Origin of the sequence: Erythrobacter sp. (genome assembly GCA_019739335.1) — a bacterium.
Lineage (GTDB): Bacteria > Pseudomonadota > Alphaproteobacteria > Sphingomonadales > Sphingomonadaceae > Alteraurantiacibacter.
The window spans coordinates 455482-566788 of sequence record CP073261.1 but is presented as its reverse complement, the minus strand read 5'-3'; the positions used below and the strand labels follow the sequence as shown (position 1 = coordinate 566788).

Below are 111307 nucleotides of genomic sequence, written 5' to 3'. Positions count from 1 at the left end.
ATCGGACGGTCCCACTGGCGACGACGAAAATTTTCGGATCGCTGTGCAGTGTGTCGAGCCGGGTGGCAGCCGCAACGAGATCGTGTTGACGGGGTCTGCCAGCGACCAGGGTATGGAGATGCAAATGGCGATGACCATGCGCGCCCCCGAAATGGGAAAAATGACGATGGATATGCGCATGACGGTTGAAAGAGTTGGCGATTGCGAATGAAGGCCTCCCACTTCACCTTCGCCGCTCTCGCGCTCGCACCGCTTGCAGCCTGCAACGAAGCCGAGCCACTCTCACCGGAAGAAGTGCTCGCCCGCGCGCAGAGCCTGCCGAGGCCCGATCCCGGTCTCTATCGCATCACCACCACGCTGGTGCGCTTTGAAATGTCCGAACCCGCCGCAGCCGACACTGCCTGGGCTGAGGCCAACATGGTCACCGGAACGCCCAGCATCAGCGAGTCATGCCTCGCCCCTGAAGATGCCGCGCGCGGTTTTGCCCCGCTGGTGGAAGCGATGGCGGCGGGCGGCTGCGCAATCACCCGCTTCGATGTCGAGGGGAACCGGATGGGCACAGACCTCACCTGCGAGAATCCGCAAGGGACCACATCGCAGATCACCATGATCGGCACGGGCAGCGCCACCGGCTCGCAGCTGGAAACCAGGGTAGTCCAGAGCGGCCCCGCCGTGCGCGGCGGTACGCAAGAAGTTGAAACGCTCACCGAAAACGAGCGGATCGGCGAATGCTATACTGAAGAGCCAAGTTCGGGCGAAGCGGAATAGTGACGGAACTATGACAGTCTCCTGCGTTAAGTTGATTGTCAGCCCTTTTCATCTAACTGTCACATTATGTCGTCGCTCCAACCCGAACTGCACAACCCGGTGGACCGCTTGCGCCGCAATGTCGGCGCTCTCGGGGATACCGTGCTACGGAGGCTAAGCCTGTTGCGCGGAGCCAGGCCAAGCGAGGCCCACGCCCCGCCGCTGCGGCTGTTCTACGCCGAACTTGGCGCAGTGCTCGAGCCGTTGCAGCGCCGCCTGCGCCCGCCGCTCCCGATCCAGCGTGCTGCCAATCCGCGTGTCGTCATCCTGCTTCCCGGCTTCGCCACCGGCCCCAGCCGCCTGCGATATCTGGCCAGCCAGCTCGAGCGCGCCGGGCATAAGGTCAAGGAATGGAAGCTGGGCCATAACCTTGGTCCCAATGAAGATACGCTCGAACTGCTCGCGCAGCGTATTTGTGCGGTGCACGAGCGTTACGGGCAGAAGGTAGTGCTGATCGGCTGGAGCCTGGGCGGGGTAATGGCGCGTGAAGTCGCCAAGTTGCAGCCCGGTTGCATTGCCAAGGTCATCACCATGGGTTCGCCCTTCAGTCACACGCCTTATTCGAACAATGCCTGGCGTGCGTACCAACTGGTGGCGGGACATCCGGTTGAGCGCCCCCCCATCGACGCACAGCTCAATGCCAAGCCGCCGGTCGAGACGATAGCATTCTGGAGCCCGCGCGACGGGGTGATCTCGCGCCGCGCCGCTTGTGGCCGCCCAGACGAGCGCGACCGGGCAGTGGCGCTGCGCTGCACCCACCTCGGTTTCCCCACTGCCCCCGATTGCATCATGGCGCTCACAAGGGAACTAGACGACGGCTGAACCTTTGTTACAGTGTTGCTGCACCTGCGAAATGGAATGATTCTGTCTCGCTGGCGGCACAAGGGGATCCATGGCCGCGCCGGAAGAGCCGAAATTCGATGAAATGCATGCGCCGGATGGGTCCGTGCGCCCGGCCTATCGCGGATATGTCCAGTGGTTGTCCGAGCAGGACGACGGCGCGATGCGGCGCAAGAATTTCGAGGCCGAAAGCTTCTTCCGCAAGACCGGTATCACCTTCAACGTCTATGGCGAGGATGATGCCGAGGAGCGGCTGATCCCGTTCGACATGGTGCCGCGCATCATCACCGCAGCCGAATGGCGGCGGCTTTCGCGCGGGATCGAGCAGCGGGTGCGGGCACTCAACGCTTTCATGCACGATCTCTACCACCGTCAGGAAATCATCCGTTCGGGCCGCCTGCCCGAAAGGCTGTTTCGTAACAATGCCGCGTGGCTGCCGCAGATGGTCGGCTTCACGCCTCCGGGCGGGGTCTATACCCATATCACCGGCATCGATCTGGTGCGCACCGGACCGGACGACTTCCTGGTGCTGGAAGACAATGCCCGCACTCCCAGCGGCGTTTCCTATATGCTGGAAAACCGCGAAACAATGATGGCGATGTTCCCGGAACTGTTCAGCACGGTGAATGTCCGTCCGGTCTCCGATTACCCGCGCCGCCTTGCAAAAAGCCTTGCCGCCTGCGCTCCTGAAGGCGCACCGGACAAGCCGAATATCGCCGTCCTCACTCCCGGCATCTACAATTCGGCCTATTACGAACACGCCTTCCTCGCCGACCAGATGGGGGCCGAACTGGTGGAGGGCAGCGATCTGCGGGTAGTGGATGGGCAGGTACAGATGCGCACCACGGTCGGCTTCCGCCCGGTGCATGTACTGTACCGTCGGGTCGATGACGATTTCCTCGATCCGCTCACCTTCAATCCTGCCAGCGTGCTCGGCATCCCGGGGATCATGGATGTCTACCGCGCGGGAAGGATCACCATCGCCAATGCGCCGGGAACCGGGGTGGCGGACGACAAGGCGATCTATTCGTTCATGCCCGATATCGTCGAGTTCTATACCGGCGAAAGGGCGCTGTTGCCTAATGTGGATACCTGGCGCTGCGCCGATCCCGACAGCCTGAAATATGTGCTCGCCAATCTCGAACAGCTGGTGGTGAAGGAAGTCCACGGGTCGGGCGGTTACGGCATGTTGATCGGGCCAACATCGTCGAAAAAGGAGATCGCGGCTTTTCGCGCCAAGCTGGAAGCCAACCCTGACAATTATATCGCCCAGCCGACGCTGGCGCTCTCCACCTGCCCGATCTTCACCAAGAGCGGCCTCTCCCCCCGCCATGTCGACCTGCGCCCCTATGTGCTGTGTTCGCCCGACGGGGTGGACATCACTCCCGGCGGGCTGACGCGGGTGGCGCTGAAGAAGGGTTCGCTGGTGGTCAATTCGAGCCAGGGCGGCGGGACCAAGGATAGCTGGGTGCTCGATGACTGAGGCTTGTCGCCCATGCTAGGCCGCGTCGCCAACGGCATCTTCTGGATGTACCGCTATCTCGAACGGGCGGAGAATACTGCACGCCTGCTCGAAGCGGGGCACAGGATGACGTTGACCCGCCGTTCGGACACCGCAGTGCAGGAATGGCGCTCGGTGCTGACCACGCTGGGCTTGCGCCGCGCCTACGAAGCGACCTACGACGATTATGCTGGCGCGCATGTGTGCGATTTCGTGCTGCGATCGAAGAACAATCCCGAAAGCGTGCTGTCGATGGTGGAACGCGCGCGGATCAATGCCCGCGCCTGCCGCTCGGCGATCACGCTGGAAGTGTGGGAAGCGATCAACGAGGGCTGGATGACGCTACGCGATCTGCTCGCCCGCCCGGTGCGCGAAAGCAATCTCAACCTCGCGCTCGGCGCGATCCGGCGCGAAAGCACGCTGGCGCGCGGGGCCACACACGGATCGATGCTGCGCAACGAGACCTATTGCTTCGCCCGGCTCGGCACCTTTCTGGAACGGGCAGACAACACCTCGCGTATTCTCGATGTGAAGTACTATCTGCTGCTGCCATCGCTGTCATACGTCGGCACCCCGCTCGACACGGGTCAATGGGACAACGTGCTGCGCTCGCTATCGGCGGAACGCGCCTACCGCTGGCTCAATGCCGGGCGAATGGACGCCCGCTCGATCGCCGACTTTCTCATACTCGACAAACGGTTCCCGCGCAGCCTGGTGTTCTGCTATGCGGCCGCACGCGAGAACCTGACTGAACTGGCGCGGCTGCACGGGGCGGAAGGACAGGCGCACGAATGCATGCGCGCGGCCGACCTGCGCCTGAACGACAAGACCGTGGAGGATGTGTTCGAACAGGGGCTGCACGAGTTCCTGATCCAATTCATCGCCGGCAATCAGGAATTGGCCGGCGCAATCGCCACCGATTACCGATTTGTATCTTAAGCGGAAGGAGAACAGGAACCATGCGCCTCGCCATCCGCCATACCACCAGCTACCGCTTTGCCGAGCCCGTTGCTCACGGGGTCCAGCGGCTGCGGCTGACGCCCAAGGAAACGCAGGGTCAGAAAATCGTCGACTGGGCCATGGAATTCACCGGCGCTCGCGAGGAGCTTTCCTACGACGACCAGAATTTCAACCATGTCACGCTGGTTTCGGTGGAGGAAGGGGCGACGCAGGTTGTTGTTACCTGCCACGGCCGGGTGGATACAGAGGACAATGCCGGAGTGATCGGCCATCATGCCGGGCATTTGCCGCTTTGGGCTTTCCTCGGCCGCACACCCTTGACCCGACCGGGGCCGAAAATCCGGGCGCTGATCGCGCAGGTCGAGCGTAGCGAAACGGGAATGGTCGACACGCTGCACAATCTTTCGAACCTGATCCGCGAACAGGTCGAATACCGCACCGGCACCAGCGGGGTGAACACCACGGCCGAAGAAGCGGTGTCGAAGGGCAGCGGGGTTTGTCAGGATCATGCGCATATCTTCATCGCCGCAGCGCGCAGCCTCGAAGTTCCGGCACGCTATGTAAGCGGCTATCTGATGATGAACGATCGGATCGATCAGGAAGCCACCCACGCCTGGGCCGAAGCGCATGTGCAGGGGCTGGGCTGGGTCGGGTTCGACATTTCCAACGGCATCAGTCCCGATCCGCGCTATGTCCGCGTGGCGACGGGCCGTGACTATCGCGATGCGGCGCCGATCACCGGCATCAGCTTCGGCGCGCAGGCGGAAGATCTCTCTGTCGATCTGGCGGTTGAGCAACAAATGGTGGACCAGCAGTAGCGCGCGCCTTGCGCCGTGCTGCGACCGCTGTAGGATTTATCCCATGACCTATTGCGTTGGCATGGTGCTCGACAAGGGCCTCGTCCTCATGAGCGACACCCGGACAAATTCGGGCGTCGACAACATATCCGTATTTCGCAAGATGTTCACATGGACGGTGCCGGGGGAGCGGATCATCTCGGTGATGACGGCAGGCAACCTGGCTACCACCCAGGCGGTAATCAGCCAACTGGAGGAACGTTCGAAGGCTCCGGAGGAACGCCAGCATGGGCTGCTGGAACTCCCCAGCATGTTCCAGGTAGCGGTGGAGACCGGCAAGCTGCTGCGTGAAGTGGTGGTCAGCACGCAGGAGGATAACGGGCCCGCGGGCAAGGGCCGCTTTACCGCGTCGATCATCCTTGCGGGCCAGATCAGGGGCATGGAGCCGCGCCTGTTCATGGTCTATCCTGAAGGCAATTTCATCGAAGCCAGCTTCGACACGCCGTTTTTCCAGATCGGTGAAACCAAGTACGGGCGCCCGATCATCCTTCGCGGATATGATCGGGCCATGAGCTTCGAAGATGCTGTGAAGCTGCTGATGGTGAGCTTCGATTCTACGCTGAAGGCCAATCTATCGGTCGGTCTGCCGCTGGATCTGCTGGTGGTGGAGCGTGACACTTTCGCTCCGTTACATGAACGGCGGATCGAGCATGGCGATCCCTATTTCGACGCCATTTCGAGCAGCTGGGGTGACGCCTTGCGCCGCGCTTTCCACTCGCTGCCGGATTACAGCTTTTTTCAGGCGACGCGGAAGGCTACGTAAAATCCCTCAGTAAAACCACCGAGATTCCATGCACATGCAGGCGGCAAGGCCGGCGTGAAGCCCGATATTTGCGCGATAGGTCCAATGCGGAGATTTATTTTCGCCTGAAAACCGTAGTTTTGCGGGGTTTTCCCCGTGCTATAGGTGGGTTTCCGTAGTTCTACGGAATGCTATCCGCATAATTATCCTCCAGAATCAGCAGCATGGAACAACGTATCACCATGCATATCGTGGGCGGCGACAGCCGGTCACGGGCCTCCCAGTCGCGGCTGGTTTTAACGATGGGGCACCATGCGGAAGTCTATTCCGACCTGGTCGAATTGCTCGACCGGCCGCCGCAGGAAGGCGTGGTGATCGCGTCGGATGATGTGGTGGAACACGGCATTGCAGGATTGCTGGAGGTCTTTGCGGATAACGGTATCTGGATCCCGCTGGTGGCTGCCAGTGAGGAGCCGGGGATCGAGGAGGTCGTGCAGGCGATCCAGTCCGGCGCGCTCGATTTCCTGACGCTGCCGCTTACCGAAAGCGAATTGCGGCGGATGGTGGCGCATTATCACTCCGATGCCGGACGCCATGCCGAAGCGCGCCGCCGCCTGATCGATGCTCGCCGCCGGATTGCGGTTCTCTCGCGCCGCGAACGCGAGGTGCTCGATTGGCTGAGCGAGGGATGTTCTAACAAGGCGATCGCTCGCGAACTCGCTATCAGTCCACGCACGGTCGAAATCCATCGCGCCAACATGATGGACAAGCTGGGTGCTACGCACGCCGCCGATGCAGTGCGGATGCGACTAGAGGCGGGCCTGCGCGAAAGCACCGATTCGGAAGGGAGGGATGCGGGCAGTGGCACGCAGGGCCGATTTCAAAACGGCCAAGTTGTTCCGGAGGAAGTGACTCTTTCCACCTCACTGCGCGCAGGCTGAAAGCTAACGACAGTACGAATTGCCCTCGATCACGCCTTCGACATGAAAGTGGTCCCGGTGCGCGGCGTTGTAGTCCGGACCGAGCACGGTTCCGAAGCGGCGGCAGGCGCTGCGTTGCACGGTGCGCAGGAATTCGCGCTCTCGCTCGTCGCCGTTCCACCCAGCTTGCACGCTGATCCGGCGTCCGTCTTCCAGCACGAACCCACCGATGTCTATAGCTGCCGCGCTGGCGTGACCTGATCGGCGGCTGGTGCCCGCGACATTGCGGCAGGAGTAGCTGCCCATTGTCTGGATGCTGGCGAGGCCGGTGCCGAAGATCTGCCGTGCCGCGCGGTCCACGCCATAGCGCGCCCAGGCGGCGAACGCCGTGCTGACCGGGCAGGTCACCGGGCCGAGGTTGCTCACATTCAGTGGCCCGCCATCGCCCTGCAAGGCGTGCATCTGGACGGTGTTGAGCGTGCTGCACCCCTGATCGAGGTATTGATCGGGCAGGGCATCGAATCGCGCCCCCGCCGATCCGAGTTGCGAAAGGCATAGGACCGCATTCGCGTTCATCGGCACGACCGCTGCTGCCATTCGCGGCGCCGCAGGACCGGAACTTACCGGGCCGCTGCTGCGATTCGGGTGCGCCGAACGATAGTCCGAACGATCTCCGCTGCCTTGCGGCAGGACCGAACAGCCTGTCAGGGCGAGGCTAATGAGAGCGAGGAAGCTGGCGTGTTTCATGGCACGTTACCTGCACTTACAATGGTTAAGGCCGTTCCCGTAGCTATGGTTAACATCGCTGAAACCATTTCCGGAACGGTTGATCGTTTCGCAAGTAACCTTTGACTCAGGCATGAACGTCTCTAGGGGCCGCTGCGGGCCACGCGGTCCCAACGCCGCGCGAGCTCTCTGCAAGGAGAGAATACATGACTGACCAACCAGCCCTCCGTCCGGAGCGGCCGTTTTTTTTCATCCGGACCTACCTGCAAGCCTCCCGGCTGGGCTCTCGACAAGCTCGACACCCGCAGCCTAGGTCGCTCGCACCGCGCCAGCTACCCCAAGAGCCGCCTCAAATACGCGATCGACCTGAGCAAGGAATTGCTCGGTGTGCCCGAGGATTACCTCGTCGGCATCATGCCCGGTTCGGATACCGGCGCGCTCGAATGCGCGATGTGGACGATGCTCGGCGCAGGCCCTGCCACCGTCGCGGCCTGGGAAAGCTTCGGCAACGTCTGGATCCAGGATGCGGTCAAGCAGTTGAAATTGAAGGACCTGCAGGTCCTCAACGCCGATTACGGTGACATTCCCGACCTGACGCAGGTGCCGCAGGAAAACGATGTCGTCTTCACCTGGAACGGTACCACTTCGGGCGCGAAGATCGCCAATACCGATTGGCTCGCGCCGGGCCGCGCCGGGGTGACGATCAACGATGCCACCAGCGCCGTCTTCGCGCAGGAGATGGACTGGGCGAAGCTCGATGCTACCACCTACTCGTGGCAGAAGGTGCTCGGCTCGGAAGCGCAGCACGGGATGCTGATCCTCAGCCCCAAGGCGGTCGAGCGGATCGAAAGCTACGATCCCGAGTGGCCGCTGCCCAAGCTGTTCCGCCTGAAGAAGGGCGGCAAGGTGGATCGCGCGATCTTCGAAGGGGCGACGATCAACACGCCCTCGATGCTGGCGACCGAGGATTACATCTGGGCGCTCGAATGGGCGCAGTCGATTGGCGGTCGCCACGCGATGTTCGCGCGTGCCGACGCCAATGCCAAGATCGTGACCGACTGGATCGAGTCCACGCCGTGGTTGCGCAACATGGTTGCCGATCCGGCGCTGCGCACCAACACCGGCGTGTGCATGGTGTTCCAGGGTGACTGGTACGAAAGCCTCTCTGCCGAGGACCAGGCCGCGGTGCCGAAGAAGATCGCCGGAACGCTCGAGAAAATGGACATCGGCTACGATTTCAACGGCTACCGCGATGCCCCGCCGTCCCTGCGCATCTGGTGCGGCGGGAGCCTCGAGCAGGAGGACATCAAGCGCCTGCTGCCGTGGATCGAATGGGCCTACGAAGAGCTCAAGGCCGGACGGCTTTAGGCCGCTCGCGCCAACTGTTGCGTCACCCCGGCCTCCGAGCCGGGGTCCCGCTTCCCCTATTTCCGTTCACACCCGCAAAAAGCGGGATCTCGGATCAAGTCCGGGATGACGAATCCAAGGAATTTTCCATGACCAAACCCCGCGTTCTTATTTCCGACAAGATGGACCCCAACGCCGCGCGCATTTTTGAAGAGCGCGGCTGCGATGTCGATGTCATCACCGGCAAGACTCCCGAAGAGCTCAAGGCGATCATCGGCCAGTATGATGGCCTTGCGATCCGTTCCGCCACCAAGGTGACGGGCGAAATCCTTGCCGCCGCGACCAGTCTCAAGGTCATCGGCCGCGCCGGGATCGGGGTGGACAATGTCGATATTCCCAAGGCCTCGGCGCAGGGCGTGGTGGTGATGAACACCCCGTTCGGCAATTCGATCACGACTGCCGAACACGCCATCGCCCTGATCATGGCGCTCGCCCGCCAGATTCCCGAAGCAGACCGCCGCACCCAGGCGGGTGAATGGCCCAAGAACGCCTTCATGGGCGTCGAAGTCACCGGCAAGACGCTCGGCCTGATCGGCGCGGGCAATATCGGTTCGATCGTTGCCAGCCGGGCGCAGGGGCTCAAGATGAAGGTCGTCGCCTACGATCCCTTCCTGACGCCGGACCGCGCGGTGGAACTGGGCATCGAAAAGGTCGATCTCGGCACTTTGCTGGCGCGCGCCGATTTCATTACCCTGCACACCCCGCTGACCGACGAGACGCGCAATATCCTCAGCCGCGAACGGCTCGAACAGGCCAAGCCCGGCGTGCGCATCGTCAACTGCGCGCGCGGCGGACTCGTGGACGAAGCGGCGCTGAAGGACCTGCTCGACAGCGGCCATATCGCCGGTGCCGCGCTGGACGTGTTCGCAGTCGAACCGCCTGCCGCCGATCACCCGCTGTTCGGCACCCCCGGCTTCATCTGCACCCCGCATCTGGGCGCATCGACCACCGAAGCGCAGGTCAACGTGGCGCTGCAGGTGGCCGAGCAGATGGCCGATTTCCTCGTCGATGGCGGGGTCACCAACGCGCTCAACATGCCGAGCCTCAGCGCCGAGGAAGCACCGCGGCTGAAGCCTTATATCGCTTTGGCGGAAAAGCTCGGTTCGCTGGTCGGCCAGCTCGAAGGACCGGATATCACTTCGCTCACCGTCGAAGTCGAAGGGGCGGCTGCGGAACTGAACCTCAAGCCAATCACCGCCGCCGTGCTGGCAGGGATGATGCGCACCTGGTCGGATACGATCAACATGGTCAACGCCCCGATCCTCGCCAAGGAACGCGGGCTTGACGTGCGCGAAGTGCGCCACAGCAACGAAGGGCACTACCACACGCTGCTGCGCGTGATCGCCACCACGCCGACGCGCCGCCGCGAGGTCGCGGGCAGCCTGTTCGGCGGTTCCGAAATGCGGCTGGTGGAAATCGCCGGGGTGCGGATCGAAACCGATCTGGACGGCCACATGCTTTACATCGTCAACGAGGACCAGCCCGGCTTCATCGGTCGGCTTGGTTCCACGCTCGGCGCGGCGAATGTCAACATCGGCAACTTCCACCTGGGCCGTCGCCTGCCCGATCGTGACAAGGATGCCGATGCGGTACTAATCCTGTCGCTCGATCAGGAGCCGTCGGACGAAGTGCAGAAGGCCATCTGCGCGCTGCAGGGCGTGAAGAAGGTGAAGCCGCTTTCGTTCTGACGCCGCAGGTCTTAGGGGAGGCCGCATGACCGATCCGACGCAAGACCTGCTCCCCGAAGGCCTCGAAGACCGCCTGCCGCAAAGCGCGGCGGCGGCGGCGCGGATCGAGGCGGCGGTAATGGCCGTGCTGGCGAGCCACGGCTATGGCCGGGTGCGTCCGCCGCTGGTGGAATTCGAGCGCAGCCTGGCCGGGCGGATGGGTGCCGGTCGCACCCGTCATCTGGTGCGCTTCACCGATCCGCGCAGCCTGCGCACGCTCGCTCTGCGCAGCGACATCACCGTGCAGGTGGGGCGGATCGCTGCCACCGGCATGGCCGACCACCCGCGCCCTCTGCGGCTGTGCTATGCCGGGCAGGTGATGCGGATCATGGGCGTGGCGCTCGACCCCCGGCGCGAGAACCTGCAACTGGGCGCCGAGCTGATCGGCACCGACAGCGTCGCCGCCGCCGCCGAGATCGTCGAACTGGCGATCGAGGCGCTGGAAGCTGCGGGTGCGAAAGGGGTCTCGGTCGATTTCACCTTGCCCGATCTGGTCGATACTTTGGCCGACGGGCCGCTGCCACTGGGTGCAGAGGCGCGCGAGGCGGTGCGGCGCGAGCTTGACATGAAGGATGCAGGCGGACTGGTCGAAGCTGGCGGGGCAGCCTACCTGCCGCTGATCCACGCCGCCGGGCCATTTCCTGAAGCAGCGGCGCGGCTCGACGCGATCGACAGCGCAGGCGTGCTCGACAGTCGCATCGACGCGCTGCGCCAGATTGCCGCCCGCGTCGAAGGCCGCGCGCGCCTGACGCTAGACCCCAGCGAACGCCACGGCTTCGAATACCAGAGCTGGTTCGGCTTCACCTTGTATGCGGAAGGCGTGCGCGGCGCGCTCGGGCGCGGCGGCACCTACCGGATCGGCGGCAGCAACGAAGTGGCGACGGGCTTCTCGCTCTACCCGGAAGAGCTGGTGGAAGCCGTAAAGGCCGACGAGAGGGTGGGCGATCGGGTTTTCTTGCCGCTGGGGCATGATCGCGATGCCGCAGCCAGGCTGCGCGTCGAAGGCTGGCGGACCGTGGCGGCGTTGAGCGAAAGTGATGATGCGGCCACGCTGGGCTGTTCGCACGTTCTGGATGGCGGCGCGGCAACCCCCGTTTGATTCGAAGGGTTCGCCCAACTCGCTAGAATTAGATGGAATTTTGTGATGATGAACCTAAAGGAAGGGCGAAATTGCATTCCTTGGGGGCGTGATGCCAAACCGATCAGCGCTATCCATAAGCTCGGCCCAATTGGGCCGCATCGTCGAGGACTCGGTCAGCGAAGTCTTCCTTTTCGATCCTGAAACGTTCGAATTCCTGCTCGTCAACCGGGGTGCGCGCGAGAACCTGGGGTACTCGGTCGAGGAGCTGGCGCATCTGACCCCATGGGATCTGAAACCGTTCATCAGCGAGGACCAGTTCCGGAAGCTGGTTGCGCCGATGCTGGCGGGGGAAGGAGACGACCTCAAGTTCGAAACCGTCCATCGCCGCAAGGACGGATCGGATTACGATGTCTCGGTGCACCTGCAATTGCTGCACGACGATGAGAACCGGGTCTTCTTCGCGGCCATCCGGGACATCACTGACGAGAAGCGGTTGAGCGCCGAACTGGAGCACAAGACCGTGCTGCTGGAAGAAGCGATCGCCGCTAAGGATGTGCTGCTGCACGAAGTGAACCACCGGGTGAAAAACAGCCTGCAGGTAGTCATGTCGTTGCTTCAGATGCACGCCCGCCAGGCCAAGGATGGCGAACTGGCGGCGGCGCTGAACGAAGCGAGCAACCGGGTCGCGATTGTCGCCACGATCCACCAGAACCTTTATTCCACCAGCCAGCACACCATCGTGAATTTCAGCGAGGTTATCGATCAGCTCGCTGGTCAGGTGGTCGGCCATATGGATCTTGGCGGCAAGATTTTGGTCGAGAAAGACATCGAAAACGGCGTGGAGATCGGACTTGATACTGCCATTCCGCTTTCCCTGATCACATCAGAAATACTGAGCAATTGCGCGAAATATGCCTTTCCGGGCGCACGAGGAGGCAAGATCTCCATCAGCTTGAACAGGGGCGCGGAGAAAATCCGCTGTCGCATCAGCGATGATGGCGTCGGCATGCCGGAACCATTCGAATCAATTGCCAATCCCGGACTGGGCACGCGGATCATCAAATCGCTCGCCCGTCAGATCCGTGCAAGCCTGGAGGTTTCCACAGACGCCAGAGGAACGGAATTCCTCATCGAGTTGCCCCTGCCAGACAAATCAGGCTAGGTCGCATGATGATGAAAGTCCTGATTGTCGAAGACGAAGCGCTGACAGCCATGGCCATGGAGGAAGTCCTGGTGGACCATGGCTACGAGGTTGTCGCCATCGCAGACGATCAGGTATCGGCGATGAAAGCTGCCGAGGTACACTCGCCCGATTTTGCGTTTGTCGATATCAACCTGGCGGGCGGCGATTCTGGAATTCTTCTGGCGGCCCAGTTCAAGCCGTTGGGAATAGTGGTGGTGTTCGCCACCGGCACCTGTCCCGGTGACGAGTTCAACGATGTCGCACTCGGATGTATTCACAAGCCAACTTCGAAAATCAGTCTTGTTAGTGCGGCTCGGTTCGTGGAGGCATCGATTTCATCGCTGCCGCTGCCTCGTCCGCCACAGGGAATGCATCTGTACTGAGTAGCTTCGATGCGCATTGAGGCAAGCCATTGGTAAACGGGTCAAACTGGCAGTTCCGGGATCTGGAGAATGGCCTATTGCTAGGGTTTTCTCGTCGGCGGCACTCCTGACCGCTCAAGTTCCGGTCCTAATCTCCCGATAGCCCAGAGAAAATACATGCGAAAATCGGCGGCGAGGCTCCACAGCGGGTAAGTAAAGGTGGCGGGGCGGTTTTTCTCGACGGTGAAATGCGCGAGCCACGCGAAGAAATAGCCCGCTAGTGGCATGGCCAGCAGCCAGAGCCACTGGCCCGTTGCCCAAGCGAAGGCCGCGACGGCAAAGACCAGCGTAGTCCCGACATAGTGCAAGGCGCGCGTCAAAGGCCGCGCGTGTTCGCGCAGGTAGAACGGCCAGAATTCGGCAAAGCTGGTGAAGCGGTCACTGCTCATGCCAAGGTTTTGCGCCAGGCGGCGCGGCGGCGCAAGCGCTCGCTTGGCTCAACCCTTGGAGGGGAAACCCGCGCCCGGTTTGCCAGCACCCGGCTTGCCGCCGCCCGGAGCCATCGGCTTGCCACCGCCCGGAGCGGCAGGCTTGCCCACACCCATGCCCGGCTTTTCGCCGACCGGCTTGGCACCGCCGGGAGTCTTGCCCTGCTTGCCGCCCATCGGCTTGCCGCCTGCGTCTCCCATCCGGGGTTTGCCACCACCCGCCATCGGCTTGCCTGCGACGGGCTTGCCGCCGCCCGCATCCATGCCCGGCTTGCCAGCCATGCCAGGTTTGCCTGCGACCGGCTTGCCGCCTGCATCGCCCTTTGCCCCGGCAGCCATGGCCGACTTCTGTTCGTGTTTATCCATCCCCTGGGTCCTCCGGAGCGCCATGCCCCCAGCGCCATCCTACACAAACCGCGCGGGCAGGATAGACCGGTTCTAGCGGTGCAGTGCGGTCAGCAACCGATCGAGCGATTGCAGGAAGCGCGAACGGTCTGCCTTGGAAAAAGGCGCGGGGCCGCCGCCGACTCCGGCGAGGCCGCTGCGCAGGTCGGCCATGATCGCGCGGGTAGCAATCGCGCCGCCGATGCTGGCAGTGTCGAATTCGCGCCCGTCGTGCTTGAGCACCCGCGCGCCAGCCTTCAGGCAGCGTTCGGCGAGCAGGATGTCGCCCGTCACCACCAGCGCGCGAGGGTGGGCGTTCTCGGCAATCCAGTCGTCCGCCGCGTCGAACCCGGCGCCTACCATCACCCGCTGCACCCGCGCGCTTACCGGCACGCGGAACGGCGAATTGCTGACCACGCGGACCTGCGCGCCGAAGCGTTCGGCCACGCGGTAGATCTCGTCCTTGACTGGGCAGGCATCGGCATCGACGAGGATGGTGACAGGATCGGAACTCATCCCGCTTCCCTAACGCGCCGGGCGCGAGAAGTCCTCAGCCGTTCTTCATGTTCTCCAGACCCTTGATCCCGCCGGGCTTGAGGCTGGGCTGGCTGGCGTTCTGCTTCGGGCCCTTGTCGGCCTTGGGCTTGCGGGTTTCCTTGCTGGACTTGCGCTTCTCTTTGACCATGAGGGGTTCCACTCGGGGCGAAATGCCCTTGTTCATCGGCTTACACCCGCAGGCCGCAGACCTTGCATAAATTCGACGGGGCTCGTCACGGAACTTCCCCGCCACCCCGATCAATGGTAAGCCATGCCGCAAGGAGGCCACCATGAAAAAACCGATCGCTTTCCTTCTCCCCGCCGCAGCGCTCGCCTGCACGGCCTGCGTCGCCGATGATGACCAGCCACCCGAAGAGATCGCCGGGCTCTCGACCGAGCGCGAGTGTTTCTTCGTCAGCCAGGTCAATGGCTATTCCGAAGCGCCCGACGGTCGCCGCGGCGAACGGCTGTATGTCAGCACCGGCGTGAACGAGCGGTACCTGCTGGAGACGTTCGGCGCCTGTCCCGATCTCGACTGGAACTACCGAATCGGTCTGGACGCGCGCTTCCAGTCCAGTCTGTGCCCTGGCGATACGGCGAGGCTGATTGTGCCAAGATCGCTCGACGGCAGTCCCGATACCTGCACGGTAACGGTGCTGGGCAAGATGGTGGAAGAATAGGCGGGGTCAGCGCTTGCGGACGAATTCGGCGCGCAGAACCAAGCCCTTTATGCCGGGATACTTGCAGTCAATTTCCTGCGCATCGCCGGTAAGACGGATCGAGGGGATCAATGTGCCCTGCTTCAGTGTCTGGCCCGCGCCCTTCACGGTCAGATCCTTGATCAGCGTCACCTGGTCGCCGTCAGCGAGCAAGTTGCCCACTGCATCGCGCACTTCAACCTTGTCAGCTTGCGCCTGCCTGCTGGCGAGTTCGGACGCGGGCAGCCATTCACCACTGTCTTCGTCATAGACATAGTCTTCGTCGTCACCGGGCATGGAGGGTTCCTCTGATGCGGCGCAGAAGGCCGGAATGGCCGTGCGCGGAGATGCGATTAGGTAATCCGGGTCGGTTGTGCTAGTGAAGCAATCGCTGACGTCGAAATTTGCGACGGACTTCGAGATTTGCCGACCGCCGCTTGCCCGATCCCTCACAGGTAAAGGCCCCGGCGCAAACCAGACGACGACTTCCTTTCCCTTGGACGATTTGACGCACTACCCCTCGCTGCACTTTCGCGGCGGGGACATTGAATGTTCTTTGAAAGGAACTCCACATGTCGAAGACCGGCACCGTAAAATTCTTCAATTCCGACAAGGGCTATGGTTTCATCCAGCCCGACGATGGCTCGGCCGACAGCTTCGTGCACATTTCTGCCGTCCAGGCGGCGGGCATGCAGACGCTCGATAAGGAACAGCGCCTGAACTACGAAGTCGAGCAGGGTCGCAATGGCAAGGAAAGCGCCGTCAACCTTTCCTCGGCTGACTGATCACACACCGATGTGACCGGGCGCGGGAGCGATCCTGCGCCCGGTTGCGCATTCGAATACCCTCCAGCGGAGAACCGCCCATGTCCCAGTCCTTCACCTTCTACGATCAGCGTGCCCGCGATGCCGCCGTTGAGGCGCAGCAAGCGACGCTGGACAATGTGCGCGACCGCAACCTGCGCGCGGAAAAGACGTGGCGGGCTTTGGCCGATCAGGCGCAAAAGGTCGAAGACGACCGCAAGAAGGCCGCCGTGGTGCGGCAGGAACGGCTTGACCGCGAAGCTGCCGATGCCGAGGAATGGGCCGCCAGCGCAGCCCCCGCCGCCATCTAACGGCCCAGAGAAAATTCTGCGACCTTCCTGATGGTGCTTCCGTAGCTGTCATACAGACAGCCACGGAGGTCCTTGATGAAGCACGCCAATCCCCACCAATTTGCTGAACCACCCGTGACGGACGAAAACACGGACCTTGGTCTCTACGGCCCAAGGTCGGTCTCGCAATCGCTAGGGCGATAGCCAGATAGGTAGCGCCGTGTGTGTTCCGGTTTCTCCTTCCCCTCCGCCGGAGCACGCACGGTCGTCGTTCGAAATGAACAGTTCGTCAGAAAACAGGCCACAATTTCGCCGCAATTGGAACAAGCCGGAAGCTGCTCCGTTGCAGCATTAGGACGACCGGCAACGTCTTGAAATATCTGCCGCCAAGCCCCCAACACACCAAGGAACCGGAACCATGAAGACCCTCTCCCTCGCTCTCGCCACTGCCGCTTCGCTGGCGCTTGTCGCCTGTGCCGAACCCGCCGAAGATACCACCGCCACCGAAGATGCGGCGATGGCCGATGAAATGTCGATGGAAACGCCCACCGCAACCGGCAACATCGTCGAAGTTGCCCAAGGCAATGAAGATTTCTCAACGCTGGTTGCTGCCGTGACTGCCGCCGAACTGGGCGACACTCTCTCGGGCACCGGCCCGTTCACCGTGTTCGCGCCGAACAATGCCGCCTTCGCCGCGCTGCCGGAAGGCACCGTTGAAACGCTGACCACCACCGAGACCGAGCAGCTCGGTTCGATCCTGACCTACCACGTCGTCGAAGGCGAACTGATGGCCGCCGATGTGCTGGCCGCGATCGAGGGCGCAGGCGATGCGGGTTACACCGTGAACACTGTCAACGGCACCACGCTGACTGCCAGGGTGGTCGATGGCAATGTCACGCTGACCGATGCCGCCGGCAACACCGCCACCGTGATCGCCACCGATGTCGATGCCTCGAATGGCGTCATCCACGTGATTGATACGGTGTTGAGGCCCGCGTAATCGGCAAACGTCGGTTTGAAATTCAAAAGGCGGGTCTCCGAAGGAGGCTCGCCTTTTCGTTTGCTGGCAGCCAGTGCGAGCAATGGTTCGCAAAAAAAGTGTGGCTTTGATAGCAGGTTGCGCATGACTTCCATCCCCCCAGTAGCGCGATTCCTAGGCCTCACCGGCTTGCTGCCGCAATTCACCTGTGCGGCGGCCGTGTGGGTCGGGCCGGCGGAATGGCGATGGACCGCACTGGCTATCGGCTGGGCCTATGCGGCACTGATTCTCAGTTTTCTGGGCGGCATGTGGTGGGGGCTTGCAGCAGCGGCGCCCGATCAGGCCCGCCGCGCGCCGGCCTGGATATGGATCGCCGCAGTCTCCCCCAGTCTGATTGCTCTGGGCACCTTTGTTCCGTGGGTAGTCGGTGAACGCTGGCCAGGCCCATCACTCGTTGTGCTGGCATTGGCAATTCTGGCGAGTCCGCTGGTAGACATACGCCTTGTCACCATTCGACCGGCGTGGTGGATGGCTTTACGCCTGCCGCTTTCCGCCGGGCTGGGGGCGGCGACGCTGGCTTTGGCCTTGGGCTGAGCGGGCCGACAATGTATCGTCCGTACGTCACGTATTGGAAAGGTATCGCCCGGATGAAACGCTTATTCCTTTTGGCAGCCGCTGCCGCTCTGTCCGCCTGCCAGCCAAGCGATGGCGAGACTTTCCCTGGAGATGCTTCCGAAACGCAACCCTATGCCGGGATTGCGGAAGATGCGGTTTTGCGGATCACCGGGACGGAGCCGTTCTGGGGCGGAACCATTTCGGGCGGGCAACTGACCTGGACTACGCCGGAGAACATCGACGGCATCACCGTGCCTGTGGAGCGGTTCGCCGGGCGAGGCGGCCTGTCTTTCAGCGGTCAGCTTGAAGACCAGCAAATCGACATCGCCATTACGCCCGGCGATTGTTCGGACGGCATGAGCGATCGCACCTATCCCTTCAACGCTACGGTCGAACTGAACGGCCAGACCCTCAGCGGCTGTGCCTGGCGCGAAGGGGTGGACGAACTAGCGGAGGCCTAGAACAGCCCAGGCGTCTCGTGCTGCGCTGCGGTGCGCTCGGACAATTCGGGTGCGAGCACACCGCTGTCGATAGCCGCAGCCGTCGTAGCCGGGCCGCCCGCTATCGCGGTGCAGGTCCGGCCCGCAAGGTAATCAAGCGCCACTGCCGTCATTTGCTCGCGCGGGTCGCCCATCTGGAAGCCGATATCGTCATTGGCGCGGCAGGTGTTGGGCACGGTGCTGGCAAGCCCGGTGTAGTAATCGCCTTCGTTATCGGCATTGGCGATCTGTAGCGTCACCACCCGCAGCCGGTCATCGCAGGCAGGCCGATCAAAAGCCGATTGGCCAACCGGCTTTCCGAAAGTGTTGGTGCCGATCAGCGCAATGTCGTCGACATAGGGCTGCATCCCGTTGATGACCAATTCGCTGGCCGAAGCGGTGGACCCGGTGCCGATGAAGGCGATCCGTGTCGGCGCGATCGATTGGGCGCGCGCGGTAAAGCGGTAGATTTCGTTCTCCGCGGCCTTGGAGGGTCGGAAATTGATCCGCTCGAAAACCTGCCCTTCGCGCCCGCGCCCCATCAGGTCGCCCAAAATTTCGGCAATATAGATGAAGCCGCCGCCATTATAGCGAAAATCGATAATCAGCTCTGTCACCCCCGCAGCGCGGAAGTCCTCGAACGCGGCCAGAAGATCCGCTTCCGCCGATTCCACGGAGAAAGTGCGCAGATTGAGATATCCCACCAGCTTGCCGCCATCATTGATGATCTGGGCACCGTAGCGGTTCGACACCGGATCCAGCTCGAATTCGGTCTTGGTGAGCGCAATTTCGCGCTCGACGCCTGACTGGTCACGCACCCGCAGGACCCGGCTTGTCCCTGCTGTCGAAGGGCCGAGAGCGTCGGAGACCGCGCCCGGTCCGCCGGTTGCCATCAGCGAATTGACCGTCTGAAGGTTGTTGGTGGAGGTGCCGATGGCGAGCAATTCCGTGCCGCGATCGAGATTGGCGCCGAGAGCGGCAGTTCCTTCGAATGTCTCGATCACGAACACCTGCCGGTTGGCCGTGTCATAGGCCAGGCGAAAGCCGAACCCTGCCGAAGCGCCGGTGCTCGCGAAAGCCTCCTCCTCGGCAATGGAGGTGACGTAAGAGAAGAACCGATCGCGCGATTGTGCCCGCGCAGGGGCGACCAGCGCATCGATGTAGGATTGCAGATTGGTGTGGCTGGCCTTGTTCACCGAGGCATTGAACAGATCGGGGAAAAGGTACCATTCGTTGAACACGGCGAGCGTGAAATCCTGCCTCGCGGAAAGCGAGCACGTCGCCGTTGTAGGAGTCGGAGTGGGGGTTGGAACAGTGCCGGTGTTGTTGTTTCCTCCGCTTCCGCCGCCACCGCCGCAGGAAACCAGCATGGCAAGGCTGGCCGCAGTCAAAGCAATTTTCGAGGTGCGCATGATTGTTCCACGCTTTCAGAATGTTGAGCCTGCGAGTGGGCTCGCGGCATCCTATCGGGCGCCTCGCTGGCTGGCAAGCATGGCCGAGGGGGCAGGCAACAAAGTGTGGAAAGCTGGCCGGAATGGCCCATGCCCAAGCCGTCCCGACTGCCAGCCCCTTGCATTCGCGACGCGCAATCGGCACATCGCGGAGCCTTCTATCCGTAAAGCGTGCCATAAGCGCGCAATCCAGCCGAGGTTACTGCATGTCCGATCCCGTCCCCGCATGGCTCTCCAAGGCTCTCGGCAAGGCACCGGGGGAACATGGCGCTGCGCTCGGTGGCATCGTGGCCGCACGGCTCGGTGCGGCGGAAATGGTGGGCAAGGGAGGCTTTGCCCTCTCCTCGGCAGCTTTCAGCGCGGGCGGCTGGCTTGATCCCTCGTTCACCGCCGATGAGGAAGACTCGGTCGCCCCCCCGGTCGAATGGACCGCGCCGCCACCCGGTACGCAGGAACTAGTGCTTATAGTGGAGGATATCGATTGGCAGACCGGCGAGCCGTTCTGCCACTGGCTGGTCTGGGGCCTGCACGGCCAGCGCGGCAAATTGCTCGAAGGCGAAGCGCCGCCGCGCGTGGGCAAGAATGCTTTCGGCAATTCGGAATGGCTGCTTCCCGACCCGCCGACGGGTGACGATCCGCACACCTACGTATTCCAGCTTTTCGCCCTCGACTTGCCGCTGACGCTGATGCCTGGGGCGAGTCGCGAGGAACTGGTTGCAGCAATGACCGGCCATGTTATTGGACTGGCCCTGATTACAGCGACTTATACCCGTGAAGAAGGCGGGGATTACGATTGGGACGATGGCGACGAAGACGATTGAACAATGCTAGGCTGAAAGTCGGCATATTTTTTGACTGAAAGGAAATACCAATGGCTGCCAAGAACAATGCTCTCACCAAGCCGGTCAATCTGACTCCGGAGCTGGAAGAAGTCGTGGGCAAGGGCCCGCTGACCCGCGCGCAGGTGACCAGCAAGGTCTGGGATCACATCAAGGCCAACAACCTGCAGGATTCCAAGGACAAGCGCATGATCAATCCCGATGCCAAGCTGAGCAAGGTGATCGGCACCGAGCAGATTTCGATGTTCAAGATGACGGGTGCGGTTTCCAAGCACATGAGCTGAGCGCTCCATCGCATCAGTGATATACGGACGGGCGGGAAGCGCAGGCTTCCTGCCCGTTTTCTTTGAGTGGAGCGCGACATCTTCACATATCCGAACTGTTCGCATTTCCGGTAAATTGACTTGCCGCAATGCTCTCCTGCATGGCACACGGCAGGAAAGCACATAGGGCGCAGCCTTCCGCTATCGCCCGAGAGGAAAGGTCAGCTACATGGCTCGGATCGTCGGCGGCGTCGCCACTTCGCACACTCCCACCATCGCTTTCGCCAAGGACGGCGGCAAGCAGGACGATCCGGTGTGGAAGCCGATCTTCGAAGGCTATGAACCCGTGCAGGCGTGGTTCCGCGAGAAGCAACCCGACGTGCTGGTCTACATCTACAACGATCACATGACTTCGTTCTTCGATCACTACAGCCATTTCGCGCTGGGTGTGGGCGAGGAATTCAAGGCGGCGGACGAAGGCGGTGGCCCGCGCGATATCCCGGCGATCAAGGGCGATCCGAAGTTCGCCGAACATGTCGCGCGGGTGATGGTGGCGAACGAGTTCGACTTGTCCTACTTCCAAGGCAAGGGGCTGGATCACGGCGCCTTCTCGCCGCTCAGCGTGATGGTCGATTACGACGCGGATAACGGCTGGGCCTGCAAGCTGGTGCCGGTGGTCTGCGGCGTGCTGACCGTACCGCTGCCTTCTGCGCGGCGGTTCTACAAGTTCGGCAAGAGCCTGCGGCAGGCGATCCTCTCCTACCCAGAGGACATCAAGGTCGCGATCGCCGGAACGGGCGGCCTGAGCCATCAGGTCCACGGCGAAGGCTGCGGGTTCAACAACCCGGCGTGGGACCATGAATTCATGGAGCGGCTGGAAAAGGACCCCGAAGGCCTGCTCGACATGACGGTTGCTGAACTGGCGACGCTGGGCGGCTGGGAAGGCGCGGAAGTGGTGATGTGGCTGATGATGCGCGGCGCGCTTTCGGCCGATGTCGAGTGCATTCACAAGACCTATTTCCTGCCCTCGATGTGCCCGATCGCGACCATGATCCTCGAAGAACGAAACCCCGATGCGCCGGTCGAACCGCCGGAAGTCACTCGCGCGCGCGCCGACCGCGACTATGCGGGAGCAGAAAAGCTGGCGGGCACCTATCCCTTCACCATCGAACGCAGCGTAAAGGGCTTCCGGCTCAACCACTTCCTGCACTCGCTGACCCAGCCCGACATGCGCAAGCTGTTCCGCGAAGACGAGGAAGCCGCCTATGCGAAGGGCGGGCTGACCGCTGAAGAGCAGGACCTCGTCCGCCGCCGCGACTGGATCGGCATGATCCATTACGGGGTGATCTTCTTCATGCTGGAAAAGCTCGGCGCGGTGACCGGGATCGGCAATATCGACATCTACGCCGCGATGAAGGGCATGACCGTGCCGGAGTTCCAGAAGACGCGGAATGCCAGCATCAATTACGGCGTGGCGGGCAAGGAGACCTGATCTGCGCTGCGTGAGATGCACGCCTGGGTTAGACTCCGGAAATCATGTTTTCATTTATTGAGGGTATTGTTCCGTCGATTATCGATGGAGCAAGGACATGGGTGCATTTGGCCGCAAGGGCCTGAGCCCGGCCGAACCCGTTCGCCCGGAAAAGCGCTCGCGCAGGCGGGCGACTGTCACGCTGCCGTGCAATCTCGATACCCCCGTGGCGCGCCGCAGGGTGACGCTGGTGGATATCACTTCGGTTGGCGCGCATGTCGGGGGCACGGGGCTTCCGCAAGTCGGGAGCTTCGTGCAGCTCAAGGTAGCTGGTGCGATGGCTTTCGGCACGGTAATCTGGCGGCGCGACGAGAATTGCGGGTTGGAATTCGACGCACCGCTGGCCGAGGAAGCGATTGCGCGATTTCGGGAAACTGCCGATCACGCCGCCGAGCTGGGGCTCGATGCGGGATTGCTGCGGGCGAAGGAGGATTGGGCGGGCAGGGGTTAGGCCTTGAACTAGTGATCCGAGCTCCCGCGAAAGCGGGAGCCTCGTGCCTGAGGCCTGAGGCCCCCGCCTGCGCGGGGACTCACGTTTTACGCTGGAACGGCCAATCGACCACGCGCCCCGTCCACAGCGCCAGCCAGATGACCAGCGGCTGCGCCAGCATCCTCGGCCCATGATAGCCTATGCCCCAGCCGCCATCCGACCTCGCCAAGTCGATAAGCAGATGGTTCACATTAGCAGGCCAGACACACAGCGCATAGAGCGCCAGCCCGATCCCGCCCGCCTGCCGCAACCGCAGCGAGAACGGCTGGGCGAGGGCGATCGCCCCCAAAATCTCGGCCATTCCGGTCCACAGAACCACAGCTTCAGGGGGGCACGAAGCCCGGAATGATCTGCAGGAACGGCTCCGGCCCGACAATGTGACGGTACCCGGCATAGGCATAGAATGCCGCCAGCAGGTAGCGCAGCGCTGCCCTCACGCTTCCGAAACCGTCACGCCTTTCCAGAATGCGATCCGGCCCTTGATCTGCGCGGCGGCATCCTTCGGTTCGGGATAATACCACGCAGCATCGCGGTTCACCGCGTCACCCGCCTGCACCGAATAGTAGCTCGCATCGCCCTTCCACGGGCAATACGAGTGCGTTTCGCTGGGCAGCAGCACCTCCGCATCGACATCCTCGGGCGGGAAGTAGTGGTTGCCTTCGACCACCACGGTGTTGTCGCTGCGGGCGATTTCGTGGCCGTTCCAGCTGGCGATCATTGTCATTCGCATAACTCCCTGATTGATGGGCGATCATAGCTTGCCTTGCGCCTCGGCTCTATCCTACCCTTGGTCCATGAACCGCACTTTCCTTGCCGCAGCCAGCGGCCTCGCCCTCCTCGCCGTCCCTGCCGCCGCGCAGGACGCGCCCGAAGCCGTCTCCCGCGCAGCGCTCGAAGCCGCGCCGGTGTGGGACGGGCACAACGACGTGCCCGGTCGCCTGCGCTCGCGCCACGGCAATGTGCTCGCGGATTTCGACTTCCACGATACGCTGGAAGGCGACACCTGGACGGCGGGGCAGATGCACACCGATCTCGCCCGGCTCCGCACCGGCATGGTCGGGGCGCAGTGGTGGTCGGTCTATGTCCCTGCCGCGCTGGAAGAACCGCAGGCGGTGCAGAACACGCTCGAACAGATCGACGTGACCCGGCGGCTTGTGGAGGCCTATCCCGACGACCTGATGCTGGCGCTGACGGCGGACGATGTCGAGGCAGCGCGGGCGCAGGGCCGGATCGCTTCGCTGATCGGCATGGAAGGCGGGCACTCGATCGGTTCAAGCCTCGCCGTGCTGCGGCAGATGTACGAGCTCGGCGCGCGCTACATGACGCTGACGCACAATCGTAACACGCCGTGGGCGGACAGCGCCTCGGTCGCGCCCGAGCATGACGGGCTGACGGAGTTCGGCGTGCTGGTGGTGCGCGAAATGGCGCGGCTGGGGATGCTGGTCGATCTGAGCCACGTATCGCCTGCCACCATGAACGATACGCTCGACGTGGTTGGCGCGCCGGTGATCTTCAGCCACTCGGGCGCCATCGCGGTAAACGGCCATTCGCGCAACGTGCCCGACGATGTGCTGGCGCGGATGCCGGAGAACGGCGGGATCGTGATGGCGGTCGGCTTGCCCGGCTACCTGAGCGAAGCGCAGCGGGTGTGGTTCGCCGCGCGCGCGGGCGAGAAGGCGCGGCTGGAATCCTGGTGGCAGGGCCGCCCCGATCTGGTCGAAGCGGGCCTTGCCGAATGGGACGCGGCCAATCCCACACCCGATGCGACCATTTCCGACTGGGCGGATCATATCGATCACATCCGCGACGTGGCGGGGATCGATCACATCGGCATCGGCGGCGATTACGACGGGATGGCGAGCGGGCCGGTGGGGATGGAGGACGTGACCGGCTACCCGGCGCTGTTCACCGAACTCGCGCGGCGCGGCTATTCGCAAGCCGATCTGGAGAAGATCTCCTACCGCAACATGCTGCGGGTGATGCGCGCTGCGGAAGACTTTGCGGCGGGGCAGGCGGACATGCCGCCTATTGAAGCGCCGGTGAACTGACTTCCAGCCGGTCGAGTGTCGCCCGATCGCGTTCACCGTTGCAGAATCCTTCCAGCGCAAGGCTGAAGCGGCTGTCACCGGAATCGACATGTTCGAACAGGGTCATCGAGCTGCGAAACTTCAGCGCGTCGAGCGGCCCGAGAATATCGCATGCGCTGCGTTTTCCCACCCACTCCAGCATTGCGCTGGTGCTTTCGCGAAGGCGATCGCCCAACAAATCATGGGCGAGATAGGCCCGCGCCTCGGCGGCTCCCGATATGGCGAAAATGCGGGCATTACTGCTCAAACCAAGTCCGAGGATTTGCGGAAAGACGAACCACATCCAGTGGGTTCGCTTGGTGCCAGAACGCAATTCGGCCAAGGCAGAAGGGTAGAGTCCGGCCTGTGCCCGCACGAAACGGGCCAGATCGTACCCGTCAGTCATTGTCCACCTTGTCCGGCAGATCCTTGCGATCGGTGCTGGCGAATTCCTCCAGTTCCTCCTCGGACATGGAATCGTACATGTCTTTCGAAGCACCCTTGAGGTCGCCGACCTTGGTATCGCCTCGCTTGGCGGAAAGAGCCGCACCGGCGGCCTTTTGCTGGGCTTTGGATTTCGCAGGCATCAGTTCGCTCCTTCAAGTTCGGAGCCGAGCTTGAGCACTTCATCGCCATCGCCCTGCCGGATGAGGTAGGCAGGATTGTCCGCGTTGCCGTGGCGGGTGATCTGGCTACCTTTCAAGGTGCGGGTCACATCGCGCTCGAAGCGGTCCGTTACCTCACCTTCGCCGGTGCCGCTTCCCCATTGCCACCGGACTTTCTGTCCTGATCTGAAACTTTTGGAATCGCTCATCGGGTGCTCCTTTCATAGTGGTGCCCCCTCCTTCGTTCCTACTCCGGTTCGGTGGATTCGATCTCGGTGAAATCCTGGTCTTCATCTGTGAGGACTTCGTTCGACAAGTCGTCGTTGAGTCCCGCTCCATCGGACTCTTCCACCGGCGAGGCGTAGGGTTCGGAATTGTCGCTCTGCCACGCTCCCGCGATCCAGATAACCGACAGGATCAGTATTGCGGCCAGCAGGCTGATCAACAGGACCCAGCGAACAACGCCCTCTTTCGAACCGGCAGTGGCCTCATCGTCCTCGATATGGATTTCGTCGCCCTCTTTGTAACTCATGGTGTAGCCTTCCGTCTCGTTACGACCCTCGAAGAATCCAAACTAGCAGGCGGGTGCAATGTTCCGCAATCGCCGGCCGTGCAGCATTCAGTCGCGTAGCAAATCGTTGATCCCGGTCTTGGCGCGGGTTTGCGCGTCCACCGTCTTCACGATCACGGCGCAATAGAGGCTGGGGCCGGGCGAACCGTCGGGCAGCGGCTTGCCGGGCAGCGATCCGGGCACCACCACGGCATAGGGCGGAACCGCGCCCATATGGACTTCGCCGGTCGCGCGGTCGACGATCTTGGTCGATGCACCGATATAGACGCCCATCGACAGCACCGCGCCTGCGCCGATCCGCACGCCTTCCACCACTTCCGAACGTGCGCCGATGAAGGCACCATCCTCGATCACCACCGGGCCTGCCTGCAACGGCTCCAGCACTCCACCAATGCCTACTCCGCCCGACAGGTGCACGTTCTTGCCGATTTGCGCGCAGGAACCAACGGTGGCCCAGGTATCGACCATGGTGCCGTCGTCCACGAAAGCGCCGATATTGACGAAGCTGGGCATCAGGATCACGCCCTTGCCGATGAAGCTGCCGCGCCGCGCGACCGCCCCCGGCACCACGCGAAAGCCGCCTTCAACGAAGCGATCCTGGCCCCAACCGGCGAACTTGGAGGGCACCTTGTCATAGGCTGGATTGCCGGCCGATCCGCCTTCCATCACCCGGTTGTCATAGAGGCGGAAGCTGAGCAGCACTGCCTTCTTGAGCCACTGGTTGACCCGCCAGCCGCCCGCGCCATCCGGTTCCGCCACGCGCGCAGTGCCGTGATCGAGCATCTCCAGCGCCTCGTCCACGACCCGCCGCACGTCGCTGTCCGCCGGAGTAATGTCGGTGCGGTTCTCCCATGCGGCTTCGATGGCACTGACGAGTTCGGCGGTCATGCTACGGCTCTCCTGACGCGGGGGCGAAGAAGGCCCCGAATTTAGCCGTGCGGCTAGCCGTTCGCGCTGCGTCGCACAAGCGGCAGACAAAGGCATTAGGCAAATTCGCTTGGCTCGGATTAAGGTGGGTGGGCGCATGAGGGCGCTGAACTATCGGGGCGGGCATTGGGACAGGTCACGAATCTATCGCGCTGGAAAAGCGGGCAGGGCGGCGCGGCGCTGGCTGCGCTGGCACTGCTTTCGGGCTGTGGTGGCGCTGGCGGAGGTGGGCCGAGCCCCGGAATGCCGCCGGTCACGCCCACTCCGACGCCCACTCCGACGCCAACGCCAACACCCACTCCGACGCCCACCAGCGCCGGGTTCCCGGTCCAAACCGTCCCCGCCACCTTCAATACGCAGGAATTCCGCGATTCGGATGGTCCCGGCCAGCACAACGCTGCCAGCGCCTGGGCGGCGGGGCACAATGGTAGCGGGGTCACCATTGCAGTGATCGATACCGGGATCGATACCGACAGCCCTGAATTTGCCAGCCGGATTTCTCCACTTTCGACAGATATCTACGGCAGCCGCGGGGCCGAGGGGACCGACGATCACGGTACCACGGTGGCACTGGTCGCGGCGGCGGCTCGCAACAACACGGGCATTGTCGGCATCGCCTGGCAATCGACGGTGCTCGCCATCCGCGCCGATGAGCCGGGTTCCTGCGGCTCCGACAGCCCGGAAGACGCCAATTCGGAATGCAGCTTCTTTAACAGCGCTATTGCCGATTCGATCGATTATGCGGTCGCGAACGGGGCCAAGGTGGTCAATATTTCGCTCGGCGGCCCCGCTGCAATCGACGCCAATCTGCGCACTTCGGTGCGCGCGGCTGTCGATGCCGGATTGCTGGTGGTGGTCGCGGCGGGAAACGACGGGCTGACCGGGCTGCAGCCTTTCGCCTCGCAGTTTGCTTCTGCTGGCGATGGCGGGGTGATCGTGGTCGGCTCGGTCGATGGCAATTACCAGTTGTCCGGCTTCTCGAACCGCGCAGGCACGAACCAGAACCAATACCTTGCCGCGCGCGGGGAAGCGAACTGCTGCGTCTATCAGGATGGCGAGATTTTCGTCGATGACGAGGGCTTCGTGTTCCTGTTCTCCGGCACCAGCTTCGCCAGTCCGCAGGTGGCAGGCGCGGCGGCGCTGCTGGCTCAGGCCTTCCCGCATCTGAGCGGGCGGCAGATCGCCGAGATCCTGCTCGAAAGCGCGTGGGACGCGGGCGCTGCGGGAGACGATGCGGTCTATGGCCGGGGCATTCTCGATATTGCTGCCGCTTTCCAGCCGATCGGGACCACCGGGATTGCGGGTCAGCGGACGGCGCTGGCGCTCGGGGACGGTTCTGGCGTGTCCTCGCCCGCGATGGGCGATGCCTTCCGCACCGCCTCGCTCCCCACGCTGATTACCGACCGCTATCAGCGCGCTTTCGAGGCCGACCTGGCGGGCACATTGCGCGGCGCCGAGCAACGCCAGCGGCTGCACGGCGCGCTGGCGGGGCAGAGTCGCACGCTGTCGGGCGCGGGGGAAGCTGCGAGCATGGCCTTCACCATCGACGCCAGCGGTCGCACCCCTCCGCGTGCCGAGCTCCTGCGGCTGTCGCGCGAGGATGCCGAAGGCGCGCGGGTGCTTGCGGCGCGGATTGCGGTGCAGCTGGCCCCGGAAACGGAAGTGGCCTTTGCCTATCGCGAAGGCGCGGGCGGGATGGTGGCGGGCTTGCAGGGGCAGTCGCGCCCCGCCTTCATGATCGCGAGCGAGAGCAGCGCGGACAACGGGATGTTGGCCGCCAGCGATGCCGCCGTCGCGCTGCGTCAGCAGCTTGGCCCGTGGGGGCTGACCTTGAGCGCGCAAACCGGATCGACCTGGACCGCCGCCGCTGTGCGCCGCGCCGCCGCCCTGCGCGGGCAGCGCGAGGAGGAGGACATGGCGAGTTTCTCGCTCGCTCTCGACCGGCGCTTCGGCGATCTGGAAACCGCGCTGGGCCTGACCTGGACGGCGGAGGAGCGCACCGTGCTGGGCGCGCGGTTCCACGAAGGCTTCGGGCTGGCGGGGAGTGACAACCTGTTCCTCGATCTCGATCTCGGCTGGCAGCTGGCGGGCGATTGGCGGCTGGGCGGATCATGGCGGCAGGGCTTCACCACGCTGCGCTATGCGGCCTTGGTGGCCGAAGGATCGCGGCTGGAGAGCAATGGCTGGAGCGTGGATATCGCGCGGCGTGGCTTGTTTGCCGATCACGACGCTCTGGCGCTGCGCCTGTCGCAACCGCTGCGGGTTAGCGGCGGCGGCCTGAACCTCCGCCTGCCGACCGGTTACAGCTATGAAACGCTGGCGCCCGATGCCTATGCGATCCGCAGCCTCAGCTTGTCGCCCGAGGGCCGGGAACTGACCGGAGAACTGGCCTGGCGTGGGCGGTTGTGGGGCGGCGGGGCCATGACGAGCCTGTTCTACCGCCACCAACCGGGGCACTATGCCGATGCACCTGCCGATACGGGGGTGGCGGTGCGCTGGTCGCGGGAGTTCTAGGGCCGCATCAGATCGCGGGTGAAATCCACCAGCCCGGTCTGCCGCGCGCGGCGCATCCGCTCGGCGATCAGGATCGTGCGGACCTTTTCGAAGCAGGCATCGATATCGTCGTTGATGACGACATAATCGTAGCCGTCCCAGTGGCTGATCTCGCTGCGGGCGCGGGCCATCCGCCCGGCGATCACTTCCTCGCTGTCGGTGGCGCGGTGCCGCAAGCGCGCTTCGAGTTCGCCGATGCTGGGCGGCAGCAGAAACACCCGCACCACGTCGGTTTCCATCCGCTGATAGAGCTGTTGCGTGCCCTGCCAGTCGATATCGAACAGGAAATCGCAGCCTTCCTTCAGCCCCGCCTTGATCTGCGATTTGGGGGTGCCGTAATTGTTGCCGAACACTTCCGCCCATTCGAGCAGTTCGCCATCATCCACCATGCGTGCGAACTCGGCCTGATCGACGAAGTGATAGTCCTTGCCATCCACTTCCCCCGGACGCGGCGGGCGAGTGGTGACTGAAACCGACATGGCGATTTCGCCATCCTCCACCAGCAGGCGCCTGGCAATCGTGGTCTTGCCGGTGCCCGAAGGCGACGAGAGGATGAACATCAGTCCACGGCGGGCGAGCAGCGGACGCTTGGGAATGTGCGGATTGGCCATGCACGCTGTTGCCGCAGGGCGGGGCGGCAAATCAAGCCCTGCGATTGCAGGAGTGCGGATTTGTCGTCAGCTCACGTGTTGGGATCGGCCTGATCGCGCAGCGCCGTTTCGCCGGCGCGCTGGGCCTTGCGACGGCCCTGGCTGCGGTCGAACAGCGTCTTGGCCACCAGACCTGTGCTGACCAGCAGGAAACCGGGGATCGACCGGGTCGCGACCTTGGTAATGCCATAGGCGGTAAGTGCCTGCATCGCCGAACGATTGTCGATCGCTTCGCGCGCAAAATCCTTGCCATAGCGCCGGCCGAGCAGCGCCTTTTCCATCGTCAAACGCACAACGCGCCCGGTGCTGCGCAGGATGATATCGTGGATCAGCAGATTGGTGGCAGGATTGGGGCTGGGTCCGGGCACGCGATCGTCCTGCGCCCCGACACTATCCGCAGCATCGCCCAACGAATTCGCCAGCTTATCGGTTATATGCTTGGATTCAGACACATTACTGCCCCGGCTTGGCGGACAGCGAGTGTCCGCGGTTACTTCTTGCGGCCAAAATCGACCGTGACGACGTTCGATCCGTCCTCACTCTTGGCAATGTCCGAAACGCTCACCTGTTCCGAATCCGGCGAACCATCGTTCTGCGCAGCGTCGTGATCGGCGGGAGACGGGTCTTCCACTGCGGCCTGGAACTGCAGCCCGAAATCCACCGCCGGATCGACGAATGCGGTGATCGCGGCGAAGGGTATCACCAGTTTTGACGGTATCTGGTTGAAGCTCAGTCCGACCGAAAAGCCGTTGTCCGTAACCTTCAGGTCCCAGAACTTGTTCTGCAAGACGATAGTCATCTCGTCAGGGAAGCGTTCGCGCAGCGATTTGGGGATATCCACCCCCGGCGCGCCGGTCTTGAAGGTGATGTAGAAATGGTGCCCGCCCGGAAGCGAACCGCCTGAATGCACGACCGAGTTGAGCACTCGCCCCACCACCGCGCGCAGGGCTTCCTGCACGATTTCGTCATAGGGGATCAGGCTGTCGGGCGTGTTGTCGCTCATGGCGCACAGGTGGCGGCGGCGGCTGGCAAGGTCAAGCGGCAATTGGCCGCAAATCCGTGGCTGGCCCGATGGCCTGGGGCGCGGTTCGCGGCTTGCGCGCGGCGGCTTTGTGCCTATAGGCTCGCCTCATGCGCACAGGCCGGACAGAGCGGAAAACCAAGGAAACCGACATCCTCGTGGAAGTCGATCTCGATGGCACGGGCCGTTATGACATTTCCACCGGGATCGGTTTTCTCGATCATATGGTGGAGCAATTCAGCCGCCATTCGCTGATCGACGTTAAGCTGAAAGTGCGCGGCGACCTGCATGTCGACCAGCATCACACCACCGAGGATTCCGCGATCGCGCTGGGGCAAGCACTTTCCGATGCCTTGGGCGACAAGGGCGGCATCGGCCGCTATGGCGAAGCCCATTCGCCGATGGACGAGACGCTGGCGCGGGTGGTGGTGGACATTTCCGGCCGCCCCTATCTGGTGTGGAAAGCTCGGTTTACGCAGGAAAAACTGGGCGAATGGGATACCGAGCTGATCGGGCACTGGTTCCATTCGGTGGCGCAATCGGCGGGGCTGACGCTGCATTGCCAGGTGCTTTACGGAAGCAACAACCACCACATCTGCGAGGCGCTCTACAAGGGCTTCGCCCGCGCAATGCGGCAGGCGGTGGAACTCGACCCGCGTAAGGGCGGGGCGGTGCCGAGCACCAAGGGGCAGTTGGGTGGCTGAGGCTATCGCGCTGATCGACTATGGCGCGGGCAATCTTCACTCTGTTTACAACGCGCTGAACGCGGCTGGCGCGGAGCATGTTGCCGTTACTGCCGATCCGAAGCTGGTGCTTGGTGCGCGACGGGTCGTGTTGCCGGGTGTCGGGGCCTTCGGGGCCTGTCGTGACGGACTGTGGGCGATCCCCGGCATGATCGAGGCGCTGGAGGCGCGGGTGGTCGAGCAGGGCGTGCCCTTCCTCGGCATTTGCGTGGGAATGCAATTGCTTGCGACGCGCGGACTGGAGCATGGAGCGCATAAGGGGCTCGGCTGGATTCCCGGCGAGGTCCGCCTGATCGACCGCGCCGATCCGCATATCCGGGTGCCGCATATGGGGTGGAACGATGTCGCCCTCACGCCCCACCATCGTAACCATGAACTGCTCGAGGAGGGCGAGGCCTATTTCCTCCACTCCTATCACTTCGCGCCCGAGGAGGGCCGCGACATTGCCGCGATGACCGACCACGGCGGCGGGCTGGTGGCCGCGGTGGCGCGGGACAACATCGTCGGCGTGCAGTTTCATCCCGAGAAGAGCCAGGGCTATGGCCTTGATTTATTGAGGAGGTTTCTGGAGTGGAAGGTGTGATTGCTAGTGGTGAGTCCCCGCGCAGGCGGGGACCTCGTGCCGCATGGCCAGCGCGGGCCGAAGGAGGCTCCCGCCTGCGCGGGAGCTCGCAAGAGGGCTTTTGATGATCGTCTTCCCTGCCATCGACTTGAAGGGGGGCCAGGTCGTGCGGCTGGCCGAAGGCGATATGGCCCGTGCCACTGTCTATGGCGATAATCCGGCAGCGCAGGCGCAGCTGTTTGCCGAGGCCGGGGCGGAGCATCTGCACGTGGTCGATCTCGACGGCAGCTTTGCCGGGCGGGCGGAGAACCGCGAGGCAGTGGAAGCGATTGTCGAAGCATTTCCGGGCTATGTGCAGCTTGGCGGCGGTATTCGCGATGCCGCGGCGGTGGAAGGCTGGTTCAACCTCGGCGTGGCGCGGGTGGTGATGGGGTCTGCGGCGATGAAGGACCCGGAATTCGTCAAGACCATGGCCCGCGAATGGCCCGGCGGCATCGTGGTCGCGGTCGATGCGAAGGACGGCATGGTCGCGACCGAGGGCTGGGCCGAGGTCTCCGACGTGCCGGTGCGCGACATGGCGCGGCGGTTCGAGGATGCCGGGGTGGCCAGCCTGCTGTTCACCGATATTGGGCGCGACGGGATGCTCAAGGGCTGCAATGTCGAGGCGACGGTGGACCTCGCCCGCTCGGTCGATATCCCGGTGATCGCCAGCGGCGGGGTGAAGGGGCTCGACGATATCCGGATGCTGGCGATCCATGCCGATGAGGGGATCGAGGGGGTGATTACCGGGCGGGCTCTGTACGAAGGAAAGCTCGATCTGGCGACGGCGATAGCGATGGCGAACAGGTGATGGATTTACCTCGTCATTGCGAGGAGCCGCAGGCGACGCGGCAATCCAGTCCCGCTGCTGCGCGAACTCGCAACACCGGGACTGGATTGCTTCGCTGCGCTCGCAATGACGAAGGAGGGAGCCAATGACCGTCCGCATCCGCGTCATTCCATGTCTCGATGTCGCCGAGGGGCGCGTGGTCAAGGGCGTCAATTTCGTCGATCTCAAGGATGCGGGCGATCCGGTCGAGCAGGCGCAGGCCTACAGCCGCGCGGGCGCGGACGAATTGTGCTTCCTCGATATTTCCGCCAGCCACGAAGGGCGCGGGACCTTGCTCGATATTGTCCGCCGCACCGCCGAAGTGTGCTTCATGCCGCTGACCGTTGGCGGTGGAGTCTCGAGCGTAGAACACGCCCGCGCGCTGCTGCTGGCAGGCGCGGACAAGGTCGCAGTGAATTCGGCGGCAGTGGCGCGGCCCCAGATCATGGACGACATCGCCCAGCGCATGGGCAGCCAGTGCGCGGTGGCGAGCGTCGATGCGCGGCGGGTCGAGCCGGGCAGGTGGGAAATTTTCACCCACGGCGGGCGGCGCGCGACCGGGATCGATGCGGTGGAACACGCTGTGCGGCTGGCGGAACTGGGCGCGGGCGAGCTGCTCGTCACCAGCATGGACGGAGACGGAACACAGGCCGGTTACGATCTCGAACTCACCCGCGCGATTGCCGATGCGGTTTCGGTGCCGGTGGTGGCGAGCGGCGGAGTCGGCACGCTCCAGCACCTCGTCGACGGTGTGACCATTGGCGGGGCCAGCGCGGTGCTGGCGGCGAGCATCTTTCATTTCGGGACACATACGATTGCGGAGGCCCACGCGGCCCTGCGCGCGGCGGGGCTTCCGGCGCGAACTACCTGAAATCAGGCGCTTTACTGGCAGGTCTTTCGTACTTCGAGCCAGCCTCACAAGTTACGCATATTTACACTCTCATCGCAGCCGGTCCCGCACCGGGACAGGTCCGCCGCGCCGCTTGTGCATTGCAGCAGATGCGCCGATTCCGTGCGTCATGCTCCACCGCCTCCCCATTGCCCTGATGCTGCTGTTCGCCGCCGCACCCGCAGGCGCCACTGCCAGCGCGCAAGTGCCCGAGGGATCGAGCCTCACCCTGTTCGCGCTGGGCGTGCTCGGCGTGATCGTCGGGCGGCGGCTGTCGATGCGGAAGTCGAACAAGGACGATTGAGCGGACCTCTTGAACGCTCGTCATTGCGAGCGTAGCGAAGCAATCCAGTCCTGCCGTCGCGACAAACCGCAATTGCGGGACTGGATTGCCGCGTCGCCTGCGGCTCCTCGCAACGACGAAGGTTCTGCTGCTTGTCTGACACCCTCTCCCGCCTCGAAATGGTCATCGCGCAGCGCCGCATTGCCGCGCCTCAATCCAGTTATGTCGCCAGCCTGCATGCGAAGGGCCTGCAGAAGATCGCCCAGAAACTGGGTGAGGAAGCGACCGAGACCGTAATCGCCGCGCTGGCGGGCAGCCGTGAGGAACTGACCGGAGAAGCCGCCGACCTGCTGTTCCACCTGCTGGTACTGCTCGGCGCGAAGGACATTCCTCTGGCGCACGTGCTGGAAGAGCTGGACCGGCGGGACGGCATTTCCGGGTTGGACGAAAAAGCCGCAAGGAGCACCGACTGATGGCGATTGATCCCACTGCGCCTTATGACCCGGAAAACATCTTCGCCAGGATCCTGCGCGGGGAAATTCCCTGCAACCGCGTCTATGAAGACGATCACGCGCTCGCTTTCCACGATATCAATCCGCAGGCGGCGGTTCATATCCTTGTGATCCCCAAGGGTGCCTATGTCAGCTGGGACGATTTCTCGGCCACAGCCTCGGAGGAGGAAATCGCCGGCTTCGTCCGCGCGGTCGGCCATGTCGCACGCGATAACGGTCTGGTGGTGCGCGGCTATCGGCTGCTCGCGAACATCGGGCGGAACGGCGGGCAGGAAGTGCCGCATCTGCACGTCCACCTGTTCGGTGGCGGGCCATTGGGGCCGATGCTGGCGCGGTAAAGCACCAACATCGTCACCCCGGCCCCGAGCCGGGGTCCCGCTTCTGTTCACTGCGCGGCACTTGCCAGAAAAAGCGGGACCCCGGATCAAGTCCGGGGGGACGTAGCAAGAGACGGGTTTCACAATCCCGCCCCTTTTTGCCCCGATAAAGACTCGCCCTGCCAATTACCCCCTTTTGTCCGCGCGAGCCCGCATGTAAGCCGCCGTTCATCTATGGCTTCCCAGATTGAACCACCCTCCGGCCGCATCGAAGGGGCGCGTCACCTTTATCCGGTGCGCGTTTTTTTTTGAGGATACCGACCTGTCTGGCATCGCCTATCATGCGAATTACCTCAAATGGTGCGAGCGCGCGCGCAGCGATATCCTGCGCCTGCTCGGAATCGATCAGCGCGCCGCCTTCGATGCGGGCGAGGGGTTCTATGCGGTGTCCGAGGCCAATATCAAATGGCGCCGCCCGGCGAAATTTGAGGATGTGCTGGTGGTGGAGACCATTTGCACCCAGATCCGCGCCGCCAGCGCGCACATGCACCAGAAGATCCTGCGCGGCGGCGAACTGCTCGCCGAAGTGGAGATCGTCGCGGCCTTCCTTGCGCCCGACGGCAGGCCAAAGCGGCAGCCGCCGGAATGGCGCGCCGCGTTCGAAACCTTTGTGAATCACGACAATGTGAAAGACCCTGAATGAGCATTTTCGATACCCTTGCCGTTGCTGCGGTGCCGACCCGGCTCGATCCGATCGAGCTGTTCATGCAGGCCGATATCGTCGTGCAGATCGTCATCGCCGGGCTGGTGCTGGCGTCGGTCTGGGTCTGGGCGATCATCATCGGCTTCAGCCTGCGGATGGGCAGCACCACGAAGAAGTGCGCCGCTTTCGAGGAAGAGTTCTGGTCCAATACCGAGGATGTCGACGGGACGCTGGATGCGCGCCGCCGCAAGGACAATCCTTCCGCGCGCATTGCGGCTGCCGGGGTCAACGAATTCCGCCGCTCGCACAAGACGGGCCTGAAGGACCGCGAAGCCGCCCGCGCCCGCGTGGCGCAGGCGATGGAAGGGCAGGTGGCGCTGGAATCGGACAGTCTGGCAGACCGGCTGAACTTCCTCGCCACGGTCGGCTCGGTCGCGCCCTTCGTCGGCCTGTTCGGCACCGTCTGGGGGATCATGAACAGCTTCTTCCAGATCGGCCTGCAACAGAACTCCTCGCTCGCGGTGGTCGCCCCCGGCATTGCCGAGGCCTTGTTTGCCACCGCCATCGGCCTGTTCGCCGCCATCCCGGCGGTGATCGCCTACAACCGGTTGTCGAACACGGTGAACGGCTTCGAAGCCCGGCTGACCCGCTTTGCCGACCGTGTCCACGCACAGATCAGCCGCGAAATGGAGGCGGTGTGATGTCCACCCTTCTTCGTCATTGCGAGCGAAGCGAAGCAATCCATCTCCCGACGGTCGGACTTGGCGCAAGCGCAGGTGATGGATTGCCGCGTCGCCTTCGGCTCCTCGCAATGACGAGACTTGGAGTGCCCTGCTGATGGCGATGGGCATGGCAGGCGGCAGGCGTTCGCGCCGCCAGGGGCACCGCCGCGCGCCGATGGCGGAAATCAACGTCACGCCCTTCGTGGACGTGATGCTGGTGCTGCTGATCATCTTCATGGTCACGGCGCCGCTGCTGGCGAGCGGGGTGCCGGTGGACCTGCCCGAAAGCCGCGCGAATCCGATCGACCAGGAGCCGGACCAGATCACCGTTGCCATCGATCGGGAAGGATTCGTCTATGTCGATGACGCGCGGATTGCGCGCGGCGCACTTCCCGAAGCGCTGGAATCGCTTGCCGGGCCGGAGGGCGCCGATCGCCCGCTGGTGAACCTGCGCGCGGACCGGAATATCGATTGGGGCCGGGCAATGGCGGTGATGGGCGAGCTGAACCGCGCCGGTTTCAATCAGATTTCGCTGGTCACAACAGGTTCAGACGAAGCGCCATAGCCCCGATACGATGGCCACCCTCGCGCGCCTTTCCCCCGAAGAACGTATCGGCATCGGTGCTGCCGTGGTTGCGCATGTCGCGCTGGCGGCGGCGCTGATGTGGCAAGCGACCCGTGAAATGGAGCCGATCGTCCCGCCCGAGCGGATCGACGTGAGCCTTGCCACCGATGTCAGCCTGGAAAGCACCGCTCCCGACCCCTCGGCAGAGCCTGCCGCGAGCTTCGCTCCGGTGGTGACCGACTTGCCGCAGCCGTCGGAGCCGGAACCGATCACCGCGCCTCCCGTCCGCCCGCGCCCCGCGCCGACCGTGGAGCCCCGCCCGGTGCCTACAACGCGGCCCACGGCGCGGCCCACGACGCGCCCGACACCGGCGCCCACCCCGACGAGCCGCGCCACTTCGCGCCCCACGCCCGCGCCTACGCCGACGGCCACGCGCCGCGCCGGTGGCAGCCGATTGAGCGAGAACTTCCTCGAAGGGGCAAGCACCACGGAAGGCAATAGCGGTTCTCCTGCTGTCACGTTCGGCGCGGCTGAGCGCTCGGCGCTGAACTCAGCGATAACTCGAATTTTGCGTGCTCGCTGGCGCGGCAGCGCCCCTACCGGGGCTGATGCGGAACTGCTACGTTCCAATGTCACTTGGCGTTTGAATCGTGATGGAAGCGTTCGTGGAACACCTACTTGCAGACAAACTGGAACGGTAACGGAGGCAAACCGGCCACAATCACAGTTACATTGCGAGCGAGCTATTCGCGCTGTTATGACCGCTGACTTCAGCTCCCTGCCAGAGCGGTTTTACAGCGAATGGGATTATCTCGAATGGGATTTCGACCGGAGTTTGTTATGAAATTTTCCTTTGTATCAGTAGTATTCGCACTGCTGCTTTCATCTCCTGTCGTTGCGCAGTCCAGCGCATTAGATCCCGCCACTATTGAAGAACCTCAGGAAGTAATTGGGCAGGAGGGCGATCCCGACGAGGGCCCGTTGCGCGGCAGCGTTACCGACGACTCAGCCTGGCAAGACCTCGGCATCGCCATAGCCAGCTTCGCCACCAACCAGAACGCGCCCACTGCCGCCAACGCCAGTGGCACCGGCGCGCTGGGCTATGAACTGGCCCAGATCGTCTACGACGACCTGCGCTTCAACGGGCTGTTCCGCCCGGTCGGCCCGGATTCGCTGCCGCGCCCCAGCTATCCGCAGATCACCGCGCCTGCGTGGAACACCTGGCAAGGTCGCTCGGCGGAAATGCTCGTCCACGGCTTCGTCCGCGCCAATCCGGACGGGCAGTTGACCGTCGGCTGCTATCTCTACGACGTGGCGCTGCAAAGCGAACTGGTGCGCGAAGGCTGGGTGGTTGCCCCCACCGACTGGCGCCGCGCCGCGCACCGCTGCGCCGATCTCGTCTATTCGCGGCTGTCGGGCGAAAGTCCGTTCTTCGACAGCCGCATCGCCTATATCGCCGAGACCGGGCCGAAGGATAACCGCGTCAAGCGGCTGGCAATCATGGACAGCGACGGGGCCAACCACCGCTTCATCACCAATGGCCAGTCGACCGCGCTCTCGCCGCGCTACTCGCCCGACTATTCGCGCATTGCCTACCTCTCCTATCTGGACGGCAATCCGCGCATCTACATCTACGATATCGAAAGCGGCCAGCAGACGCTGGTGACGCAGAGCAGCAACCCGACTTTCGCGCCGCGCTGGAGCCCGGACGGGCGCTGGATTCTCTATTCGATGGCGATCGGCGGCAATACCGACATCTATCGCGTTTCGGCGGAAGGCGGCGGCACCCCGCTGCGGCTGACCGACAGCCCCTCAATCGAAGTCGGCGGTTCCTATTCACCCGATGGCAGCCAGATCGTGTTCGAGAGCGACCAGTCGGGCGCGCAGCAATGCTATGTGATGAATGCCGACGGCAGCAACCAGCGCCGGATCAGCTTCTTCGGCGGGCGCTGCGCCAGTCCTGAATGGAGCCCGCGCGGCGACCAGATCGCCTTCACCCACATCGTGGGCGACTTCCATATCGCGGTGATGAGCCCGCAGGGTCGCAACCTGCGCACGCTCACCAACGGCTGGCAGGACGAAGGCCCGAGCTGGGCCCCGAACGGCCGCATCATCCAGTTTTTCCGCACGGAGCGCAATTCGGGCGACACTTCGATCTGGCAGGTTGACCTGACCGGCGAGAACGAGCGTCGCCTGCGCACTCCGGTCGGAGCGTCAGACCCGGCTTGGGGACCGGTTCTGCCGTAGCTGCGTTGTCTCCCCGTGGGCTGCACACAAGAATGCATCCCTTTCAGCAGGTTTAAGGAGAGCCAGACCATGAACACCAAGATCATCATAGCCCTTACCCTTTCGAGCGCGCTGGCACTGGGTGCCTGCCGCCGGGAGCCACCGGAAACCACGCCGCCGCCGCCTGCCGATGTGGTGACTGCGCCCACGCCGACGCCTACCGCCACCACACCCGCCGGACCGCAGCCGGGTTCGCAGCCGCATTTTGCCGCCGCAATGGCGGGTGCGGACACGATCTACTTCGATACCGATCGCTATAATGTGGACAGCGAAGACGCTGCCGCGCTGCGCCGCCAGGCCGAATACCTGCTCCAGCACACCAGCGCCCGCGCTACGGTGGAAGGCCATGCGGACGAGCGCGGCACCCGCGATTACAACCTCGCGCTGGGTGAACGCCGCGCGAATGCGGCGAAGAACTATCTCGTCAGCCTCGGCGTGCCCGAAAGCCGCCTGACCACGGTGAGTATGGGCGAGGAACGCCCGGTCGCGACCGGATCGAACGAAGCTGCATGGGCGCGCAACCGCCGTGCGGTTACGGTGATGATAACGCGCTGATCAGAACAGCTTGAACAGGGCCGGGGAGACCCGGTCCACGGAGGGCGCGGCGGCTTCGATCGTCGCGCCTTCTTCGTATGCGCCTCCCGCGCCGGCGAAGTCGCCATCCGGCGTGGCGAACAGCGCAAAAACTGCCATCGCGAAGACGGACGCACATGCGGAAATGGCCAGTTGCTTGCTCACGGGATTTCTCGTCTTGCTGGGGGCAGTCTTGCAGATAGCCCGGAAGGCTTTTTTTGCAATGCAGCATTTTGCACGTATTTGTAACAGAACGATGAATCGCACCCGGACCAACTCCCCTGTTCACGTTGGGGCTCTTAGTGCCTATAGGTAGGACATGCCCAATTCGCAGGACTCCCGCTGATGGCCCGTTCGCCCGGCCGCTCCACCGATTGGGGCTTTCCCCGCTGGCGCGGCTATGGCTCCAGCCGGGATGCCGTGGAAGTGCGCATCTGCGATCGCCACGGCTGTGACGAACCGGGCAACTGCCCCGCGCCCAAGAGCCCCAACAGCAGGGAACGCTGGTATTTCTGCCAGTCACACGCGGCGGAATACAACAAGGGTTGGGATTATTTCCAGGGACTGGACAAGGAAGAAGCCGCCCGCCGGATGAAGACCGAGCAGGCGGAGACCGCCGGCTATTCCGAAGCACAGCATTACGGTTGGGCAGCCAGCGGCGACGGCTCGCGCTCGTCCGACGAGATGCGCGCGCTGGAAGTGTTCGAACTCGAAGCCGACGCCGATTTCGACGCAATCAAACGCGAATGGCGCGCGCGGGCGAAGAAAGTCCACCCGGACGTGAAACCCGGCGATGCAGCGGCCGCGGCGGAATTCCACAAGCTGCAACTGGCTTATGAAGTGCTGAAAGCGGCCGAGGAGCGGCGGGAGTGGAAGGGGTAGAGGCTCCTTAGGTTGAGCCGGGGTTTGCGCTCCATCCGCTCACCCTGAGCCTGTCGAAGGGCAGGCAACACACTTGCCCAGACGCGAGGCGAGTTTCGTGCATATGCTTCGACAAGCTCAGCATGAGCGGACTTTTGTGGTTTCGGCCGAGCAGGTTCACCCTACCGCTCCACCGTATCGTTCACCCAAGCCGCCGGATCGTCCACCGGTGCGGCATTCTCGCCCATGTAGCGCGGGCTGGTCGTCGTAATGTAGTTGCGCACCACGGTGTTGCCTTCGTGGCAGGCATATTCGAACATCGCGTAATCGTCGTCGCGGGTCAGCGGGAAGGCGAGGGTGAAGGGGGCGGTGAGGACCACCGGGTCGGTGATCGTCGCCTGGTAGAACAGCGTGTCCGGCCCGACCGGGGTGAAGCGTTCCACCACCGTCTGTTCGCGGCTGGTGGGAATCGGCTTGTTTCCGGGGCCGACGATGTTCATCGGGGTCTCGCCAGTGAGGTTGGTCGTTTCCACCACCAGCGTATCGCCTTCCCAGCGGCCCACCGATGAACCGAGCCAAGGGCGGATCTCATCCGGCAGCGGTTCGCCTTCCAGCCGGATCACCCGCGTCTCGTGGACCAGTTCGAGCTGGATCACCACATGGCCGGGCGACTGGAAGATGCGGACGCCGTTGTTGTAGGGGAAGGGCGTCATGCTGCTCGGCAGTCCGCGGGAGAGGCAGCGGTCGAGCGAGTTGAAATCGGCGATCTCCTCGAACTGCGTGACGTTCCAGCTCGATCGCATGGCCGCACTCATCGCTTCGCCCTGCGCGGTGAGCGGCGGCAGGCGGCCGTTGGCGGGGGCCATGATCAGCGAGACCTGCCGCAGCGGCGTGCCCCATTCGAACCAGTGGCCGCTGCCCATCGCACCGCTGCTGTCTTCGCGCGCGTAGCCTGCCGCGATTTCCTCGCTGCGGGCCATCGCCTCGGCATATTCGGCGTCGGTGTAGTAGGCGCGAGTGCCGAAGTCTTCCGGCCGCTCGGTGGAGGTGCGTCCGACCACGTCGAGCGGCCAGGTGCCGCGCAGGTCGGGATCGCCCCATTGGGTGCGCGGGGCTTGCCAGCCCTGCTCCGCCACCTGCGCGCCCGCCAGCTCGGCGAGCACACGCGGCGGTTGCGAAAGATCGGCTTCCTGCGCCGCCAGCGGACTGGTGACGGCCAGGAGCAGGGTGGCAACGGCGAAGCGGCGGATCATATGGTCTCTCCCTGCGGAGGGACTAACCGCGCCGCGCCGCCGCGCGCAAGTCAGCTACCGATAAAGCTGCCGACGAATTCGGTGAAATCGGAGTCGTCGGCAGTGCTGTCGATGACCGAGAAGATAATCACGATCTCCTCGCGATTGGGGCCTGCAAGGATGCCTGCGTACTGTCCGGTCAGCTTGTTCGGCGTGTCCGTGATAGTGCCGTCGAACCCACCCGACGCCGAAACCGTATCGCTGATGGCGATGGTCGCCACCAGCGTTTCGACACCGGCAACGGTCTGGAACACGCGGATCGTGCCTGCCACGGCGGTACTGGATGCGCCGGGGGTGATGGTGAAATCGGTGGCCGTGGCCGTGATCACACCCGAAGGCGTAGTTCCGGGATCGCCGCCCGCCACCTGCACTTGCCCGGTGTAGGTCAGCGGGGTGGTGATCGCGCTGGTGGTGGTGACCGGGTTGAAGAACAGCGCGTTGCGCTGGCTGCGCAGCGTGCCTGCCACGGTGCCGCGGGTGAACGCCTGGCTGTCGATCTGGTACGTGGTCAGCAGAACGTGCTGGAACGGCAGGAACAATGTCAGTGCCTCGTCCCCCGAAACATAGCGCCGCTCGGTCGCACTGGCACTGACGAAATCGGCGGCATCGAACACCACCGGGTCTTCCAGGTCGGGGAAGTTGAAAGTGGCGCTGTCGGGCGAGGCGACGAAGTCGATGGTGCTGGTGCCGTTCACCCGCGCACCGTCGTTGAAGGTCTCCACTCCGCCCGCGGTGGGGGTGAAATAGGCGACGATATAGCCCGCGTTGGTGGTGGTGGCGGAAAAGCTGGCGGTGGTGCTAAACGCGATCGAGGTTGGCGTCGGCGTGGGAGTCGGCGTGCCCGTGCTCGTCCCGGTGGGGGTTGGCGTCGGGGTAGAACTGTCGTCCCCGCCGCAGGAGGTGACAAGCGCGCCGAGGGCAGCGACGCCGAGCAGAAGGCCGAGTTTGCGGATCACGTGATTCCCGTTCTTTTCGCTATGTGCGCGGGGGCTTACCCCGCCGAACCTTTCCCTTAGCTGTCCGGCGCGGGGCGGGGCAAGCGGCGTTTGCCCCTATTTCCCCGTTGTGTCGTGCGTGGGGGGCCGCTGGGCAGGTTGTAGTTCTAAGTTGACACCAAGTTTACACCAAAATCGGACTTCGACGCCAAAGCGCTTTCGAGCAGGGGGTGGACATGGTGCGAACATGGCGCGCGACGCTAACCGCCGGGTGCGGGTGTAGGAAAGAGGGATGTGCGCGACTTGCCGCAGGGTACATTTCGGCGATGCCTCGATGCACCCAACGATAGGTCTCCTCATACCGCGTCGAGCGCCTGCGCGAAGTCTGCGATCAGATCGTCCGGGTCTTCGATCCCCACCGAAATCCGCACCAGGTTGTCGGTGATGCCGAGGGCATTGCGGCGTTCCTCCGCCACCGAGAGGTGCGTCATGCTGGCCGGATGGCTGGCGAGCGTTTCGGTCCCGCCGAGGCTGACCGCCAGCTTGGCGACCTGAAGCGAATCGAGGAAGCGGAAACACTCCGCCTCGCCGCCCCTGATGAACACCGAGAAAGTGGAACCTGCGCCGAGGCAGTGCCGGTTGTAGATATCCTGCTGCCGCGCATCCTCGATCATGCCGAGATAACCCAGCCCTTCGACCTTGGGATGGCTTTTGAGGAAGGCGCAGACCTTCGCCGCGTTCTCGCCCGCGCGCTGCATCCGCAGTTCGACGGTTTCGAGCGAGCGCAGCAGCATCCACGCGGTGTTCGGATCGGCGATCCCGCCCATCGTGTTGCGCAGCGCGCGGATCGCGTCGATCCAGCGCTTGGCGCCGGAAACGCTGCCCGCCACCAGATCGGAATGGCCGCCGACGTACTTGGTCAGCGAATAGACCACCAGATCGGCGCCCTGATCGAGCGGGCGCTGCCACAGCGGGCCGAGGAATGTGTTGTCGATCGCGATCGGGCAACGGTCGGGATCGAAATGCGCATCGCGCGCGGCCTTCACGGCTTCGACATCGACCAAGGCATTGGTGGGGTTGCCGGGGCTTTCGAGATAGATCAGCGGCACTTCGCCGCCCTGCTGCGCGGCCTTGGCCTTGGCTTCGATCATCACCGCGTCGAGTTCCTCGCGGCCTGCTCCGGCGGGAAAGGCCACATAGGTGACGCCGTATTTCGCCATCACCTTGGCAATGAACCCTTCGGACGCGGCATAGAGCGGGCCGGAATGGACGATGACATCGCCCGCGTTGCACGCAGCGAGGATCAGCACGGCAATCGCGGTCATGCCGGAGGAGAAGCACAGCGCGTCCTCTGCCCCGTCCCAGATCGCCAGCCGGTCTTCGAGGATTTCCTGGTTCGGCCCGTTGAAGCGCGAATAGACGAGGCCTTCCGCCCCGCCCGCACGCTTGCCGGTAATGCCTTCGAAATGGCGCTTGCCCGCCGCCGCGTTCTCGAAGGCGAAGGTGCTCGTGAGGAAGATCGGCGCCTTGAGCGAACCCTCGGAGAGCGCCGGATCGTAGCCGTGGCCCATCATCAGCGTGCTTGGCTTCAACTGCCGCCCGCCAACGGTCTTCGCTTCGGGCTTTGGCTTGCGACGCGGGGTGGGGGTGGTGATGGCACCGAGAGGATCTTGGGCGGGATCGTGCTTGTTGTCGGCCATGATGCTGGCATCCTTCCAGATGGAACGCCCCCAGGAAGGCAGGGGCCATTCGGCCTGCCGGGCCACCCGCTCCTAACCTCCTCAGAAGCGCACCTGCCCGGCAACCGGTTTCATATGCAATTATCGGCAGGAGCGAGTCGCCGCAAGCCTCAGCCGATCAGCGGAGCCAGGGCGAAGACCACGCCAACGATCAGGAAAGCGCCTAGGATGTCGAGTGACAGACCCGCCCTGATAAGGCGTGGCAGCGCGACGCGCCCGGTTGACCAGGCAATCGCGTTCGGCCCGGTTCCCGCAGGCAGAACGAATCCCCAGCTTGCCGCAAGCGCGACCGGCATTGCGAGCAGCAGCACCGTTTCAGTATCCCCACCAATCGCCACAGCCAGCGCGGCGACTACGGGCATGATCCCGCTCGCGGTGGCCACATTGCTCGCAAATTCGGTGATGAGCACCACCATGGCGACCAGCGCCAGCGCGATCAGAAACAGGGGCGCGCCGGCCAATGGCAGCAGGGCATTGCCCAGCCATTCGGCAAGCCCCGTGCGCGTCATCGCTCCGGCAAGTGCCAGCCCGCCGCCAAACATCAGCAGGACACCCCAGGGCGCGCGCTCCGCTTCGCGCCAGTCGAGCAGACGGCGACCGCTCCCGTCGGGCAGGACGAACAGCGCAAGCGCGGCGGCAACCGCGATCGTGCCGTCAGTAACGGAATCTTCCGGCAGATGGGGTGACAGGAAGCCGCGCAGCATCCAGGCGATAAAGGCCAGTGCGATCACCGGCACCAACCGCCGCTCCGCGCTGCTCCACCCGCCCTGCGGTTCGATGGCCGCGCGGGCGGCGTGAATGTCGAACGGATGCTCGGCGATACGATGAACCCTTGCGACAATGACTGCGGCGAGGGGAACCCCCAGTATCACCACCGGCACGCCGAACATCGCCCACCGGGCAAAGGTGATCTCCACTCCCGAAATCTCGCGCAGCAGGTCCGCGCCGATGGCATTGGTGGGTGAGCCGATGATTGTACCGAGCCCGCCAATGGAGGCCGCGAAAGCCAGCCCCATCGGCAGGGCGCCAAACAGGCCGGACTGTTCGACTTCACCTGCACCTGTGTTCTGGTGTGCAACTGGTCCGCCACCGGCCAGCACCGCAAGCACCATTGGCATCATGATCAGCGCGGTCGAAGTGTTGCTGATGATGTTGGAGAGAATCGCCGCCGCAATCATGAACCCCAGCAGGAGCCCGAATTCGCCGCCGCGCCCGCCAATTGCATCGATCACCCAGGCCGCCAGTCGCTTGTGCAGCCCTGTCCGTTCGATGGCGAGCGCAAGGAACGCGCCGCCCAGCAGCAGGAAGATGATAGGCGAATAGTAATCGCCAGCCACTTCGCGCGCGGTTCCGCCGCCAAAGAAAGGCGCAACGATAAAGGGCAGGAGGCCGGTTACTGGCAACGGCACCGCCTGCGTTGTCCACCAGGCAGCCATCCACGCAGTCAGTCCCGCCGCCGCCCAAGCAGGCGCGCCCATGTCATCCGGTGCCGGCAGGAGCAGGGTGAGCACAAACAGGGCAGGGCCAAGCCAGAAGCCGATGCGCTGCGCCGTCATGCCCTGAATTTCCCCTCTCGCTTCCCTTGGCCGGGGACACTAGTCTGAAACACAGCGAGGGCAAGGAGGCGGGGATGAGTCAAGGCAGGGTAACGGGAATCGGGGGGCTGTTCATCCGTTCGGCAGACCCTGCGCGGCTGGCGGCGTGGTATCGCGACCACCTCGGCTTTGCCGCCACCGCGAGCGGCGAACCGACACCCGAAGGCGAATGGGTGTGGATGCAGGACGCCGGACCAACGGTATTCGCCGCCTTCCGCGCCGAAAGCGATTACTTCGCGGCCGACCGGCAGACGATGCTCAACCTGCGCGTCGAGGGACTGGAAGCGCTGCTGGCCCGGCTGGAAGCGGCGGGAGTTGCGATCAGCCACCGCGAGATGATGGAAGGCGTCGGCGCTTTCGCCCGCGTCCACGATTGCGACGGCAACCCGGTGGAACTGTGGGAGCCGTGATGAAGCCTCCGGTCAAAATCCCATTGAAAACCCCTGTGAAGACAGTCGCCATGCTCACCGCCGGCGGCCTCGCCCCCTGCCTCTCGTCCGCTGTCGGCGGGCTAATCGAGCGGTATACCGAGGTTGCGCCCGATATTCGGCTGATCGCTTATCGCAACGGTTACGCCGGACTCCTCACTGGCGATTACATCGAAGTGCCTGACAGTGTGCGCGCCACAGCCGGACGGCTCCACGCCTTTGGCGGCAGTCCTATCGGCAACAGCCGGGTGAAGCTCACCAATGTCGCTGACTGCGTGAAGCGCGGGCTGGTGCGCGAAGGTCAGAACCCCTTGCAGGTCGCTGCCGAGCAGCTGACGCGCGACGGGGTGCGGGTGCTCCACACCATCGGCGGGGACGACACCAATCTCACCGCTGCCGATCTTGCCGCCTATCTCAACGCCAACGGCTATCACCTCACCGTGGTCGGCCTGCCCAAGACCATCGACAACGACGTGATCCCGATCCGACAATCGCTGGGTGCCCATACGGCGGCCGAGCAGGGCGCGGTCTATGCCCGCAATATCATTGCCGAACATTCGGCCAATCCGCGGATGCTGATCGTGCACGAAGTGATGGGGCGGCATTGCGGCTGGCTGACCGCCGCCACCGCCCGCGCGCATCACGATTGGGTGAAAGCTGCGCCCTTTGCCGACTGGCCCGAAAACGCCGCCGCGCGCTGGGACGTGCACGGGGTCTATATTCCGGAACGCATGTTCGACATCAGGGCCGAGGCCGAGCGGCTGCGCGCCACGATGGACGAACACGATGGGGTGAACCTGTTCCTTTCCGAAGGCGCAGGCATGGGAGAGATCGTCGAAGCCATGGAGGCCGCAGGCGAAGAGGTGCCGCGCGATGCCTTCGGCCATGTGCGGCTCGACAGGGTGAACCCCGGCCAGTGGTTCGCGACCAAGTTGGCCGAGGCGATTGGCGCGGAAAAGGTGCTGGTGCAGAAGAGCGGCTACTTCTCCCGCTCCGCCCCCGCGAATGCCGCCGATCTGGCGCTAATCCGGGCCTGCACCGATCACGCGGTAAGCGCGGCGTTGCGCGGCGAACCTGGCGTGGTGGGGCAGGACGAGGACCGCGGCGATGTATTGCGCGCCATCGAGTTCGAGCGGATCAGGGGCGGCAAGCGTTTCGATCCGGCGCAGGACTGGTTCGCGGAGTTGCTGCGGGAGCTGGGGCAGGGCTGATACAAGAAGGGCGCACCCGCAGGCGCGCCCTTTTGGTTTTGGTGCCTGACGCGAGGCCCTACTTCGGCGAAAGCACCATCAGCATCTGCCGACCTTCAAGCCTTGGGAATGCTTCGATCTTGGCGGTTTCGGCCATATCGTCCTGCACCCGCTTGAGCAGGTCCATGCCGAGGTGCTGGTGCGCCATTTCGCGGCCACGGAAGCGCAGCGTCACTTTCACCTTGTCGCCATTGTCGATGAATTTGTTCATCGCCCGCATCTTCACATCGTAATCGTGATCGTCGATGTTCGGGCGCATCTTGATCTCTTTGATGTCCTGCGTCTTCTGCGTCTTGCGCGCCGCATTGGCCTTTTTCTGGGCTTCGTAGCGGTGCTTGCCGACGTCGAGGAACTTGGCCACGGGCGGATCGGCATTGGGCGAAATCTCGACCAGGTTGAGGCCGAGCTCGGCAGCCTGCTCGATCGCTTCGCGGGTGTACATGACGCCGATATTCTCGCCGTTCTCGTCGATGACGCGAACCTTGTCGGACTGGATCATCTGATCGAATTTCGGGCCGGATTTTACCGGCGGTGCCATATTGCGGCGGGGTGGACGGGGTATGGAATCGCTCCTTGGATCGTGGTTGTCGTGCGCGCTATGTAAGCCGTAACGCGGCGGAACGCTAGTGGGGCTACGCCGCCTCGCGCCAGAGCGGGAATCGCGCCAGCCGCGTTCCCGCCGGAACCAGCGCGTCGACGCTGCTGGCGGGCTGGAGCGCAGCGAGGATCGCCGGGTCGGCAGCGTTCATCCCGCCGGTCAGCGCGCCGAAAGCGGGCAGGATCATCCGCCCGCAGTTCGCATCCCCGGTATAGCTCACCACCGCGCAAGGGCGGCGGATATGGCGGTGGTGGATTGTCACCTGCACGCGCGGGTGGAAATGGCCGGACAATTCGGGCCGCGTCTCCCCGCGTTTGACCATGTGCCGCAGCACCATGCCGCCTATTTCCAGCTCCTCGGCAATCGTGCCGCCGCTCCTAGCCTCCATCGATGGATCGTGGTTGCCTGTAATCCACACCCAATCGGTGGCGCGGGTGAGCGCGGCGAGCATCCCTGCCGCGTGGGGCTCCAGCCGCTGCGAGCCGTCCGAATCGTGGAAATTGTCCCCCAGCGTGTAGACCCGCCGCGCTCCCGTCAGCCGGATCGCATCGGCCAGTCGTTCCAGCGTCTCGCGGCTGTCATAGGGCGGCAGCATCTGTCCGTGGCGGGCGTAGAAGCTCGCCTTTTCCAGATGCAAGTCCGCCACCAGCAGTGCATTCTCGCGCGGCCAGAACAGCGCCCGCCCAGTCCCGCCCTGCGGCACGAGCCGGAATTCGTCCCCGCAAAAGGGAAAGGCGAACGAAACGGGAACCATGTTGGTCCCTTGCCGCGCGGCGCGGGCTTTGGCAAGAGTTGCCGCATGGATAGCACAGAACAGACCCAAGCCGCCCGCAACTGGTTCGAAAGCCTTCGGGACCGGATCTGCGCGGAATTCGAAGCGATCGAGCGCGAGGCGGGATCGGATGCGAGCTTCGCCTATACCCCGTGGAACCGCGAGACCGAGGACGGCAGCGACGGCGGCGGCGGGGTGCAGGGGCTGATGAAGGGCAAGGTGTTCGAGAAGGTGGGGGTCAACGTCTCCACCGTCTCGGGCGAATTTTCCCCGCAATTCGCCGGGCAGGTCAACGGCGCGAGCACCGAACATCCCACCTTCACCGCCACCGGCATCAGCTTGGTCGCGCACATGGCCAATCCGCACGTGCCCGCTGTGCACATGAACACCCGCTTCCTGACGACCCAGGCGGCCTGGTTCGGCGGCGGGGCGGACCTCAATCCGCCGCTGCCTTACGCGGAAGACACCGAAGCCTTCCACGCCCGCTTCCGCGCCGCCTGCGCCGCACACAACCCGACCTATTACGAGCGGTTCAGGAAATGGGCGGACGATTATTTCTACATCCCACACCGGAACGTGCATCGCGGCGTGGGCGGGATTTTCTACGATCACCTCGAATGCGAGGACGCCGCCGCCTTCGACCGCAACTTCGCCTTCACCCGCGACGTGGGCCTCGCCTTCCTCGACATCTACCCCAAGCTGGTGCGCAAACGCATGGGCGCTGAATGGACGCCTGCGGAGAAGTTGCAGCAACTCGAATGGCGCGGCCGCTATGCCGAGTTCAACCTGGTCTACGACCGGGGCACGCTGTTCGGCCTGAAGACCGGCGGGAACATCGATGCGATCTTGATGAGCCTGCCGCCTGAGGCGGTGTGGACGTAAATTGAATCACCTTGACTCATGCTTGGAAACGAACATACACTGAACATACGAGAGCTAAAAGGTGACCAAAGATGGAAATCACGAAGGGACAGGTGGTGCAATTGAAATCCGGTGGCCCCACCATGACGGTCGAATGGGTTGAGGGCGAAGAAGCCTACTGTGTCTGGTTTGATGGAAAGAAAACCGCTGGGCAAAAATTTAAATGCTCCTCATTGCAGTCTTATCCGTAAGCTGAGTTCGATGTGAAAACATCTTCGTCCGATACCATCGAGCAGATGCTGGCACTCTCGCCGGGCGACTACGCGCTGCTAATTGCTGCAACGTTTGAGCAAATGGACAGGCCCACCAGAGCCCACGTGCTGGTAGCCAAAGAAAACCTCAACCCGATGTATGCGGGAATGAAATCAGCGTTTCACCAAGAGGGCGAGAGGTTTTCGATTGAGGACTTAATGCGGCTTGTTGAGGCAAGGCTACTGGCCGATGATATAAGCGAGATTGGTGAGCGGCGTTGGAGTTGGACGCTGCTGGCGTGTATGATCAAGAGACTTGAGCTAAATATTTCCGAAATCCCGGAATTTGTGGAAATCGCAGCCGTCATCTGGTGCCATCTTGCCGACGCAGCTCCATTGCTTAAGGGTTTGCTTCCACACAACATCGTTTGGTCACCGGAAGAGAAGGAATGGTTTGATCTTTCTCTTAGCGATGATGACTTAACTCAATGGACCCTAAACATCGTTGCGCCCAAAGTGTGTGCGAAACATCCCGTGGTTCAGAAATTTGCGCAAGACAGAGGGCTATGGGTGTTCAGACTTTAGCTCACTCTGCCGCCGAATAAACCCGCACCCAGTCCACTTCCATGAACAGTTCCCCCCCCGCGATCCGGTCTGCGGTTTCCTGCGGCATGCCCAGATAGGGTTCCTCGATCCCGTTGATCTTGTGCGGATAGATGCCGCCCACGGCGAAGTTCAGGATCACGTGCTGGGGATTGTCGAATACCCACTCACCGAAGAACTCGGCATTGGTGCGTGGGATGCGCATGGTCAGGCGGTCGTCGACGAAGAAGCTGATTTCGTCCGCTGTCCATTCGGCGGCATAGGTGTGCCACTGGGTCACGTCGGTGCCGGGGGCGAAGTACTGGCGGTCGGCGATGCCCAGATCGCCCGAATAGCCGGGGCCGTGGATGGCGACGCCGGTCCAGTCGGCTTCGCCGATATATTCCATGATGTCGATTTCGCCGGTGGTCGGCCAGGGCCCGTTGCCGAGCAGCCAGAAGGCAGGCCAGACGCCTTCGGCATCGGGCATCCGGATGCGCGCCTCGGCACGGCCATAGGTGAATTCGAACTTGCCGCGCGTGGTGATCCGGCCGGAAACGAAGTCGGCATTGCGCTCGGCATTGCTGTCCACGCCGGGGCGGTAGACCGGCTGGAGCACCAGCACCCCGCCATCGGCCCCTTCGGCGCTGCTCAGGAAGCGGATGGTATCGGGCGAATCGATATAGGCCTGCTCTTCGCGGTTGACCCAGAAATCCATTCCGACCGGGCTCCAGCGGCTCTGGTCGAGCGTGCCGGAATTGAACTCGTCGGCGAAGATCAGCGTGCGCTCCGCTGCGGCGGGTTCGGGCAGCGAAGCCGTCTGGCACGCGGTGAGGATGATCGGAGCGAGGGCGGCGAGCAGCAGTTTGTGTGTCATGCCAGCAGCCTAGCGCAGGCTTGGGCCTCCCGCCACCCGTCACGCTTTACTGGTCGGACAGATCCTCCATCAGCCCGGTGATATTGCCGATGGCGATGCGCGCCGGGCGGGTCGGGCTGCTGCGGTAGAGCGCGCGCAGGTAGGCCTGATCGAACAGCGTCATCCGCTGCGGAGCCATATCCGCGCCTTCGGGCGTAAACAGCGTCAGCACGGTCGAAACCGGGCCATTGTCAGCGGGCGGCTCGGTATAGGCGAGCAGCCGCATGGTCGCATAATCGGCGAGCGCGTGCGAATCGAGTTCGGCCAGCGCGCTGCGCTCCACCAGCATCACCGACAGTTCGATATCGGTGCGAATGCCGAGATCAAGGCGGGAGATCTGGCTGACTTCGTTGACCGGCGGCGGTTCGCCATTGATGAGGGCTTCCTGATAGGCACTGGCCAGTTCGAAACCGTCCGGCTGCACTTCGCCAGTATCGGGGTTGCGGGTGGAAATCAGGTTCCAGCCGCGCACCGAGCCTTCCTGACCGCGCACCTTGCGTAGCTGGTAGCGGGTGAGATGGCGGGTGAGGAAGGAGTCCTCGTCATGCAGCCGCTCGAACGTGGCATCGACATCGTCTACCACGATTACCCAGACATTGGCGCCGCAGCCGGGTTCCTCGGTAACCGGAACATCGGCGTCCAAGGCGTTGGCGACGATCCGGTCGAGCACGGCTTGCGCGTTCTCTTCGGACATGCCCCAGACTCCGGGGCAAACCGGACGCTGGAAGCGCGAGAGCGGGATCTGCGAGGCCTGCGAGCCGACGGTGATATCGCGCGCAGTGCTGCGGATATCGGCGGTCTCGATCCGCTCTCCCTGAACGACGATGGTATCCTGCGCCGCCACCGGGTTCGCCATCAGGGCCAGCACCGGAGCCACCGCCGTGCCCAGGGCGAGGCGAAAAATGCGGGTCATTCGGAGAGTCCTTCCAGTCAGGTTCATCTTCATTCGGCATTATCGCAATCGGCATTCGCTACCTGTCCTCATCGACAAGCAGCCTGTGGCCTTCGACGGATGACAGCGCGTCCGCGAATGCCTATGACCACTGCCACGCCCTTAGCACTTGTGCCGGAGTTTTCATGCGTTTTCCCATCCTTGCCACACTTTCCCCGGTTCTGGCCGCCCTGCTGTTGGCAGGCTGCACCGCCGACGAGCTGCCCGATCAGGAGCGGGTGATCGCCCCGGTGCTGACGAGCGAACAGGCCTTCGACGAGTTTACCTATGCCCGCCCGCAGGAAGCGCGGGTGACACATGTGGCGCTCGATCTCGATCTCGATTTTGAAGCCCGCCGTGTTGAGGGGACGGCCACGCTCGATGTGCAGGCGGCACCCGACGCGACCGAGATCGTGCTCGATTCCGACGGCCTGGTGATCGGCGGGATTGCCGACGGCAACGGCAATGCACTTGAATATACCGTGGGCGAGAGCGATCCCGAGAAGGGTGAACCGATCACCGTGCAACTGGGCGAACGCACCGGGCCGGACTTGCAGCAGGTGGTCATCACCTATGCCAGCGGGCCGGAAGCCGAGGCGCTGCAATGGCTCGATCCCGAACAGACGGCGGGCGGCACGCACCAGTTCATGTTCAGCCAGGGGCAGGCGATCCTCAACCGCAGCTGGATCCCCACGCAGGACAGCCCCGGCATCCGCCAGACCTGGGAAGCGAGCATAACCGCGCCCGAACCGCTGACAGTGGTGATGAGCGGCATCAGTCGCGGTGATCCCGAAGAGGGAGAGGAAGGCCGCCGCACTTTCGCGTTCGCGATGGACAATTCGGTCCCGCCGTATCTGATCGCGATTGCCGCCGGGAACCTCGAGTTCGCCGAACTGGGCGCGCGTTCGGGCGTCTGGGCGGAACCCGAAATGATCGCAGCGGCAGAGGCCGAACTGGTCGATACCGAAGCGATGATCGATGCTGCCGAAGAGCTGTTCGGCGACTATCGCTGGGGCCGCTATGACATGATTGTCCTGCCGCCCGCCTTCCCCTATGGCGGGATGGAAAACCCGGTGATGACCTTCCTCACCCCCACTTTCATCGCCGGAGACCGCTCCAACACGGGCCTTGTGGCGCATGAACTGGCGCATAGCTGGTCGGGCAATCTGGTGACCTATTCGAGCTGGCGCGATGGCTGGCTGAACGAAGGCGTCACCTCCTATCTGGAGAACCGCATCAGCGAAGTGGTGTTCGGCGAGGAGCGCGCGGCCCAAGAATATGCGCTGAGCTATGCCGCACTGGAGGAGATGGTCGAGGCGCAGGGGGCGGACAATCCGGTTACCGCGATGCGCACCCCCGATGGCACCAGTCCGTTCGATACGGCGGGCGAGGCCATCTACGACAAGGGCACGGTTTTCCTGCGTACCGTCGAAACCATCGTCGGGCGCGAGAAGTTCGATGCCTGGATCCGCAACTGGTTCGACAGTCACGCTTTCCAGCCTGCCACCAGCGAGATGTTCCTTGCCGACCTGCGCGAGAACCTGATCGCCGGCGATGCCGAGCTGGAAGAAGCGCTGATGCTCGACGAATGGGTTTACGGCACCGGCATCCCCGCCAATGCGGCGAAGCCCGATCAGGCAGCCTTTGCCGAAGTCGATACGGCGGCGGCGGCCTATGCTGCTGACCGCACCCTGCCGCTCGCCAGCGCCTGGACCGGGTGGACCGCGGCGGAGCAGCGGCGGTTCCTTGAAACATTGCCCGACGAGTTGACCGCCGCCGAGCTGGCATCGCTCAACGACAGCCTCAGCCTTGCCGGATCGGGCAACAATGAAGTGCTGTTCCTCTGGCTCGAAGCGGCGCTGCGCAACGAATACCAGCCCGCCGTACCGCAGGCCGAGCAGTTCCTGGCGCGGGTCGGTCGCAACAAGTTCGTCGCCCCGCTATTCCGGGCGCTGTGGGATACCGGGAGCTGGGGTCAGCCGATCGCCACGCGCATCTATGGTGAGACGCGTGGAAGCTATCACTCCATGACACGCGGTAACGTGGACGGGATTGTCGGGTTCGAGCCCGAAAACTAGTTTACGCGCCAACCGATCGGTTTGAAGCTGCCGCCGTTGCTCGCATAGGCCGAGCAGGCGGTGAGACCGATGATGAGGTCCATCCGCGCCTCCAGTTCCAGCACGTCCCCGGCTTTCGAGGGCGGCGGATCGACGCTCAGCGTGCCGGTGCTGCCGTTTACCGGAACGTTCATGAACACGTTGAAGGCGGTGGGAATGGCATCGCGCCCGACACCGAACGGTTCAAGAGCCTCGGCGAGGTTGCCGAAGCAGCCGCGGTGCACGGGCTTGTCCGGGTAAAAGTGCCGGAAGGTGTCTTCGCTGCAAGGCGTGAGCAGGAAATCGTGGCACCCGACATCGTCGCGGGTGATCGTCAGCATCGGGTTGGAGCGGTTTGACCACAAGGTGTGCCCCTGCGTCAGCCGGATCGTTTCCTCGTAGTCGAAAGTGCGCCCGTTGGACACGACCTCGGCCACGTCATCGGCGCTGAAAGCGAGCAGGTCCGAGACCTGGCAACCATCGACATCGATCACTTGCAGCTTCTGGCCTTGCTCCAGCCGGAAAGCGACACCCGAGCGCGGGGGAATGATATTCATCGGCAAGGTTCCGTGGGTTCAGGCGCGCTTGTCATCGAACGGCGGGATCCAGTCGGGTTCCACCGCGCGACCGCTGTACTGCCGGGCTTCGCTGGCATCGCCGTGCCGCGAAAGCATCGGATTGGCGTCCCCTGCGAGCTTGATATCGCGGTCGAGGATCGTCTCGCGCATCCGCTCGTAGCGGCCCTGCTCGCGCAGTTGCTCGAACTGGTCGTGCAGGTTGAACACCAGCGTCGGGCGCTTGAACCGCCGCGCGGGGCGGCTGGCGTTGGGATGCAGCCCGACGACGAAATAGCCCTCGCCCCCGAAGCTGAGCGAGAAGTGCGGATTCCCGGGGTCGGCGCTAACCCGCTCGTCATAGGGCTGGCCACGCCAGTGATCCTTGTCCGCCAGGGACTGGATCCGTTCCCATAGCGCGTGTTCGAACTGCTGTTCGGTAAGGTCCAGCGGCCCTTCGAAGATCACCGCCAGCGAACGCAGACCGCTGGGCTCATCGCGGTAGGCATAGGCCCACTCGAGCAGTTCATCATGGATTCTTACGTCATTCCACGCGCTGGTGATGTCGCGCGCAGGCACGACCTTCAGGCTGCCGCGTGCGAGCGCAGACTTGGCCCCCACGCAGGGAAATTCATCCTGCCTGATCCAGTCCTCCATTTCTTCGCGCAAGTGTTCGTCGGGTGACGTCAGCATGAGTATCTTTCGGAAATTCGTTTTGTCCTGAAACCCTTGCTGGCATGAGAGGTTCCTCTTGCTTAAACCTGAGCAATCAATTTGCTTGCCTGTTCCCGGCGAATTTGCGCACTATCTCCATACGATGCTGCGCCAGTATGAACTTGTCGAACGGGTAATGGCCTACGATCCGCAGGCGGACGAGGCGATGCTGAACCGTGCCTATGTCTATACGGTGCAGAAGCACGGTAGCCAGATGCGCGCATCGGGCGATCCCTATTTCAGCCATCCGGTCGAAGTGGCTGGCCTGATGACCGACCTGAAGCTCGATCAGGAGACCATCATCACCGCGCTGCTCCACGATACGGTGGAGGATACCCTTGCCACCATAGAGGATATCGAAAAGCACTTCGGCAAGGATGTCGCGCGGCTGGTGGACGGGGTGACCAAGCTCAGCAAGATCGAGCAGTTGCCCGAGAATGAGCGGGCGGCGGAGAACCTGCGCAAGTTCCTGCTGGCGATGAGCGAAGACCTGCGGGTGCTGCTGGTGAAGCTGGCGGACCGGCTGCACAACATGCGCACGCTGCACCACATCAAGTCGCCCGAAAAGCGCCTGCGCATTGCCCGTGAGACGATGGATATCTACGCCCCGCTGGCCGAGCGGGTCGGGATGTATGAATATATGCGCGAGATGCAGTTGCTCGCCTTCGAGCAGCTGGAACCCGAGGCCTATACCACCATCACCAACCGCCTGGAGCAGTTGCGCCAGTCGGATACCGGTCAGGTTGACCGGATCGCGCTCGACATCAAGCAGGCGCTGGCTGAATCGGGGCTGGCGGTGGAAGTCTGGGGGCGGGAGAAGCACCCCTATTCGATCTGGCAGAAGATGTCCGAAAGGCACCTTCCGTTCGAACAGGTCTCCGACATCATGGCCTTTCGCGTGCTGACGCAAAGCCCGTCGGATTGTTACCGCGCGCTCGGCATCCTCCACCAGACCTTCCAGTTCGTGCCGGGGCGGTTCAAGGATTACATCTCCACTCCCAAGAACAACGGCTACAAATCGCTCCACACCACGCTGTTCTACGATCGCTCGATGCGGGTGGAAGTGCAGATCCGCACCCGCGACATGAACGAGACCAACGAATTTGGCCTCGCCGCGCACTGGGCCTACAAGCAGGGGGACCGGCCCGACGGTGCGGTCGGCTGGCTGCGTGACCTGATCGAGATCGTCGACGCCAGCCACGATGCCGAGGAACTCCTCGAACACACAAAACTGGCGATTTACCAGGACAGGATTTTCGCCTTCACCCCCAAGGGTGCGCTGTTCCAATTACCCAAGGGCGCGACCCCGGTGGATTTCGCCTTCGCTGTCCACACCGCACTGGGCGCGCAGACGGTGGGCGCCAAGATCAACGGGCGGCACATGCCGCTCCGCACCACGCTCAACAACGGCGACGTGGTGGAGATCATCAAGGGCAAGAATGCCGAACCGCAGTTGAGCTGGCTCGGCTTCGTCGTCACCGGCAAGGCCCGCGCCTCGATCCGCCGGGCGGTGCGGCTGAAGGAGCGCGAGGAAGTGGCCGAGATCGGCCGCAAGCTGTTTGACGAAATCGCCGAACGTCTGCCCACGAGCGTCGGCAAGAAAGCGATCCGGCAGGCGGCCGAGCGGCTGGAATTCGAAGATGTCGAGGACCTGATGTACGCCATCGGCGCGTCCAAGATCGGCGACCGCGAAGTGATGGAAGCCATCGTGCCGGGCAGCACGGCGGACATGCCGGAGGAGCCGCAGCAGGGCCGGGCGATCTCGATCAAGGGGCTGACGGCGGGGGTAGGCTTCGATCTGGCCGAATGCTGCCACCCGCTGCCTGGTGATCGCATCGTCGGTTTGCGGCGCAGAGGCGAGGGGGTAGAGGTCCATGCCATCGATTGCCTCGAACTGGCTAACGGGGTGGACGCCGACTGGGTAGACCTTTCGTGGGGCGAACACTCGTACGGCGCTGTCGGGCGGCTCAACGTGGTGCTCTATAACCGCCCCGGCACACTGGCGGAAATGGCCGGGGTTTACGCGCGTAACAACGCCAATGTGATGAACCTCGAACTGACCCAGCGCGACGATCCGTTCCACACTTATGAGGTCGATCTGGAAGTGCAGGATCTGGCGCACCTGACACGGATCCTGAGCTCGCTGCGCGCGAACGATGCGGTGGCGCAGGCGGACAGGATTTGAGGCTTAGCCGAGTCCCCGCGAAGGCGGGGACCTCTCCCAGTAATGCGCAACCCCGCCCGAGGTCTCCGCCTGCGCGGGGACTCACACAAGGGTGAGTTCCACCTCCACCTCTGCATCCTCCACCAGCCCCTCGGTCTTGCGGACCGCCGCCTTCACCGGCAGCAACCACCCGCGCGCCTTGTCCGGAAACACCGAGGTAGCCCACCCGCTCTCCCCGATCCGCGCCCGCACCTTGAGCGAACCGAACCCCCGGCTGCGCCCCAGCTCCAATTTGCGCATTAAGGCCAGCGCCGAGAGCGTGTCCCCGGCTCCGCCGTCGATAGTGACGAAGTGCCACGCGGCGGCCCCATCGCCCTGCCATTTCCACAGCTTGCCTTCGTGGCTGACTATGTCCTCGTTCATGGGTGGACGCGGCGGATGGGAACCTCGACCGAGCAAATATCGACGCCGCCTGCCGAGACAGTGTAGAATTCATCGTTACGATTGGCGCGGACCTGAACGAGCTGCGCAAAGCTCTGGCTACTGGTATCGAGATATTCGAATGCGGGCGGGGCGGGCAATTCGCTCCCCAGCCGTACCGACATGATCGAGGTGCGCAGGTGTGCTTCCTCCTCGGTATAGAACCCCAGTTCACCCGACCCGCGCGGCAGGCTGGAGAGGTGCTGCATTCCCGCGATCACACGCCCGACCACGGCCAGATTGCGATCCATATGCCGCTGCGGCTGGCCGATGATGGTGTAAAGCTCGGCCCCCGTGCCGGTGTCGGGCGCATAATTGCGGCCAACGCCCACATAGCCGTAGCAGTGGATGGGCCAAACATTCAGTTCGTTGTCCGAAGCGATTGGCCAACCATCAACCCACACTTCGACGTCGGCGTAATAGCCCGTGCGAGGAAAACCGGAATAGCCATCGAGCCAAGCAATTCGGTGATCGGCCATCCCCTCGTACGCGTTCTCGAGGTTCTCCTCGACGAGCGGTCGATCCAAATCCTCAAAATCTGCGATGAATGGGCGGCCCTGGGTGTCCATCAAGGAATCCGGCAACGGCTTCGCCTCGGTCGCATCCCCCCACTGCGTCACGTAGTTGTCCTGCACCCGGTTGACGCTGGTCTCGTCCCACCAGTGCGCCCGCGCCAGGGTGCGGATGTTCTCCACCCACGGTTGGCTGAACGGCGGCGGGATCAGCTGGATCACCACCGTGCGTGGCTGGCCCGCTGCGTCGGGGGCAAGCTCCATCACCAGCAGGTCCTCAGCCGCAATGCGCACCCATTCCTCCGGCGCGGCTGCGGCGATCACCGAGGATGGTGTGACAGGGGCGGGGGCTTCCTGCGCGGTGGCCGGCAGGGCCAGCAATAAGGGCAGGGCGGCGAGGGCGAAAATGCGCATCAAATTGTAATCCTTCGTCATTGCGAGCGAAGCGCGGCAATCCATCTCCCGCCGTGGCAAATAGCGGAAAGGTCCGGAGATGGATTGCCGCGTCGCTGCGCTCCTCGCAATGACGAAAGTGGGAATCTACTCCCCTCCCGCTTGCGGGAGGGGCCGGGGGTGGGCCTGTCCAAAGCCTACCCCGCCATCTCCTCCAGCGCGTGCATATCCTCGTCCGACAGGCCGAAATGGTGCCCGATCTCGTGGATCACCACATGCGCCACCAGATGCTCGAGCGTCTCGTCCCCGCGCTCGGCCCATTCGTCGAGGATCGGGCGGCGGAACAGCCGCACCCGGTCGGGCATCGTGCCCGAATGCTCGATGCTGCGTTCAATCAGTGGCAGGCCTTCGTAAAGCCCGGTCAGCTCGAACGGATTGTCCATCCCGAATTCGGCCAGCACCTCCTCGTCCGGCCATTCCTCCACCAGCAGCACCACTTCGCCCATCTGCGCCGCGAACGGCTGCGGCAACCGGTCGAGCGCGGCGCGGGCCATCACCGTCATTTCCTCCGCCGATGGAGCGATCCCGATTTTGCGCATCATGGCCGCGAGACTTAGGGTGGACAGACACGCTTGTCATCAGCCTCCGCCTCCGCTAGGCGCGCGCCTTCTGATACGTCAGTCAGGCAATGCGGAGCGGTGGCCGAGTGGTCGAAGGCGCACGCCTGGAAAGTGTGTATACGTCAAAAGCGTATCGAGGGTTCGAATCCCTCCCGCTCCGCCACCGACCCCCGGCACTGGTCTCAGCCTGAAGTTACCCCGCACAAGTCGCCGTAGCAGGGGCATAATATCAGGCACTTGCGTAACGGCGGCGTTCGCTGCGGCGTCTCTTCGGCGATATCAGGGGCGTTTTGCGCGGCGCGTCTCTGGCGAGATGAGCATCGGTGCGGTTTCCCTGCTCAACAGGGAATAGCAGGGAAAATATTGCATTTCGCCTGATAATCAGGCCGATTTCGGGGGTTTTGGCGATCTTGCGCGCGAGAATATAGCGCCTTTTCCGTAGCTTGTGCCTGCGAAAACGGGGTTTCCCTGTTATTCGACGGAACAGGGGTATTATTCGCCCGAACAGGGACATTATTCGGCGATAACAGGCTTGTTATTGCGCAGAACAGGGAGCGGCGTGATCGCTGTTCTGGTCCCACCGAAGCGCCTCGCGCTGCTGCGACCAGGCGAGCGGAATGGCCAGCGTCTTCATCGCCTCGAGGTTGAAGTGGTGAGGCTGGAGCCCGCGCAGGATGTCGCGCTGGAGGTCGGGGGCAAGGAAGGCGAGCCGCAGGATCGCCCGGTCGTAGAACGATGCCGGTGAAGAGGTCAGCACCGGCTGGCCGCGCTCGCGACCGAGCATGGCGTGGGCCTTGCGCAGCGAGGCAATCAGGACAGGATCGGGACGGGCCTGCCGTGGCTGGCCGCGCACCACCATGCGCTTGCCACCGCGCAGTGGGAGAGAAAGGGGGAGGAGGATGGTCGCGGTGTCTTTGGTCTCGTGGAGGATGCGCTCTTCGTGCGAGAGGTTGGTCGCGAGATCAGCCGGGCGAACACCGGTCAGCTCGAACAGCAGCCCGTCATGGCGCAGGCGCACAAGGGCAAGATGCGCTAGTTGGCTTTCCTGCCGCGGCAGCCATCGTTTAAGTGCATCGCAGACGAGCTTCTCGATCGCTGGCGCGGGCAGGCGACGCAACTGGTCATCGTTCGCCTTGATGCCCTGCTGCAGCGAGGCCGAGACGTAATAACGATAGGCTCGGCCCGACTGCCCGCGCGAAGTGGTCGGGCTCATCGGCTCGCCATCGCGGTCGAACAGCTTGCCACAGAGCGCGGCCTTCGCGGTGCGGGTGGTGGCGGTCGAGCGATGCCGCCGGGCATTGGCATCGAGGTGCTGCTGGACCTTGTCGTACAGCTCCTGCGGTACAATGCCGCAGTGCTGGCCTTCGTGGAGCTGGTCCCTGTGGCGGATCCGGCCGATGTAGACAGGGTTGCGCAGCAGGTGGAACAACGCCCCGCGGCTGAACGGGGCGCCGCCGGTCTCGCGGCCTCTGGCACTTGTCCGGTGCCGCGAGAAGATCTGCTGCTGCGCCAGTTCGCGCTGCAGGGCGTGCACGGTGCCGAGTTCGAGATAGCGGGTGAAGATCGCGCGCACTGTTGCCGCTTCCTCCTCGTTGACCTCGAGCACCCGCGATCCCGCCCTGGGCAGGTCGTAGCCCAGCGGCGGGTTGCCGCCCATCCACAGGCCCTTCGCCCTCGAGGCCGCAATCTTGTCGCGGATGCGCTCGCCGGTCACCTCGCGCTCGAACTGGGCGAACGAGAGCAGCACGTTGAGCATCAGCCGCCCCATCGAGCTGGTGGTGTTGAACGACTGGGTCACCGAGACAAAGCTGACCCCTGCCTTCTCGAACACCTCGACGATGCGGGCGAAGTCAGCCAGCGAGCGTGTCAGTCGGTCGATCTTGTAGACCACCACGATGTCGACCTTGCCTGCGGCAATGTCGGCGAGCAGGGCCTGCAGCCCGGGACGCTCGATATTGCCGCCCGAATAGCCGCCGTCGTCATAGTGACCGGGCAGCTGGGTCCAGCCCTCGCTGGCCTGGCTCAGGACATAGGCCGCGCAGGCCTCGCGCTGGGCATCGAGACTGTTGAATGACTGCTCGAGCCCTTCCTCGGAGCTCTTGCGGGTGTAGATCGCGCAACGGAGTATGGGAGGAGCCATCAGCTGCTCCGCAGGCCGAAGAAGCGGGGCCCGTTCCAGCGCGACCCGGCAATCGCGCTGGCAGCAGCCGACAGGCTGGGGAACAGCTGGCCTTCCCAGCGGAACCCCTGCTCCTCGACTGTCACCTGCACTTCGCGGCCCTGCCACTGGCGGGTGAGGACGGCGCCATTGCCAAGGTGCCGTCCCTCGGGCTCGACCGGGCCGCTACGGGAAAGCATCCGCTTGGTCTCGGCATCGAGCCCGCCGAGTGCGGCGGACTGGATGCGCCACGCCAGCAGCAGCCGCAGGATCGGCGCCGAGCGCAGCGGCGGCGGGGCGCCCCAGCGCTGCCGCCAGAGCGCGCGCAGTGCCTCGAGATCCATGGTCTCGAGAGCTTCGACCTGTGCGTCGATGCGGGTGTCGACATATCGGGCGCCCTCGTAAGCATCCGCGACACGCGCAGTGGTAGCCACGGCGCTCATGCCGCCTTTTCCGCGTGGTAGCGGCGGGTGCCGTCGAGCTTCTCCGAAGTAATGGTCAGCCCGCGCTTCTTGAGCGCACCCGCCATTGCCCCGCGTACCGAGTGCTGCTGCCAGCCGGTGGCAGCGACCATCTCGGCAATGGTGGCGCCGGTCTCGCGGGTCAGCAGCGCCTGCAACTGGTCGAGCCGCGAGGGCGCCTTGGGTGCAGGGGAGGATGTTGCAAAAGCAGCGGAAGCAGCGTCCTTGTCGCTAGCATCAGGTGTTGCTGCAGCTTCGGCCTGGGAGGCAGCGGCGACCTGCGGGGTGCGGGCCATGCGCCGCGGCTTGCGGGTGATGGTTGTGGCGGTGCTCTTGGTGGTCTCGGTTATGATGGTGTCCTTCGGTAGCGCGGGGCCGGGGTGGCCGCCGCTACCGGGACAAGCCCGACTCCGCCGGGCGCAGGACCAGCAATGCTCGAATACGCGCCCCGATCCAGTCCTAGTGGGTGGAATGACAGCGGATGGTCCCAACTTGGCCTCTTAGGGGTGAGGGAAGGGCGGGTTTGCGCCCCAACCGCAGACGTTCGACGGTTGAGTTGGAATCCCCGAAAGCGGTCATTCACAGATCAGAGAGTTTCGGCTCGATCTGTCTGCAATAGGATTACGGCCTCTTCCTCGTCGACTAGCATGAGTCGCGGCGGCGTCCTTAAGCCAAGGCTTTGTGCCATCTGATTCTCCGCCCGAGTGAGATCTTCGCATACTATGGCGAGGCGGTGCCGGGTGCGCCAAGGGAGATCTGAAAAGCGCGGAACTTCGCGTCGGCGGGTGAAGAGCATTTCAAGAATTGGCACTTCTAGAACCCACCGCGATGGAAGGGCAGGATGAGGAACGCGGCGGCTTCGAGGAGAAGGGCCAGCAGGATCAATCGCAGCGCCCAAGTGCGGCGAATGGCGCTCATGGCGTTCCCTTTCAATTGCTCTTCATAAGCGACGGCGTAGCTTGCGGCGAGAATGCTTCTCGCCGCCGCATCCCTTTCGCTGTCTTGCAACTCTTCTTCAGAAATAAGGTCCGGCAGCCGGGGCGGCTCATGATAGACGAACAGCCATTCCGACATAAGCACCTGGTAAGCCGAAGCAAACAATGCGGCCACCGAGCAAAGCGCCAGAAGCAAAATAGCCACGGTGGAGAGTTGCTCCAGTCGCTGGACATCGATCTCGACGGTAAGCGTGCTCAGGGCAAATACCGCAAAGGAAATTGCTGCGACGGGAGTGCTGAGACTACCCCTAATCGCCTCACGCCGCGCCCGCTCGGCGAAGAAAATCTGGCGCGCATGCTCCAGATGGACTGTAGTGACCTTCGTCATCGCCCCGTCATCCGGCGAGTGTGGCGGAAACGCGCGTAGCGATTCAGCAGATCATTAATGAGCTGATCGCGCGTAAACCCCGTCACATCGTGCGGCTGATCGCTCTCGGAACTGTGTGCCATTGCGCGGAAATGGCGCTGCTCCCCGTCAGAAGATCTGGTCCGCTCAAGCCAGATGAAGCTTGGAGAGAGGAAACTTCTCGAGCGGATCACATAGGAGAATTCTCCTCTTTCGCCGTGGGGAATCTTCAGGTTGAGGCGGTCGGCCTCCTCCGATATCTCGGGCGAGAAGCCGCTCTCGCGCATCTGATCAGCGACGGCCTCCAGCGCAGGTCTGACTGTCGTTTCGATGAAGCTCGCGATCTGGTCGGCGCTGAAGTGCTGCATGAGTGAGGTCAGCCGCTGCTTCCAGCCGAGCTCGGGATCAGTGGCAGCAGTTCCGGTGCCCGAAAGATCGATCGTTGAACCCTCCTTTTCCATCTGCAGCGCGCGCAAGAGGCCAAAGCAGATGAAGATCATGATCACTGCAAAAGGCAAGGCGCTGGCGATGGCAGCGGTCTGCAATGCCTGAAGACCGCCGGCAAGGAGCAGCACACCCGCAACCGCGCCGGCGCACACGGCCCAGAAGATGCGCTGCCACACCGGAGGATTTTCTGCAGCGCCCGATGTGATCGTGTCCATGACTAATGCGCCGGAATCCGCAGAAGTCACGAAGAAGGTGATCACCAGAAGCGTCGCGATAAAGGAGGTGACAACGCTGAATGGTAGCGCCTCCAGCGTCTCGAACAGAGCAACGGGAAGATTGGTGAGAGCGGTTTTGGCGATGGGAGCAACTCCGCTCATGTCGAGAGCGATTGCGGTGTTGCCGAACACCGTCATCCAAAGGAAGCTGAACAGCACCGGCACCAATAGCACACCGCTGATGAACTCGCGGATCGTCCGGCCGCGGGAAATCCGAGCTATGAACATGCCGACGAACGGGGACCAGGCGATCCACCATCCCCAGTAGAATAGGGTCCAGTTACCAAGCCACGGGTTGGGCTCATACGCGTAGAGACGAAAGGTGCGCTGGACGAGAGAATCCAGATAAGCACCTATGTTCTGCAGATAGGCATCGAGCAGGAATATCGTTGGACCAACGAACAAAACGAAGCAGAGAAGAATGACGGCAAGGATAATGTTCAGCTCCGACAGTCGCTTTACTCCGTTGTCGAGGCCCAGAAAGACCGACACCGTCGCGATAGCGGTAATAGCTGCAATCAGGAGCAATTGCGTGGTCACTGAAACCGGGACGCCGAACAGGTGGTCAAGACCCGCATTCACCTGGAGAACGCCCAAACCGAGCGACGTGGCTACCCCGAACATCGTTCCTATGACTGCGAAGATGTCGACGGAGTGCCCGATAGGCCCAAAGATGCGCCGCCCGATGAGCGGATAGAGCGGTGAGCGCAGGGCCAATGGCAGCCCGCGACGAAAAGAGAAATATGCCAGCGCGAGACCCACGACGATGTAAATGGCCCAGGCGTGGAGTCCCCAATGGAGGAACGTCAGAACCATCGCTTGGCGCGCAGCCTCGAAGGTGCCGCCTTCGCCGACCGGAGGAGCGGCATAGTGTTGGATGGGTTCCGCAACGCCGAAGAATACAAGGCCGATGCCCATCCCAGCGCTGAACAACATCGCAAACCATGAAAGGTAGCTATAATCGGGCTCGCTCTCATCAGGCCCGAGCTTCACCTCACCGTGTCGGCTAAACATGAGATAAATAACAAAAACCAGGAAACCGGCGACTGCAGCAACGTAGAACCACCCAAAATCCGCGACGATGAACGCTTGCACGCGTGTGAACAGCATTGCTGCGGGTTCCGCAAAGACAGCGCCCAAAATTGCAAAGAGCAGGATAAGTCCCGCCGAGATGTAGAAGACTGGTGGATTGACCTGAATTCGCCAGCTGTCCGCTAATGGAGCGGCTTCCTTCAGAACGGTATCGGACAAAACATCTTCCTGCTGGCGCTTGATATTGTCTTTCAAACGCAGCGGACGGCGTTCGGTTGCAAGATACCGCCAAGGCTAATCATGCGAGCGAGGGAGCGGGTCGAGCTCGGCTGCAGCAGGTGTGGTGCGCGGCAGTATCTGATAGGACTGCTGCAACTCGCTTGGCACCGGCTCACGGCGAAGCTGCCGCCAGAGCGCAAAGACTAGCGTGAGCAAGGCACACGCTCCGATGAACAGGAACAGACCTCCTTCACCTGCAGCCGTCATTACCCCGGCACTCATGGTGGGGCCGGCAGCAGCCCCGATCGAATAGGTAAGCACCAGACCCCCGCTCGCGCTGACCCGCTGATCCGCGCTAAGATGATCGTTGGTATGCGCCACACAGAGCGGATAAAGGGCAAAGCTCAGTCCGCCAAAGACAGTTCCGAGGATCAGAAGCACGGGGCCGGGCCCCGCCAGCCGTGCCAAGCCGCCGCAAACAGCTGTCGCTCCTAACAGTGTTGCGACGATGACCGCTCGCCGGTCAAAACGGTCAGAAAGCCACCCAACTGGCCACTGCAGCGCGACGCCTCCGGCGATCACCACGCTCATGAAGAAGGCTATGTCCGACATCTCCAGCCCTAGGCGACGCGCGTATACGGCTCCCAGGCCATAGAAGGCGCCGAGCATTAGCCCTGTCATGCCGCACCCTACTACTCCCAGCGGCGATGCCGTGTAGAGATCGCGGACTGAAAAGAGAGCCTGTTGCGCCAATGCCGGTTCTTTCAGGCGAGTCAGCGCGATTGGCAGAATGGATAGCGAGACCAGCAGGGAGGATGCCATGAAAGGTGCTGCGGCAGATCCGTCGAGGTTGAGGAGGAACTGCCCCAGCGCCTGCCCCGCATAAAGCGAGATCATGTAGGCAGCGAGGATCGATCCGCGGGTGCTGGGCTCGGCTCGCTCGTTGAGCCAGCTCTCGAGGCAGACGAAGACGACGGCTACGCATAGTCCGTCAATGAAGCGCAGCAGCGCCCAAAATCCGGTATTCTGAAAAACTGTGTATGCCAGGGTGCTCGCTGATAGAAGGGCGACTGCCGCAGCGAATGTGCGGATATGCCCTACGCGGCGAATAATCGGCGAAGCGCGTATCGCTCCGATGGTGAGGCCGATGAAATAAGACGTCGCTACCAGTCCGATGATCCCCGACTGTGTTCCTGCGCTCTCCAGTCGGAAGCTGACTAGCGTCGAAATGACTCCGTTGCCCGCCATAAGCATGAAGATGGCCAAAAGCATGCTGCGAGTTGTGATGAAGGAGCTAAGCACAATATCTGAATCGCTCCTCAAGCACTCCGTTCCCCGTGCGACCTCGGGACCCTTCCGACGTCGGTGATCTAAAAAGTGAATTCGGAAGCTCGCCACGATAGAGAGGGTGGGATCGGACGTGGCCAAACCGCGGGTTAGCCGCCCGTCTTGTTTCCCCTTTTTCGGTGTTCTAAACCGGACAGGCAGAAGACGGCCCAGTTGCTGAATGTCCGGAGTTGATAAACTGCCGGTCGGCTATGCGCCTTCATCTCAGCCGTTCAGTCGGCTCCGAGGCGATTCCAAAACTTGCCGTTAGTGCACAGGCGGCGCCGGACTGCCCCTATTCCTCTGGGCGGAACGTCCACATCGCGTGAGTGGCCTTCGCACCCGCCAGAATCTCGGCGACGTCCACCGGGGCGAGGTGCCGCGTATGCGCCCCAACAACGGCCCATGCGGCTTTAATCCCTAGTTCCTAAACCGGACGCAAGTCCGACGAGCGCGCAGTCACAGCCGCGCAAAACAGATTGCAACCCCCAGCGCTGTCGATGAATGAGATCCGGCCAAAAAATCCTAACATTGACCTGCAGAACCGGATCAACCGGCTCGCCGTTCACCTTGGATTATCGTGTTAGCCCTCTGCAAAACTTCCTAAGGCATCACGCAATGGACCGAGCCACTGTGAATAGGGTTTCCAGATCGCTATGCCATCCCGATTAAGAGGCCGCCTTACTTGCTCACTGCTGGGAGTCCGCACAACCCGGTCCAGCTTATGAAAATCGAGCACCGCATCCTCCCATCCAATGTCTAGGTATTGGAGCGCGCTTCCGATCTGTTCCTGGGGATTTTCAACAAGTTTGCGATAGTCGATATGATGCACCATCCCGGGTGAAACCAGATCGAGGTGCGTATGCAGTCGAACATTGTCGACATAACTGCGCCCCACGTCTTCCAGCGTGAAGGATGCTGGATGGGCGCTAGTAAAGGACTGGGTGAAATTGGAAAAACAGCAATCCATTCCGGAGCGACGAATATCGATGAAACGCGCTTGGGGTAGGATCTTGCGGATGAAAAGAATATTGCTCCAGTTGTGTGGCAGTTTGTCGATAAAGAGCTGCTTTCCAAAGCGCCTGTGCAAGTTTGCGCGTTCGAGATATTCTCGCCCAAAGTCGGAAGCCTGTTCCGGAGACATTGCGGTTATGGCCTGAGGAACGGTCATTTTTCCACGCCGCGTCGCCATTTCCATGAAGCCCCGGAGGATGGCAGGAATGTAGGGGAGCTCTCCGACGGGCTCGATCTGCGAGTGCGATCCAAGCATCTGTTCAAGCAAAGTCGAGCCGGAGCGGGGTAGCGAGACGACGAAAATTGGTGTCCCTTCGCCCACAGGGTCCTTCGGTAAGCCTCGCATAAAGGCCTGATCAATTCTGAGTTCGATCTCGCGGATTTCCTCTGTCAACTCGGCAGGGTTGTAATTAAGCGAAGCGGCGCGAATTTGATTGCCGATTTTGTAGTGGGCAAATGCCTCCTCATACTCAGCATGGTCATGGAAGGCGCGTGCCATAGCAAAGTGAAGCGGTGCCCGGTGACGGTCATCTGCCGCCATCGCAAGCGCAGTCCGCATCGTAGCTATGTCCTCATCGACCAAGATGCGGCTCTTGATACTCGCTAGTCCCCACCAAGCGTCGCCGAACCCGTCATCTATGGCAATTGCTCGGCGGTACGCAGCGACCGCGTCCTGAACCATCCCGTCTGCGCGCAGACTATGCCCGTAGGAAATCCAAACTTGAGGATTGTTCGCATGTGTGTCGGCCAAATCCCGAAAGATCTCGCGCGATTTATCTTGCTGAGCGGTCTTTTCATAAATCGACGCCAAAACCAGACGAGTATTGGGATCCGGTCGCTCTTCTAGCAATTCCTCGAACATGGGGATCGCAAGTGCCGGTCGGGCTTGTTGGTTGATTACCGAGGCAAGCATATGACGGATGTCGAATTCTCGCGCGCCAAGCTTAATCGCCTTGCGTAAGAAGTGCTCGGCCTGGCCTAGTGCCCCCAGCCTGTTTGCTGCTTCGCCCAACAGCGCCAAGGCTTGGGGATTGTCATGATTGTGGCGCAAAAATTCGATCAGACTCTGCGCCGCCAGCTCGTACTTTCCGTCAGCAATAAGCTCCTTGGGGCGGTAGAGCCCAGGGTGTGATGGTACTGTCCCATTGAGCACTGGGGTGCCTGCCTCTCCACTCATACATATCCCAGCAACTTGCGCAGGCCCGGAGCCTGATAGTCAACGAGTGCCCGATGGCGCTCCCCCAATTTAGAGGGGAGTTCAACCCCTACACCGGTCAGGTTTTCGCGTGCGGTCGCGCTTTCTTGCCGATTTGAGCCGACGCGTACGCGCTCGGCCCAGTCAGTGGGAATAGCAATGCTGCAAGCATCGAGCAGTGATGTAAAGAATTTTTCGGCTTCAGGACTGTCGAGATCTGTCACGTGATGCGAGAGATCTTCGAATTTCACTATATGGCACTTCGCGCCGAGCCATGCAGCAGCGTTGAGTTCATAGATGGCGTTCAATGAGGGCAACTTCTGCGGCAAGCCAAAAATCATCATTGTAAGCAGTTCGTCACCTGACAATTCATTGTTCTTCAGGTGCTCGATGTTGCCTCGGAACTGCTCCGAGAGGATGAAGCGGGCACGTGCCAAGACCCAGTCATAGGGGTCGCGGAAAAGTAGTATCCGGCGGGTCTGGGCCGTTTCGATTGCCGAAGCGTCAGAAAAGAACAGGTGCCCCCAGCTCAATCTGGGCTCGGCTGGATCAAATGCCTTGAGGTGCGTCTGAAGGTTCCCCCATTGGATGAAATCTGCGGCATGATGCTGTTCGACGGGCACGAACATTCGAAGAATGTTACGCAGCAAGTGGCTGCCACTCTTGGGAATCGAGTTAAGAAAGACTGGCCGCATCAATCGCGCTTGCGCGAAACGGGTATTCGCCTCGTCCAAATTGTCACGCTGAACTAATATTTCCGGCATTCTTGTTCCTCACGGCTCGACCTAACAAGAGGGGCGGCATGTTACCATGCCGCCCCCACTCTGTCAGTCTGTTGCCTGGCTATCTTGAGATCAGAAATTCAGCGAGACGTTGACGAACGCGCGACGCCCCACGAACGAATATTGCGACGCCGCCACGACGGGGCCAAGCAAACTGATCTGTCCACCATTCAGAACGGAAACCCGCGGAGGCCGTGTATTAAAAATGTTGCTGACCCCGGCAGTTATCGCGGCGCGACCATCGGCGATTTCCTGCGTCAGGGAGAAGTTATGGTAGAACGTGGTCGGGGTCGTCAGGTCCGGGCAATAACGGCCATAGATCGGCAGATCTCCGGCCGGATTGTCTGTATTGAAGGAATCGAGACAAGGGTCGCCACCGGTGGCTTCGAGGAAGTCCTCGACATTCGAAGTTCCGGCAATGATGTTGATGCCGTAGAATGCGCTGAGACCAGACGGGTGCGCCCAAGTGGCACGAATGTCCCCAACCCATTCTGGCGACCCGGCTTCACCATTGGTAGATTCGACGGCCGAAGTCGGAAGCAACTGGAAATCGTCGTCAAGCTGCCAAGTCGCCTCGGCTCTCAGGGTAAGAAGTCCCGCGCCGCCAAGGTCATGTGATATGTTGAGTGATCCATCGATCCCCGAGTTTCGCTGGCTCGCGATGTTGATGTACTGGTCGTATATCTCGTCAATCTGGTAAATTGCCGTCGCATTTTGGCCTCGCGTAAACAGATTGCAAAGCGGTTCGTTGGCAAAGTCTTCCGAATTGTAACATCCGCCCAAGATCGTCGCCGCCCCAAGCTGCGAAATCTCGCCATCGACCTTGATATCGAAATAATCGACGGCAAAGCTGATATCTGTGTCCGGGAGGAACGCGAAGTTGGGCGTCAAGACCATGCCCACGACCAACGCTTCGGACGTCTCGGCTTCGAGAATTCCGAGTCCACCCGATGCGAAAGCCGTAGCAGTGATTCCGCCGCCGCCATAGTCACCGGGGATACCGTCAGCAGCGCAATTGTCGGCGACGCGCTGTGAGGTAGTTCCTGCAGCAAGCCCCCCTTGCCAATTAATGCACGGATCGATCCGCTGGTTCACAAAGCTTGTTTCGTCGGCGAGGAACTGCTCGAACAGCGCCGGTGCACGGAACGATGTACCGAAGCTCCCACGGAAACGAAGCCATTCAGTCACGGACCAGTTTACGCCTAGCTTGTAGGTGAAATTGTCACGGTCTTCGGCCCACTCACCATCAGATGCCCGGGTAGCCCGAACATTCGTCATTCGTCCGGCAAGAGAGAGGGTCAAGTCTTCGAAGAATGGTCTGTCCGCGAGAAGGGGGACATTCAATTCCGCAAAAGCCTCGGTGGTCAGGGTTCGGCCCGCAGTGATCCCACCCGCCGTGGCACCCCAGGCATTTGCTGCAAGCGTAATCTCACCTGGAGTGTCATTGATTTTGTCCCCGCGAGCCGCAACACCAAAAGCGACACCGATCGGACCAGCAGGTAATTCGAACAGCTCGCCCGCGACAACTGCCTCACCCGACAACTGGGTGTAAACCGTGCGGCCCTCCTCCCAGTCAAACAGGAAAGCTATCTGTTCCGCGGTAAGGTTGCCCCGTAAGAACTCAGGATCGGCCCACGGAATATCGATGCACTGGCGACCTGAAACGGGCGTTGTCTGCCCGACACAGGAACTGGTCTGAAAATAACCCGTGTCATAGGCATCCTGCAGGATCTGCTGGGCACGATAGCGACCATCGCTTCGGCTGTACTGGATGTAGGCTTCGTACGTCCAGTTGCCGCTGCTTGATAAGTCGCCGCGCACGCCTGCCACGCCGCGATAATAATCGACAGTCTGACTGTTGTCCGCCTGGTCAGTAATTGCAGTGGGACTCAGGTAATTTACACCCTCAAACCCGTCAGCCCAATAATTGTAGGAATCTCCCGGTCCGGTCCCGTAGAGTTCGCCCGTATAGCCGAAGTTCCAGAATTGGCGCCAGCCGTTCTGGTACGTTTCGCGACGATTGAATAGGAACTCGCCGAACAATTCGACGGAGTCGTTTATCTCGAACGACCCCTCAACGTAACCCGTGTAAAGATCAGTTTCAGGAATAATGGTCTGGTCTTCAACGAATGGGTGGTATGCATTCTGAACAGCCATTGATGCAGCGTCGTAACCAGTCGGGAACCAGCCTGCCGGTGCCCCGAAATCGCCAGCGTAAGCGGGAGAGCCATACGCCGGAATGCCGAGCGTGCCGGCGCCCGGCCCGTCTGCGTATTGGTATTGCAGCAAAACCGTCCTGCCGAATGGTGAGGTCTGAGTGCCCGTGTCTGCCCCCCCTGGGCCATCGAGACGCAAGTTGTCGATAAGGTTGTATGTCCAGATGTGGCCCCACCGCAGGTCTTCACAATGCGGTTGGCCAGTTCGGGGATCGATCAGGTCTGACCGGTTCCCGCTCTCATCGAAAATGTTAGCCTCGGGGCAGGCAAGATAGCCTCGATCACCGCGGGTCAATTCATTGGTGTGTGAATAGTCAGCCGCGATGGTGATGTGGCCACGACTGAAATTCTGCGTGTAAGCGATGCTACCGCGATATTCCTCGCCCCCGGAATCAAATGGCATAGAGACGTTGAAATCGACAGCCAGACCGTCTTCCCGGCCACCGGTGAAAATATTCACGACCCCCGCAATAGCGTCCGACCCGTAGATGGACGATGCGCCGGTTTTCAGAATCTGGATGTCGTTAACGATCGACAATGGAAGCACATTGAGGTCGAAAGACGAAACGGCACCGCGTGTACCCGCGGGACCTGCCCGGCGACCGTTGAGCAGAACCAGCGTTCGATTGGGACCAAGTCCGCGAAGATCGATAGTCTGTGCACCGGGGCCGCCATTCGTCACGAAATTCGATGACAGGGCAGAGGTTATCTGTGTCGAACCCGAGGCAACCGGCGAACTTTGCAGCGCACTCGCAAGATCAAGCTTGCCTTCTTGGCGGGCAATTTCAGGGCTGACGATGGTAATCGGGTCGGGGCTATTGAATGGCGTCACTGAAGTAATGCGCGAACCTGTCACGACAATCGCGTCAGCAACATCTCCCTCCGGAGTTTCGACGATGGTTGGATCTTGTTCATCTGCATCCTGCGCAGCGGCGCCTGTCGAAAGTGCAATGGCAGCGAGCCCCGCGCCCGCGCAAAGGACATAACGGTTCGCTTTCGTAAAATCGGAAGCCTTCTTGGGCATCAAGCCCTCCCCTTCTGGTTTCGGAATGGGTCATTGCCTACCGGTGGAGGGTCAATTTGCAAGGCAAAACAGCGTCAAATTGTGGGAAAGCCGTCAACCGAAGCCCGATAGAGCCCCGCCAACGCATTTCGGATATAGTCAATTAGAACGCTTTCAGTCGCTCAGGTCTGCGCGCTTGTTTCATCGTCGACCGGTAGTGAGTGAAGCAACCTGACCTTCCAGATGGGTATGTCAGCGGCAGCTTACCGCGAGTTAAGCCCGAAAGTTGCCAGTCTTCTAGCGGCCCAGTTGCTGAATGTCCGGAGTGGCCTTGTCAGAGCAAATGCACCGGAGGCTCTGTCAGAGCAACGTGGCAGCTCGCGCCGTGCCCTGCTAGCCAGCACTGATGCCACGCAAATCTCGAGCCCTGCCGCCAAGTCCATTCCGCCGTTTCAACTCCTCACCAGAGGTGATCCGTCTGGTGGTGCTGATGTACGTCCGATTTCCACTGAGCCTGCGCAATGTGGAAGACCTGCTGTTCGAGCGGGGGATCGATGTTTGCCACGAGACGGTGCGTTTCTGGTGGAACAGGTTCGGCCCTATGTTTGCGGCTGATGTCCGGCGCCAGCGGGTCAGCCGGATGAAGGGCTTCCGCCACTGGAAATGGCACCTCGACGAGGTCTACGTGAAGATCAATGGCGAGATGCATTACCTGTGGCGGGCGGTTGACCAAGAAGGGGAGATACTCGAGAGCTACGTCACCAAGACCCGCGACAAGAAAGCCGCACTGCGGTTCATGAAGAAGGCGCTGAAACGCCACGGTTCGCCTGCCGAGATCACCACAGACGGCCTGCGCTCGTACAGAGCGGCGATGACCGAGCTGGGAAACACAGCAAAGCAGGAGGTGGGACGCTGGGCCAACAACCGGGTGGAGAACAGCCACCTGCCGTTTCGGCGAAGGGAGCGAGCGATGCTCAGGTTCCGACAGATGAAGAGCTTACAGAAGTTCGCCTCGGTACACGCCAACATCCACAACCACTTCAATCTCGAACGCCACTTGATCGACAGAGAGACCTACAAGAACCGCCGCTCGGCCGCCATGGCCGAGTGGCAGAACCTCGCGGCATAAACCGCGCCGGGGAAGGGGCGACCTCGCCAATCGGAGACGAGTTGCGGTTAGACTGACAGCACCTTTGCGGCTGATGTCCGGCGCCAACGGGTGAGCCGGATGAAAGGCTTCCGCCAGGGGAAGTAGCACCTTGATGAGGTCTACGTGAAGATCAACGGCGAGATGCATTACCTGTGGCGAGCAGTGGACCAGGAGGGCGAGGTCCTCAAGAACTACGTCACGAAGGCGAGGGACAAGAAAGCAGCACTCCGGTTTATGAAGAAGGCGCTGAAGCGGCATGGCTCGCCTGCCGAGATCACCACTGACGGCCTGCGCTCGTACAGGGCAGCGATGACCGAGCTCGGAAACACCGCAAAGCAGGAGGTGGGACGCTGGGCCAACAACAGGGTCCAGAACAGTCACCTGCCATTCCGGCGAAGGGAACGGGCGATGCTCAGGTTCCGACAAAAGAAGAGCTTACCGAAGTTCGCCTCGGTCCACGCCAACGTCCAAAACCACTTCAACCTCGAACGCCACCTGATCGACAGAGAGACCTACAAGAACCGCCGCTCGGCCGCACTGGCCGAGTGGCAGACCCTCGCGGCATAACCCGCGCCGGTGAAGGGGAGGACTGTTCCAATCGGAGACGAGTTGCAGTTGGACTGGCAGCACCGCCAAAATCTGTTGTATTTACTCATTTGTTTCCCGGCTGGGGAAGTCGGTCCCTAAACCGCCCCCCCTAAAATTGGCATACTGCTAGCCGTGGTAGGGGTTTGATCGCCACATCACGCTCGCACAACACGCCCAATTCTTGTCGTGTCGATACTCCGTGATCGAACTGTCGCGGATGCGCTCTACGGCCTCATCGATTGCGCTTAAGGGCACGAGGAATCACTCGCGAGGTTTGACCGGGTTACCGAAGCGATGGTGGATAGTAAGATCGAGCGCGGCAGGGGCGAAGAATTTGTGAATCATGTTGTCGAGTTGCGTGCGATTAACGTTAAAAAGCTTATAGGTGGCGACGATTTCGACGCCCGCGAGCGGTGCTGTCAGTCTAACCGCAATTCGTCTCCGATTGGCGAAGCCCTCCTCTACCCCGGCGCGGTTTATGCGGCGAGGGTCTGCCACTCGGCCAGGGCGACCGAGCGGCGGGCTTGTAGCTCTCTCTGTCGATCAGGTGGCGTTCGAGGTTGAAGTGATTATGGACGTTGGCGTGGTCCGAGGGGAACTTCTGTAGCGACTTCATCTGCCGAAATCGCCGCATCGCCCGCTCTCGTCGTCGGAACGGCAGGTCGCTATTTGCGCCAGCAGGAGTTCGAGAGCGGTGGCTCTGACGAGGTCGGGCACGCGCCGGTCATCGGCTGGGAAATAGCGCTTCGAGACGTGAGGAATAGCCTCGCTATCTGATATCTTCCGGCTTACCCTCGGGAAGCTCGGCGACCTTGGCCAGCGTCATCACCTCCGCCATCTTCTTTACGTGCAACTTTGCCAGCGCGCTGCCCCGGTGGAGTTCGACGGTGCGCACGCTAAGCCCCAGTCGATGTGCGACATCCTTGTTGGAATCTCCCCGCATCAGGTGACCGATAACCTCGTATTCACGATTGGTGAGCTTGTTGAACAGGCTACGTGCATCTTCCCGCACGCGAAGCATGGCCTCTGTTTTCCTGAGGACACCGTAAGCATCTTTCAGCGCCGCTTGCAGTTCTTCCGGACCGAATGGCTTTTCAAGGAACTCTATTGCCCCCAGCTTCATCGCTCGCACTGCGATCGAGACATCGCCATGTGCTGTCATGATGATCACCGGCCAGGAATTCTCACGCTCGGAAAGCATTTCGAGAAGTTGGATTCCATCGATGTCGGGCATGCGTATGTCGATAAGGATCGGTGCCGGGGCGAGTTCGGGCAGCTGCTCCATGAAATCCTTCGCGCCTGCAAATGGCCATGCGGTGATGGACATCGATCCGAGCAGGAAGTGGAGCGACTTGCGTACGTCCCGGTCGTCGTCGATAACGTAGACTTGGCGTTCCTCTGTGCGTCCGCGGAGCGGCGCTTCGATTGCTTCGGCTTCCATGGCAATCTCCCAGAATTTCCAGCCGGTGGAGGGCAGCCAGGAAATTTTATCTTAGTTAACAAATGTGTGCGCAATACCGTCACTAAAGCACAAGAGCGCGTGGCACCAGTAGCTTTTAGGGGCCTGCCCTTTCGGTCACCAAGGGCAGGGTCGAAAAAATGCATTGACGCTAGTAATCGAGCCATCGGTGACAGTGCCCTGAGAAGCGGCAAGGAACCGTGCCTCCCATCCATTGGTCCGAGGCATTTCTGCCAGCAACGTCATGTCCGTACTTGGTCACGAAACAAGCCGCTTTGCTCTCGCCGCCTATATCATGGGTAGGGAAAAACGGAATTCGGCTCCGCTGGAACTGCTGTGTTCCAACCAGATCTTGCCGCGATGCAAATCCAGGATCGTACGGCAAATTGCCAGCCCCAGTCCCATACCTTCTTCCTTGGTGGATGCCGACCAGGTGAAAAGCATCTCCGCCGCTTCCGCTTCCACCCCGGGGCCGGTGTCGGCAATGCTGACGATGAGCAAGCCACTTTCCTCCCACGCGCGAGCCGTGACTATTCCTTCACCTTGCATCGCTTCGCAGGCATTCATGAGCAAATTGATGATGACCTGTTGAATCTGCACCTGATCGGCCTTGGTCGTCAGCCCGGCGGAGATCTGATCGAGAAACCGTATATCCCGGGAAGTGGATGCGCGAACGAGGCGGATACACTCGTCCATCGAGCGTTTCAGATCGAATACCCCATTGTCGGGTTCACGCCGCTTGGTGAGTTCGCGCAGGTGGGCAATGATTCCGGCCGCTCGACGTGATGCCGCATCTATCCCTTCAAGGGCTTCGATATAGCGACTTACAGGATACTCGGTGTTGTCGTTGAGCTTGGTGCCTGAGATATAGTTGCCGATCGCGCACAATGGCTGGTTGAGTTCATGCGCCAGCGTGGCGGCCATAGTTCCCATGGCGTTTACGCGCGACACGTGGATCATCTGCGCTTGCAGGGCAGCGATCGTTTCCTGTGCCTCGTGTTTGTCGGTAACGTCGTACCCTTCGCAAAAAAGCCCGCAAACCTCGCCCGTCGAGCTTCGGATCGGCTGATACACGACATCGATGTAGCGCGGTTCGACAGCACCACTTTCAGCATTGAGCACCATCAGCGGCATGCTGTTTCCCACGAATGGCTCACCTGTGCGATAAACTTCATCGATGATGGATATCACACCTTGTTCGACCAGTTCGGGCATGGCTTCCGCCACGCTACGCCCCAATAGCTGATCCCTTCCGACAAAGCGCCGATAGGATGCATTGGCAAAGGTGAAAACGTGGTCCGGGCCTGACGAGGTAGCGATGAAGCCGGGAGCATTTTCATAGAGCGCTTCGAGCGGCTGCCGAAGATTCTCCAGATCTTTTGGAGGAAGGGCTTGTTCGCCGGTAAGCTCCGCAGTCATGCATTTCTCTTTTGGGGATGCATAAATCCCGCAGGATCAAAAGGGTTCATTTGTCGCGAATGCCTTGTGGGTGGGGCTCTGAGGGCCATCGCATTGCCGTGCCCGCCTTGATACCCCATCGGACACCTACGCAGAACCCGCAATTTTACACGGTTGATCGTGTGGGAGGCTCTACTGGCCGACGCGGTAGCCGGAGTAATCCCGTGGCTGGGCAACCGGAACAGTGAAACGGAACTTGGCTCCTCCGCCAATATCGTTTGCAGCAGTCAGTTTCCCGGCAAACGCTTCGACGATCGTGCGACTTATTGCAAGACCCAGTCCGGTGGAACCGGCCTTGGTTGAAACGAAGGCATTAAACAGGGAATCGGTAACCTCGTCTGGAATCCCGCTGCCGGTGTCGCAAACCGTTACTTCCGCGAAACCATCCGCTTGCGCTGTGGAAATGAGGATTTCCCTCTTTGATGAATTCGTCATCGCGTCACGCGCGTTGCGGATCAGGTTGATGACAACCTGACGGAACTGAACAGGATCCCCGCTCGCGCACAAACCTTCGCAGAAAGCATAATTGACCAGTGGTTCTTCCTGATCGCCGGGCAAAGCAATCGCGCATGCGAGCCGCACTTCGTTTTCGAGGTCGAACATTTCATTGTCTTGTGTCGGCGGGTTGCAAGATTTGTACAGCTCACGCAGGATGACCCCGGCTTTCAGGGAACAGGATTGAATTCCTTCGAGAATTTGAAACTCATCGTCATGAGCGTCTTTCTCTCGTGCGAGCTTGTTCTGCAATGCTGCCGCGTAGGCGATGATGGCAGCCAGCGGCTGGTTCAGCTCGTGCGCCAAGGTGGAGCCCATGGCGTTTACGGCGCTCTGGTGCGAGAGATGGACGAGTTTTGCCTGGAGCTCCTGCAATTCCAATTGGGCAGTCTTCTCGCGTGTGATGTCCTGCTTCGTGCCGAAGATACGAACCGGCTTGCCATCTTGTTGTTCGACATCCCCTGTTATCCTGATCCAGCGGAGCTCGCCCTGCTGCGTCCGTATCGCTGTATCGACAGTGAAGTTGGAGCAGTTTGCAATTGCCTGTGCGCGAAGCTCCTCCATTTCACGGCGGGATTGGGGCTCGTAACAAGCGAGAGTTGCCGCGCGGCTCACACGCGACTGCCTGGGAAAACCGAACAGATCGTATACCATGTCAGTCCATGAGAGTTCCTCGGAAGCGAGATCGCATTCCCAGACGCCTATCCGCCCCATTTGGGAGGTCCGCTCGTACATCTTTTTGATGTAGTTTGCTGAACCGGCACAGGACTGGCTGGAGCCGGAGTCCTCGCGGGGAAGCTTCTCCACGTCTTTCATTTCTTGCCCTTTACGACCCCGGTGGTTCTATCTTTGCATAGTTTCGTGTGGAGGGCATTACGTTGATGTACGTCAAGGCGCGATTAAACGGGAAGGCAGCCGAAAGCGCCTTAGGTGGACCGCTCGCCCGTCAAGGTCGGACTGGCATCCAATCACTTCCATTGCAGCCCGATTAGCGGCCTGCTTCACCGCTCGCAGTTGGCCCTTCGATCAGCGCGCTCCCGGCATCAGAATCATAAACCAATTGACCTGCGATCCAGGTTTCCAGCACGCGGATCTGGCGGATTTGCTCTGGCCCCGCTTCCAGCGGATCGGCGGAAAGAAAGACGAAATCGGCCCGTTCGCCCGGTGCCAGCCGCCCGAAGCGGCCCTCCGCAAATCCGGCATAGGCGGCATTGGCGGTGTAGGCGGCGAGCGCCTGTTCGCGGCTGATCACCTCCTCCGGAAGCCAGCCGCCCACAGGTTGACCGGAGGCGTCGATGCGGCTGATCGCCGTGGCCAGTCCCGCCAGCGGGTCGATCTGCTCCACCGGCGCGTCGGTGCCGAAGGCTAGCACGGCGCCCTGATCCATCAGCGTGCGCCAGGCATAGGCACCGTCGAGCCGCTCTGCGCCCAGCCGCGCTTCGGCCATCAGCCGGTCGCTGGTCTGGTGAACGGGCTGCATCGAGGCGATGATGCCATGCTGGCCGAACAGCGCGATATCGGCGGGATCGACCACCTGCGCGTGCTCGATCCGCCAGCGCCGGTCGCCCGAATAATCGGCGGAAAGCTCGTCGATCGCATAGAGGATTTCGGCATTGGCCGCATCGCCGATCGCGTGAACGGCGACCTGGAAATTGTCGAGCGCAGCGCGGCTCATCAGGTTGCGCAACTGCGTGCCGTTGAGCAGCGGCAGCCCGCGATTGCCGTGATCGTCGGCGTAATCTTCCTTCAGCAGCGCCCCGCGCGATCCCAGCGCGCCGTCGAGATAGAGCTTCACCCCGTTCAGCCGCAGCCGGTCCTCATAGAGCCATTGCGTCGGCCCCGGCCCGCCGATGGTGAGCATGGTCGGCACTGAATCGGCATAGGCCATCACCCGCACTTGCAGCCATCCGGCATCGCCGGCGCGGCGGATCGTCATCCAGTCGTCGATAGTGGTGCCCATGTCCGCCATCGCCGTGACGCCGTTGGCGAGCAGCAGGTTCTGCGCATTGTAGAGCGCCATGTCGCGGTCTTCGGGCAGCGGTGGGGGGATTTGCGTCGAGATCAGTGCCTGCGCGGAATCGACCAGCACCCCAGCCGGAGCGCGCGAACCGGGCAGCCGTTCGATCCGCCCGCCTTCGGGATCGGCGGAGCGCGCGGTGACATTGCCCGCCGCCAGCGCCAGGGAATTGGCCCAGCCCGCGTGGCCGTCCACCCGTTCGAGCCAGACCGGACGGTCGGCGACCACCGCGTCGAGATCGGCGGCAGTGGGGAAGCCCGTGCCCCACAGTTCCTGGTTCCACCCGCGCCCGAGGATCCACGATCGTTCGGGATTGGCAGCGGCATAGGCGGCGACCCGGCCCAGAGCCTCGTCCAGCGATTGCACGCCCGACAGGTCGAGCACCAGCGTACCTAGGCCGAGGCCCATCAGGTGCGCATGGGCATCGATGAACCCGGGCACCATCACCCGGCCTTCGCCATCCACCCGGTAATCGATCTGGCGTGTGGGCCGATCCCCGAAATCGAGCAGTTCGGTGATCCGCCCGTCCTCGTCCACGACCAGTCCGGAGAAGCGATCGACGCTACCATCGCGGCCTACCGAGATGCCTTCGACATTGTCGATCCAGGTATCGGCGAGTGCGGGGGTGGGGAGGGCAAGCAGCGCCACGGCGCTCAACAAACGGGCAATCATCGAACTATTTCACCTCCGGCAAATGGCGGATCAGTGCGCTGGTATCCTGCCGCGATCCGCCTGCGGCCTGCACTTGTGCGTAAAACTGGTCGACCAGCGCGGTGACGGGAAGCGAAATGCCGCCCGCTTTCGCCTCGCCCAGCGCGATCGCCAGATCCTTGCGCATCCAGTCGATAGCAAAGCCGAAATCGAATTCACCCCGGACCATGGTCGGCCAGCGGTTGACCATCTGCCAGCTCTGCGCCGCGCCGCCGCTGATGGCTTCCAATACCCTGTCGGGATCGACCCCGCTCGCCTGCGCCAGCCGCACGCCTTCGGAAAGGCCTGCCAGTACGCCCGCGATGCACACCTGGTTGACCGCCTTGCACGCCTGCCCCCCGCCGGGGCCGCCGATATGGACAATCCGCGCAGCATAGGCCTGCATCACCGGCGTCGCCGCCGCCATCGCCGCATCCGATCCGCCGCACATGATGGCGAGCTTGCCGTTCTCCGCGCCCGCCTGTCCACCCGAAACCGGGGCATCGACGGCGAGCAGGCTGATAGTTTCGCACTTCTCCGCGATGCGGCGGGCAATGGCAGGGGAGACCGTCGTGTGATCGACAAAGCAAGCGCCACTGCGCATGGCCGCCAGAGCGCCGTCCGCGCCCAGCATCACGCCGGCAAGATCATCGTCATTGCCGAGACATGCGAAAACGACGTCCTTGTTTGCCACGGCCTCGGCAGGAGTAGCGGCCACGGCCACTTCCAGCCCTTCTGCCGCCAGTTTCGCCTGCCATGCCTGCGCGCGCGAGAAAGTGCGGTTGTATCCGGTGACGTGGTGCCCGGCGCGGGCGAGGTGGCCAGCCATTGGCGCGCCCATCACGCCAAGGCCCAGAAACGCGACATTCAATGCTGTTGTGCTCATGGCCGCCAGCACTGCCCTGTCAGCTTCCCCAAGGCAATCTTTGTCAGTTGAAAGGGCGCCACCACTTCCCCTTGTGCCGTAGTCCCGCTAGGCGCTTCAGCCCATGAGCCAGCCCACTTTGACTATCGCCGATGTCCACGCCGCCGCCAAGCGCATCGAAGGCGCAGTGGTGCGCACGCCAACGCTGCATTCGCAGACGCTGTCCAAGATCACCGGGGCGCAGATCTGGCTGAAATTCGAAAACCACCAGTTCACCGCCGCCTACAAGGAGCGCGGCGCGCTCAATGCACTGTTGCAACTAACCGACGAGCAACGCGCGCGCGGAGTGATTGCGGCCTCGGCGGGCAACCATTCGCAGGGGCTGAGCTATCACGGGCGGCGGCTGGGCGTTCCCGTCACCATCGTCATGCCGCGCACCACCCCGGTGGTGAAAGTGATGCAGACCGAGGCGGTGGGCGGCAACGTGGTGCTGCACGGCGAGACTTTCGACGAAGCACAGGAACATGCGCGCCAGCTGGAGAAGGAACTCGGCCTCACCTTCGTCCATCCGTTCGACGATCCGCACGTTGCGGCAGGGCAGGGCACCGTGGCGCTCGAACTGTTCGAGGATGCGCCCGATCTCGATTGCATTGTCGTGCCAATCGGCGGCGGCGGCCTGATTTCGGGCATGGCGACGGTGGCCAAGGACCGCCAACCGCCGGTGGAAGTGATCGGCGTGGAAGCGCGGCTGTTCCCCTCTTCGTACAATGCCTACAAGGGCGAGGACCTGCCGAGCGGCGGCGATACCCTGGCCGAGGGCATCGCGGTGAAGGAACCGGGGAAGTTTACCCAGGCGGTAATCGACAAGCTGGTGGACGACATCGTCCTGGTCGACGAACCGGCGCTGGAAGAAGCGGTCAGCCTGCTGTTGCAGATCGAAAAGACTGTGGTGGAAGGTGCGGGCGCCGCTGGGCTGGCGGCGGTGCTTTCGCACCCCGAACGCTTCAAGGGCAAGAAAATCGGGCTCGTGCTGTGTGGGGGGAATATCGATACCCGGCTTCTCGCCAATGTGCTGCTGCGCGATCTCGCCCGTTCGGGACGGCTGGCCCGATTGCAGATCACCTTGCAGGATCGCCCCGGCGCGCTGTTCAAGGTGATGCGCGAATTCGACGCGCACAATGTGAATATCATCGAGATCTACCACCAGCGCATCTTCACCAATCTGCCCGCCAAGGGTCTGGTGACTGACATCGAGTGCGAAGCGCGCGATCGGCAGCAGCTCGAAGCCCTGGTGCAAGCGCTCGTCGACAAGGGATATCAGGTTAGCTCGGTTGAACTGAACTGACCCGTTCCGGGCCGTTTGTCGGCTTCTGCGCGGCCACTGTGGAAATTTTCCCTGCACAGGCCGCAATTTGTGGTTAACATGGTTTCAACGAACGAATCCTGCGTCCACAACGCGGGTTCGTGACCTGCATCAGCCGGTGCGAGGAGAAACACTGGACCCCGCAAGGGGAAAGAGGACCGCCAGAACTGTGACGGCACCCGTACGCTTCCCCCGCTTTTTCGTGACGAGCCCCGCGCCGTGCCCCTATCTGGCAGGCAAGACCGAGCGCAAGGTGTTCACCGAGTTGAAGGGGCCGCATGCCGACCAGTTGAACGATGCCCTAGGGCGGATCGGCTTTCGCCGAAGCCAGACAGTGGCCTATCGCCCAAGCTGCGCCGATTGCCGTGCCTGCGTATCGGTGCGGATCGCGGCATTCGATTTCCGCGCCTCGTCCTCACAGAAGCGCAATCTGAAGCGCAATTCCGATCTCGTCACCAGCGAGTGCCGCCCATGGGCCACGGCGGAGCAGTTCGAATTGCTGCAACGCTATCTCGAACATCGTCATCCCGGCGGCGGCATGGCGGCGATGGACGAGGTCGACTATGCGGACATGGTGGAACACACCAGCGTATCCAGCTTTGTCATTGAATACAGGGAACCTTCTTGCGATGGGGGAGTTGGGCGATTGGTCGCCGCCTGCCTGATGGACCGTCAAGGTGACGGGTTGTCGATGATTTACAGCTTCTATGACCCGGAGCACGAGGATCGCAGCGGACTTGGGACTTACGTCATTCTCGACCATGTTCGCCGTGCCGCGCGCGCGGGCCTTCCTTACGTCTATCTCGGCTACTGGGTCGATGGATCGGAGCGGATGCAATACAAGATCCGTTTCCGGCCGATGGAACGGCTCGGTCCTGATGGCTGGCGGCGGATGTCCGATGCCGAGCAGGATGCCCTTATCGGGCGGGTTACTTCCGGGGGCGGATCAAGGGAACGCGCACCCGATGGCGGATCGAAAGACAACACGCCGGGCCTGCAGCGCGAATACAAGCTCGCCTGAACGCTTCTGCATGACGAGACCGACTGCCACCGCGCTGGCGGCGGCCCTGGTGTTGCTGACGCAGCCTTTGGTCGCACAGGACATGCAGGATGCGCCGCGGCTGGAAGACCTGATCCCCGATTCGGCGGTCGAGGACCCCGAGGCCTGGGCGGAGCAGGGGGTCCCTGACGATATCGCCGCACAGGAAAACGCGCCGCTGGCGCTCGATCCCGAACTGGCCGACCTGCCCGAAATAACCGTGCCGTGGCCGGACAATATAGACCTGCCACAGCTCGCCCCGCTCGAACCCGATGAAGAGCCGGTAGAATTCGCCACCTTCGAGGAGGACATTCCGCCGATCCCTGCCGGCAGCGAGGAGCGCATTTCGGACGAGCTGGTGCTTGTCTTCCCGTCGGACAATTCGCTGTTCCCGCAGCGCGACGAATTCCTCGGCCGGTTCCGGGCGTTATCGACCATTACCCAGACCGAGGATGACGACAATCTCGCCCGGTTGGCAGTCCATGCCCGGAACGACGAGGCACTGTTGCAGCAGATGCTGCGGGTTTACGGCTATTATGATGCTCAGGTGATCCGCAGCGTTGGCGAAGTCGACGGCGGTGTCGAAACCGAACTCGACCGGCCTGCCGCACGGTTCGATATCCTGCCCGGTGTGCGCTATCGCTTTGGTGCGGTCGATCTGGGCAACATCGCTACTGCCGGGGATGCCTACCCAGACTTGCGCGCCGCGTTCGAAATCCAGCCCGGCGATCCGATCTCGCTCGACGCGATCCGCATGGAGCAGGCCGATCTCGATGTGGCATTGGGCGAGAGCGGCTTCCCCTTCGCCGCAATCGCCGAGCCCGACCTGCTGATCGATCATGACCGGCGCGAAGGCGATCTTACCCTGCCGGTGGAGCCGGGCGGGCAGTACAACCTCGGCGTCGTTACCAGCGACATGCCCGAATTCCTCTCTGGCGAGCACCTTTCGCGGATTGCCCGCTGGGATCCGGGTGATCTTTACCGTCGCAGCGACGAGATGGACCTGCGCCGCGCGATTCTCGCCACCGGTCTGGTCGGCGCGGTGACGCTGACGCCGGTGGTAGTCGAAGAACCGCAAGGCGGCGAGCCGGGGCTGGTCAACATCGCCGCCGGGCTGACGCCTGCGCCCCTGCGGACGCTGGCCGGCAGCATCGGCTTCGGCACCGAGGAGGGAATCCGCCTGGAAGGCATGTGGGAACACCGCAACCTGTTCCCGCCTGAAGGCCTGCTGCGGGTGCGCGGCATTCTCGGCACGCAGGAGCAATTGGCCGGGGTGACGTTCCGCAAAAACAATTTCTACGGCCGTGACCGAATCCTGACGGTGGACGCCTTCGCCAGTACCATCGACTACGCGGCCTACGATGCGCGCACCGTGTCGCTGGTCGGCACATTCGAGCGGATCAGCACGCTTTTGTTCCAGAAGCAACTGAGCTGGTCGGTCGGGCTGGAACTGGTGGCGACGCAGGAGAGCGAACTCGATGAGAACCGCGAACTGCTGCCGCGCGAAACCTATTTCGTCGCCGCGCTGCCGGTGTTCGCGCAGCTCGACAACTCGGACGACCTGCTCGATCCGACGCGCGGCTGGCGGCTGAGCGGGCGGATTTCGCCCGAAGCATCGGACAACGACGGGGTGCAGAGTTTCTACGTTCGCAGCCAGGTCGATGCCTCGTACTACCAGTCGATCGGCGAGAATACCGTGCTGGCGGGCCGGGTGCGGCTGGCGAGCATTCCGGGGGCGGAGCTGGAAGGCATTGCCCCGTCGCGGCGGCTCTATGCAGGCGGGGGCGGATCGGTGCGTGGCTACGGCTATCGCGAAATCGGCCCGCGCAGCGAATCGGGCGATCCTTCGGGCGGGCGCAGTCTGGTTGAACTGTCGGCAGAGGCGCGGATCCGCACCGGGCTGATGGACGGAGCGATCAGTGTGGTGCCCTTCGTCGATGCTGGATCGGTGGGGGATGACGCATTGCCCGATTTCGGCTCTATTCGGTTCGGCGCGGGTGTGGGCGTGCGCTATCACACCGGCTTCGGCCCGCTACGGCTCGATGTCGCTGTCCCGCTCAACCCCGGGCCCAATGACAGCTGGGTGGCAGTTTATGTCGCGCTGGGGCAGGCCTTCTGATGGCCGAGGCTGGCACTTTTGATGATCCGGCGGTGGAAGAAGCTGCACCGCCGCCCGTGCGTCGGGGGCACTGGCTGACCATCCTGCTCAAATCCATCGGCTGGCTGCTGCTGGCAGTGGTGGGCATTATCGTGCTGTTCGTCGCCTACCTGCATACCCCGCCCGGTCGTCAGTTCATCGTCGATGAAATCGCCAAGGTCGCGCCCGCATCGGGGCTGTCGGTCGAGGTCGGCTCCATCGACGGATCGGTACTGTGGAGTTCGACGCTCAACGATGTGAAATTCCGTGATGCCAACGGCACCCTGTTCCTTGAGGTGCCGACGATTGATCTCAATTGGCGGCCGCACAGGTGGTTCACCAGCGGTGGGCTGGATGTGCGCCACCTGGTGCTGACTGGGGGGACGCTCTACGCCGCGCCCGAACTGGTCCCCGGCGATCCCGATGCGCCGATCCTGCCCGATTTCGACATTCGTATCGATCGCTTCGTGATCGACGATCTCACCGTCGCCGAAGGCTTGCTGGGTGAGGCGCGGCAGATCGACTTTGCTGCCGAGGCAGATATTCGCGACGGGCTTGTCTATCTCGATGCCGAGGGCGCGCTGGGAGGCGGCGACGTCTTCACCGCGCTCGTCCATGCCGAACCCGATGGCGACCGCTTCGATCTCGACCTCGACTGGCGCGCGCCGGAGGGCGGGTTCCTGGCCGCGATGATTGGAGCCAATGACGATCTCGCCGTGCAACTCGAAGGCACTGGCACATGGACATCGTGGGAAGGCCAGCTCGACGCGGTGCAGGGCGGCGAGCAGGTGCTCGATTTCGAAATCTACAACACTTCCGGCCAGTACCGCATTGTCGGGCGCGCGCGGCCAGGAGACTATCTCGAAGGGCTGCCCGCCCGCGCGCTGGGCGAAGAGTTCGCGCTGACTGCTTCGGGCACGCTTGACGAAAGCGTACTCGAAGGTGATTTCGTGTTGCGGGCGCAGGGCGTGAATGCCGATGGGGCGGGCGCGATCGACCTTGCGGAAAGCGCCTTCCGCAACGTGGTGCTGGCGGCGGACTTGCTCGATCCGACGCTGTTTGCCGAAGACATCGCACTGGAAGGTGCCCGCTTCGATGGCACGCTGGACGGGCCATTTCGCGAACTGACCGTGCCGCACACGCTTACGGTCCGCCGGATCGACGCGGGGGGCGTGATCCTTGATTCCGTTACCCAGCGCGGCACTCTGACCTACGACGGTACGCGCCTTTCCGTGCCGGTGAATGCTGCCGTCGCCCGCGTTACCAGTGGCAACGAGCTTTTCGATCCGCGGCTTGTCAACGGCACGGTCGGCGGAACGCTGGTCTATGCCGGAAACGAATTGCTCTCGGACGACCTGAGGGTCGAATTCCAGGGGCTGCAGGGGCTGCTGGCGCTGAACAGTGATTTTTCGACCGGGCGCACCCGCGTGACCGGCCCTGTCAACGTCGCCGATCTGCCGTTCGACGGCATCGGCACGGTCGATGCCGGGGCGCGGATCGATTTCACCATCGGCGGCGGCGTTCCATGGCAGCTGGCTGCCGATGTGCAGGGCCGCGTGGACCGAGTGACCAATTCCACCCTCGCCAATCTCGCGGGTGACAATATCCGCTTTCGCGGGGGTTTGCGGCTGGGTTCCGCAGCGCCGCTGCTGTTCGACAATTTCACCGTCAACGCCAGCAAGCTGACCGCCACGCTCGACGGGCGCATCGAGGCAGGCGAGACGGTGCTGGCGGGCGCGGGCCGCCATGTCGATTACGGGCCGTTCGACGTGGAAGCGACCCTGGCCGATGATGGCCCGCGCGCCACGCTCGTCTTCGCCGACCCGCTGCCCGCTGCAGGTCTTCGCGATGTGCGGGTTGTGCTCGCGCCGACCGAAAATGGCTTCCAGATCGAAACGCAGGGCGGTTCGCTGCTCGGCGCGTTTGATGGGCTGCTGTTCCTCAACATTGCCGAGAACGGCGATACGACGATCAACATCGACCGGCTGGATGTGGCGGAAACCCGCGTGACGGGTGAGTTGCAGCTTGTAGAGGGCGGCGTGGCGGGCGATCTCGACCTGTCGCGCGGCGGCATCGACGGGACGATTGTGTTGGCCATGCGCGATGGCGGGCAGGGCTTCGATGTCGATCTGACGGCGCGCAACGCCCGCTTCGGCGGGGAAACGCCGCTGCTGATCAATCGCGGCACCATCGATGCCAGCGGCGTGATCGCAGAGGGCAATACGACCGTTCGCGGCAATGCCAGCCTGCAAGGCCTGTCCTACGGGAGCATCTTCATCGGCAGGCTGGCCGCACGCGCGCAGGTGGAAGACGGCACGGGGCGTTTCGACGCCGCTCTCACCGGACGGCGCGGCAGCCGGTTCGAACTGCTGGTGAACGGCGAGGCCACTCCCGAGCGGGTGGCGGTGGCGGTGGACGGGTCTTACGGGAGCCGCGATATTTCCATGCCGCGCCGAGCGGTATTCAACAGCCTCGAGGGTGGCGGCTGGGAGCTGGAACGGACGCAATTGTCGTTCGGCAGCGGCTTCGTTATTGCGAATGGCCGCTTCGGCGGGGACCAGCCATTGCAGGGGCGGCTGGCGCTGGGCGATATGCCCTTGAGTCTGGCCGATGTGCTGACAGGCGAACTGGGTGTCGGTGGCACTGTTTCGGGCGTTGTGGATTTTGCCGCAGGGGCCAACGGACTGCCGACCGGCGAAGCGCGGCTGGTGGTAAGCAACCTAACCCGTGCCACTTCACTGCTGACATCGCAGCCGATCGACATATCGCTGGTCGCAGACCTGTCGGAAACACTCGCGCAGATGCGGGCGGTGATTTCCGATCACGGCGGCGCAGACGGCCGGATGCAGGCGCGGATTGCTGGCTTGCCGCAGTCGGGTTCGCTGACGGACCGGCTCTATCGCGGCGACCTTTTCGCCCAATTGCGCTATGCTGGCGCGGCGGAAGCACTGTGGCGGCTCTCTGGTATCGATCTGCTCGACGTGACCGGCCTGGCCACGGTAGCAGCGGATGTCCGGGGGACACTGGGCAATCCTCGCGTGGAGGGCTCCTTTGCCGGGGATGCGCTACGGGTACGCAGCGCACTGATCGGCACCGACATAACCGGCGTCACTGCTCGCGGCCGGTTCGACGGATCGCGATTCAACCTCAGCAGCTTCGCTGGCACTGCCCGCAATGGCGGGCGAGTGAGCGGGAGCGGCTATGTCGATCTCTCAGGCATCACCGCTGAGCGCGGGCCGCGCATGGATATCCGATTGGCAGCACGCAACGCCGAGATTCTCGATCTGGCCAATATGGGCGCGACGGTGACGGGGCCGCTGCGGATCGTTTCCGACGGCAGGGGCGGCACCATCGCCGCGCGGCTGCGTGCCAACGGCGCGCGCTGGCGGCTCGGGGTGGCGGCAGAGGCGCTGGCAGAACTGCCATCGATTCCCACGCGTGAGATCAATCTGCCCGGCGATGTAACCCCTGTTGCGGTGAATACCGCACCATGGCGCTACCTGATCGATGTCAGTGCTCCAGGCGGCATCGAGGTCGACGGCCTTGGACTGGAAAGCGAATGGCGCACCGACAATCTCCAGATTCGCGGTACTACCGATGATCCCCGGCTTGGCGGCAGTGTGGAAATTGTTCCCCGGCAGGGTTCCTATTCCTTCGCCGGCGTGGAATTCGAGATCACGCAGGGGGATATCTTCTTTGACCAGAACGTCCCGATCGATCCGCGTATCGACCTGGTCGCGTCGACCGAAGTCGATGCGCTGTCGGTATCGGTGAACGTGCGTGGCAACGCCAGCCAGCCGGAAATTACTTTCTCATCGGTCCCTGCGCTCCCCGAAGAGGAGCTGTTGGCACGGCTGCTGTTCGGCGGATCGATCACCAATCTGTCGGCCACCGATGCGCTGCAGCTGGGTGCGGCAGTGGCGAGTTTGCGCGGCGGTTCGGGCACGGGCCCGATCAACCAGCTGCGCGATGCCATCGGGCTCGACCGGCTGCGGATCGTACCCGCCGACGCGGCTCTCGGGCGCGGCACTGCCATTGCTCTGGGCAAGAACTTCGGGCGCAGGTTCTATGTCGAGATCATCACCGACGGAGCGGGCTACAATGCCAGCAATGTCGAGTTCCGGGTGACGAGCTGGCTGAATCTGCTCGCCACCGTCAGCACCATCGGGCGGCACAGCGCGGCGGCAGAGTACCGGCGCGACTATTGACTGAATTGTTAGGGAGTTCAGCCTCCGGGCTGGATATCGGCCAGCACGCCCTCGATGGGAATGACGACGCCGTTGGCTCCCAGCATTTCCTCACCAAGCACGGCCGAGGCTGCGCCTTCCTCAAGGCTGACCGCCACATTCTCACCATCCATCGCAAAGGTCAGCGTACCTTCGCCCATCGTCTGCATCTCCACCGGGCCACGGTTACTGGCCACGGCGGCTGCGATGTCTTCTGCGGTAAGATAGCCCGGGACCACGTGGCGGCGCAGCATGGCGAGCAGGGCAGGGCGCGCCTCTTCGCCGGTAAATTCCTCGCCCAGACTATCGAGCGCCGCATCGGTGGGAGCGAAGAAAGTATAGGCCGCCGTGCCATCGAAGGTCTGCGACAGGCCGCCGTCTTCCATGAGCTCCTCCACACGCGAAAGGTCATCCGCCCTGGAGATCAGAGCAGCGATCGTCTGGGTGCCCGGGGCGGAAGCATCGGCGGTTCCCGCAACTTCTCCGTCATTGCCGCAAGCGGAGAGGGCGAGCAGGAAGGCTGATACGGTAGCAAGCAGCAGCACGCGGCGCTGCGGGGTGTTCGACGACATTTCGGTTCTCCCTAGACCAGTAATTCTATGGCAGCAGCAATCAGCTGCGTTTCGGGATCGACCTGATAGATGTAGCCGTCCGAATAGCGGTAGTTGCGGTCCGGCCCGTCCCGGTACTGGTCGCGGTAGCTGTAGGGCACATTGTAAACGTCGTATCCGCGCGGCACCGGCTGGCCGACCACGAATTCGTCTCCGGTCAGCAAGGCAGCGATGGACGAGATAACCGCAGTTTCCGGATCGACGCGGTAAACCACGTTGTCGGCATAGCGGTAATTGTCGGCAAAGCCGTAATAGCGCGAATAATAGTCCGGCACGCGGTCATAGCCATAGCTGGAGGGCCAGACATTGCCGATCCCCAGCGCTCCGCCGAGTAGCGGTATGTATCCCGCGATCCTGTTGCCATCGTAACGCACCAGGAAACCATCTTCGTAGAAGTAGTTGCCGCCGCGATAGGGCAGGCCCCACCAGCTGGGTGCGTAGCGCGAATAGCGGGCGTAGCGGTCGTTCTGCTGCCGCAGCTGCCCCGGCGGCGTGCAGCCGTTGCGCTTGGCGGCGAGTCCGGGAGGGCAGCCGTTGACGAGCCCGCTTTCGCGATAGAGCACCCGCTCGACAAGATCGCTCTGGCGGCGTGGCCCGTTGCGAAGATCGCCATTGCCGCGATCTGAATTGGCGCGGTTGTTGCCGTTGCGGTTCGAAACGGAGCGGTCGTCGTTTCGGTTTGCGGCATTTCGGTTGCCGTTCCCCGGGTTGCCGCGATCGCTTGACCTGACTGAAGGGCCATTGCGGTTGTCGTTATTGCCATTCCCGGCGCGCGGCGATTGACCGCCGTTGCCACGCTGCGCTTGGCCGCGTTCTTGGGAGGCTCCATTGCCAGCGCCATTGCGGCGGTCGTTGCCATTGCCGCGGGCATCCGGCCCGGCTTGCGCGGTAGAATTGCCACCGCGATTGCCGCTGCCATTGCCATTGCCATTGCCATTGCCCTGGGCCAGCGCTGGCGTCGCCGCCAGCGCAAGGATCGAGACGGCTGTCACGAGAATTTTCATCAGTGGTACTCCTGTGAAGGCGCAACTGCGGGGGTATGGTCTGGTTCCGGCTTTTGCGGCGAACGGAACGGGTCAACCGCGGCGGTATAGCTCGGATTCCGCAGCCCGACGGCGGACGAGGCCTTTCATTACTCGCCCTCCAGCGTGACACCAGCGATCGAATTCGCGCGCCGCCCCCGCGAAATCGCCGGCCTTGTGCTTTCGGGTGAGCGTCGCCCGCGCGATCGCTCCGGTGTTGTAATGGAAGCTGACCAGCGCATCGAACTGCGACTGGGTGGTGGGCGCATTATCGAGCACTCGTGCGACCTCATTTGCGTAGCGGATGAGGTCTTCTTCGAGCCGCGTGTCGCACCGGGCCTGTGTCCAGACCGTTCCGCGCGCGATGCCCGGACCGGTCGCGCCCCAGCCGATCGTCCACGGTGCGCCCCCGCTGCCCGGGTCAGGGTAAGCTTCGATCATGCCGTCCGTGCGCCGCTTTGCGCAGCCTTCGAAGCGCTTGATGAGGGCGACGCCTTCCGGTCCGATCTGGCCCGGAGTATTCGCGGGGGAATATGGAGCACATGGAGCACTGTCCAATGAGATGGTTTCTGCGGCTGGGACGGGCCGCGTGCGCGAGCTGAACCGCAGCAAGAGGCGGGCAAGATCGAAGAGGGATGGGCGGGACATGGCTTGGCCTTTTCTGAAGTGTCAGGAGGCATCCGGCTAGGCATTCCGGAAGATTGTAGGAAAGGCCTGACAAGAATGCTTGACTGACAAGAGCTCTTTACAGTAAAGAACTCTTGTCAGGCAGCGGAGTCGTTTGGTGCAGAACCGGTTGAAGGAATACCGCGAGGCGTGCGGTTGGAGCCAGGGCGAGCTTGCCCGGCGGCTGGGCGTTTCACGGCAGACGATCAACGCGGTCGAAACCGACAAGTACGACCCTTCGCTGCCCTTGGCGCTGCGCATGGCGAAGCTGTTTGCCGTGGCGGTGCCCGAACTGTTTATCGATCACTGGGAGCCCGAAGCATGACCGAGATGCAAACCGATACTGCGCAGGCAGACAGGAATCGCCGATGGAAGAAAGCCGCCCTTGCTCTCGGGCTGGGCGCCATAGCAGGCTTCGCCGGGGCCACGCTGATACTGCAATTCTTCGATAGCGGCGCGCTGCCTGCGGTCGGCGCCTCGGTCGAGATCGCGGCGCTGGTCGGACTTATCTATATGCTGACTGCCGCTGCGGTAGCAGTGGGCGTAATCAGTCCGAAGTCGGGCGCCAAGTTCCTCAATGTCGAGGATGCCGAGGAATTGCAGGAGCAGCGCGGCATCCTGCTTTATTCTGGCATCGGTATGGCTACTGCAGGGTTAGCCCTGGTCGCGGTGGCGCTGGGCGGCGTAGCCGGGGTGATTGATCCCGCGATGGCCCTGACGGTCTACATCGCACTTTCTGTAATGACTTGCTGGATTTCGCTGAAATCGTGGAAATTGCAGGATGAACTGATGCGCGCCGCAGGAAGCGAGACTGCCGCCTTCGCCTACTACCTCGTGCTCGGCATCGGCGGAACATGGGCCGTGCTGGCACACCTCGGCTTCGTCACGGCACCCCAGCCGCTTGATTGGCTGACACTGTTCTGGGGGCTGACATTACTCGCCGCCTTTATCGCCGCCGGAAGGCGGGGGATGCTGGCAATGCGGTGACTGTTCGCGATGTCGATAAAGGCGTTCCGTTCGTCCTGCGTTTAGCCCGTTTCGCCTTGTCTGTCGTATTTGGCCAATCGCTACCCGCATTATCTCAAGAGACTCCGCGCGCCTTGGGGGAGAGTTGCCGATGTCGTTTCGTATTCACGCTGCCGGGACAGGGGGTTTTCGGCATCAACGCAACTGGACAGACGAAGGAGACGTTTACGATCTCGCCTCGGCCATGTCGCTGGCCGCTTCGACTTCAGGCGGCGTTCGTGGTGTAGCTACGGAGTACGGAACCAGCCGCGTTCTTGGTCTCACAGATGCAACATCGGATAGCCCGGTTCAACGCGCCACGCGAACTGTCGGCACGCTCACCTGTATGCACACACTAAACGATGCTTTCACGCTGGCGCTGGCGGAGCGCAGCCGGATGCAGATTGCCGTCACCGCGCAGTCCCCTTCCTCGATGCCGTTCTTTCCCGATGTCGGCGGGCATTTGCGATATACCTACGATTCGCGGGACAACTTCTACGATTTCATGTGCGACCTCACGCCAAAGCTGGAAGCCGCCAACCTCAACCGCTTTACCGTCCTCTGCGCTTTGGCGGAGGCCTTTGCGCTATGGCCCCACCACGGCACGCGCGGAATCGCCATGCTGGTGGTGCAATTGACAGGAACCTAAGCAAAAGGGCCGCCCGGTTTCCCGAGCGGCCCTCTCTTTTCGTGTCGGCTGAAACCGGCGATCAGCTCGAATAGTACATATCGAATTCGACGGGGCAGGGTGTGGTTTCGGTGCGCAGCACTTCTTCCCACTTCAGTTCGATGTAGGCTTCGACCTGGTCCTTTGTGAACACTCCGCCCTGCAGCAGGAACTCGTGATCGGCGGTTAGCGAATCGAGCGCCTCACGCAGGCTGCCGCATACTGTGGGCACCTGCGCCAGTTCGGCGGGCGGCAGGTCGTAGAGGTTCTTGTCCATCGCTTCACCCGGATGGATCTTGTTCTGAATCCCGTCGAGACCCGCCATCAGCAGCGCAGCGTAGCAGAGGTAAGGGTTGGCCATCGCATCGGGGAAACGGAATTCCACGCGCTTCGCTTTTTCACCCGTACCATAGGGAATGCGGCAGCTCGCCGAGCGGTTGCGTGCCGAATAGGCGAGCAGAACAGGCGCTTCGAAGCCCGGAACCAGCCGCTTGTAGCTGTTGGTGGTGGGGTTGGTGAAAGCGTTGAGCGCCTTGGCATGCTTGATCACGCCGCCGATGAAATAGAGGCAGGTGTCCGACAAGCCGGCATAGCCATTGCCTGCGAAGGTCGGTTTGCCCTTTTCCCAGATCGACATGTGGGTGTGCATGCCCGAACCGTTATCGCCCTTGATCGGCTTGGGCATGAAAGTCGCCGTCTTGCCATAGGCGTGGGCGACCTGGTGGACGACGTACTTGTAGATCTGCATCCGGTCGGCGGTCTGCACCAGCGTGCCGAAAGTAAGGCCCAGTTCGTGCTGCGCGGCGGCAACTTCGTGGTGATGCTTGTCACACGGCAGGCCCATTTCGAGCATGGTCGAGACCATTTCGCCACGGATATCGACCGCGCTGTCCACCGGAGCGACGGGGAAATAGCCGCCCTTCACGGCGGGGCGGTGGCCCATGTTGCCGCTCGGATATTCGGTGCCGGTGTTGGTCGGCAGTTCGATATCGTCGATCTGGAAGCCCGAACCGGCGTAGCCGTCTTCAAAGCGCACATCGTCGAACATGAAGAATTCGGCTTCCGGGCCGACATAGACGGTATCGCCGATGCCGGTGGACTTGAGGTAGGCTTCGGAACGCTTGGCGGTGGAACGCGGATCGCGCGAATAGAGCTCTCCCGAGGCCGGATCGACGATGTCGCAGTTGATGATCATCATCGGCGTGGCGCTGAACGGGTCCATCCACACTTCGGTCATGTCCGGCTTGAGGATCATGTCGGACTCGTTGATGACCTTCCAGCCGGCGATCGACGAACCGTCGAACATCAGCCCTTCCTCGAGCTGGTCTTCATCGAGCGCGCTCGCCACCATGGTGAGGTGCTGCCACTTGCCCTTGGGATCGGTGAAACGCAGATCGACCCATTCGATTTCCTCGTCCGCGATCCGCTTCACGATATCAGCTGCACTGGCCATTCTTGTCTTTCCTTCTGGGATTGGATTGATTTTCGGTTTGAAATTCTGTTGCCGGGGGCGGGGCGATCAGATCGCTGAATCGTCCTGCTCGCCGGTGCGGATGCGGATGGCGCGGGCGATATCCGATACGAAGATCTTGCCATCGCCGATGCGCCCGGTCTTGGCCGCGCCCGCGATGGCTTCCACCACCTGGTCCGCCAGCGCATCGGGCACGATCACTTCCAGCTTCACCTTGGGCAGGAAGTCGACAACATATTCGGCTCCGCGATAAAGTTCGGTATGGCCCTTCTGGCGGCCAAAGCCCTTCGCCTCGGTCACGGTGATGCCGGACACGCCGACTTCGTGCAGCGCGTCCTTCACCTCGTCCAGCTTGAACGGCTTGATGATGGCTTCGATCTTTTTCACTTTAGTCCCCGCGCCGTCCTGCAACCGGCAATGTTCGAGAATCGCATTTCAAGAATCATGCCAGAGCTTGCGGATCGGGCCTAAACAATCGCTCGCACTTGCGAAAGGGCGGATTCGCAACATTCTCGGCTCCCGATACCGGGTTTGCGCAGCATTCGTGCGTGGAGCGACCGGGTAGAGGCGGGAAGGCTGGTGAATTTCCGGGCACGCCTGCCCAAAAGCTGGGCAGCCTAAGCCGCCGGGCTAAAGCCGCAACCCCGCCAGTTCGTCGCACCCGGCCATCAGGTTGAGCGATTGCACCGCCGCGCCGCTCGCTCCCTTGCCGAGGTTGTCGAGCCGCGCGATCAGCCGCGCACTCCGGCCTTGCGCATCACCGAACACCCACAGGTCGAGCCGGTCGCTCGGCGGGGCATCGGCGCGAAGCAACAGTTCGGCAGGCGTGTCATGGTGGACGGTGACCAGAGGCGACTTGTCGTAATAGCGCGCCAGTTCATCCCGCAACCGGTCTGGCGCGGAGGCATTGCGCATCGCGGCGATCTGCAATGGTACTTCAACGATCATGCCGCGAAACGCCGGGACAACCGCAGGCGCGAAAACCGGCGGATGCTCCAGTCCGGCCTGCCGTTGCATTTCCTTCAGATGCTTGTGATCCAGCGTCAGCCCATAGGCGCGGAAGGCGATATCGGTTTCCATCTCGTAGCGCTCGACCAGCGCCTTGCCGCCACCCGAAAAGCCGGAGACGGCGTTGACTGTATAGGGCCATTCGCGCGGCAGCAGCTTGGCGCGCACCAGCGGCGCGACCAGCGCGAGAAAACCGGTGGGGTAACAGCCGGGATTGGATACCTGCTTTGCGCCCGCCACCACGCTTGGCCCGACCAGTTCGGGAAAGCCGTAGATCCAGCCCGCCGCATTGCGGTGCGCGGTGGAGGCATCGATTACCCTCGTGCCGCTATCCGCATCGATCAGCGCCACCGCCTCGCGCGCCGCATCGTCGGGCAAGCAGAGGATTGCGAAATCGGCATAGTTCAGCGCGGTGCGGCGGCAATCGGCATCCTTGCGTTCGGCATCGCTCAGGCGGATCAGGTCGAATTCCTCGCGGCCTTCCAGCCGCTCGGCGATTTCCAGCCCGGTGGTACCCGCTGCCCCGTCGATGAATACAGTATGCGCCATCAGGCAATCTGCTCCAGCCGGTCCGCCTTGACGTAACCGACCGGTCCGTCGGCGGAGAGGCAGCCCCAAGCCCAGATGCCCGTCACGTCGAGCACTTCGAAGCTCTCGCCTTCGAGCAGCACGCACAGTTGCTCGGCACCTTCGCGCGGGTCAGCCAGTAGCGGCGCGCCGCCCGGCATCACGCTACGCGGCTGGGGTACGGCATAATGCGGCACGAAGTATTTCCCCGCCAGCGCGATGTGCGCCAAATCGCCGCGTAGGGGGACACGCCGGGGGTCGGCACGCACGACCGGTCCGGCAAGGACGTATGGCCCCTGCGGATGGCTTGTGCCGGTCGGAATGTCAGACTGGCTCAAACGCCTGCCCCTTGCTCAAAGTTGTTGCGGTTTGTCCGGCGCGCTTAGCCGTAGCGATGCAGCGGCACAAGTTCGGCCCCCAAGGCCGATTTAGCCGAACCGCCCGCGCAGCATGTGGAACGCCGCGCGCAGCCCCAGCGCCGCGCCGCCCTTGGCTCGACCGGGCTTGGCCGTGGGGCGCCAGGCGAAGGTATCGAAATGCGCCCAGTCGATTCCTTCGCCGACGAACCTGTCGAGGAAGGATGCAGCCACGCTGGCCCCGGCAAAGCCGTTGGCAGGCGAATTGTTGAGATCGGCCACGTCGGACTTGAGCCACTCGGCGTAAGCGTCATGGATCGGCAAGCGCCACGGCGCATCGTCGTGCGCCCGGCCTGCGGCGATCAGTTGTTCGGCAGTCTGGTCACGGCGGGTGAACAGCGCGGGCAGGTCGGGCCCGACAGCCACTCGCGCCGCCCCGGTCAGGGTGGCGAAATCGATGATAAGCTCAGGTTCGCTTTCGCTCGCGAGGGTAAGCGCATCGCCAAGCACCAGCCGACCTTCGGCATCGGTATTGCCGATCTCCACGCTCAGCCCCTTGCGACTGGCCAGCACGTCGCCGGGGCGGAAGGCGTTGGCGGAAATCGCGTTTTCCACTGCCGGCACCACGCAATGCAGACGCACTTTCATGCCGGTGCGCATGATCAGTTCGGCCAAGGCCAGCGCGTGCGCCGCGCCGCCCATGTCCTTCTTCATCAGCAGCATTCCGGCAGCAGGCTTGATGTCCAGCCCGCCCGAATCGAAGCACACGCCCTTGCCGACAATCGCGACGCGCGGGTGCTTTTCATCGCCCCAGGTGAAATGGATCAGCCGCGGGGCGTGCTTGCGATCGGCCGCGCGGCCCACGGCCTGGACCATCGGGAACCCTTTTTCCAGCGCATCCCCGCGCACCACTTCCAGTTCGGCCTTGTACGCCTTGGCGATCCGTTCGGCTTCCGCTTCCAGTGCGGCGGGGCCCATATCCTCTGCCGGAGTGTTGACCAGATCCGCGACCAGCGAGGCGGCCTGCGCTTCGGCCACGGCCAGGTCGATCTTCGCCGCTTCCCCGGTCAGCAGCACACGCGGACCCTCGGCCTCGTCGTCCTTGCGGTAGCGGGTGAAGCGGTATTGCGCGGACTGCCAGCCGAACAGTGCGGGGCCGGGATCGCCATTTGCGCGGCGGTAAGTTCCGGCGGGGAGCACCTCGGCCAGCTTGGCCATGCACCAGCTCGAAAGCTCGTCCGGATTGGCGACGCCGCCCAGCGCGAACCAGCCCTCTCCATCCGGCACGATCCCGACCTGGTATCCGCCGCCGGTAAACTTCTGCGCCGCCAGAGCCGCACGCTGTGGTCCGCTCAGCCCCTTGGCGAAACTCTCGAACGTATCCTTGTTGACAAGGTGGATGGCGATGGCGTCCTGCCCGCGATCGGGCTGGATCAGATTGTCGGCGATGCTCATGCGATATCGCTTGCCGTTTTCGCGCGCGTTTGGAAAGGCTGCGGAGTGATGTTGCGACGATTCTCCTCGATCTTGGTTGCGGCCGCATTGCTTTCGGGATGCGATTTCGCCGGGGAGGAGCCCAAGCCCGCTCCGACCGCCACTGCGTCAACACCCACGCCCGATGCCTCCGCTACCGGGGACGATGCGCCGGTGGGCGGGGCGCGGCAGGTTTCGGAAGAGACCGATACCTTCCTGTTCGAATATGCCTATCCTGCCGAAGCCGGCGAGATTCCCGGCCTTGCCGCCTGGCTCGATCTGCGGCTGGATCGCCAGCGCGAGGCATTGGCGCGCGAAGCTTCCGACGGCCGCGATCAGGCGCGCGACAACGGCTTCCCGTTTAACAAGTACTCCAGCGGCACGGCTTGGGAAGTGGTGGCAGACCTGCCAGGATGGCTAAGCCTATCCGCCAATCTCGACAGTTATCAGGGCGGAGCGCATCCCAATTACGGGTTCGACGCGCTGGTATGGGACAAGGAAAACGACCGCCCGCTGGAGCCGGTTTCCTTTTTTGCCTCTGCTGAAGCGCTCGATGCGGCTCTGGGCGAGCGTCTGTGCGAGGCGCTGAATGCCGAACGGGCGGAACGCCGCGGTGAACCGGTGGAAGAAGGATCGGACGGCACGTTCGATACCTGCATCAAGCCTGACGAGACCAATGTCCTGCTCGGTTCAAGCAATGGCCGTCACTTCGATCGTGTCGGTATCCAGATCGCCCCCTATCTGGCTGGCCCCTATGCCGAGGGTGCCTACGAATTCACGTTCGAAGTGGATGACGACTTGCTTGCGATCGTCCGCCCGGAATATCGGGTAGCGTTCGGGGCAGAGGAATAGGTCCGGCTCGCATTTTCGCGCGGCTTCGCCTACATAACCCCGCATGACACAATATCAGCACGTCACAGCCGACACTTCCGTCTACCGCGACGGCACCATCAAGCTGCACGGGCCGGAAGGGTTCGAAGGCATGCGCAAGGCGGGGCTGCTCGCCGCGCAGATCCTCGACGAGATGGCCCTGCGGGTGAAGCCCGGCGTCTCCACCGAGGAGCTCGACGCGGTGGTGCGCGAGATGACGCTGGATGGGGGCGCGGTCCCGGCCACGCTCGGCTATCGCGGCTATACCCATTCGTGCTGCATCTCGATCAACCACGTGGTTTGCCACGGCATCCCTTCGGACAAGCGGCTGAAGGATGGGGACATCGTCAACATCGATGTCACTCCGCTGCTCGATGGCTGGCACGGCGATACCAGCCGCATGTTCCTGGTCGGCGATGTGCCGCTGAAGGCCCGCAAGCTGGTCGAAGTGACTTATGAATGCCTGATGGTCGGCATCGCGCAGGTACGCCCCGGTGCCCGGCTGGGGGATATCGGCGCGGCAATCCAGAGCCATGCGGAGCGGCACCGCTACGGCGTGGTGCGCGATTTCTGCGGCCACGGGCTCGGGCGGCTTTTCCACGATGCCCCCGAAGTGGTTCACGCTGCCCGCGCGGGCAGCGGGCCGGAACTGAAGCCGGGCATGTTCCTCACCATCGAACCGATGATCAATCTTGGTCGCTCGCACGTAAAGCTGCTCAACGATGGCTGGACGGCGGTGACGCGCGACAAGAGCCTGTCCGCGCAGTTCGAACATTCGATCGGCATTACCGAGGACGGCTGCGAGATTTTTACCAAGTCCCCCACCGGGCTGGACCAGCCGCCTTACGCGGTGGCATCGTGAAGCCCTTGGTCGCTCTGCTGGGGCTGGTGGCGCTGGCCGGTTGCCAGACTGCCCCTGCGCCCACGCCCGTTGCAGAGAATACCGAAGGCTACCGGCTGGCGCAGGCCGCCTGTTCGCAATGCCATTCGATCGAGGCCTTCGGCCTTTCGCCAAACCCTGCCGCACCCGAATGGCCGGTGATTGCCAACACGCCGGGCCTGACCCGCGAAACGCTCACCACCTGGCTGACCGACGCGCACAATTATCCCGGTGAGATGGATTTCTATCTGGAAGGTGACGAGATCGGCCAACTGGTCGATTACATGCTGACCCTACGCCGCGAGGATTATCACCCGGCGTATCAGTAAGGGCGCCTTACCCCTCCCGCGCCGCACGGATCGCCGCACCGCCCGCGAAGGGCGCGATTGCCACCAGCACCAGGCTGATCGCTCCGGTCAGCGCCAGCCCGCCTTCACCCCCGCTCGACAACGATCCCGCGCCGAAGATCAGCAGCGGCACCGCCAGCGGGATCACCAGCAGGCCGGAGAGCGCCGCGCTGCCTTTCAGCCCGACAGTGACGGCGGCGATGATAATGCCGATGGCGGCCAGCCCCGGCGTTCCTGCCAGCAGGCCCAGTTCGACCAAGCGCAGCGTCTGGTTGTCGATCCCCAGCAGTGCGCTGGCGGGTAGCGCGGCGATCATCACGAACGGGCCGAAGCTGAGCCAGTGCGCCAGCAGCCGCACCGCAACCACGGCTTCCTCGGATATTCCGCGCAGGGCCCACTGGTCGAAGAACCCGCCCTCGACATCGGGTGCGAGCAGCCGGTCGAGCGGCAGGATCGCGGCGAGCAGCGCGGCGACCCAGATCACTCCGCCGCCGGTTGCCGCGAGCAGGGCAGGCTCCGGCCCGACGGCGAAGGGATAGAGCATCGCCACGGCGAGGAAAAACAGCAGCGGCAGCAGGGAATTGCCGCGCGCCGATCCGGGCAACAGCGCGGCGAGATCGCGGTGGAGCAGGGCGGCGAACACCTTCATGCGGCGAAATCCGGCAGGTGGAGCGTTGTCGCGCCCGCCGGCAGGGCGAACGGCTGGTGGCTGGCGACCAGCGCTACCCCGCCAGCTTGGCAGTGATCGGCGACGATCCGCTCGACCAGCGCCACCGCTTCCCTGTCCAACCCATTGAGTGGTTCGTCGAGCAGCCAAAGCGCGCTTTGCTGGCCGATCAGCCGCGCAATGGCGGCGCGTTTGCGCTGGCCGGTGGAAAGGTAGCGTACCGGCACGTCGAGCAGCGGCGCAAGTCCCAGTGTTTGAACCGGGGCGAGGGCATCGCCATCGATCCGCTGCCAGAAGCCGAGCGCCTTGGCCAGCGGCGGGTGTTCGTCGAGCGCCAGCAACTGATCGAGCATGGCAAGGCTGCCCTGCCGTTCCACCTTCCCGGCATAGGGCCGCGCCAGTCCGGCAAGGATGCGGATCAGGCTCGATTTGCCCACCCCGTTGGGGCCGGTGACATGGCAGGCCTGCCCCGCCGACAGGTCCAGCGACAGCCCCGAAAACAGCAGCCGATCACCGCGGCGGCAGGCGAGATCGGTCGCGGTCAATCGGCACGGTTCCATCGGCGCCTGCGTTAGGGCATGGTTGGCGCAACACGCAAGCATTCGACTCATGGAGGGGACAGGCAATGGCAGTAGAGGGATTGGGAAGCCGCGAAGCGCAGGTGCTGGTGGCTGCGCTCGACGGCTGGGCTTTCACGCGCGACGGGGACGCGATCGGGCGGACCTTCGAATTCGCCGATTTCAGCCAGGCCTTCGCTTTCATGACGCAGGTAGCGATGCTGGCGGAAAAGCAGGATCACCATCCCGAATGGTCGAACGTGTACAACAAGGTGCAGATCGAACTGACCACCCACGATGCGGGCGGGCTGTCTATGCGCGATATGAAAATGGCGCGGGCGATCGAGGAATTGCTGGGGTGATGCGCTGGGTCGCGCTGCTGCGCGCGGTCAATGTCGGCGGGACGGGCAAGATCGAAATGGCCCGCCTGCGCGCGGCGGCGGAGCGGGCAGGTCTGGGCGAGGTGCGCAGCTATATCGCCAGCGGCAATCTGGTGTTCGACGGGCCGGATGATGTGGCCGAGGCGCGGCGGGTGCTGACCGGGGCGATAACGGGCGAATTCGGCTGGTGCCCCGGCCTTCTCCTGCGCAGCGGGGCGGAATTGGCGGCGGTGCTGGCGCGCAATCCGTTTGCCGAGGCCGAGGGCAACAAGGTGCTGGTGCTGTTTGTCGATGGTGACATCTCGACCAAAGGTTTGCGTCACCAGACCGACGAACAGATCGAACCGGGAGAACGCGAGATATTCATCCTCTTCCCCTCCGGCATGGGGCGCTCGCGGCTGGTAATCCCTTCGGCGAAGAATTCTACCGGGCGGAATATGAACACAGTGGCAAAATTGGCGGGAATGGCGGCTGCGGAGGCCTAATCCTGCGCCTTTCGCCCCTCGCTCCGTTCGTGCGCCTCCGCCAGCGTCACCGCGCGCTTGCGCAGCTGGCCCGGGAAGAACGTGGCGACGCGCTTCAGCTTCTTCGCGGTCTTGCCCACCAGCGTGTGCACCTTGTTGCCGTGGACCGCATTCCACGCTTCCTCCGCCACTGTCTCAACGGGCGTGAATTCCAGCCCCGCCTTCACCACCGCATCGCGGATCGGGGTGTTGCGGCTGCGATTGGGCGGTTGTTGCAGCAGCGGGGTATCGATGAAGCTCGGCATAAGAGAGCGCACCTTGATCCCGTGCGGGCGCCATTCGGCATCGAGGCTTTCGGTCATGCTCTTCACCCCGGCCTTGGTCGCGCCATAGACGCTCTGGTTGGCCATGCCGTAGATCGCCGCCGCGCTCGCGGTGTTGAGCAGGCACGAACCCGGCGCAGCGGCCTTGAGGTAAGGATAGCCCGCCTTCGCGCCGTAGAACACCGCGCGCAGGTTCACATCGAGCAGCAGGTCGAGTTCTTCGTGCGTGACTTCGATGAGCGGTCCGCCGGAGGGCAGCCCGGCGTTGTTGGCGAGGACATCGAGCATGCCGCCGGTATGCGCCGTGAACTGCGCAAGTGCCGCTTCCCACCCGGCGCGGTCGGTCACGTCGAAGGTGTAGCTATGGCACTGGCCTGCGGGCAGCAGTCCTTGCGTTTCGGCGAGGCCGAGCGAATTGCGGTCGGCGATCCCTACCAGCCAGCCCTTGGTCGCGAAATGCTGCGCAATGGCGCGGCCGATGCCGGAGGCTCCGCCGGTGATGAAGATGCTTTTCTGTTCCAATGCCAACTCCCCAAGCCTCGTCATTGCGAGGAGCCGCAGGCGACGAAGCAATCCAGTCCCCAACCTCGCGCATTATCGCAAGGGCGGGACTGGATTGGTTGGCCTTGGCCCTCTTCGAGTTCGCTACGCTCGCAATGACGAAAAAGGACGGTGGCTCACAGCCCCTTCACATGCTCCTTACCCACCCTAATCTCGGCAGTCGAGGCCGCCAGCACATCGCCCACCGGCTCGGCCCGCCCGCCAAGGCACTCGGCGAGGAAGTTCTCCGCAATCGCGTTGAAGGCGATGTTGTTTTCCGGGCGGTGGAAGCCGTGGCCTTCGTCGGGGAACAGGACATAGGTCACCGGCACCCCGTCGCGCTCCATTGCTTCGACGATCTGGTCGCTTTCGGCCTGCTTGACGCGCGGATCGTTGGCGCCCTGGCCGATCAGCAGCGGCTTGACGATGTCCTTGGCGCGGTAAAGCGGGCTGATCGACTTCAGGAAAGCCTTGCCCTCCTCGGTTGTCGGATCGCCCATCCGCTCGTGGAACTGCTTCACCAGCGGCTCCCAGTAGGGCGGGATCGTTTCGAGCAGCGTTTCGAGGTTCGAGGGGCCGACAATGTCCACCCCGCAGGCGAACGCTTCGGGCGTAAAGGTCAGCCCCACCAGCGTGGCATAACCGCCGTAGGAGCCGCCCATGATCGCCACCTTGTCGCGCTCGGCAATGCCCTTTTCGATGGCCCATTCGACCGCGTCGATCAGGTCGTCGTGCATCTTCGCCGACCATTGCAGGTTGCCCGCGTTGGTGAAGGCCTTGCCGAATCCGGTCGAGCCACGGAAGTTGACAGACAGCACCGCATAGCCGCGATTGGCGAGCCACTGGTGCGAGCGGTTGTAGCCATAGCCGTCGCGCGCCCATGGCCCGCCGTGGACCAGCAGCACCAGCGGCACCGGCGCGTGGGGCACTCCGCTTGCTTCGGGATCGCTCTGCGGGGGCAGGGTGAGGTAGCTGGGCAGCACCAGCCCGTCGCGCGCGGGAATTTCCAGCGCGTGCATCGGCTGCAAGGGCGCGCCTTCCAGCTCAGGCTTGGTGACGTAGAACTGCGTCAGGGTCTGCGCGTCGCGATCGAAGAGATAGCTGGCGACCGGCCCGGTGAGCGGATCGTTCCACACCAGCCATCGGCGGTCGTCATCGGTGCGCGACTGGACGCCGAAATCGCCGCCCAGCCGCTCGCGCAGCCAGTCGAGCGCCGCGCCGATTTCCGGGTCGATGGCGTGATGCTCGGTGCGCAGATAGGTGGCGCTCCACGCCTGCACCACGCCCGTCTTGGTGTGGCGCATGGTGCCGCCGATATCGGCCTTGTCGTGCTCGGCGATGAGAGTGCGGGTGCCGGTGGCGGTGTCCTCGGCATAGAGCGCGGCGCTATCGCGGCCCCGGCTGTCGAACCAGTAGAGCGTCGCCCCATCGGTGGTATAGCCCGCCATGCCGGTGGTCAGCGCGTCGTCGAGGCCGGTCACTTCGCGGGGCGTTTCCGCCACTACGCCATCGCTGATCTCGTGCATGTCGGTGCCGCCCGCCGCATTCTGCCGCATGGCCCACCTCAGGGTGAGGCTGTCGTCGCTCTCGAAGCTCGCCCAGCCGTCGTTCTCGAACACCAGTTCGAGCGCGCCGGTGTTCAGATCGAGCAGATGCACGTCGAAGAACCGCGCATCGCGGTTGTTGAGGCCGATCAGCAGCTTGTCCCGGATCGTTTCCGAACCGCCGACCACCTGCACCCGCGCGCCTTCGAACGGGGTCAGGCACTTCTCCGCGCTGCCCGCCAGATTGACCTGGTAGAGCAGGAAATTCTCGTCCCCGTCGGTGTCGCGGATGTAGAGCAGGCTCTGACTGTCGGGAGCCCAGAAATAGGCGGGAATCGGTCGTCCTGCCACGCTGGTCATCCGGCGCGCCTCGGTGTGGTCTTCGGCGGGGGCCATGAATACATTGAGCACGCCTTCCCACGGCGCCATCCAGCTGACCCACTTGCCGTCCGGGCTGATCTTGCCGCCGGAGCGGGTGGGATTGCCGAACAGGTGATCGCGCGGGATCAGCGGGGTCGCGGCTACGCGGGTGGCGGCGGTGGTGGCGGTATCGGTCATGGGGTCTCCCTGTTGGTCCCGGCTGGGGAGTTAGGAAGTAACGATGGCAATTCCAATTGCCGCAGCGAGAAATGCCCCCAAAACCAGCAGCGAACGCACCCTGCGATTGCGCGCCGCTTCGCCAGGCTCAAGCGGGGCCACGGCGACAAAAGCTCCGCCGATTTCGACAACGGTTATCGCGATTTCCTTCAGTCGCCGCAGCATCGCCGACTACAACGCCGGATTGTTGTAGCAATGCCAGGTGAAAATCGCCGTCGCCCCGCGATGCGGCCGCCACGGTTCCGCCAGCGCGCGGGTGGCCTTTTCGTCCGGTCGTTCCTCCAGCCCCAGGATCTTGCCGATCCCGGCCATTACCGCCAGGTCCCCGGCGGGCCAGATGTCGGGGCGGCCTTCGGCGAACAGCAGGTAGATTTCTGCCGACCAGCGGCCGATGCCCTTGATCTTCGTCAGCTCGGCAATCGCAGCCTCGTCATCGGCGGGCAGGTTGTCGAAATCGACTTCGCCCGCGCTCACCAGTTCGCATAGGCTCCGCGCATAGCCCTGCTTCTGCCGAGAGAGGCCGCAGGCGCGCAAAGTATCGAAATCGCGTTCGAGCAGGGCGGCGGGGGAGAATTCAGTGCCCAGTTCGGCTTCCAGCTTGTTCCACATCGAACTGGCCGCCGCCACGCTCACCTGCTGGCCGACGATGGTGCGCAGCATGGTCATGTATCCGGTGGGGCGGATGCGCGGTTCTGGGTATCCGGCAATCTCCAGCGCCCGGGCGATGGCGGGCTCCTGCCCGGCCACCGCATCGAGTGCGCTCTTGATCTGTTCTGCCGTCAGTCCCATCCGCCAAATCCTTGCCAAAGCCAGTGCGATTGCCTAGCAGCCGCGCCGCAGGACAACAGAGGAAAAGCGCATCCCATGCCCAAGCTGATCGTGGTCAACCGTGCAGGCGAGGAAACGACCGTCGACGTCACCAGCGGCCTTACCGTGATGGAAGCCATCCGTGACAACGGCTTTGACGAGCTACTGGCGCTGTGCGGCGGCTGCTGTTCGTGCGCGACGTGCCACGTGCACGTCGATCCGGCCTTCTCCGACAAGCTGCCCGCGATGAGCGAGGACGAGGACGACCTGCTCGATTCCAGCGACCACCGCGATGCGACCTCGCGGCTTTCGTGTCAGATTCCCTTCACCGATGCGCTGGACGGGCTGAAAGTCACGATTGCCGAAGAAGACTGAGTTTGGGCGGGGCAAAGCGCAGCCGCATTGCGCTTCGTCGCCGCGCGCCCTAAATTCTCCGGGCATGACTGCTCCTCCTCCCCGCACCGACACGCTCGAATTGATCGGCAATACCCCTCTCGTGCTGCTCGCCGGAGCGAGCGAGGCGGCTGGGTGCGAGATCTGGGGCAAGTGCGAATTCGCCAATCCCGGTGCCTCGGTGAAGGACCGTGCAGCGCTTTGGATCGTCCGCGACGCCGAGGCGCGCGGCGAATTGCGCAGCGGCGGCACGGTGGTGGAGGGCACGGCAGGCAATACCGGGATCGGCATGGCGCTGGTGGCCAACGCGCTCGGCTACAAGACCGTGATCGTGATGCCGGACAACCAGTCCAAGGAAAAGATGGACACGCTGCGCGCGCTCGGCGCGGAACTGGTGCTGGTGCCGCCGACCAAGTTCGCCGACCCCAACCACTTCGTCCACACCTCGCGGCGGCTGGCCGAGGAAACCCCCGGCGCGGTCTGGGCCAACCAGTTCGACAATGTCGCCAACCGCCGCGCGCACATCGAAGGCACGGCCCCGGAAATCTGGGACCAGCTTGAAGGCCGGGTGGACGGCTTCACCTGCGCGGTCGGCACCGGCGGCACGCTGGCAGGCGTGGGCATGGGCTTGAAGGCGCTCGACGAGAATGTCCGCATTGCGCTGACCGATCCGCATGGCGCTGCGCTGTATAACTACTATGCCAACGGCGAGCTGAAGGCCGAAGGAACTTCGGTAGCCGAGGGTATCGGCCAGGGCCGCATTACCGCCAATCTCGAAGGTGCGCCGATCGATACCCAGTTCCGCATTTCCGACGAGGAAGGCTTGCAGTGGGTCGCCCGGCTGCTGCGCGAGGAAGGGCTGTGCCTTGGCCTGTCCTCCGGCATCAATGTCGCGGGCGCAGTGGCGCTGGGGCGGCAACTGTTGGCTGAAGGGCGCGAGGATGCGCGGGTGGCGACGATCCTGTGCGACACCGGGTTCCGCTATCTCTCCACGCTCTACAATGCCGAATGGCTGGCATCGAAGAACCTGCCGGTATTCGACTGGCTAGGTTCATCGTGATCGACTAAAATGCCGCGCATGGTCATCGATCCCCGCGATTTGCTGCGCAACCGCGCTGCACCACGGCAAGCCGAGGCGGTTCGCGTGGAAACGCTCAGCTCGCCGCTGGGCGGCACGCGGGCGGAGCGGATCCAGCGTTTGCAAGTCGGGCTGTTCGGCGTGCTGTCGATGGTGCTGCTGATCGGCCTGGCGGACGTCGTCATCAGCCGCGCGCAATTGACCGAGGCGAGCGCTGTGCCCGAAGCGGCACCAACGGTTGTGGCTGAAGAAACAGATGCTCCCCGTGATCCGCTGGCGGATGCGGGTGTGGTGCCGGCATTGCCCCCCCAACCAACCGCTTCGCCAACCGGGCGGGCAGCGCCGCGCGCGGGGGACATTCCCGGTCCGGAATCTTCAGCAGGTCAGAATGCGCCCCTGCAATAGAATCTGGAGAGCAGCGCTATTTGCGATGCTGGCGTCCGCGACTCTTCCCGCAAACGCGCAAGAGGAGCAGACGGAACCGGGCGAGGCGATTGCCCTGATGGGCACGATCCCTATCTATTGGGGCGAGACCGAAGGCTTCGATGAAATCCTTGCCGGCGAAGCGCAACCGCATTGGGCGAGGGCATTTATCGAACGTCGCGCGCCGCTCGCGCCGCTGGATTATCTTTCGGCAGAGGCACTGGCCCCGCATCGCGCACTATTAATGGCGCAGCCACGCGGATTGACCGCGGAAGAGAATGTCGCGCTGGATGCCTGGGTTCGCGAAGGTGGCCATGTGCTGCTGTTCGTCGATCCCATGATGACCGGCGAATCCCGCTTCGGCCTCGGCGATCGACGGCGCCCGCAGGATGTCGCGCTGCTGTCCCCGATTCTCGCGCATTGGGGGCTGGGGCTGCATTTCGACGAGGGGCAGGATGAAGGGCTGGTGCAGGTCGATCACTTCGGCACAACGCTGCCGGTAAACCTGCGCGGCACCTTTGCTTACACCGGAGAAGCGCAACATTGCGCTATTCCGGGTGACGGGCTGCTGGCGCATTGCAGCCTTGGGTTGGGGCAAGTGCTGCTGGTGGCCGATGCCGCCATGCTCGATCTTGCGGGTCCGTACGAAGGGGCGGCAGCGGGTTTCGATTCGCTGCTGGCGCATATTTTTCCACAATTCGGGGAAAGCGCGGGA

General features: G+C 62.9%; 120 protein-coding genes, 1 tRNA gene and 3 pseudogenes (2 of these 124 running past the window's edge). 65 read left to right on the top strand and 59 right to left on the bottom strand.

The genetic code is table 11. The annotated features are described in order from the left end of the window. From JY451_02865 to JY451_02830, 8 genes are all read left to right on the top strand, one after another. Positions 1-211, top strand: partial view of a DUF3617 family protein gene (locus JY451_02865; GenBank protein QZH75572.1) — the 3' portion only. It extends 305 nt beyond the left edge of the window; only the last 211 of its 516 coding nucleotides appear in the window; its start codon lies off the left edge, out of view; the stop codon is at positions 209-211. After that, positions 208-768 carry a DUF3617 family protein gene (locus JY451_02860; protein QZH75571.1) on the top strand — a complete coding sequence of 187 codons (561 nt, stop codon included), beginning with the start codon at positions 208-210 and terminating at the stop codon, positions 766-768. Before JY451_02865 ends, JY451_02860 begins: the two co-directional genes overlap by 4 nt. 66 nt (positions 769-834) lie before the next feature. Next, a complete protein-coding gene (locus tag JY451_02855; GenBank protein QZH75570.1) occupies positions 835-1629 on the top strand; it encodes an alpha/beta fold hydrolase in 795 nt (264 codons plus the stop codon). A 70-nt stretch (positions 1630-1699) separates the two neighbouring features. Next, positions 1700-3130: a circularly permuted type 2 ATP-grasp protein gene (locus tag JY451_02850; GenBank protein QZH75569.1), complete on the top strand. Its 1431-nt coding sequence runs from the start codon at positions 1700-1702 to the stop codon at positions 3128-3130. A gap of 12 nt (positions 3131-3142) precedes the next feature. Further along, positions 3143-4087: an alpha-E domain-containing protein gene (locus JY451_02845; GenBank protein QZH75568.1), complete on the top strand. Its 945-nt coding sequence runs from the start codon at positions 3143-3145 to the stop codon at positions 4085-4087. Between the two features lie 20 nt (positions 4088-4107). Then, the gene (locus JY451_02840) at positions 4108-4926 is read left to right on the top strand and encodes a transglutaminase family protein (protein QZH75567.1); all 819 of its coding nucleotides are present in this window, start codon (positions 4108-4110) and stop codon (positions 4924-4926) included. 43 nt (positions 4927-4969) lie between these two features. Beyond that, a complete protein-coding gene (locus JY451_02835; protein ID QZH75566.1) occupies positions 4970-5728 on the top strand; it encodes a proteasome-type protease in 759 nt (252 codons plus the stop codon). Positions 5729-5931: 203 nt separating this feature from the next. Beyond that, entirely contained in the window at positions 5932-6648 is a 717-nt protein-coding gene (locus JY451_02830) for a helix-turn-helix transcriptional regulator (protein QZH75565.1), read from the top strand. A 3-nt stretch (positions 6649-6651) separates the two neighbouring features. Here the strand turns inward: JY451_02830 and JY451_02825 are convergent, their stop codons facing one another. Then, complete coding sequence (locus JY451_02825; protein ID QZH75564.1) at positions 6652-7374, bottom strand: extensin family protein; 723 nt, start codon at positions 7372-7374, stop codon at positions 6652-6654. 189 nt (positions 7375-7563) lie between these two features. Between JY451_02825 and JY451_02820 the strand changes: the two genes are divergently transcribed. From JY451_02820 to JY451_02800, 5 genes are all read left to right on the top strand, one after another. Next, positions 7564-8721, top strand: coding sequence for a phosphoserine transaminase (locus JY451_02820; GenBank protein ID QZH76518.1), 1158 nt, complete (start codon positions 7564-7566; stop codon positions 8719-8721). 128 nt (positions 8722-8849) lie between these two features. After that, complete coding sequence (locus JY451_02815; protein ID QZH75563.1) at positions 8850-10448, top strand: phosphoglycerate dehydrogenase; 1599 nt, start codon at positions 8850-8852, stop codon at positions 10446-10448. Between the two features lie 25 nt (positions 10449-10473). After that, positions 10474-11586: an ATP phosphoribosyltransferase regulatory subunit gene (locus JY451_02810; protein QZH75562.1), complete on the top strand. Its 1113-nt coding sequence runs from the start codon at positions 10474-10476 to the stop codon at positions 11584-11586. Between the two features lie 130 nt (positions 11587-11716). After that, positions 11717-12730, top strand: coding sequence for a PAS domain S-box protein (locus tag JY451_02805; GenBank protein ID QZH75561.1), 1014 nt, complete (start codon positions 11717-11719; stop codon positions 12728-12730). Between the two features lie 5 nt (positions 12731-12735). Continuing rightward, positions 12736-13134: a response regulator gene (locus JY451_02800; GenBank protein QZH75560.1), complete on the top strand. Its 399-nt coding sequence runs from the start codon at positions 12736-12738 to the stop codon at positions 13132-13134. An 80-nt stretch (positions 13135-13214) separates the two neighbouring features. Here the strand turns inward: JY451_02800 and JY451_02795 are convergent, their stop codons facing one another. The 3 genes from JY451_02795 to JY451_02785 all read right to left on the bottom strand — a co-directional run bounded on the left by JY451_02795 (position 13215) and on the right by JY451_02785 (position 14501). Further along, positions 13215-13562, bottom strand: a complete 348-nt coding sequence (locus JY451_02795; protein QZH75559.1) for a DUF962 domain-containing protein — start codon at positions 13560-13562, stop codon at positions 13215-13217. 48 nt (positions 13563-13610) lie between these two features. Further along, on the bottom strand, positions 13611-13967 hold the full coding sequence (locus tag JY451_02790) for a hypothetical protein (GenBank protein ID QZH75558.1): 357 nt from the start codon (positions 13965-13967) through the stop codon (positions 13611-13613). Positions 13968-14039: 72 nt separating this feature from the next. After that, positions 14040-14501 carry a YaiI/YqxD family protein gene (locus JY451_02785; GenBank protein ID QZH75557.1) on the bottom strand — a complete coding sequence of 154 codons (462 nt, stop codon included), beginning with the start codon at positions 14499-14501 and terminating at the stop codon, positions 14040-14042. Positions 14502-14812: 311 nt separating this feature from the next. Here JY451_02785 and JY451_02780 point away from each other — a divergent pair, with 311 nt between their 5' ends. Beyond that, on the top strand, positions 14813-15202 hold the full coding sequence (locus JY451_02780; protein QZH75556.1) for a hypothetical protein: 390 nt from the start codon (positions 14813-14815) through the stop codon (positions 15200-15202). A 6-nt stretch (positions 15203-15208) separates the two neighbouring features. Here JY451_02780 and JY451_02775 read toward each other — a convergent pair whose 3' ends face one another. Beyond that, positions 15209-15517, bottom strand: coding sequence for an alkylphosphonate utilization protein (locus tag JY451_02775; GenBank protein ID QZH75555.1), 309 nt, complete (start codon positions 15515-15517; stop codon positions 15209-15211). A 275-nt stretch (positions 15518-15792) separates the two neighbouring features. On the opposite strand from JY451_02775, the gene JY451_02770 reads away from it, so the two are divergent. The 5 genes from JY451_02770 to JY451_02750 all read left to right on the top strand — a co-directional run bounded on the left by JY451_02770 (position 15793) and on the right by JY451_02750 (position 18368). Next, a complete protein-coding gene (locus tag JY451_02770) occupies positions 15793-16005 on the top strand; it encodes a cold-shock protein (protein QZH75554.1) in 213 nt (70 codons plus the stop codon). An 80-nt stretch (positions 16006-16085) separates the two neighbouring features. Beyond that, complete coding sequence (locus JY451_02765) at positions 16086-16334, top strand: hypothetical protein (protein QZH75553.1); 249 nt, start codon at positions 16086-16088, stop codon at positions 16332-16334. A gap of 397 nt (positions 16335-16731) precedes the next feature. After that, positions 16732-17313: a fasciclin domain-containing protein gene (locus JY451_02760; GenBank protein ID QZH75552.1), complete on the top strand. Its 582-nt coding sequence runs from the start codon at positions 16732-16734 to the stop codon at positions 17311-17313. Between the two features lie 123 nt (positions 17314-17436). Continuing rightward, positions 17437-17886 (top strand): DUF3429 domain-containing protein, encoded by a 450-nt coding sequence (locus JY451_02755; GenBank protein QZH75551.1) that lies wholly within the window; start codon positions 17437-17439, stop codon positions 17884-17886. 53 nt (positions 17887-17939) lie between these two features. After that, positions 17940-18368 (top strand): hypothetical protein, encoded by a 429-nt coding sequence (locus tag JY451_02750; protein QZH75550.1) that lies wholly within the window; start codon positions 17940-17942, stop codon positions 18366-18368. On the opposite strand, the gene JY451_02745 is transcribed toward JY451_02750, so the two are convergent. Further along, positions 18365-19798, bottom strand: coding sequence for a peptidase S41 (locus JY451_02745; protein ID QZH75549.1), 1434 nt, complete (start codon positions 19796-19798; stop codon positions 18365-18367). The genes JY451_02750 and JY451_02745 overlap by 4 nt on opposite strands. A 245-nt stretch (positions 19799-20043) precedes the next feature. On the opposite strand from JY451_02745, the gene JY451_02740 reads away from it, so the two are divergent. The 4 genes from JY451_02740 (at position 20044) to JY451_02725 (ending at position 22921) form a co-directional block, all read left to right on the top strand. Continuing rightward, the gene (locus tag JY451_02740) at positions 20044-20658 is read left to right on the top strand and encodes a YbhB/YbcL family Raf kinase inhibitor-like protein (protein QZH75548.1); all 615 of its coding nucleotides are present in this window, start codon (positions 20044-20046) and stop codon (positions 20656-20658) included. Positions 20659-20708: 50 nt separating this feature from the next. Then, positions 20709-20960: an SWIB/MDM2 domain-containing protein gene (locus JY451_02735; GenBank protein QZH75547.1), complete on the top strand. Its 252-nt coding sequence runs from the start codon at positions 20709-20711 to the stop codon at positions 20958-20960. A gap of 208 nt (positions 20961-21168) precedes the next feature. Beyond that, positions 21169-22431 (top strand): gallate dioxygenase, encoded by a 1263-nt coding sequence (locus JY451_02730; protein ID QZH75546.1) that lies wholly within the window; start codon positions 21169-21171, stop codon positions 22429-22431. Between the two features lie 97 nt (positions 22432-22528). Continuing rightward, positions 22529-22921, top strand: coding sequence for a PilZ domain-containing protein (locus tag JY451_02725; protein ID QZH75545.1), 393 nt, complete (start codon positions 22529-22531; stop codon positions 22919-22921). Positions 22922-23000: 79 nt separating this feature from the next. On the opposite strand, the pseudogene JY451_02720 reads toward JY451_02725, so the two are convergent. Together JY451_02720 and JY451_02715 are read right to left on the bottom strand one after the other, a co-directional pair. Continuing rightward, positions 23001-23397: pseudogene (locus JY451_02720) on the bottom strand (DoxX family protein). Continuing rightward, positions 23394-23684, bottom strand: coding sequence for a DUF427 domain-containing protein (locus JY451_02715; protein QZH75544.1), 291 nt, complete (start codon positions 23682-23684; stop codon positions 23394-23396). The pseudogene JY451_02720 and the gene JY451_02715 overlap by 4 nt, the downstream one beginning before the upstream one ends. Positions 23685-23754: 70 nt before the next feature. Between JY451_02715 and JY451_02710 the strand changes: the two genes are divergently transcribed. Next, positions 23755-25008 carry a dipeptidase gene (locus JY451_02710; protein ID QZH75543.1) on the top strand — a complete coding sequence of 418 codons (1254 nt, stop codon included), beginning with the start codon at positions 23755-23757 and terminating at the stop codon, positions 25006-25008. Here the strand turns inward: JY451_02710 and JY451_02705 are convergent. The 5 genes from JY451_02705 to dapD form a co-directional block, all read right to left on the bottom strand. Next, positions 24986-25432 (bottom strand): DUF1810 domain-containing protein, encoded by a 447-nt coding sequence (locus JY451_02705; GenBank protein QZH75542.1) that lies wholly within the window; start codon positions 25430-25432, stop codon positions 24986-24988. The two genes, JY451_02710 and JY451_02705, sit on opposite strands and share 23 nt — an antisense overlap. Beyond that, a complete protein-coding gene (locus JY451_02700) occupies positions 25425-25613 on the bottom strand; it encodes a DUF3008 family protein (GenBank protein QZH75541.1) in 189 nt (62 codons plus the stop codon). The genes JY451_02705 and JY451_02700 overlap by 8 nt, the downstream gene beginning before the upstream one ends. Further along, the gene (locus JY451_02695) at positions 25613-25840 is read right to left on the bottom strand and encodes a DUF2945 domain-containing protein (GenBank protein ID QZH75540.1); all 228 of its coding nucleotides are present in this window, start codon (positions 25838-25840) and stop codon (positions 25613-25615) included. The genes JY451_02700 and JY451_02695 overlap by 1 nt, the downstream gene beginning before the upstream one ends. A 38-nt stretch (positions 25841-25878) precedes the next feature. Then, the gene (locus JY451_02690) at positions 25879-26163 is read right to left on the bottom strand and encodes a hypothetical protein (GenBank protein ID QZH75539.1); all 285 of its coding nucleotides are present in this window, start codon (positions 26161-26163) and stop codon (positions 25879-25881) included. Between the two features lie 87 nt (positions 26164-26250). After that, the gene (gene dapD / locus JY451_02685) at positions 26251-27090 is read right to left on the bottom strand and encodes a 2,3,4,5-tetrahydropyridine-2,6-dicarboxylate N-succinyltransferase (protein QZH75538.1); all 840 of its coding nucleotides are present in this window, start codon (positions 27088-27090) and stop codon (positions 26251-26253) included. A 165-nt stretch (positions 27091-27255) separates the two neighbouring features. On the opposite strand from dapD, the gene JY451_02680 reads away from it, so the two are divergent. Continuing rightward, entirely contained in the window at positions 27256-29643 is a 2388-nt protein-coding gene (locus JY451_02680; GenBank protein ID QZH75537.1) for a S8 family serine peptidase, read from the top strand. Here JY451_02680 and gmk read toward each other — a convergent pair. The 3 genes from gmk to JY451_02665 all read right to left on the bottom strand — a co-directional run bounded on the left by gmk (position 29640) and on the right by JY451_02665 (position 31335). Next, entirely contained in the window at positions 29640-30242 is a 603-nt protein-coding gene (gene gmk, locus JY451_02675; protein ID QZH76517.1) for a guanylate kinase, read from the bottom strand. The two genes, JY451_02680 and gmk, sit on opposite strands and share 4 nt — an antisense overlap. Positions 30243-30364: 122 nt before the next feature. After that, positions 30365-30784, bottom strand: coding sequence for a hypothetical protein (locus JY451_02670; GenBank protein ID QZH75536.1), 420 nt, complete (start codon positions 30782-30784; stop codon positions 30365-30367). Positions 30785-30822: 38 nt separating this feature from the next. Further along, positions 30823-31335, bottom strand: coding sequence for a hypothetical protein (locus tag JY451_02665; protein ID QZH75535.1), 513 nt, complete (start codon positions 31333-31335; stop codon positions 30823-30825). Positions 31336-31463: 128 nt separating this feature from the next. On the opposite strand from JY451_02665, the gene hisB reads away from it, so the two are divergent. The 10 genes and pseudogenes from hisB to JY451_02615 all read left to right on the top strand — a co-directional run bounded on the left by hisB (position 31464) and on the right by JY451_02615 (position 37517). Continuing rightward, a complete protein-coding gene (gene hisB, locus JY451_02660) occupies positions 31464-32057 on the top strand; it encodes an imidazoleglycerol-phosphate dehydratase HisB (GenBank protein ID QZH75534.1) in 594 nt (197 codons plus the stop codon). Then, complete coding sequence (gene hisH / locus JY451_02655) at positions 32050-32679, top strand: imidazole glycerol phosphate synthase subunit HisH (GenBank protein ID QZH75533.1); 630 nt, start codon at positions 32050-32052, stop codon at positions 32677-32679. The genes hisB and hisH overlap by 8 nt, the downstream gene beginning before the upstream one ends. A gap of 103 nt (positions 32680-32782) precedes the next feature. Then, the gene (gene hisA / locus JY451_02650) at positions 32783-33508 is read left to right on the top strand and encodes a 1-(5-phosphoribosyl)-5-[(5-phosphoribosylamino)methylideneamino]imidazole-4-carboxamide isomerase (GenBank protein ID QZH75532.1); all 726 of its coding nucleotides are present in this window, start codon (positions 32783-32785) and stop codon (positions 33506-33508) included. A 124-nt stretch (positions 33509-33632) separates the two neighbouring features. Continuing rightward, positions 33633-34397, top strand: a complete 765-nt coding sequence (gene hisF, locus JY451_02645) for an imidazole glycerol phosphate synthase subunit HisF (GenBank protein QZH75531.1) — start codon at positions 33633-33635, stop codon at positions 34395-34397. A gap of 148 nt (positions 34398-34545) precedes the next feature. Beyond that, positions 34546-34719 (top strand): hypothetical protein, encoded by a 174-nt coding sequence (locus tag JY451_02640; GenBank protein QZH75530.1) that lies wholly within the window; start codon positions 34546-34548, stop codon positions 34717-34719. A 131-nt stretch (positions 34720-34850) separates the two neighbouring features. Beyond that, positions 34851-35171 (top strand): phosphoribosyl-ATP diphosphatase, encoded by a 321-nt coding sequence (locus JY451_02635; protein QZH75529.1) that lies wholly within the window; start codon positions 34851-34853, stop codon positions 35169-35171. Continuing rightward, complete coding sequence (locus JY451_02630) at positions 35171-35548, top strand: histidine triad nucleotide-binding protein (GenBank protein ID QZH75528.1); 378 nt, start codon at positions 35171-35173, stop codon at positions 35546-35548. The genes JY451_02635 and JY451_02630 overlap by 1 nt, the downstream gene beginning before the upstream one ends. Before the next feature lie 213 nt (positions 35549-35761). Continuing rightward, a pseudogene (locus JY451_02625) lies at positions 35762-36230 on the top strand (YbgC/FadM family acyl-CoA thioesterase). Beyond that, a complete protein-coding gene (gene tolQ, locus JY451_02620) occupies positions 36227-36931 on the top strand; it encodes a protein TolQ (protein ID QZH75527.1) in 705 nt (234 codons plus the stop codon). Before JY451_02625 ends, tolQ begins: the two are co-directional and overlap by 4 nt. 136 nt (positions 36932-37067) lie before the next feature. Beyond that, positions 37068-37517, top strand: a complete 450-nt coding sequence (locus JY451_02615) for a biopolymer transporter ExbD (GenBank protein QZH75526.1) — start codon at positions 37068-37070, stop codon at positions 37515-37517. Here the strand turns inward: JY451_02615 and JY451_02610 are convergent. Next, positions 37500-37949, bottom strand: coding sequence for a hypothetical protein (locus JY451_02610; protein ID QZH75525.1), 450 nt, complete (start codon positions 37947-37949; stop codon positions 37500-37502). The two genes, JY451_02615 and JY451_02610, sit on opposite strands and share 18 nt — an antisense overlap. Before the next feature lie 22 nt (positions 37950-37971). On the opposite strand from JY451_02610, the gene JY451_02605 reads away from it, so the two are divergent. The 3 genes from JY451_02605 to pal all read left to right on the top strand — a co-directional run bounded on the left by JY451_02605 (position 37972) and on the right by pal (position 40358). Continuing rightward, positions 37972-38361 carry a hypothetical protein gene (locus JY451_02605; GenBank protein ID QZH75524.1) on the top strand — a complete coding sequence of 130 codons (390 nt, stop codon included), beginning with the start codon at positions 37972-37974 and terminating at the stop codon, positions 38359-38361. Beyond that, on the top strand, positions 38358-39764 hold the full coding sequence (gene tolB, locus JY451_02600; protein QZH75523.1) for a Tol-Pal system protein TolB: 1407 nt from the start codon (positions 38358-38360) through the stop codon (positions 39762-39764). Before JY451_02605 ends, tolB begins: the two co-directional genes overlap by 4 nt. 69 nt (positions 39765-39833) lie before the next feature. Beyond that, a complete protein-coding gene (gene pal / locus JY451_02595; GenBank protein ID QZH75522.1) occupies positions 39834-40358 on the top strand; it encodes a peptidoglycan-associated lipoprotein Pal in 525 nt (174 codons plus the stop codon). Here the strand turns inward: pal and JY451_02590 are convergent, their stop codons facing one another. Beyond that, complete coding sequence (locus JY451_02590) at positions 40359-40496, bottom strand: hypothetical protein (GenBank protein ID QZH75521.1); 138 nt, start codon at positions 40494-40496, stop codon at positions 40359-40361. 225 nt (positions 40497-40721) lie between these two features. Here JY451_02590 and JY451_02585 point away from each other — a divergent pair, with 225 nt between their 5' ends. Continuing rightward, entirely contained in the window at positions 40722-41258 is a 537-nt protein-coding gene (locus JY451_02585) for a J domain-containing protein (GenBank protein QZH75520.1), read from the top strand. A 161-nt stretch (positions 41259-41419) separates the two neighbouring features. On the opposite strand, the gene JY451_02580 is transcribed toward JY451_02585, so the two are convergent. The 4 genes from JY451_02580 to JY451_02565 form a co-directional block, all read right to left on the bottom strand. Further along, entirely contained in the window at positions 41420-42490 is a 1071-nt protein-coding gene (locus tag JY451_02580; GenBank protein QZH75519.1) for a hypothetical protein, read from the bottom strand. 50 nt (positions 42491-42540) lie between these two features. Further along, on the bottom strand, positions 42541-43485 hold the full coding sequence (locus tag JY451_02575; GenBank protein QZH75518.1) for a hypothetical protein: 945 nt from the start codon (positions 43483-43485) through the stop codon (positions 42541-42543). A 335-nt stretch (positions 43486-43820) separates the two neighbouring features. Continuing rightward, positions 43821-45164: a cystathionine gamma-synthase family protein gene (locus JY451_02570; protein ID QZH75517.1), complete on the bottom strand. Its 1344-nt coding sequence runs from the start codon at positions 45162-45164 to the stop codon at positions 43821-43823. A 149-nt stretch (positions 45165-45313) separates the two neighbouring features. After that, the gene (locus JY451_02565) at positions 45314-46759 is read right to left on the bottom strand and encodes an SLC13/DASS family transporter (GenBank protein ID QZH75516.1); all 1446 of its coding nucleotides are present in this window, start codon (positions 46757-46759) and stop codon (positions 45314-45316) included. A 74-nt stretch (positions 46760-46833) separates the two neighbouring features. Between JY451_02565 and JY451_02560 the strand changes: the two genes are divergently transcribed. Both JY451_02560 and JY451_02555 read left to right on the top strand, forming a co-directional pair. Further along, positions 46834-47208 carry a VOC family protein gene (locus tag JY451_02560; protein QZH75515.1) on the top strand — a complete coding sequence of 125 codons (375 nt, stop codon included), beginning with the start codon at positions 46834-46836 and terminating at the stop codon, positions 47206-47208. Positions 47209-47243: 35 nt separating this feature from the next. After that, positions 47244-48437, top strand: coding sequence for a pyrophosphate--fructose-6-phosphate 1-phosphotransferase (locus tag JY451_02555; GenBank protein ID QZH75514.1), 1194 nt, complete (start codon positions 47244-47246; stop codon positions 48435-48437). A gap of 58 nt (positions 48438-48495) precedes the next feature. On the opposite strand, the gene infC is transcribed toward JY451_02555, so the two are convergent. Both infC and pdeM read right to left on the bottom strand, forming a co-directional pair. Next, positions 48496-49014: a translation initiation factor IF-3 gene (gene infC, locus JY451_02550; protein QZH75513.1), complete on the bottom strand. Its 519-nt coding sequence runs from the start codon at positions 49012-49014 to the stop codon at positions 48496-48498. 94 nt (positions 49015-49108) lie between these two features. Beyond that, a complete protein-coding gene (pdeM, locus tag JY451_02545; protein QZH75512.1) occupies positions 49109-49828 on the bottom strand; it encodes a ligase-associated DNA damage response endonuclease PdeM in 720 nt (239 codons plus the stop codon). 45 nt (positions 49829-49873) lie between these two features. On the opposite strand from pdeM, the gene hemF reads away from it, so the two are divergent. The 3 genes from hemF (at position 49874) to JY451_02530 (ending at position 51543) form a co-directional block, all read left to right on the top strand. Beyond that, positions 49874-50728: an oxygen-dependent coproporphyrinogen oxidase gene (gene hemF, locus JY451_02540; GenBank protein QZH75511.1), complete on the top strand. Its 855-nt coding sequence runs from the start codon at positions 49874-49876 to the stop codon at positions 50726-50728. A gap of 71 nt (positions 50729-50799) precedes the next feature. Beyond that, positions 50800-50958, top strand: a complete 159-nt coding sequence (locus tag JY451_02535; protein QZH75510.1) for a DUF2158 domain-containing protein — start codon at positions 50800-50802, stop codon at positions 50956-50958. A 12-nt stretch (positions 50959-50970) separates the two neighbouring features. Next, positions 50971-51543 carry a hypothetical protein gene (locus JY451_02530; protein QZH75509.1) on the top strand — a complete coding sequence of 191 codons (573 nt, stop codon included), beginning with the start codon at positions 50971-50973 and terminating at the stop codon, positions 51541-51543. A 1-nt stretch (position 51544) separates the two neighbouring features. Here the strand turns inward: JY451_02530 and JY451_02525 are convergent, their stop codons facing one another. After that, positions 51545-52417: a glycoside hydrolase family 16 protein gene (locus JY451_02525; protein ID QZH75508.1), complete on the bottom strand. Its 873-nt coding sequence runs from the start codon at positions 52415-52417 to the stop codon at positions 51545-51547. A gap of 46 nt (positions 52418-52463) precedes the next feature. After that, positions 52464-53369 (bottom strand): hypothetical protein, encoded by a 906-nt coding sequence (locus tag JY451_02520; protein QZH75507.1) that lies wholly within the window; start codon positions 53367-53369, stop codon positions 52464-52466. Between the two features lie 164 nt (positions 53370-53533). Between JY451_02520 and JY451_02515 the strand changes: the two genes are divergently transcribed. Next, positions 53534-55465 carry a M1 family metallopeptidase gene (locus tag JY451_02515; protein ID QZH75506.1) on the top strand — a complete coding sequence of 644 codons (1932 nt, stop codon included), beginning with the start codon at positions 53534-53536 and terminating at the stop codon, positions 55463-55465. On the opposite strand, the gene JY451_02510 is transcribed toward JY451_02515, so the two are convergent. Together JY451_02510 and JY451_02505 are read right to left on the bottom strand one after the other, a co-directional pair. After that, positions 55462-56040, bottom strand: a complete 579-nt coding sequence (locus JY451_02510) for an urea carboxylase-associated family protein (protein ID QZH75505.1) — start codon at positions 56038-56040, stop codon at positions 55462-55464. The two genes, JY451_02515 and JY451_02510, sit on opposite strands and share 4 nt — an antisense overlap. Before the next feature lie 18 nt (positions 56041-56058). Next, entirely contained in the window at positions 56059-56730 is a 672-nt protein-coding gene (locus JY451_02505) for a YqcI/YcgG family protein (protein ID QZH75504.1), read from the bottom strand. 124 nt (positions 56731-56854) lie between these two features. On the opposite strand from JY451_02505, the gene JY451_02500 reads away from it, so the two are divergent. After that, positions 56855-58936, top strand: coding sequence for a bifunctional (p)ppGpp synthetase/guanosine-3',5'-bis(diphosphate) 3'-pyrophosphohydrolase (locus JY451_02500; GenBank protein ID QZH75503.1), 2082 nt, complete (start codon positions 56855-56857; stop codon positions 58934-58936). A gap of 81 nt (positions 58937-59017) precedes the next feature. On the opposite strand, the gene JY451_02495 is transcribed toward JY451_02500, so the two are convergent. The 3 genes from JY451_02495 to JY451_02485 form a co-directional block, all read right to left on the bottom strand. Continuing rightward, a complete protein-coding gene (locus JY451_02495) occupies positions 59018-59338 on the bottom strand; it encodes a DUF1905 domain-containing protein (protein QZH75502.1) in 321 nt (106 codons plus the stop codon). Beyond that, complete coding sequence (locus JY451_02490) at positions 59335-60321, bottom strand: peptidylprolyl isomerase (GenBank protein ID QZH75501.1); 987 nt, start codon at positions 60319-60321, stop codon at positions 59335-59337. Before JY451_02490 ends, JY451_02495 begins: the two co-directional genes overlap by 4 nt. 176 nt (positions 60322-60497) lie before the next feature. Next, positions 60498-60902: a metallopeptidase family protein gene (locus JY451_02485; GenBank protein ID QZH75500.1), complete on the bottom strand. Its 405-nt coding sequence runs from the start codon at positions 60900-60902 to the stop codon at positions 60498-60500. A gap of 90 nt (positions 60903-60992) precedes the next feature. On the opposite strand from JY451_02485, the gene JY451_02480 reads away from it, so the two are divergent. Continuing rightward, a tRNA-Ser gene (locus JY451_02480) sits at positions 60993-61083 on the top strand. A gap of 372 nt (positions 61084-61455) precedes the next feature. On the opposite strand, the gene JY451_02475 is transcribed toward JY451_02480, so the two are convergent. The 9 genes from JY451_02475 to JY451_02435 all read right to left on the bottom strand — a co-directional run bounded on the left by JY451_02475 (position 61456) and on the right by JY451_02435 (position 74410). Next, positions 61456-63060 carry a recombinase family protein gene (locus JY451_02475; protein QZH75499.1) on the bottom strand — a complete coding sequence of 535 codons (1605 nt, stop codon included), beginning with the start codon at positions 63058-63060 and terminating at the stop codon, positions 61456-61458. Continuing rightward, on the bottom strand, positions 63060-63521 hold the full coding sequence (locus JY451_02470) for a DUF2924 domain-containing protein (GenBank protein ID QZH75498.1): 462 nt from the start codon (positions 63519-63521) through the stop codon (positions 63060-63062). The genes JY451_02475 and JY451_02470 overlap by 1 nt, the downstream gene beginning before the upstream one ends. Beyond that, positions 63518-63835 (bottom strand): DUF3489 domain-containing protein, encoded by a 318-nt coding sequence (locus JY451_02465; protein QZH75497.1) that lies wholly within the window; start codon positions 63833-63835, stop codon positions 63518-63520. The genes JY451_02470 and JY451_02465 overlap by 4 nt, the downstream gene beginning before the upstream one ends. 517 nt (positions 63836-64352) lie before the next feature. After that, positions 64353-64862 carry a hypothetical protein gene (locus JY451_02460; GenBank protein ID QZH75496.1) on the bottom strand — a complete coding sequence of 170 codons (510 nt, stop codon included), beginning with the start codon at positions 64860-64862 and terminating at the stop codon, positions 64353-64355. Then, positions 64859-66802 (bottom strand): BCCT family transporter, encoded by a 1944-nt coding sequence (locus JY451_02455; protein ID QZH76516.1) that lies wholly within the window; start codon positions 66800-66802, stop codon positions 64859-64861. The genes JY451_02460 and JY451_02455 overlap by 4 nt, the downstream gene beginning before the upstream one ends. Positions 66803-66928: 126 nt before the next feature. Further along, positions 66929-68125 (bottom strand): MFS transporter, encoded by a 1197-nt coding sequence (locus tag JY451_02450; protein QZH76515.1) that lies wholly within the window; start codon positions 68123-68125, stop codon positions 66929-66931. Positions 68126-68762: 637 nt separating this feature from the next. Further along, positions 68763-70346, bottom strand: a complete 1584-nt coding sequence (locus tag JY451_02445) for a sulfotransferase (protein ID QZH75495.1) — start codon at positions 70344-70346, stop codon at positions 68763-68765. Between the two features lie 20 nt (positions 70347-70366). After that, entirely contained in the window at positions 70367-71152 is a 786-nt protein-coding gene (locus JY451_02440) for a hypothetical protein (protein QZH75494.1), read from the bottom strand. A 90-nt stretch (positions 71153-71242) separates the two neighbouring features. Then, the gene (locus JY451_02435; protein ID QZH75493.1) at positions 71243-74410 is read right to left on the bottom strand and encodes a TonB-dependent receptor; all 3168 of its coding nucleotides are present in this window, start codon (positions 74408-74410) and stop codon (positions 71243-71245) included. A gap of 406 nt (positions 74411-74816) precedes the next feature. Between JY451_02435 and JY451_02430 the strand changes: the two genes are divergently transcribed. Together JY451_02430 and JY451_02425 are read left to right on the top strand one after the other, a co-directional pair. Then, positions 74817-75518 (top strand): IS6 family transposase, encoded by a 702-nt coding sequence (locus tag JY451_02430; protein QZH76514.1) that lies wholly within the window; start codon positions 74817-74819, stop codon positions 75516-75518. Positions 75519-75581: 63 nt separating this feature from the next. Then, a pseudogene (locus JY451_02425) lies at positions 75582-76106 on the top strand (DDE-type integrase/transposase/recombinase). A 790-nt stretch (positions 76107-76896) separates the two neighbouring features. Here the strand turns inward: JY451_02425 and JY451_02420 are convergent. The 5 genes from JY451_02420 to JY451_02400 form a co-directional block, all read right to left on the bottom strand. Then, entirely contained in the window at positions 76897-77568 is a 672-nt protein-coding gene (locus JY451_02420; protein QZH75492.1) for a response regulator transcription factor, read from the bottom strand. A 306-nt stretch (positions 77569-77874) separates the two neighbouring features. Next, a complete protein-coding gene (locus tag JY451_02415) occupies positions 77875-79005 on the bottom strand; it encodes a PAS domain-containing sensor histidine kinase (protein ID QZH75491.1) in 1131 nt (376 codons plus the stop codon). Positions 79006-79176: 171 nt separating this feature from the next. Further along, entirely contained in the window at positions 79177-80355 is a 1179-nt protein-coding gene (locus JY451_02410; protein QZH75490.1) for a sensor histidine kinase, read from the bottom strand. A 172-nt stretch (positions 80356-80527) separates the two neighbouring features. After that, positions 80528-82228: an amidohydrolase gene (locus JY451_02405; GenBank protein ID QZH75489.1), complete on the bottom strand. Its 1701-nt coding sequence runs from the start codon at positions 82226-82228 to the stop codon at positions 80528-80530. A 4-nt stretch (positions 82229-82232) separates the two neighbouring features. After that, positions 82233-83132 carry an NAD(P)-dependent oxidoreductase gene (locus tag JY451_02400; GenBank protein ID QZH75488.1) on the bottom strand — a complete coding sequence of 300 codons (900 nt, stop codon included), beginning with the start codon at positions 83130-83132 and terminating at the stop codon, positions 82233-82235. A 103-nt stretch (positions 83133-83235) separates the two neighbouring features. Between JY451_02400 and JY451_02395 the strand changes: the two genes are divergently transcribed. From JY451_02395 to JY451_02380, 4 genes are all read left to right on the top strand, one after another. Then, positions 83236-84456 (top strand): threonine ammonia-lyase, encoded by a 1221-nt coding sequence (locus JY451_02395; GenBank protein QZH75487.1) that lies wholly within the window; start codon positions 83236-83238, stop codon positions 84454-84456. Between the two features lie 187 nt (positions 84457-84643). After that, positions 84644-85495, top strand: a complete 852-nt coding sequence (locus tag JY451_02390) for an arginyltransferase (protein QZH75486.1) — start codon at positions 84644-84646, stop codon at positions 85493-85495. An 82-nt stretch (positions 85496-85577) separates the two neighbouring features. Continuing rightward, positions 85578-87632, top strand: a complete 2055-nt coding sequence (locus JY451_02385) for a BamA/TamA family outer membrane protein (GenBank protein ID QZH76513.1) — start codon at positions 85578-85580, stop codon at positions 87630-87632. Then, entirely contained in the window at positions 87632-91858 is a 4227-nt protein-coding gene (locus JY451_02380) for a translocation/assembly module TamB domain-containing protein (protein QZH75485.1), read from the top strand. Before JY451_02385 ends, JY451_02380 begins: the two co-directional genes overlap by 1 nt. Before the next feature lie 17 nt (positions 91859-91875). Here JY451_02380 and JY451_02375 read toward each other — a convergent pair whose 3' ends face one another. From JY451_02375 to JY451_02365, 3 genes are all read right to left on the bottom strand, one after another. Continuing rightward, positions 91876-92448 carry a fasciclin domain-containing protein gene (locus JY451_02375; GenBank protein ID QZH75484.1) on the bottom strand — a complete coding sequence of 191 codons (573 nt, stop codon included), beginning with the start codon at positions 92446-92448 and terminating at the stop codon, positions 91876-91878. A gap of 11 nt (positions 92449-92459) precedes the next feature. Then, a complete protein-coding gene (locus tag JY451_02370) occupies positions 92460-93491 on the bottom strand; it encodes a hypothetical protein (protein QZH75483.1) in 1032 nt (343 codons plus the stop codon). 72 nt (positions 93492-93563) lie between these two features. Further along, positions 93564-94157 carry a lysozyme gene (locus tag JY451_02365; protein QZH75482.1) on the bottom strand — a complete coding sequence of 198 codons (594 nt, stop codon included), beginning with the start codon at positions 94155-94157 and terminating at the stop codon, positions 93564-93566. A 136-nt stretch (positions 94158-94293) separates the two neighbouring features. On the opposite strand from JY451_02365, the gene JY451_02360 reads away from it, so the two are divergent. From JY451_02360 to JY451_02350, 3 genes are all read left to right on the top strand, one after another. Continuing rightward, on the top strand, positions 94294-94500 hold the full coding sequence (locus JY451_02360; protein ID QZH75481.1) for a helix-turn-helix transcriptional regulator: 207 nt from the start codon (positions 94294-94296) through the stop codon (positions 94498-94500). Further along, positions 94497-95162, top strand: a complete 666-nt coding sequence (locus JY451_02355) for a hypothetical protein (GenBank protein ID QZH75480.1) — start codon at positions 94497-94499, stop codon at positions 95160-95162. The genes JY451_02360 and JY451_02355 overlap by 4 nt, the downstream gene beginning before the upstream one ends. Positions 95163-95292: 130 nt before the next feature. Then, positions 95293-95829, top strand: a complete 537-nt coding sequence (locus tag JY451_02350) for a hypothetical protein (protein ID QZH75479.1) — start codon at positions 95293-95295, stop codon at positions 95827-95829. Positions 95830-95890: 61 nt separating this feature from the next. Here JY451_02350 and glnA read toward each other — a convergent pair whose 3' ends face one another. The 5 genes from glnA to JY451_02325 form a co-directional block, all read right to left on the bottom strand. After that, positions 95891-97300: a type I glutamate--ammonia ligase gene (gene glnA, locus JY451_02345; protein ID QZH75478.1), complete on the bottom strand. Its 1410-nt coding sequence runs from the start codon at positions 97298-97300 to the stop codon at positions 95891-95893. 66 nt (positions 97301-97366) lie between these two features. Beyond that, a complete protein-coding gene (locus JY451_02340; protein QZH75477.1) occupies positions 97367-97705 on the bottom strand; it encodes a P-II family nitrogen regulator in 339 nt (112 codons plus the stop codon). A gap of 243 nt (positions 97706-97948) precedes the next feature. Continuing rightward, a complete protein-coding gene (gene argC / locus JY451_02335; GenBank protein ID QZH75476.1) occupies positions 97949-98875 on the bottom strand; it encodes an N-acetyl-gamma-glutamyl-phosphate reductase in 927 nt (308 codons plus the stop codon). Beyond that, positions 98875-99216, bottom strand: coding sequence for an SH3 domain-containing protein (locus tag JY451_02330; GenBank protein QZH76512.1), 342 nt, complete (start codon positions 99214-99216; stop codon positions 98875-98877). Before JY451_02330 ends, argC begins: the two co-directional genes overlap by 1 nt. Positions 99217-99321: 105 nt before the next feature. Further along, a complete protein-coding gene (locus JY451_02325) occupies positions 99322-100704 on the bottom strand; it encodes a leucyl aminopeptidase family protein (protein QZH75475.1) in 1383 nt (460 codons plus the stop codon). A 48-nt stretch (positions 100705-100752) separates the two neighbouring features. On the opposite strand from JY451_02325, the gene JY451_02320 reads away from it, so the two are divergent. From JY451_02320 to JY451_02310, 3 genes are read left to right on the top strand one after another with little or no spacing between them, the layout of a single operon-like run. Next, a complete protein-coding gene (locus JY451_02320) occupies positions 100753-101574 on the top strand; it encodes a DUF4163 domain-containing protein (GenBank protein ID QZH76511.1) in 822 nt (273 codons plus the stop codon). 43 nt (positions 101575-101617) lie between these two features. After that, entirely contained in the window at positions 101618-102454 is an 837-nt protein-coding gene (gene map / locus JY451_02315) for a type I methionyl aminopeptidase (protein QZH75474.1), read from the top strand. Further along, the gene (locus JY451_02310; GenBank protein QZH75473.1) at positions 102451-102801 is read left to right on the top strand and encodes a cytochrome c; all 351 of its coding nucleotides are present in this window, start codon (positions 102451-102453) and stop codon (positions 102799-102801) included. Before map ends, JY451_02310 begins: the two co-directional genes overlap by 4 nt. A gap of 7 nt (positions 102802-102808) precedes the next feature. Here the strand turns inward: JY451_02310 and JY451_02305 are convergent, their stop codons facing one another. Then, on the bottom strand, positions 102809-103468 hold the full coding sequence (locus tag JY451_02305) for a heme exporter protein CcmB (protein QZH75472.1): 660 nt from the start codon (positions 103466-103468) through the stop codon (positions 102809-102811). Beyond that, complete coding sequence (gene ccmA / locus JY451_02300) at positions 103465-104046, bottom strand: heme ABC exporter ATP-binding protein CcmA (GenBank protein QZH75471.1); 582 nt, start codon at positions 104044-104046, stop codon at positions 103465-103467. Before ccmA ends, JY451_02305 begins: the two co-directional genes overlap by 4 nt. A 65-nt stretch (positions 104047-104111) precedes the next feature. Here ccmA and JY451_02295 point away from each other — a divergent pair, with 65 nt between their 5' ends. Continuing rightward, the gene (locus JY451_02295) at positions 104112-104405 is read left to right on the top strand and encodes a 4a-hydroxytetrahydrobiopterin dehydratase (GenBank protein QZH75470.1); all 294 of its coding nucleotides are present in this window, start codon (positions 104112-104114) and stop codon (positions 104403-104405) included. Continuing rightward, positions 104402-104908, top strand: a complete 507-nt coding sequence (locus JY451_02290) for a DUF1697 domain-containing protein (protein QZH75469.1) — start codon at positions 104402-104404, stop codon at positions 104906-104908. Before JY451_02295 ends, JY451_02290 begins: the two co-directional genes overlap by 4 nt. On the opposite strand, the gene JY451_02285 is transcribed toward JY451_02290, so the two are convergent. The 4 genes from JY451_02285 to JY451_02270 all read right to left on the bottom strand — a co-directional run bounded on the left by JY451_02285 (position 104905) and on the right by JY451_02270 (position 108680). Then, positions 104905-105756 (bottom strand): SDR family oxidoreductase, encoded by an 852-nt coding sequence (locus tag JY451_02285; GenBank protein ID QZH75468.1) that lies wholly within the window; start codon positions 105754-105756, stop codon positions 104905-104907. The genes JY451_02290 and JY451_02285 overlap by 4 nt on opposite strands. Before the next feature lie 131 nt (positions 105757-105887). Beyond that, positions 105888-107852 (bottom strand): S9 family peptidase, encoded by a 1965-nt coding sequence (locus tag JY451_02280; GenBank protein ID QZH75467.1) that lies wholly within the window; start codon positions 107850-107852, stop codon positions 105888-105890. 30 nt (positions 107853-107882) lie between these two features. Further along, positions 107883-108056: a hypothetical protein gene (locus JY451_02275; protein QZH75466.1), complete on the bottom strand. Its 174-nt coding sequence runs from the start codon at positions 108054-108056 to the stop codon at positions 107883-107885. 6 nt (positions 108057-108062) lie between these two features. After that, on the bottom strand, positions 108063-108680 hold the full coding sequence (locus JY451_02270; GenBank protein QZH75465.1) for a DNA-3-methyladenine glycosylase 2 family protein: 618 nt from the start codon (positions 108678-108680) through the stop codon (positions 108063-108065). Between the two features lie 75 nt (positions 108681-108755). Here JY451_02270 and JY451_02265 point away from each other — a divergent pair, with 75 nt between their 5' ends. From JY451_02265 to JY451_02250, 4 genes are all read left to right on the top strand, one after another. Then, the gene (locus JY451_02265; GenBank protein QZH75464.1) at positions 108756-109073 is read left to right on the top strand and encodes a 2Fe-2S iron-sulfur cluster binding domain-containing protein; all 318 of its coding nucleotides are present in this window, start codon (positions 108756-108758) and stop codon (positions 109071-109073) included. A 64-nt stretch (positions 109074-109137) separates the two neighbouring features. Beyond that, positions 109138-110151, top strand: a complete 1014-nt coding sequence (locus JY451_02260; protein ID QZH75463.1) for a cysteine synthase A — start codon at positions 109138-109140, stop codon at positions 110149-110151. Positions 110152-110169: 18 nt separating this feature from the next. Next, positions 110170-110574 (top strand): hypothetical protein, encoded by a 405-nt coding sequence (locus JY451_02255; protein QZH75462.1) that lies wholly within the window; start codon positions 110170-110172, stop codon positions 110572-110574. A gap of 97 nt (positions 110575-110671) precedes the next feature. Further along, positions 110672-111307 carry the 5' portion of an ABC transporter gene (locus JY451_02250; GenBank protein ID QZH75461.1) on the top strand. It continues 108 nt past the right edge of the window, so the window shows 636 of its 744 coding nt (coding positions 1-636); the start codon lies at positions 110672-110674; its stop codon lies off the right edge, out of view.

Bases quoted from the DNA above. Each gene is read 5' to 3' on its own strand.
- JY451_02860 (QZH75571.1), top strand. From the start codon at position 208: ATGAAGGCCTCCCACTTCACCTTCGCCGCTCTCGCGCTCGCACCGCTT.
- JY451_02855 (QZH75570.1), top strand. From the start codon at position 835: ATGTCGTCGCTCCAACCCGAACTGCACAACCCGGTGGACCGCTTGCGC.
- JY451_02850 (QZH75569.1), top strand. From the start codon at position 1,700: ATGGCCGCGCCGGAAGAGCCGAAATTCGATGAAATGCATGCGCCGGAT.
- JY451_02845 (QZH75568.1), top strand. From the start codon at position 3,143: ATGCTAGGCCGCGTCGCCAACGGCATCTTCTGGATGTACCGCTATCTC.
- JY451_02840 (QZH75567.1), top strand. From the start codon at position 4,108: ATGCGCCTCGCCATCCGCCATACCACCAGCTACCGCTTTGCCGAGCCC.
- JY451_02835 (QZH75566.1), top strand. From the start codon at position 4,970: ATGACCTATTGCGTTGGCATGGTGCTCGACAAGGGCCTCGTCCTCATG.
- JY451_02830 (QZH75565.1), top strand. From the start codon at position 5,932: ATGGAACAACGTATCACCATGCATATCGTGGGCGGCGACAGCCGGTCA.
- JY451_02825 (QZH75564.1), bottom strand. From the start codon at position 7,374: ATGAAACACGCCAGCTTCCTCGCTCTCATTAGCCTCGCCCTGACAGGC.
- JY451_02815 (QZH75563.1), top strand. From the start codon at position 8,850: ATGACCAAACCCCGCGTTCTTATTTCCGACAAGATGGACCCCAACGCC.
- JY451_02810 (QZH75562.1), top strand. From the start codon at position 10,474: ATGACCGATCCGACGCAAGACCTGCTCCCCGAAGGCCTCGAAGACCGC.
- JY451_02800 (QZH75560.1), top strand. From the start codon at position 12,736: ATGATGATGAAAGTCCTGATTGTCGAAGACGAAGCGCTGACAGCCATG.
- JY451_02795 (QZH75559.1), bottom strand. From the start codon at position 13,562: ATGAGCAGTGACCGCTTCACCAGCTTTGCCGAATTCTGGCCGTTCTAC.
- JY451_02790 (QZH75558.1), bottom strand. From the start codon at position 13,967: ATGGATAAACACGAACAGAAGTCGGCCATGGCTGCCGGGGCAAAGGGC.
- JY451_02785 (QZH75557.1), bottom strand. From the start codon at position 14,501: ATGAGTTCCGATCCTGTCACCATCCTCGTCGATGCCGATGCCTGCCCA.
- JY451_02780 (QZH75556.1), top strand. From the start codon at position 14,813: ATGAAAAAACCGATCGCTTTCCTTCTCCCCGCCGCAGCGCTCGCCTGC.
- JY451_02775 (QZH75555.1), bottom strand. From the start codon at position 15,517: ATGCCCGGTGACGACGAAGACTATGTCTATGACGAAGACAGTGGTGAA.
- JY451_02770 (QZH75554.1), top strand. From the start codon at position 15,793: ATGTCGAAGACCGGCACCGTAAAATTCTTCAATTCCGACAAGGGCTAT.
- JY451_02765 (QZH75553.1), top strand. From the start codon at position 16,086: ATGTCCCAGTCCTTCACCTTCTACGATCAGCGTGCCCGCGATGCCGCC.
- JY451_02760 (QZH75552.1), top strand. From the start codon at position 16,732: ATGAAGACCCTCTCCCTCGCTCTCGCCACTGCCGCTTCGCTGGCGCTT.
- JY451_02755 (QZH75551.1), top strand. From the start codon at position 17,437: ATGACTTCCATCCCCCCAGTAGCGCGATTCCTAGGCCTCACCGGCTTG.
- JY451_02750 (QZH75550.1), top strand. From the start codon at position 17,940: ATGAAACGCTTATTCCTTTTGGCAGCCGCTGCCGCTCTGTCCGCCTGC.
- JY451_02745 (QZH75549.1), bottom strand. From the start codon at position 19,798: ATGCGCACCTCGAAAATTGCTTTGACTGCGGCCAGCCTTGCCATGCTG.
- JY451_02740 (QZH75548.1), top strand. From the start codon at position 20,044: ATGTCCGATCCCGTCCCCGCATGGCTCTCCAAGGCTCTCGGCAAGGCA.
- JY451_02735 (QZH75547.1), top strand. From the start codon at position 20,709: ATGGCTGCCAAGAACAATGCTCTCACCAAGCCGGTCAATCTGACTCCG.
- JY451_02730 (QZH75546.1), top strand. From the start codon at position 21,169: ATGGCTCGGATCGTCGGCGGCGTCGCCACTTCGCACACTCCCACCATC.
- JY451_02725 (QZH75545.1), top strand. From the start codon at position 22,529: ATGGGTGCATTTGGCCGCAAGGGCCTGAGCCCGGCCGAACCCGTTCGC.
- JY451_02715 (QZH75544.1), bottom strand. From the start codon at position 23,684: ATGACAATGATCGCCAGCTGGAACGGCCACGAAATCGCCCGCAGCGAC.
- JY451_02710 (QZH75543.1), top strand. From the start codon at position 23,755: ATGAACCGCACTTTCCTTGCCGCAGCCAGCGGCCTCGCCCTCCTCGCC.
- JY451_02705 (QZH75542.1), bottom strand. From the start codon at position 25,432: ATGACTGACGGGTACGATCTGGCCCGTTTCGTGCGGGCACAGGCCGGA.
- JY451_02700 (QZH75541.1), bottom strand. From the start codon at position 25,613: ATGCCTGCGAAATCCAAAGCCCAGCAAAAGGCCGCCGGTGCGGCTCTT.
- JY451_02695 (QZH75540.1), bottom strand. From the start codon at position 25,840: ATGAGCGATTCCAAAAGTTTCAGATCAGGACAGAAAGTCCGGTGGCAA.
- JY451_02690 (QZH75539.1), bottom strand. From the start codon at position 26,163: ATGAGTTACAAAGAGGGCGACGAAATCCATATCGAGGACGATGAGGCC.
- dapD (QZH75538.1), bottom strand. From the start codon at position 27,090: ATGACCGCCGAACTCGTCAGTGCCATCGAAGCCGCATGGGAGAACCGC.
- gmk (QZH76517.1), bottom strand. From the start codon at position 30,242: ATGTTCATCCTCTCGTCGCCTTCGGGCACCGGCAAGACCACGATTGCC.
- JY451_02665 (QZH75535.1), bottom strand. From the start codon at position 31,335: ATGAGCGACAACACGCCCGACAGCCTGATCCCCTATGACGAAATCGTG.
- hisB (QZH75534.1), top strand. From the start codon at position 31,464: ATGCGCACAGGCCGGACAGAGCGGAAAACCAAGGAAACCGACATCCTC.
- hisA (QZH75532.1), top strand. From the start codon at position 32,783: ATGATCGTCTTCCCTGCCATCGACTTGAAGGGGGGCCAGGTCGTGCGG.
- hisF (QZH75531.1), top strand. From the start codon at position 33,633: ATGACCGTCCGCATCCGCGTCATTCCATGTCTCGATGTCGCCGAGGGG.
- JY451_02640 (QZH75530.1), top strand. From the start codon at position 34,546: ATGCTCCACCGCCTCCCCATTGCCCTGATGCTGCTGTTCGCCGCCGCA.
- JY451_02630 (QZH75528.1), top strand. From the start codon at position 35,171: ATGGCGATTGATCCCACTGCGCCTTATGACCCGGAAAACATCTTCGCC.
- tolQ (QZH75527.1), top strand. From the start codon at position 36,227: ATGAGCATTTTCGATACCCTTGCCGTTGCTGCGGTGCCGACCCGGCTC.
- JY451_02615 (QZH75526.1), top strand. From the start codon at position 37,068: ATGGCGATGGGCATGGCAGGCGGCAGGCGTTCGCGCCGCCAGGGGCAC.
- tolB (QZH75523.1), top strand. From the start codon at position 38,358: ATGAAATTTTCCTTTGTATCAGTAGTATTCGCACTGCTGCTTTCATCT.
- pal (QZH75522.1), top strand. From the start codon at position 39,834: ATGAACACCAAGATCATCATAGCCCTTACCCTTTCGAGCGCGCTGGCA.
- JY451_02590 (QZH75521.1), bottom strand. From the start codon at position 40,496: ATGGCAGTTTTTGCGCTGTTCGCCACGCCGGATGGCGACTTCGCCGGC.
- JY451_02585 (QZH75520.1), top strand. From the start codon at position 40,722: ATGGCCCGTTCGCCCGGCCGCTCCACCGATTGGGGCTTTCCCCGCTGG.
- JY451_02580 (QZH75519.1), bottom strand. From the start codon at position 42,490: ATGATCCGCCGCTTCGCCGTTGCCACCCTGCTCCTGGCCGTCACCAGT.
- JY451_02570 (QZH75517.1), bottom strand. From the start codon at position 45,164: ATGGCCGACAACAAGCACGATCCCGCCCAAGATCCTCTCGGTGCCATC.
- JY451_02565 (QZH75516.1), bottom strand. From the start codon at position 46,759: ATGACGGCGCAGCGCATCGGCTTCTGGCTTGGCCCTGCCCTGTTTGTG.
- JY451_02560 (QZH75515.1), top strand. From the start codon at position 46,834: ATGAGTCAAGGCAGGGTAACGGGAATCGGGGGGCTGTTCATCCGTTCG.
- infC (QZH75513.1), bottom strand. From the start codon at position 49,014: ATGGCACCGCCGGTAAAATCCGGCCCGAAATTCGATCAGATGATCCAG.
- pdeM (QZH75512.1), bottom strand. From the start codon at position 49,828: ATGGTTCCCGTTTCGTTCGCCTTTCCCTTTTGCGGGGACGAATTCCGG.
- hemF (QZH75511.1), top strand. From the start codon at position 49,874: ATGGATAGCACAGAACAGACCCAAGCCGCCCGCAACTGGTTCGAAAGC.
- JY451_02535 (QZH75510.1), top strand. From the start codon at position 50,800: ATGGAAATCACGAAGGGACAGGTGGTGCAATTGAAATCCGGTGGCCCC.
- JY451_02525 (QZH75508.1), bottom strand. From the start codon at position 52,417: ATGACACACAAACTGCTGCTCGCCGCCCTCGCTCCGATCATCCTCACC.
- JY451_02520 (QZH75507.1), bottom strand. From the start codon at position 53,369: ATGACCCGCATTTTTCGCCTCGCCCTGGGCACGGCGGTGGCTCCGGTG.
- JY451_02515 (QZH75506.1), top strand. From the start codon at position 53,534: ATGCGTTTTCCCATCCTTGCCACACTTTCCCCGGTTCTGGCCGCCCTG.
- JY451_02510 (QZH75505.1), bottom strand. From the start codon at position 56,040: ATGAATATCATTCCCCCGCGCTCGGGTGTCGCTTTCCGGCTGGAGCAA.
- JY451_02505 (QZH75504.1), bottom strand. From the start codon at position 56,730: ATGCTGACGTCACCCGACGAACACTTGCGCGAAGAAATGGAGGACTGG.
- JY451_02500 (QZH75503.1), top strand. From the start codon at position 56,855: ATGCTGCGCCAGTATGAACTTGTCGAACGGGTAATGGCCTACGATCCG.
- JY451_02495 (QZH75502.1), bottom strand. From the start codon at position 59,338: ATGAACGAGGACATAGTCAGCCACGAAGGCAAGCTGTGGAAATGGCAG.
- JY451_02490 (QZH75501.1), bottom strand. From the start codon at position 60,321: ATGCGCATTTTCGCCCTCGCCGCCCTGCCCTTATTGCTGGCCCTGCCG.
- JY451_02485 (QZH75500.1), bottom strand. From the start codon at position 60,902: ATGATGCGCAAAATCGGGATCGCTCCATCGGCGGAGGAAATGACGGTG.
- JY451_02475 (QZH75499.1), bottom strand. From the start codon at position 63,060: ATGGCTCCTCCCATACTCCGTTGCGCGATCTACACCCGCAAGAGCTCC.
- JY451_02470 (QZH75498.1), bottom strand. From the start codon at position 63,521: ATGAGCGCCGTGGCTACCACTGCGCGTGTCGCGGATGCTTACGAGGGC.
- JY451_02465 (QZH75497.1), bottom strand. From the start codon at position 63,835: ATGGCCCGCACCCCGCAGGTCGCCGCTGCCTCCCAGGCCGAAGCTGCA.
- JY451_02460 (QZH75496.1), bottom strand. From the start codon at position 64,862: ATGACGAAGGTCACTACAGTCCATCTGGAGCATGCGCGCCAGATTTTC.
- JY451_02450 (QZH76515.1), bottom strand. From the start codon at position 68,125: ATGCTTTTGGCCATCTTCATGCTTATGGCGGGCAACGGAGTCATTTCG.
- JY451_02440 (QZH75494.1), bottom strand. From the start codon at position 71,152: ATGCCGGAAATATTAGTTCAGCGTGACAATTTGGACGAGGCGAATACC.
- JY451_02435 (QZH75493.1), bottom strand. From the start codon at position 74,410: ATGCCCAAGAAGGCTTCCGATTTTACGAAAGCGAACCGTTATGTCCTT.
- JY451_02420 (QZH75492.1), bottom strand. From the start codon at position 77,568: ATGGAAGCCGAAGCAATCGAAGCGCCGCTCCGCGGACGCACAGAGGAA.
- JY451_02415 (QZH75491.1), bottom strand. From the start codon at position 79,005: ATGACTGCGGAGCTTACCGGCGAACAAGCCCTTCCTCCAAAAGATCTG.
- JY451_02410 (QZH75490.1), bottom strand. From the start codon at position 80,355: ATGAAAGACGTGGAGAAGCTTCCCCGCGAGGACTCCGGCTCCAGCCAG.
- JY451_02405 (QZH75489.1), bottom strand. From the start codon at position 82,228: ATGATTGCCCGTTTGTTGAGCGCCGTGGCGCTGCTTGCCCTCCCCACC.
- JY451_02400 (QZH75488.1), bottom strand. From the start codon at position 83,132: ATGAGCACAACAGCATTGAATGTCGCGTTTCTGGGCCTTGGCGTGATG.
- JY451_02395 (QZH75487.1), top strand. From the start codon at position 83,236: ATGAGCCAGCCCACTTTGACTATCGCCGATGTCCACGCCGCCGCCAAG.
- JY451_02385 (QZH76513.1), top strand. From the start codon at position 85,578: ATGCAGGATGCGCCGCGGCTGGAAGACCTGATCCCCGATTCGGCGGTC.
- JY451_02380 (QZH75485.1), top strand. From the start codon at position 87,632: ATGGCCGAGGCTGGCACTTTTGATGATCCGGCGGTGGAAGAAGCTGCA.
- JY451_02375 (QZH75484.1), bottom strand. From the start codon at position 92,448: ATGTCGTCGAACACCCCGCAGCGCCGCGTGCTGCTGCTTGCTACCGTA.
- JY451_02370 (QZH75483.1), bottom strand. From the start codon at position 93,491: ATGAAAATTCTCGTGACAGCCGTCTCGATCCTTGCGCTGGCGGCGACG.
- JY451_02365 (QZH75482.1), bottom strand. From the start codon at position 94,157: ATGTCCCGCCCATCCCTCTTCGATCTTGCCCGCCTCTTGCTGCGGTTC.
- JY451_02355 (QZH75480.1), top strand. From the start codon at position 94,497: ATGACCGAGATGCAAACCGATACTGCGCAGGCAGACAGGAATCGCCGA.
- JY451_02350 (QZH75479.1), top strand. From the start codon at position 95,293: ATGTCGTTTCGTATTCACGCTGCCGGGACAGGGGGTTTTCGGCATCAA.
- glnA (QZH75478.1), bottom strand. From the start codon at position 97,300: ATGGCCAGTGCAGCTGATATCGTGAAGCGGATCGCGGACGAGGAAATC.
- argC (QZH75476.1), bottom strand. From the start codon at position 98,875: ATGGCGCATACTGTATTCATCGACGGGGCAGCGGGTACCACCGGGCTG.
- JY451_02325 (QZH75475.1), bottom strand. From the start codon at position 100,704: ATGAGCATCGCCGACAATCTGATCCAGCCCGATCGCGGGCAGGACGCC.
- JY451_02320 (QZH76511.1), top strand. From the start codon at position 100,753: ATGTTGCGACGATTCTCCTCGATCTTGGTTGCGGCCGCATTGCTTTCG.
- map (QZH75474.1), top strand. From the start codon at position 101,618: ATGACACAATATCAGCACGTCACAGCCGACACTTCCGTCTACCGCGAC.
- JY451_02305 (QZH75472.1), bottom strand. From the start codon at position 103,468: ATGAAGGTGTTCGCCGCCCTGCTCCACCGCGATCTCGCCGCGCTGTTG.
- ccmA (QZH75471.1), bottom strand. From the start codon at position 104,046: ATGGAACCGTGCCGATTGACCGCGACCGATCTCGCCTGCCGCCGCGGT.
- JY451_02295 (QZH75470.1), top strand. From the start codon at position 104,112: ATGGCAGTAGAGGGATTGGGAAGCCGCGAAGCGCAGGTGCTGGTGGCT.
- JY451_02285 (QZH75468.1), bottom strand. From the start codon at position 105,756: ATGACGAGGCTTGGGGAGTTGGCATTGGAACAGAAAAGCATCTTCATC.
- JY451_02280 (QZH75467.1), bottom strand. From the start codon at position 107,852: ATGACCGATACCGCCACCACCGCCGCCACCCGCGTAGCCGCGACCCCG.
- JY451_02275 (QZH75466.1), bottom strand. From the start codon at position 108,056: ATGCTGCGGCGACTGAAGGAAATCGCGATAACCGTTGTCGAAATCGGC.
- JY451_02270 (QZH75465.1), bottom strand. From the start codon at position 108,680: ATGGGACTGACGGCAGAACAGATCAAGAGCGCACTCGATGCGGTGGCC.
- JY451_02265 (QZH75464.1), top strand. From the start codon at position 108,756: ATGCCCAAGCTGATCGTGGTCAACCGTGCAGGCGAGGAAACGACCGTC.
- JY451_02260 (QZH75463.1), top strand. From the start codon at position 109,138: ATGACTGCTCCTCCTCCCCGCACCGACACGCTCGAATTGATCGGCAAT.
- JY451_02255 (QZH75462.1), top strand. From the start codon at position 110,170: ATGGTCATCGATCCCCGCGATTTGCTGCGCAACCGCGCTGCACCACGG.